Source organism: Mycolicibacterium sp. XJ1819 (genome assembly GCF_053483675.1).
Genome location: NZ_JBEFST010000022.1, coordinates 1 through 114755, shown reverse-complemented (window position 1 = coordinate 114755; position 114755 = coordinate 1). Strand labels below are relative to the sequence as shown.

The window sequence follows — 114755 nt, the reverse complement described above, 5'->3', positions numbered from 1 at the left end:
ACTGGAACTCCCGGCTGGACCGCGGCCACCCCGTCGAGGTAGTGACAAAGCTCAAAGCGGAGACCGACGGCAACCTGGAGGTAGCCGGCGCCACGCTGGCCGCACCGATCGTGCAGGCCGGACTGGTGGACGAATACCGGCTCGTGATCGCGCCTACCGCCGTGGGTGGTGGCACTCCGTTCTTTCCGACACTGCCGTCATGGATCTCGCTGCGGCTGTTGGAGAACCGCACCTTCCCATGCGGCGCCGTCCTGCTGCGCTACGAGGCGAAACTTGACTGAACTACTCCGCTGAACGGCCGCAGTCTCAATCGAACAATGTCGCAACCGGCGAAACCCTGCTCCTCTCCATGTCGAGCAGCGCCCTCTTCCGATCCAGGCCACCGCCGTACCCGGTGAGGCTGCCATTCGAACCGATCACCCGGTGACACGGAACGATGATGCCAATCGGATTGTGGCCGTTGGCCAACCCGACGGCACGGAATGCGCCGGGTGATCCGATCTGCCTGGCGATCTCGCCGTAGGAGCGGGTCTCACCGTAGGGAATCGTCAGCAGTGCCTCCCAGACCCGCCGCTGAAACGCCGTACCGACCAGATCCAGGCGCAGGTCGAATTCACGGAGGTCACCGGCGAAGTAGGCGTTCAGTTGCTCGACGGCGTCGGGGAACGCGTTGTCGTCGGGCTCCCAGCCGTCACGGCTGGGCTCGTAGGTCTGATCGACCATCCGCAAATGCCTCAACCGCCCGTCGGTGCCTGCCAAGGTCAGTTGACCCACGGGGCTGTCCATCGCGCGAAATTGCAGCGCTGTCATCGGTTCTCCTTCGGCGGCCACTCATTGACCGCGTGATCGAGGGCTGTCCAGAGGTGCTGGGTTGCGTAGGACCGCCACGGGCGCCACCGCGAACTGTGCTGTTCGAGTGCCCGCTGATCGCCCGGCAATCCGATCTGCTTGGCGGCCAGTCGTACGCCGAGGTCACCAGCGGGGAACGCGTCCGGATCGCCGAGCCCGCGCATGGCGATCACCTCCGCGGTCCAGGGCCCGATGCCGGACAGGCTCAGCAACTGTGCGCGCGTTCGGTTCCAATCGCAACCCGCGTCGAGGCTCACTTCGCGGTCTGCGAGGGCGCGGACGAGCGTCAGCAGCGACCGCCGGCGAGACTTCGGCACCGCCAAATGCGTCGGATCGATCTCGGCCAGGTCCTCCACGGCCGGAAACACATGTGTCAGACCGCCGTTGGGGTCGTTGACGGGGCGGCCGTAGGCCGCCACCAGGCGTCCGGCATGGGTTCGGGCAGCCTTGAGGGACACCTGTTGGCTGAGCACCACGCGCACGGCAAGTTCCTGTTCGTCGACCGTACGCGGTATGCGTTGCCCCGGGGCCTTGGCGACCAACACGCTGAGCTCAGGATCTGCGCCGAGCATGTCGATAACCGCCTCCGGGTCTGCGTCGAGATCGAGCAGGCGGCGACACCGGGCGATCGCGGTGGTGAGATCGCGGAAGTCGTCAAGCACGATCTGACATTCCACGTGGTCGGGTTGCGGTGTGAGACTGACAATCCCGTTCCCGTTTGGCAGGCGCAGGGTGCGTCGGTACGCGCCGCCGCGAACCTCCTCGATGCCTGGGACGATGCTGGCCGCGAGGTGGCCGAACAGCCCTTCGTAGGCGAACGGCGTGCGGACCGGCAGGCGTAATGCGAGCGCTCCGGCGCCGGCGGGCTCGCGGCCGACGGGTGTGCGTGCCCGCTGACGCAGGGCCGTGGGTGTCAGGTCGTAGACCTCGCGCACGCTGTCGTTGAACTGCCGGATGCTGGAGAATCCGGCCGCGAAAGCGACGTCGCTGAACGCTAAGTCAGTGGTTTCGATGAGAATCCGTGCGGTGTGGGTGCGCTGTGCTCTGGCCAGCGCCAGCGGGTTCGCGCCCACCTCGGCCTGCAGCAGCCGCTCGAGTTGCCGGGTGGTGTAGCCCAGCCGAGTAGCCAAGCCGGATACGCCTTCCCGGTCGACCGTGCCGTCGGCGATCAGACGCATCGCGCGCGCGACCACGTCGCCGCGCACATTCCACTCAGGTGAACCCGGTGACGCGTCGGGCCGGCACCGCTTGCAGGCGCGGAAGCCGGCCTTCTGCGCGGCTGCCGCGGTGGGGTAGAACCGCATGTTGTGCGCGTGCGGCGGCCGCACCGGGCAACTGGGCCGACAGTAGATTCCCGTCGTCAGCACGGCGGTGACAAACCAGCCGTCGAACCGGGCGTCCTTGGACTGCACGGCCCGGTAGCAGCGGTCGAAGTCGTCGTGCACGCCTCAACAATTACACGTGCCCACCGACATGACTAGCGGAAAAACGACATCGTCGTCGCGTTTCCCCGGGGGACGCTGGATGGCGATCAGGCTCGCACGGAGCGGTCGATTCCCCTGGCCATCCTTGAGCGCGCAGCCTAGGCCCTGCGATATGGCGGTCGACCGTCGACGTCGGCCCGGTTGCGCATGAGCATGATTGCGGGAACCGCGGCGAGGCCGAAGAGCCCTCCGGCCAGGAGGATGTAGAGGTGAATGCCGCTGGCCGTGCTGGCCGGGGCGCCGTCGGAGACGGTGCTCGGTACCTGGGTGGCCTTGAGCACCTCGCCGCCGGCGACGGTTACGGCAACCGATCCGACGGCGAGCACGACCGACACCAGCCCGGCGATCGTGCCCTGATGCTCGGGTGCAGCGAGATCGGTGGCCAGGTTGTACCCCGACGCACCGATCGCGCCGGCGGCCGCACCGAGCATCGCGCAGCAGATGATCGCCAGCGGGAGCACTGATACGCCTGCCAGCATCGTGAACGTCGCGACGACGCCGACGAGGATGCCTCCGATCAGGGGGCTTCGAGGACCCAACAGACCCGCGAGCCATCCGGCGCACACACCACCGATGACGATGCCGAGATTGGGCGTGGCCAACAGCACTGCGATGGCCTCGCCATTGCCCAGTCCGTAACCCAGCCGCAGGTCGGCAGGTACCTGCGCGACGATGCTTGTCAGTTGCAGCATGCTCCGAAACGAGCCGGCGGCCAGTGCGAGGGCCAACAGCGTCAGCAGGATCGGGCGGGTGAGTGCTCGGATGTCGATGATGGGTTCGTCCACCCGAAACGTGCGAAACGCCCAGCCGGCCAACGCGACGACCCCGGTGGCCAACAGCGCAAGCATGCCCGCGGACAGCCATCCGAGGTCGCTCCCGAGGCTGGGATAGGCGAGCACCGCACCAAGAGCAGCGCCGAGAAGCAGCGCCCCGACGACGTCGATCCGGCCGGCGATTCGGATCGGCGACTCCGGGATGAACAGGCGCACGCACAGCGCGGCCGCCGCGGCGAGCAGTGCCGCCGCGATGAACACGCTCCGGAAGCCGAACACATCGATCACCGGCTTCATCAGAAACGGCTCGACGATTCCGACCGCCGCCGAGCCGGATGTCACGAGTCCGACCACGGCCATCGCCACTCGCGGGCTACAGATTTGACGCGCGAGGGCGACGGTGATGAAGACCGCTGCGAAGGCGGCACCTTGGATGAAGCGCCCCACCAGAAAAACCCAGAGACTGGTGGCCACGAAGCAGACCAGCGCTCCTGTGCACGCGAGGACTAGTGTGGCGACGAGGACGCGGCGCTTCCCGAAGATGTCGGAACTCTTCGCCAGCAGCGGCGACCAGATGGCGCCGGCCAGCATCACGCTCACATTCAGCCATGCGACCTGATCGGTGTCGAAATGCTGCAGCAGCTGGGGCAGAACCATCATGGGCGAGCCGACGGCCACATCGGCCAGGACGTTGGCCAGGACGAGAATGATCACCCATACCAGAAGTCGCAAACTCCACCGGTGCTCCTGGCCGACGTGACCGGATAGCGCGCGCGCCGCGTCTTCCATTGTGGTGTCAGCGGTCGACGAGTAGCACGTCGAGAGTGCGCGGACCGTGTACGCCTTCCACGCGGTTCAGTTCGATGTCGCTGGTCGCGCTTGGACCGGAGATGAAGGTCAGTGGTGCAACGGGATTCAGCGACGCAAATGCCTGCGGCACGGTGTCGACGATCTGGTCGGCGAACACCACGCAGATGTGGTGGTCGGGGACCAGGGTCAGCGCCCGCCTGCCTTGGGCTGCTCCGGCGTCGAGTACCACAGTTCCGGTGGCGGCGATGCCGAGCGCGCATCCCGTGACCACTGCGCCGACCTGATCGAGCTGTTCGACGGTCAGCGGTGTTTCGGTCCTGTCGGAGATGGTCTCGATCCCCTCAACCCATCCGCTCGGTAGATCGGCGGGGACGGCGACCGGTCCCTGCGTTGTCGCCAAGGCGGCGATCGTGGCGGGTATGGCCCTCGCATGAATGCGGTGGACGCGGGCGCGGTACTCGCTCACGGCGTCGGCGAAACGATCCGCATCACCGGTGCCGGCCAGTGGTGAGTGCTCGTAATCACGCGGTACGTCGACGTGGTCTGGCTGGGCGCGTAACGCCGCGCGAATGCGGGTGAGTATCGCTGTGCGAGCGTCGGAGTCACTCATCGGGTGCTGTGCCGTGCGTTCGGTCCCACCACTGACGGAAGGTTTCTGCCGGCGGTCGTGGCAGATCCCGGCTCGTCGTCCACCGTGATCCCGGCCACGGCAATGCACTGATCTGACCATCGGAACGCATCAGTCGTCGTGTCGCCCCCGCTGCCCGCTCGGCCAGGGCAAAGCGGCGCGGCGACCGCATCGTCCACGCCGCGGCCTTCATCGCCAGGTCTTGTCCACCGGGTAGGCCACCGCGTTCGGAGTCGACTTGCTGTGCACGAAGGTGGACCAGGATGCTGGGGATGTCGATGAGCACCGGGCACGCATCGAAACATGCGCCGCATAGCGAAGACGCATATGGCAGCGAAGCATTGGGGTCGCCGTGGCCCTGGGTACCGGTGAGCTGAGGGCTGAGAATCGCGCCGATGGGACCCGGATACACCGAGCCGTAGGCATGTCCACCGGTGCGTTCGTAGACCGGGCAGACGTTGAGGCAGGCGCTGCAGCGAATGCAGTACAGTGCGGCACGGCCTTCGGGATCGCCCAGTACCCTGGTGCGTCCATTGTCCAGCAGTACCAGATGGAATCGTTGTGGCCCGTCGCCGGCATGTACGCCGGTCCACATGGACGTGTAGGGATTCATGCGTTCGGCAGTCGATGACCGCGGCAGGAGTTGCATGAATACCTCGAGATCGGAAAACCGTGGGATGAGCTTTTCGATGCCCATCACCGTGATGAGCGTTTCCGGCAACGTCAGACACATCCGTCCGTTGCCCTCAGACTCGACTACCACCACGGTCCCGGTGTCGGCGGCCGCGAAGTTGGCGCCGCTGACGGCCACCCGCGCGGACAGGAACTTCCGGCGCAGATGAGTGCGCGCGGCCATCGCGAGTGCTCGCGGATCGTCGGTCAGCTGCCCGACATCTGACATCTCACGCATGAAGGTCTCGCGAATCTCGGCTCGACTTCGGTGGATGGCGGGGACCAGGATGTGGCTGGGTTTGTCTCGGCCCAACTGCACGATGAGCTCGGCGAGGTCGGTTTCGATGGCGGCGATGCCGTGGGCTTCCAGGTGCTCGTTGAGTCCGATTTCCTGGGTCGCCATGGATTTGACCTTGACGACTTCGTTGCTTCCGCAGTCGCGCACTATGCCGGTGATGATCTGGTTGGCCTCGGTCGCGTCTCGGGCCCAGTGCACCACACCGCCGTTGGCGATGACGTTGTGCTCCAATTTTTCAAGCAGTTCGGGTAGACGGGCCATCACGTCACGCTTGAGTGCGCTGCCAGCGGCGCGCAGCTGCTCCCAGTCGCTGCACTCTGCCACCGCCACAGCCCGTTTGGATCGAATGGTGTGGGTGGCATGGCCGACATTTCGGCGCATCTGGGTGTTGCGAAGTTCACGACGCGCCGCCTCGGGGAACGGTTCGGTTCCGCGCAGATTGCCGAAGCCTGGTATGCCCAGGAAGGTTGTCATCGAGAGCTTGCCTGCGGTCCGGGGCCGGCTTCGGTCGATGCCAGGATCTCGGCAAGATGCACGGTGCGCACCGATGCGCGCATTCGGTTCAACCCGCCACCGATCTGCATCAGACAGGATGAGTCACCCGCGGTGCAGATCTCGGCTCCAGATTCGAGTACGCATGCCATCTTGTCGGCCAGCATTGCCGTAGACGTGTCGGCGTTCTTGATCGCGAAGGTTCCGCCGAACCCGCAGCACGTGTCGGCGTTCGGCAACTCCACCAGGGTCAGCCCTCTGACGTTGCGCAGCAACTCGAGCGGCTTGTCGCCGACGCGCAACATGCGCAACGAATGGCAGGTGGGGTGGTAGGTGACCCGGTGGGGGTAGTACGCGCCCACGTCGCGTAGTCCGAGCACGTCGAAGATCAGCTCAGACAGCTCATAGGTGCGCGCAGCCAACACTTCGGCGCGCCGTGCCAATGCCTCGTCTCCTGCTCGACGGGCCACCCAGGCGTGCTGATGGCGCACCGAACCCACACACGAGCCCGACGGCGCGACGACCACGTCGCATTGACAGCGCTCGAACACTTCGACGTGATGTCGAACCAGGGGAGCGGCCTCCGCGAGATACCCGGTGTTGATGTGCATTTGGCCGCAACACGTCTGCCCGGCGGGAAACACGACTTCGTGGCCCAGTCGCTCGAGCAACGTCACCACGGCGATCGCGGCTTGGGGAAACAATGCGTCGGCAAGGCAGGTCGCCATCAGGCCGATACGCAATGTGGCTCCAAAGTTTCGTTGATGGCCTCGGAGTTGGTGAGCGTATCTGAGCGGCCGATGGCCAGGATCCGTAGCTGTACGGATTGCCCGCCACTATCACGTTGGCATTCTCGGTTCCAAGTCCTACACCGCGTCGGGAGGCGACAATGACGACCACCACCGAAGGAGCGCAACGCAACAAGGCGACGGCAGAGGAGTTCATCGACGCTTACAACAGTCTGGGCTGGTCGGGCCAGGACGATGCGATGCGGCGTTTTCTTGCGGTGCTCACCAAAGACGCCGAGATAGATTTTCCCGCGGCGGGCATCAAGCAGACCCCGCACATGGAGGTTTCCGCGTCAACAGGAGTCGCACTCTTCTCTCGACGCCACATGGATGTCCGTAGGCTGATCGCCTCCGACGACACGGTGGTTTACGAGATGGAGTGGACTGCAATCAGTGGTGGGGGGCCGGGATTGGCGCCGGCTGGTGAGCAGATCAAGATGGAAAACTGCGTCGTACTGAGCTTCCGGGATGGCTTGATATGCCGCTACGTCGAATACGTCGGTGTTCATGAAGGCATCGATCTCGACGTCGTTGCCGGCCGGTTGAAGGGGGACTGACCGGCCGGTTCAACTGTGTCCTGGCTCCGCGACCCCACGACGAGGGCCACTCGAGGTATCGCGACCCGCGGTGCGCGTTGGGAGCCGAGGTCGAACTCCAGCGACCGCGATGGGTGCATGGACGGATGCTCCCTGCGCACCTCTCGCCAGAATCAAGGAGATTGCCGGAATGTCAAGTACAGGTGCCTTCGATGTCATCGTCGTCGGCGGTGGCGCTGCGGGTGTGTGCTGTGCTGGTGAGCTTGTGTTGCAGGGGCTTCGCCCTCTGCTCATCGCCGAAGGTCCAGAGGTCGGGTATCACTTCCGATCCGTGCGCTTCGGACAGAACCGCGGAACGGTGCAGGCATTGGCGTGGCAGTCGAGTTGGGGAGGTGGCTGGTGGGTCCCGCTCGCTCGCAGGCTCGACATCCCCCTGAAACTGCGGGATTACCAGCCGATGGAATCGACCGTCGTGGGCACCGGCAAGCGCGCTGATCTGCCTTACATGGCGACTCCATCCGCGGTCGCCGAGGTGTTGTCATCTCTGGGCGGCGATCCGCTTCCCGACGATGCACGTTCAGAGATCGTGGCAGCGGCGCGCGCGGCGTTCGCTCTGTCCCCCGAAGAGGTGCTCGCACTGGATCGGGTGCGCTGTTACGACTGGCTTCAAAGCCACGGAGCTGGCCCAGAAGTCGCGGCCCGCTTGTCTGTCATGTTCGGCCGCCCCAACGGGCTGAACCAGTCCGACGCGGTGCAGTACCTGTCCGCTGCATGCGGGCTCTGGACGCTGCGGATCTGGTACTGCCACGAAGGGATGGGTTGCGAGATCGTTCCCGATCCGTGTGACGGAGTGTGGATCCCGATGGCCCGCGAGGTCGAGTTGCGCGGCGGCGAAGTCTGGCGGGGTCGCAAGGTCAGCGAGGTCGTCATCGAGGACGACCGCGCCGTGGGGGTCGTGTTGAAGGACGGCACCGAGGTGCGCGCGCCCGCGGTGGCGCTGTCTACCGGCAACGCGCGTATCGCGAAGCTTCTCGACCCCACCCCCACCGAGGTTCAGGTCACCCGAGATTTCGATGGCCCTCAACCGCAGCGTCAGCTGGTGATGTTCGCCTTGTTCGACCGAGAGGTGATGGCCCCTGTTTCGCTGAGCATCAGCTGGCCCGATGGTCGACGGTTGGGGGCGGCCGTGCCCACTCACCACAGCAACGTCGAGCCCGGAAAGCAGCTGATTCACCTGGTTGCGACAAACATCGGTGACCGCCCCGTGGACGAGGCGGTTCGCGAGGTCGAGGCTGGTCTGGCTCAGGTCATCCCGGGCTACCACGATGCGGTCTTGGAAGTGAAGACGCTAGTGCACACATCGGAGGCCTGGCTGGACTATGTGACTGTGGCGCCGAAGCTTCCGCGTCGCAGCGGCTCGCTCGATGGACTGTGGTACGTCGGTCAGGGGGCAGCACCTCTGGCGGGATGTTGGACGGAAGCGGCCGCCGGCTCTGGCGTTTTGGGGGCGCGAGCGATTGCGGCTGCACACTGAGTCGTGTCATATGACGTATTGAGGCAACGATGAATTCCGTAGAGCTACTGATGCTGTTGAACTCAACGGTTGCCATCCTGTGATCGCGGCCTGGCGGACCGGTGGCCGACGGGGCTCGTTACCGACCGAATTCGATGCATATGAGGACTACTTTGCGCGGCGCCACTGGAGAAGAATCGCGTGACCTGAAGAATACTTCGGTAAGGGATCTGCGTTCACAGATCCGTCGCTGGCTCGAGCACGAGCTCCCCGCCGACGGCCGGACGTGCCTCGGCATGTCGGGCGGCCACGATGCGCGATTTTCGCGTCGGCTCGGTGAGGCCGGGTGGCTCGGCTTGTCTGTGCCATCTCAATACGGTGGGCGCAACGGGACCGCTGTGCAACGCTTCATCGTGACCGAGGAATTGTTGGCCGCCCAGGCACCGGTTGGAGCGCACTGGCTGGCCGACCGGCAAGTAGCCCCGTCGATCGTGCGAATCGGTACCGACGAGCAGCGCCGCACCTTCCTTCCAGACATCGTGCGTGGCGCTTGTTACTTTTCCATCGGTCTGAGCGAACCCGAAGCGGGCAGCGACCTTTCGGCAGTTCGCACGCAGGCCCGTCGGGTGGCGGACGGATGGCGGGTATCCGGGACGAAAATCTGGACGACCTTCGCGCAATACAACGACTACCTTCTCACGCTGTGCAGGACCCAACCACGCGGCGAAGACCGTCACAGTGGTCTGTCCCAACTGATCATCTCCCTGAAGGCCGAAGGCGTGCACGTCCGCCCGATCCGCACCATGGATGGCAACGAGGAGTTCTGCGAGGTTGTCCTCGACGACGTTTTCGTTCCCGACAATCGGCTTCTCGGGCGTGAAGGACAGGGGTGGACTCAGGCGGCAGCAGAGCTGGCCTTGGAGCGTTACGGGCCTGAGCGCTGGCTTTCGGTGTGGGGTTGCCTGACCGGTATCACTGGCCGAATTGCCCGCGACGGGCTCGACCGCGGTCCTGCATTCGCCGAGATCGGGCGGCTGATGGCGAAATATCGCACTGTGCGACGGGTGTCGTTGAATGTCGCTCGACGTATCGATCGCGGAATGACCCCGATTGTGCAGGCGGCGGTCGCCAAAGATCTTGCCACCGCCCTCGAACAAGAGACGGTCGAAGTTGTACGTCGCTTGTGGGGCGAGGAGTTGACACCCTCTTCTGCCGACAGCTTCGAATCGTTACTCGCCCGAGCCGTACTGACATCGCCAACCTTCACCATTCGGGGTGGCGCCACCGAGGTGTTGCGCGGCCTGATAGCGCGCGATGAACGTCCCGCAACGACGCCGGCCGCATCCGCGGCGGTGTCAGGTGTGCGATGACCGCCGAGATCGGCGCGACCGGCGCCGCGGTCTCCGACCTGTTTGCGCGCTCGGCGAAGCCGGCTGGGCCGACGCCCGATGTGGATGGGCAGTGGCAAGCGTTCGTCACCGCCGGGTTTCCATGGGCCGCCGTCCCGGAGGAACGGGGCGGCCCGGGCGGAACCGCGCACGACGCCGTGGAGATTCTTCGTGAGATCGGCCGAGCCGCCGCCTCCGTCCCCACCGGTGACACAGACCTGTTGGGTGATTGGCTTCTTCGGCAGGCCGACCTACCGGCGGTGCCCGATCTGCTCTGCGTCGCGCAGGGTGACGCCTCCGATGATCTGCGACTGCTCCGTGACGGCAGTAACGTGATGCTGACTGGTACCGCACACCGCGTCGCGTGGGCGTCGCGAAGCGGTCACTTCGTGGCCCTCCTGAGCGATGCATCCGCCAACTATGTTGTGCGCGTGCCGATCGAACGACTGGCCGTCGTCTCCGGTGAATCCCTCGCCGGGGAACCTCGTGACCTCGTCACCGCTGACGCCGTGCCCGTGGCCACCGATGAGATCGCAGTCGCCCCCGCTCTCGACATTGTCGAATTGCGGGCACGGGGAGCAGCGATCCGCACCGTGTTGATCCAGGGCGCGGTGGATGCCGTCGTCGAATTGGTCTCGACCTACTGTGGAATGCGCGAACAGTTCGGACGACGCCTGCGGGACTTTCAGGTGGTCGCCCATCAATTGGCTCTGATGCGCGAGCGTGCCGCACTGGTGAGTGCCGCGGCCGAACTGGCCAGCGCCACCCTGAACGGCTCCGACTCCTGGGAGGCCGCCGCGACCGCGAAAGTCGTTGCGGGCGAGGTCGCCGGTCAGGTCGCCACGACAGCACATCAACTTCACGGCGCCATCGGCGTGTCGGAGGAATACGCCTTGCACCGCTATACACGACGGTTGTGGGCGTGGCGAGACGAGTACGGCAACGAGTACGAGTGGGCCCATCGCTTGGGCACCGCGCTTGCCGACCGCGGTCCAAATGAGTTGTGGCCGTGGATAGTGTCATCCGACGACCCGGCCGGGTGAAAACCACATCGGCCCCGAAACGCTTCGGTAGCGGTACGGATCCACCGCAGGCGAGCGCGGGCGGATGATCTCACAATGGTGCAAGCTCGAACCACATCTGGCCGGGTCCGCGGCGTCGCACGCAACGGGGTTGCGGTTTTCCGAGGTGTGCCCTACGCCGCCCCGCCGATCGCAGACCTACGTTTCTGTCCACCGCAGCCCGTGGCCCCCTGGACGGAGGTCCGCGATGCGACCCAGCAAGCAGCCGCCTGTCCGCAGCCTGGGCTGCCGCGGTTGTTCGACAAGCTCGACCCCACCGAGTCGACCGACAAGTTTGTCGAGCGCTATGACGAAGACTGCCTGACCGTCAATGTCTATACCCCTGCGGTGGACTCGGCCGCACGCCCGGTCATGGTCTGGCTGCACGGCGGGTGGTTCTCGGTCGGTTCCGGTAACGAACCCGGCTACGACGGGAGCAATCTGTGCCGGACGGGGGACGTGGTCGTCGTCACCGTCAACCACCGCCTCGGCGCGTTGGGTTTCCTCTCCTTGGCCGGCCACGAAAATGGCGAGTTCGGGGCGTCGGCCAATCATGGCCTTCTCGACATCGTTGAAGCGCTGAAGTGGGTACGAGACAACATCGCCGAATTCGGGGGCGATCCGTCCCGAATCACGGTGTTCGGTGAGTCCGGCGGCGCGGCCAAGATCAGCATGCTGCTGGGCGTCCGGCAAGCTCGCGGCCTGTTTCATCGGGCCATATTGCAAAGTGGGCCGATGTTACGGGCGGTCGAGCCCGAACGAGCCGAAGCCACGACGACAGCGCTTTTCGCCGAGCTGGGAGTCACCTCGATTCAGAGCCTGCGTGAGCTGCCGGTGACGAAGCTCATCGATGCGCAAAGCGCGGTTCTTGGCGGCCCGTTGGGTGGCCTGTACGGCGATGGATACCGGCTCGCGCCGACGGTTGATGGCCGCGTCATCGATCAGCATCCCTTCGCCCCGGTCGCCTCACCGTCCAGCCACGGTGTCCCGCTCTTGATCGGGTCATGCCGCAACGAAGCCAGCATGCTGGTGGCCGCTGTGCCCGGAATCGACTCGATGGACCCCGAACAGCAGGTGGAGATGCTGGCCGACAACGTGTTCGGCCATGGTCTTGACGACCTCTTGGAGCACTACGTCTCGACCAGACCGGCGTCGTCAGTCGCGGATCGTTTCCTTGCTGCGGTCACCGACCAGATCAGGATCGGTGGCATCACCATGGCCGAACGCGCTATCGCAGCCGGCAGCGGGGTGCACATGTACCGGGTCGATCACGTCCCTTCGGTGTACGGCGGCAAACTCGGCGCCCCACACACGATCGATGTCGGCTTCGCGTTCGCGAACACCGACGCCGGTGCGGGGATCACGTCACCGAACCGAGGTCTGTATCGGGATCGCGACGTCCCGCGGCTGACCCTGGAGATCAGCGGCGCCTGGATTGCGTTCGCGCGTAACGGCGATCCCACTCACGACAGCCTGCAGACATGGCCGAACTACGATGTCGACCGCCGCTCAACCATGATCTTCGGTCCGCGGTCGGGCATCGTCGAGGACCCTGACGCCGCTGAGCGCGAACTCTGGGGTGGCCGCGAAGGCGGTATGTAGTGCTGCTCGTCTGCGTACCGGTACGGATGCCGCCTATAGTCGGGGAAAATATCGTCGAGGCCGTGAACGTAGGCGGACCATGCCGCAGATGACTGCCAATATCGTTGTCAGACGATCCGGCAGCGTGGTCCACGTGGCGTTGAACAGGCCGGCTCGCAAGAACGCGATGCTGCCCGAGATGTGGGCGCAGCTGGCCGACATCGTCGAGGATGTCGAGGCGAACGACGTAGACCGCGTACTCGTCTTGACCGGCGAGGGCGGGTCGTTCTGCAGCGGCGCCGACATCTCCGCGCGCTCGAATACACCAACCGACGCGGCTCCGAGGATGAGCGCCGAGCAGCTCCTCGCCGATATCAAACGATGTGTGCTGAGCCTCACCAAGATGTCGAAACCCAGTGTGGCGGCCGTCGACGGCGTTGCCGCCGGCGGGGGTTGTAACCTTGCGCTCGCCTGTGATCTCGTTGTCGCCAGCGACCGGGCACAGTTCAGCGAGATCTTCATCCGCCGCGGACTCACCGTAGACACGGGTGGTTCCTGGATCTTGCCCCGCCTTGTCGGGATTTCGATGGCGCGCCGTTTGGTCTTGCTGGGCGAGATCGTCGAGGCCGAACTCGCCTTCCGGATGGGCCTGGTCACACACCTGGTGCGTACCGATGACTTTCACCGGCAAGTCGCGGCCATCGCCGGCCGCCTGGCCGAGGCACCCGCAGCCACACTTGCCGCCGACAAGCGCCTCCTCGCCGAGTCGGCGAAGCTGACTTTGGCCGAAGCCCTGGACCGAGAAACGGCCAGTCAGCTCGACATGCTGGGACGACCCCACGTCCAAGCCGCTCGAAGCGCATTCTTGGCCCGCCACCAACCCACCACCAGCGCCAAGGTCGGCGCGTTTGGCGAACACGGATAGGAGAAGAACGAGTCTTGTGAATCATATTGCGAAGCAGGCCAATATGATGGCTGAAGTTTGTAAAGCGGTGCGCGGGCGCGAACCGATGCCCCGCCCGTGGATAGGTTCGCACACCAACCGAGTTGGCCGATGAGCGCCCTCGTCGGCTATGGCGCCTACATTCCGTATTGGCGACTCGCGGCCACCGACATCCGTGCTGTGCTTGGCAGCGGTGGTGGTAAGGGAGTGCGCGCCGTCGCTGCATACGACGAAGACTCGACCACGATGGGCGTCGAAGCCGCTCGCGACGCGCTGGCGAGCGCACCGGAAACCTTTGCTCCCGAGGCGCTTTACTTTGTGACGACCAGCCCGGCCTACATCGACAAGACCAATGCGGCCGCGATACATGCCGCGCTGGGACTGCCGCAACACGTCGCCGCATTCGATTTCGGCGGCGCAAGCCGATCCATTGCCGGGGTGGTCGAGCTGGTGCAGTCGAGCAACCGGCCGGCAATCGTCATCGCCTCCGACTTGCGCACCGGCTTACCGGGAAGCGCGGACGAGGTGAACGGAGGAGACGGCGCGGCCTGCCTGTTGTTCGGCGACTCCGATGAGGCACTGGTCGACGTGCTGGCATCGGCCTCGGTCACCGAAGAAATCCTCGACCGCTGGCGCATCCCCGGCCAGGACTCGTCCCGAGTGTCCGAAGACCGTTTCGGCGAGTCGGCTTATCAACCTCTGGGCCGAGCAGCCTTCAACGACGCGCTGGAAAGGGCCGGAATCACCGCCGATGACATCGACCACCTTGTCGTCACGGGACTGAATGCCCGTGCAGTGAAGACATTCACCAGGTGGAGCGGAGTGCGTGCTGAGGCACAGGTAAAAGACCTGGAGCCGCGGATCGGCAACGCAGGCACTGCTGCTGCGGGAATCAGCCTGGCGCACATCCTCGATCAGGCCGAACCCAAGTCCGTGATAGTGACCGTCTCGTTGGCCGAGGGCGCCGACGTGGTGGTCATGCGCGCCACCGAACGCGTGGTGTCGGCTCGAGCGAAGCGCAATCGCACCGTGGCGGGGCTGATCGAGGGTGCGCACGGTCAACTCACCTACGGTTCGTTCCTGACCTGGCGTGGCCGCCTGGACCGAGAGCCACCACGACGGCCGAACCCCCCGTCGCCGGCTGCCGGTCCGTCACTGCGGCGTAAAGACTGGAAGTACGGCTTGATGGCCAGCCGTTGCGAGAAGTGCAGCACCCGTCATCTTCCCGCCGCCCGCGTGTGCGTGAAATGCCATGCCACCGATCACATGGTCGCCGAACGGGTCGCCGACGAGCGAGCAACTGTAGCGACGTACACCGTCGATCGGCTGGCGTACTCACCGTCACCTCCGATGATCGCGGCCATGATCGATTACGACGGCGGTGGGCGCGCCGGTGTCGAAATCACCGATGGCGGGCCCGACGACATCGCGATCGGCACGCGGGTAGAGATGACCTTCCGTCGGCTCTATACCTCCGAAAACTGCGTCCACAATTACTTCTGGAAGGCACGTCCGATCCGAGAGGCAGGCGTATAGATGGGATCCACAGGCATTCGCGACCGTGTGGCGATTGTCGGAATGGGCTGCACTCCGTTCGGCGAACACTGGGACAAGAGCGCCGACGATCTGCTCATCGACGCCGTCAACGAGACGTGCTCAACCAGCGGAATCGATCTCGAGGACATCGACGCGTACTGGCTGGGCACGATGCTGTCCGGGTTCGGTGGCACGACGTTGTCGGTGCCGCTCAAGTTGTCCTACAAACCTGTGACCCGGGTGGAGAATTACTGCGCAACCGGCTCGGAGTCGTTTCGCAACGCGTGCTATGCGGTGGCGTCAGGCGCCTATGACTTGGTGATGGCGACCGGGGTCGAAAAGCTCAAGGACTCAGGGTATTCCGGTCTGGCGTACGCAAACCGGCCGGATGACGGTACCGAAGAGGCGATCTCCGCGCCGGCGGTGTTCTCCTATCTCGAGCCGGCTTACGCCGAAAAGTACTCTGTTCCCCGCGATGTGATGAAAGACGTCATGACCCACATCGCGTGGAAGAACCACCAAAACGGCGCGCTGAACTCACGTGCACAATTCCAGACCGGCGTGAGCAAGGAGACTATCAACGCAGCACCGCTCATCGCTGGTTCGTTGGGTATCTTCGACTGCTCCGGCGTCTCGGACGGCGCAGCCGCGGCGATCTTGTGCCGGGCCGAAGACGCTCACAAGTACACCGACCGTCCGCTGTACGTCAAAGGGCTTGCGCTCGCATCCGGCTCGGGCGAAGGGGTGCTGTCCCCGTCCTATGACTACACAACGTTCGACGAAGTCACACGTGCGGCTGCGGATGCCTACCAACAGGCCGGCATTCGAGACCCCCGTGCTGAACTCGCGATGGCCGAGGTGCACGACTGCTTCACGCCCACCGAATTGGTTCTGATGGAAGACCTCGGGTTCGCGCCGCGCGGGCAGGCCTGGAAGGAGGTGTTGGCGGGCGCGTTCGACCTCGACGGACAGCTTCCGGTCAACCCGGACGGTGGACTGAAGTCGTTCGGTCATCCGATCGGGGCGTCGGGCCTTCGGATGCTGTTCGAATGCTGGCTGCAATTGCGGGGGGAAGCCGGCGACCGGCAAGTCGACACCGACAGAACTCGCGCGCTGACACACAACCTCGGCGGAAGGCCTGGGCGCTGTGTGAGTTTTGTCAGTGTGGTTGGTAGCCAACCGGATGCATGACCACGACGTCGACTGCGGCGGAGCCAGCTTCGCACTATAGGAGGTCAACATGACCCATGGAACTCTGAGGATAGGTGCACGATGAAGGCCGCGTTCTTCGCCGAGCAGGGCGGCCCGATGTTGGTCGAGGAAGTAGTCGCGCGTCCTCCGGGACCGCGCGACGTCGTGGTGCAGCTGCGCGCGGCGGGAGTGTGCCACACCGATGTATTCGTGGCCTCCGGGGGCGTGCCGTGCCCGCCCGCAATTCTCGGACACGAAGGTTGCGGAGTCGTCGACTGGGTGGGCCCGGACGTGACCGACTTTCGGGTGGGCGACCGAGTCGTGGGTTTGACGATTCCACGTTGCGGCGTCTGTGCACACTGTCGCAAGGGCGACTCGTATATGTGCGACGCCGCAGCGTTGTACGGTGCGCAGCGAGCCGACCGAGCCGACGGCACTGGTCTGGTGGCCACCAACGGGCTGGGTACTTTCGCCGAAGCGATGACCGTTGACTCCAAGAGCGTCATCCGGGTGGACAGCGACCTGCCCGACGACCAGCTCGCCCTGGTCGGATGCGCGTTCATGACCGGATGTGGGGCGGTTTTCAACACAGCACAGGTCAGTCCCGGCTCGTCGGTGCTGGTGGTGGGATGCGGCGGCGTGGGCCAGGCGGTGATCCAGGCCAGCCGCGTCGCCGAGGCGGCACGGATCATCGCCGTCGATCCCATCGCCTACAAGCGCGGCATTGCCGTCCAGTCGGGTGCCACAGATGTCTACAATCCCGAAGACGCCTCGCTGCAAGACGTCGTCCAAACGGCTGGACTGGATGGCGTCGACCATGTTTTCGACACCGTCGGTGCCCCACAGACGCTGCACGACTCCTACGGAGCAGTGCGCCGCGGGGGGACCGTCGTGGTCATCGGGGTCGCAGCCGTTCGATCCGAAATCCGCATACCAGGAACGCTTGTCGTCGATGCCAAGCGGATCGTCGGATGCGTGTTCGGAAGCGCCAACGTCGACCGCGACTTTCCCCGCATCATCGACCTGGCACAGCAGGGAAGACTCGACATATCGTCGGCCGTGACGGACACTGTCGCGCTCGAGGGGGTCGAATCCGCGATGCGCGCGATGGACTCCGGCAACACCCTGCGGACCGTGGTCGCGTTCGGGTGATCACCGGCCGGCGTCGGCGCGATGCGTCCGGTGACCAGCTACAAACCCAGTTCTGGAGCGCGTCTGACAAGTTCGATGCGCGAGCGGATTCCAAGTTTGCGATAGCCATTGCTGACGTGGGATTCCACCGTGCGTTCGCTGATGAACAACTTTGCGCCGATCGCGCGCGCGGAGATTCCCTGACTGGCAAGGGACAGTACTTGTCGCTCGCGTTCGGTGAGGGGTTCGATGTAGACCGGCCTCTCCGATCCATCGAACGCGGCGTGATGAGCGCTCTGACGGCGCACGATCAAGGTCTTCGACGAGCTCCAGAGCCTTTCGCTGACCTGCCGACACTTGTCCATGAGCAAAACCGCGTCGGAACCTTGGGCCGTCGACGGCGTAGCGTTGAGCACCGCAGCGGGAAAATCGGCGATGACAATGGTCGACACCGCCGGGTTGTCGATGTGGTCGGCCACTGCCCTGAGGGCATCGAGTTGGATTTCGTGCAGGTCAGCCCGGCACGAATGATCGGGCGTCACCCATCCGGTGCCGCCTTCGACCCGGGTCTGGATGATGGTGCGGCGTTCAACCGTCGTCATCGGTCACCTCGTTACACAATCTGGGCTGTATGTGTATTGAAGCTGAAGTTACACTATTGCGCGGATTTGTGTAAAGAAAGCCGCAACACTGGAAGAAATAAGATTTGGGGGAAGTGAAAGGCCTGGTGAACAACCTAAATGGTGCCGATGAGCGCGAAGTCCGAGTCCGCAGGCGGATCCTGACCGTGGCCGCGGCGATCTTCGAGCAGCGTGGCCTACACCGCACCACGATGGAAGACATCGCGGAGGCTGCGGGGGTCGCGCGCAAGACGGTCTACAACTACTTCGAGAACAAGCCGAAACTGCTGGGCGAGGTCATCGAGGAGGCGAGTGCACGCACTGCGGCCATCGCGTTCGAATCACTGGACCTGACCGCGCCTCCGGAGGACCTCATCGTGGATGCGGCGATGGCCCTTCTTCAGCAAGCCCGTACCAGCCGCTACACCGACATGCTGCTGCGACCCGACGCGCTGGCAACCACCTCCAGGACCGTCGAACAGTCTGACCGGATCGCGCGCGTGGAGCGGAGCTACTGGGCGCCGATCTTGGAGCCGCTTCGTGATGCCGGGCGACTGCGCGTAAGCGATATCGACGAGGTCGTCGAGTGGCTGACGTTCATTCACTTGGTCTTCCTCACCCGGCCGGCCACGTTCGAAGGGGATCCCGAGGTAACGCGGCGGATGTTGCGTACGTATCTGGTGCCCGCTCTACTTCGCTCGACCGACACGGCTGCCGACACCGCTGGACCCTGACGAACGCTCGAACATGAGCCGCGAGTGGGAACGTTTGTCCGAGTAATGGCGCGATCCCAGCGCAACAGCGAGCAGACAATTTGACGTAGCCGTTATCGGAAGCGCCAGTACAACACTCGGACACTCTGGTACGGCCTACCCCGCCCAAGGGAATCCGTACTGGTACGGACGTCTGCGTCGGCGATCAAGTCGTAGCGTGTGCACGGTCACAGCAAGTGCACGTCCGACCTATCCGGTGCCGTGTGAATTGGCCACGGACTCTTGGGCGGTCGGGAAGGGTAAGCCCGGCATGGCCGACATTGACAGGCAGTTCTTTTGGGTCGACAAGAGCACTCCGAGCGCTAGATGTTGATGCTTCAGACGGCGGTCAAGCCCGCGAACGAGCTTGGTCGGTTCTTCGGGATGTGCCTGGACACCTTCGCCGCGATGTTTCGGCCGCCCTGGGCATGGCGCGAATTTCTACTCCAGACATGGTTCGTCGCACGGGTGTCGTTGGTTCCCACGATCCTGCTCTGCATCCCGTTCACTGTCCTGACGACCTTCACGCTCAACATTCTCTTGGTGGAAATCGGCGCGTCAGACTTCTCGGGCTCAGGGACCGCACTGGCAACGGTCACTCAGAGTGGGCCCGTGGTGACCGTTTTGGTGGTCACCGGGGCGGGTGCTACAGCGATGTGTGCCGATCTCGGTGCGCGCACGATTCGCGAAGAGATCGATGCCATGCGAGTGCTGGGCATCGACCCGATTCAAGCCCTGGTCGTACCCCGTGTGCTTGCTGCGACCGTAGTTTCGCTGCTTCTGTCATCGGTGGTGACGATCACCGGTCTTGTGGGCGGCTTCGTCTTCGGTGTCTATCTGCAAGACGTGACGCCGGGAGCGTATGCCGCCGGACTTACTCTTCTGGTCGGCACTCCCGAGGTGGTCGTGTGTCTGGCCAAGGCGGTGGTCTTCGGCTTGGCTGCCGGACTTATCGCCTGTTACAAGGGTATCCACGCCGGCGGAGGGCCACAGGGGGTCGGTAACGCCGTCAACGAAACCGTTGTCTTCACGTTCCTGGCGCTGTTTGTCATCAATGTGATCGCCACCGCGGTCGGTGTGAAGGCGACGACATGAACGCATCGCAACCCAGCCGGCTTCATCCACGACTGCGAGCCGTCGTCACCCGGACGACCACGGGGTGGAAACGGATGGGGTTCCAGACGGAGTTCTACTGGCAGACGCTGCGCGGCATCGTCGACGCCCTCAAGCACTACCGAATCGAAGTGGTGCGGTTGATGGCTCAGATGAGTTTGGGCACAGGTGCGTTGGCGATCATCGGCGGTACCGTGGTGGTTGTAGGCTTCTTGACATTGTCGGCCGGTTCGCTTATCGCAGTCCAGGCCTACAGCCAATTGCAGCAGATCGGCGTGGAGGCGCTGGCAGGCTTCACGTCGGCCTACCTCAATGTGCGGATCATCTCACCGCTGGTCGCCGGCATTGGTCTGGCGGCCACGATTGGCGCCGGCGCCACTGCTCAGTTAGGCGCAATGCGCATCAGTGAAGAGATCGACGCTTTAGACGTGATGGGCATCCGCTCGATGGTGTACCTGGCATCCACACGTGTGGTCGCGGGGATCATCGTCGTCATCCCGCTGTACTGCATCGCCGTGTTGATGGCGTTCATGGCCACCCGATTCGGTACGACCTTTGTCAACGGCCAGTCGACCGGCGTCTACGACCACTACTTCAACACCTTCCTCAACCCCATGGACCTCATTTGGTCTTTCGTTCAGGCCATTTCGATGTCGATAGTGATCATGTTGATTCACACCTACTACGGGTTTACCGCATCCGGTGGACCTGCGGGGGTGGGAGAGGCGGTAGGCCGTGCGGTGAGAGCATCGCTGATCACCGCGGTGTTTGTCGTTCTCTTCCTGTCACTGGCCATCTACGGCCGCTCCGGAAACTTTCATCTGGCCGGCTGACATGGAACCAAGGCCAGGAGAGCGACGCATCCACCCGGGGCTGTGGACGGTGATCTTCATCGCGGTGCTCAGCCTGTTCGTGTCCGGCACATTCGCGTTGTTCGACGGCACCTTCGAGTCATACGTGCCCGTCAAGGTCGCCGCGCAGCGCTCGGGCTTGGTGATGGAACCCGGCGCCAAGGTCAAGATGCGCGGGGTCCAAGTAGGCACCGTCGCAGAGATTGGCGGCGGCAGGGAACCTGTGAGCCTGACGTTGCAACTCTACCCGGACCAAGTCCAGAACATCCCCGCCAACGTGGCCGCCCGCATCCGCGCCACCACTGTGTTCGGTGCGAAGTACGTCGACCTCATCTATCCGGAAAATACTGCCAACAGGCATATCTCGGCAGGCGCCGTGATCACGACCGAGAACGTCAGCACCGAAGTCAACACCGTCTTCGAGAACCTGCGCGATCTGCTCAACGAAGTTGATCCGGCGAAGCTGAACAGCGTCTTGGCCGCTATGGCAGAAGGACTGCGCGGCAGAGGCCCGATGATCGGCGAGGCGATCACCGACGCCAATGACGTTCTGCTGGCGCTGAACCCCCGCGCGGAAACGTTGCGTCGAGACTGGCAGTCGATCAAGGGGGTCAGCGACACTTACGGCGCTGCCGCTCGAGAGGTTCTGAGCATGCTCGACTCGTTCAGCGTCACCAGCTCTACGATCGCCGACCACTCACACTCGTTGGATACGCTTCTGGTCAATGTCGCCGGGTTCGCCCGAAGTGGTGTGAACCTGCTCGCGCCGAACAAGAAGAACCTGATCACGACGGTTGAAACGCTAGAACCGACAACGAACCTGCTGCTGAAATACAACCCTTCCTTGACGTGCACCATCGTGGGCGGCAAGCACTTTCTCGACAACGGCGGTTACGCACTTGGGGGTGGAAACGGCTACTCGCTCATCGTGGACGCCACGCTCCTACTCGGAGTGGATCCCTATCGGTACCCTGACAATCTGCCCATCGTGGGTGCCAGAGGCGGGCCAGGTGGCAAGCCGGGCTGTGGTTCGCTTCCTGACGTCACCAAGAACTACCCCGTTCGCTACCTGGTCGCCAACACGGGATGGGGCACCGGGTTGGATGTACGTCCGAATCCGGGCATCGGGTTTCCTGGCTGGGCCAACTATTTCCCAGTAACCCGCGCCGTACCGGAGCCGCCAAGCATCCGCTATCCGGGTGGCCCTGCGCCGGGACCCATCCCGTACCCGGGCGCACCTCCATACGGCGCCAAGTTATATGCGCCCGACGGCACTGCGCTATATCCCGGCCTGCCGCCCGCGCCGCCCCCTGGTGCGCCCCGGGAGCCGGGCCCGACTCCCGGATCCGAGCCGTTCACCCCGGCCCATCCTGCAGTGGTGCAGCCCACGCCACTTCCCGCCCTGCCCACGCCCGCCATTCCGATGCCGTGACCACGTAAACGCCTGAGCCGGACACCAGAAAGAGAGAGGCGAAAGCAGCCGTGAGAAATAGCCTCCCGGGCACCATCTGGCGTCTCACCGTGTTCGTCAGCGTCTGTGTGATCTTCATGGTGGCGATGTTCGCAGTGTTCGGTGGCCTGCGTTTCAGGTCAGAAAAGACTTACAACGCGATCTTCACCGACGTATCCGGGCTGCAGGAAGGACAGTTCGTTCGAATTGGTGGCGTGGAAGTCGGCCAGGTCAGACATATCGAGCTGCGGCCCGACACCACGGTGCGAGTCGCCTTCGGCGCCGATGACTCCGTCGTTCTCACCCAGGGCACCAGGGCGGTAATCCGGTACGACGACCTCATCGGTGGACGCTATATGGCGCTTCAAGAAGGCGCGGGTAACACGGCGACACTCGGTCCGGGGCAGACGATCCCGATAGTGAATACCACACCCGCCCTAGATCTTGATGCACTGATCGGCGGGTTCCGTCCGCTGTTTCGGGCTCTTGACCCCGATCAGGTCAATGCGCTTACCGGTCAGTTGATCAGCGCCTTCGAGGGCCAGGGCGACACCATCGTTTCGTTCTTCACCAACATCGCCGCGCTCAGTGCCACACTGGCCGACCGCGATCAGCTCGTCGGCGAGGTCATTACCAACCTCAGCTCGGTGCTCAGTTCCCTGGCGGATCAGCGCACGAAGTTCGCCGAAGCCGTCCAGTCCCTGTCTCAACTCGTCGAAACGCTGGCCGATCGTCGCACAGACATCAGCAGTTCCGTCGCGCACACCGATGCCGCTGCCGCGTCGATCGCTGATCTGCTGGCAGACGGACGGGGGCCACTGCAAAAGGTAGTCGGCGAAACCGACCGAGTCGCAGGCACTGTCGTCGCCGATAAGGACTACCTGACCAATCTATTGGACGGTCTGCCGGAAAAGTACAAGGTTCTTGCCCGACAGGGCATGTACGGCGATTTCATCAGCTTTTACCTGTGTGATTTGGTCTTGAAGCTCAACGGAAAAGGTGGGCAACCGGTGTACATCAAGATTGCAGGGCAATCCAGCGGGCGGTGTACGCCAAAATGAAGTCGTTCGCCGAACGCAATCCCTTGATCCTTTGTGCCATCGGCATAGTTCTGACCATCTCGATGACAGCGGTCGCACTCAACTACGACAAGATTCCGCTCGTCAATCAAGACAAGCAGTACACCGCCTACTTCGAGGACGCGGGTGGATTGACCGCCGGTGCTCCCGTCGAGATCTCCGGCTTTCGTGTGGGCAAAGTCGAAAGCCTTGGATTGGACGACGGACGCGTGATCGTCGGTTTCAATGTAGACAACGACATTCGACTGGGCGACAAGACCGAAGCCGCCATCAATACCAAAACCCTGCTCGGGGCAAAGCTGTTGAAGGTCACCCCTCGCGGGGACGGCCATCAGGCCGGCCCCATCCCGATCGAGCGGACCCGGTCCCCATATCAGCTTCCCGACGCGCTCGGCGATCTGGCTTCGACGATCAGCGGGCTGGACACACAACAGCTGTCCCACTCTCTGGCCGTGTTGTCGAACACTTTCAAAGACACACCGTCCAGCCTGAAACGCGCCGTCGACGGAGTGGGCAGACTTGCCGACACTCTTGACCGGCGCGACGCACAGTTGCGTAACCTGTTGGCCAACGCCGACAAGGTCAGCGCAGTGCTCGCCGAAGACAGTGACAACATCGTCACGCTCGTCACCGCCACCAATGCGTTGTTGGAGTCGCTGCAGCGTGAAGGTCGCGCCTTGGACGCCATATCGAACCACATCGCCGGCGCCACCAACCAATTGCAAGGCCTGATCGCAGACAATCGCGACACGCTCAAACCGGCGCTGGACAAACTCAACGGCGTGCTCGTCATCCTCGACACTCACAAGCAGCAGATTCAGGAGTCGATCAAGCTGCTCAACGCCTACGCCATGTCGCTGGGCGAGGCCACCTCGTCAGGGCCGTTCTTCAAGTCCTACTTAGCCAACCTCTTACCAGGTCAATTCGTCCAGCCATTTGTCGACGCAGCGTTTTCTGACCTGGGTCTCGATCCGAACACCCTGTTGCCGTCGCAACTCACCGATCCCCAAGTCGGCCAGCCTGCCACACCACCTCTGCCAATTCCCTATCCGCGCACCGGCCAGGGTGGCGAACCGATCCTGTCATTGCCCGATGCCATCACCGGCAAGCCCGGTGACCCGCGCTACCCGTCTCGTCCGCCGCTGCCCGCCCCACCGCCAGGTGGTCCGCCACCGGGCCCCCCGGCGCTGCCGCCGCCCCACCCGGCTTCCGCATCTGAGACCGCTCCGGCATCGAGTGCCGTTCCGACTCCCGAGGGGGACTCGTGACCCGACGTACGGCGCGGATCGGGCTGATGTCGCTTCTGGTGGCAGTCCTCGTAGGCGGGTCGCTCATCGCGCTACGAAACGCTGCACTCGCCGACCGCGTCCACGCGACAGCGTATTTCGCCAACAGCAACGGTATCTACGCAGGTGACGAAATCCGGATACTGGGTATCCCGGTCGGCAAGATCGACAGCATCGAACCACAGCAACAGCGGGTAAAGATCGACTTCTGGTATGACCGGAAGTATCAGGTCCCCGCGGATGTCAATGCGGTCATCATTTCCCCATCGCTTGTCTCAGTGCGAGCGATCCAACTGACGCCGGCCTACACCGGCGGTCCGACGCTGCGTCGCAACGCGGTGATCCCGTTGGAGCGCACCGCAGTTCCGGTCGAATGGGACGACCTGCGAAATCAGCTACAAAAACTGACTGAGACGCTCCAGCCCACGCGGCCCGGAGGCGTGAGCACCCTGGGGGCATTCATCAACACCGCAGCCGACAACCTGCGCGGTGAGGGACCAGACATCCGCGAGACGCTGATCAAGCTGTCCCAGGCATTTTCAACACTCGGCGACCACAGCGACGACCTCTTCTCGACGGTGAAGAACATCTCGGTGCTCGTATCAGCTCTACAAGACAGTAAAGACGTGTTACGACGACTCAATGTCAACCTCGCGAACACAACGGCGTTGCTGGTCAACCAGTCCGACGAAATCGGAAACGCCCTCAAGGGCATCAACGGCGCCGTCGACGACCTGACCGCCTTCATCGCCACCAACCGCGAGAGCCTCGGCACGACGTCAGACAAACTCGCTGCGGTCACCGGCACACTGAACCAAAGCCTCGATGACATCAAGCAGGCACTGCACATGTTCCCGACGGGCATCGCGAACTTTCAGAACGTCTATCAACCGGCCCAGGGTGCGCTCACCGGTGTGCCGGTGCTCAATCAGTTCGCGAACCCCCTGGCTGCGATCTGCTCGGCTGTCCAGGCCGCCTCACGGTTGGGCGCAGAGCAGTCCGCGAAACTATGTGTCCAGTACCTTGCCCCGATATTCAAGAATCGCCAGTACAACTTTCCGCCGGTGGGCTGGCACCCCTTCGCCGGAGCGATGGCCCGGCCTAACGAGATCACGTACAGCGAAGACTGGATGCGCCCGGATTACGTTCCACCCCAGTCAGAATCACCTGTACCACTGGACAATGCCACAGCACCGCCGTTACCTGCCGAGGCGGCACCACCAGCGGCGACGCCGGCGCCCACATTCGGGGGGCCGGCCAATACCCCAAGCAATCTGCAGGAACTGATCATGCCCACGGAGGTGGGGCGATGAAGTTCACCAGGGCCGCGTCGATCACAGGGCTGGGCGCCACCGCCAAGGTCCTTGCTCTAGGTGCACTCGTGTTGGTCGCCGCCACGATGTCAGGTTGCGGATGGCAGGGCGCCAACTCATTGCCTCTTCCCGGTACTCAAGGCCGCGGCCAGGGCGCCTACATGATCCAGGCTCAGCTGCCCGACGTCACCAACATCCAACGGAATTCACGCGTCCGGGTAGGCGATGTCACGGTCGGCACCGTCACCAAGATCGAACGCCAAGGGTGGCATGCGCTGCTCACCATGACCCTCGACGGCGATGTTGATCTACCCGCCAACGCGACAGCCAAGATCGGCCAAACCAGCTTGCTTGGATCGAAGCACGTCGAGTTGGCGCCCCCGGTGAATGCGCCACCCGAAGGTGAGCTACGCGCTGGATCCTTGATCCCCTTGAGCTCGAGCGGTGCCTATCCCACCACCGAACAGACCTTGGCCAGCTTGTCGCTGGTGCTCAATAACGGGGGCATCGGACAGATACAGGACATCACCAAGTCCCTCAGCACCGCGTTCGCCGGCCGAGACGATGACCTGCGCAGTCTGATCGCCCAGATCGAGACGTTCATCGGTCATCTCAACGATCAATCCGGTAACATCGTCGACGCGACGAGTAGCTTGAATGGCCTGGCGACACAGATAGCCGAACAACGGCCGGTGATCGACAGAGCCATCGCTACCATTCCCGACGCGCTGGCGGTGCTCAGAGACGACCGCGATCAGCTGGCCGACGCCCTGGATGCGGTGGGCGAGTTCGGCGCTGTCGCTGCGGACGCGGTCAACCAGACCAAAGACGGGATTGTCCAAGAACTCAACGGCATCGGACCGGTCTTGGAATCGCTTGCCAACGCAGGTCCGGCTCTGACTCGCTCCCTGAGTTTGTTCGCCATGTTTCCGTGGCCCTACGAAACCTTGGAGAACTGGGTGAGGGGTGACTATGCGAACCTCACAGCGATATTCGACCTCACTCTCAGCCGTCTCGATGCCGCACTGTTCACCGGCACACGCTGGGAAGGAGACCTGACGGAACTGGAGTTGCAATGGGGCCGAACGATCGGTCAGATGCCCAGCCCGTACACGGCCGCCAACCCGCTGATCGTCCCGTACCACCTGAATCAGGGGCCCTAGCATGCGCATAGACCGACGGATCCGGTCCCAGCTGGCGGTGCTGATCGCCATCTCCACAACAGCTTTCATCGTCATGGCGCTCGGCTACGTGCGGCTGCCGGAGTTGTTGTTCGACGTGGGTCACTATCGGATCACGGTCGAACTGCCCGAGGCCGCAGGGCTCTACGAGCGGGCCAACGTGACCTATCTGGGCACCGAGATCGGGCGAGTGAAAACGATCGCGCTCACCCCCAACGGAGTGAGCGCGGTGCTGTCACTGCGCTCCGACGTTGCTGTTCCGTCCGATCTAGATGTCGAGGTGCACAGCGTCTCCGCCGTGGGCGAACAGTACGTTGCATTGCTACCACGCGAAGGGCACTCGGCGCCGCTCAAGAACGGTGACGTGGTTGCGGCCAGCCGCACCAGTGTGCCTCCCGACATCAACGCCCTTCTCGACGCGACCAACGCTGGGTTGCGAGCTATTCCGGGTGACAACCTGAGGACGGTGATCGACGAGTCCTATCTCGCGTTCGGTGGGCTCGGTCCCGATATCGCACGAATCGTCGACGGCTCCAGCCGCCTGGCGATCGACGCCCGCGCGAACCTGGCCGATCTGACCAACGTGGTCGACAACGCCCGTCCGGTGCTCGATACCCAGACCGATACTGGCGATTCTGTGCGGGCGTGGGCTTCTCATCTGGCCACCATCACACGGCAACTGAAGGAAAACGACGAAGCCCTCGAGGGCGTGCTGCAGAACGGGCCAGCCGCCGCCGAGGAAGTCCGTCGGCTCTTCGACAGACTGAATCCGACGTTGTCAGTCGTGCTGGCCAACCTCGCCAGCATCGCGCCGGTGCTAGCGACTTACAACCCGAGCCTCGAGCAGATCCTGGTGCTGCTCCCGAGGGGAGTGCAAGTCCTGCAGGGGTCAACGGTCGCCAACCAGAACGTCAAGCAGCCTTACCACCTCGGCTCGTATCTGAGCTTCAACTTCAACGTCAACTTGCCGCCACCATGTCTCACCGGGTATCTGCCCGTCGCGCAGATGCGCTCGCCCAGCCTCACAGACGCCCCCGACCGGCCTCCTGGCGACATGTATTGCCGGATACCGCAAGACGCCATGTTCAATGTGCGAGGTGCACGCAATCTGCCATGTGCAACCCGACCCGGCAAGCGCGCACCCACCGTGAAGATGTGCGAAAGCGATGAGAACTACGTACCCCTCAACGATGGCTACAACTGGAAAGGGGATCCCAACGCGACACTGTCCGACCAAGACGTTCCGCAACGTGATCCCGGTGTCCCACCCGCGTCACCGCCGGCTGACGCCAGTGTCGCCGCTGGACATCTGCCACCGATCGCTGTCGCCGAGTACGACCCTGCGACCGGCACGTACGTCGGTCCCGACGGGCACCGGTACACACAGTCCAACCTTGCGCAACCGCGAAACGAGAAGACATGGCAATCGATGTTCTTGCCACCGACGAGTCCGTGAGACGGACACGACCGGCCGCCGAAGCACTGAGACTCACATCGAACACCCACCGCGCACTGCCGCAGGAACCTCACCGACTCAGGTAATCGAGGCCCGTACAACTACCGAGGCATGTTGACCCGCCTGACATTAACGTCGGCGCCATGGTGGCTGTTCAGTCTCTAGTCAGTTCCGCGCGTGGCGCGACGCCCCACGGCCTCGAAATGCACAGTCGGTATTCGGAGGCGATGCAAGGAGCCGCTCATCTAAAGGAGGATGCATGGCGAGTCCGGTGACCTCTGACCTCGAGGTCTGGATTGCACGGCTGCCGGGCCTCGAACTTCGTCTCCCTGGCGGTAATGGGCGAGAGGACGATTGTGCCTTTGCTTCGGAAGTGGCCGTGTTTGACCATCTGCGCCCCCACAGCTTCGTCTGTGTCGACGAGTTCCCCTCGATCTTGTGCCGTGAAATGACGGCTGTCACCGCGGCCGCTCACGGCCAGGTGATGGCCCGCGTGCTCAAGGCCAACCCTGCGCGGCCGTGGCCACAGCCACCATGGCGGCGACGCACCGCGGGTGCCCGAATCAGCTTGCTCATCGCGGGCACCGTGTGGTTCGACCTCGCCGGCACCGGGGAGGAATCGTTCAGCGCCAACGATTCGTGGTGTCTGCCTGCGGGTCTCGACCATTCGCTCCTCGAGGCCTCCAGCGATTTGGAGCTACTCGAAATCGAATTGCCCGGCCCGCGCGGTTCTTCGGATCCGACCTCGACGATTCCTGAGATGCTGATGTTGTTCGCGAGCTACAGCTATCGGCCGATTCCACGCTTCGCCGGCCCAGTCCACACCGAGCACCCGCCGACCGACACTGCTGATCCCAGCGCGGCGCTGTCACTGCGACTGGATGACTCGGCACCCCATGGCTGGGCCGGATGTCCATGGCATCTACACGATCAAGGAATTCAGTGCGGCTACCTCACCAGCGGTTCCGCTCACATCGATGTCGAAGGCCTCGGTGTTGTCGATGCGCGACCCGGGACATTCTGGCTACAGCAAGCCAAAACCGCACCCACCCGGTACGCGGCAGACACATCACGATAGATCCCAGATGCAGACCGGCACTGCGTGGGACAACCGAGCACGCGACTCTACCGTGGCCGCGCCCGATCGGTGTTACAGCGCCCTCGCAAGAGAACGCGAAAACCACAGCGGGGGTGGCACTTTCCGCGTGGAGCCAATCCGACGCAACTTCATGCTGACCAGACTCGGGAGACGGCGAATCAGTACTGGTACGGACGTTGCGACCGATCCGGACCCGTAGCGTATTCAAGGTCACTGGCGGGTTTGATCAACGGCATCGACGCCGCTGTGTTCCATCGTGTGGTGGACGAAGCCAGCCCGGAAGGAGTTGCGTTCCATGACGGCCGCGAATGTAGCCGAGGGCCTGATCGCTGATGCGATGCGGTTCTTGACAGATCCGGTGTTCAGAGAATCCCCGGAGGAGTTCTACGAGCGGTTGCTGGATGGTCACCGTGTCTTGGCACTGGGCAACGGAACGTGGTTGGTGGCCGGGCACGCCGAGGTGCGTGCGGTGTTGCGCGACACCCGTTTCAGTCGCGCGGCTCGTGCGCCCCAGGAAGTGGAGTATCTGAGCGCCGATCCCCGTCCGGACGTTCAGAAGATGGCCGGCTGCCAGGCGGCGATGTTGTTGTTCACCGATCCCCCCGAGCACACGCACCTCCGCAAATTTCACCGGCCCCCATTCATGCCTCGCGAGGTGGTTCGCTGGGCCGACTATGTCGACGACCTGGCTGACGAGTTGGCCCGTGGGCTGCCTCATGACCGCGACTTCGACATCAAACACGACTATGCGCTGCCGATCCCGGAACGGGCCATCTGTCGCATCCTGGGCGTGCCCGCCGAAGACCACAAGAGTTGGGAACGCTGGTCTGAAGCGGTGCTGAACGTGGACCGCACCGGACACGGCGGAGGTACCAGCACCACCGAGGCCGGCGAAGCCATGCGCGATTTCGGCGCCTACTTCGCAGAACTCATCGAGGAGCGGCGCAACAATCCTTCGGATGATTTGATCAGTGAATTGGTCAACGCCGACGACGACGGCGAACACCTCAGCGACACCGAACTGATCGGCAACCTGATATTGCTGATCATGGCCGGTCATGAGACCACCGCCAACACCATTGCCACGACGGTAACGCTGATGATGGCGCATCGGGACCAATGGGACCGCGTGGTCGCCGACCCGACGCTTGTCGACGGTGCGATCGAAGAAGTCCTGCGCGTCGACGGTGCTCAGCGGTTCGTGGTGCCGCGCATCACCCTCGAGGATGTGCAAGTAGGGGAGCATCACATACCCGCCGGCGATCAGGTGATCTGCCTTTTACACACCGCGAACCGCGACCCCGACGTGTTTGACGCACCGCGGCGTTTCGACATCACTCGCGACAGTTCCGCACATCTCGCCTTCGGCCCGGGCACCCACCTGTGCTTGGGCATGCACCTGGCCCGGATGGAGCTGAGAGCCGCCCTCACAGCGCTCGCCCGCCACCATCCCGCACTGCAGTTGGCGGTGCCTGCCGAACAACTCCAAGCGGCTCCGTCGCCCACCGTCAGCGGCTGGCTGACAGTGCCCTGCATCTCCCCGAGCTCCTAAACCCACTCGAGAACGAAAGCACACACCATGCCGATCGACCTCAACGAACGCCTCGACGAGCAACACAACGCGGGGAGGGTTGTGCGCCGTGAACGCACCCTCGTCCCGGATCCCGAACCTCGAAATGTCTATCTGCCACTGATTTCCGTCGACGATCACTTCATGGAACCGCGCGATACCTTCGTTGACCGGATGCCGGCGAAGTTCGCCGATCAGACGCCGCGTGTCGTCGAGGACTCCGACGGTATGGAGTGGTGGCAGTTCGAGGACGAGCGGGTCATGAACTCGGGTGCCAATGCGATGTCCAGCTGGCCTGCAGCTGAGCGGACCGGCGGGCCGGTGCGCTTCGACGAAGTGCGCCTCGGCACCTATGACGTGCACGGCCGCGTGAAAGACATGGACGTCAATGGAGTCGCCGCATCGCTGTGCTTTCCCTCGATGGTCTTCGGATTCTGTGGACAGCGCTTCACGAAATTCTCCGACCCCGAACTGGGAATGGCGGCCATGCGGGCCTACAACGACTGGATCATCGAAGCCTGGGTGGGGGCGTATCCCGACCGGTTCATCGCACAGCAGGTGACGTGGTTGCCCGACCCCAAGATCGCGGCCGACGAGATCAGGCGCAACGCCGAGCGTGGTTTCAAGGCCGTCAGCTTTAGTGAGAATCCAGAAGCGCTCGGCTTCGACTCGTTGTACTCGGGCAAGTGGGATCCGTTCTTCGAGGCATGCGCCGAGACCAGCACGGTTGTCAACCTTCATGTCGGTTCGTCTTCACAGACGATGGTGCCGTCAAAGGATTCACCGCCGCCTGTCATCGCGGCCCTGTTCGAGATCAACGCCTTCGCCGCGGCAACCGATTGGCTTTTCGCGGGAATACCCTCGCGCTTCCCTGAACTCAAGATCGTGATGTCAGAAAGCGGCATCGCCTGGGTGCCCATGCTCATCGACCGGCTCAGCTTCCTGGAGAGCCGGTTCAACAAGGACAACGATGGCGGCATGAACTCGACGTGGTCAGATACGTTGACCCCCAACGAAGTTCTGGCGCGCAACTTCTGGTACACGTCGTTCTTTGATCCGACCGCCTACCGGCTTCTCGACGTCATCGGCGAAAGCCGCGTGATGATGGAGGTCGACTATCCGCATTCGGATTCCACGTGGCCCGACACCCAAGAGGTCATCAAGTACCAGATCGACGCCCTTGACCGCGACGTGCAGGCGCGTCTCACGTCAGGAAACGCGGCAGAAGTCTACCGTCACCCGCTCGTCGCTTTGCCGGGTCAGTAGTCGAAGTTCAGTCATCCATACAGCATCAGAATGAAACGGGATAGGTGGTTGTGACATCACTTGAGGGGCGTACGGCGATCGTCACCGGTGCCGCGCGCGGGTTGGGAAGAGCGCACGCACTTCTGTTGTCGCGCCTCGGCGCGCGCGTCGTCGTCAATGACACAGGTGGCGGCCTCAACGGCGACGGAGACAACAACGATGCGGTCGCCGGCGTCGTTGCCGAAATCAAAGCAGCAGGCGGTGAAGCGGTCGCCCACTTCGGAAGCGTCAGCGATTGGAACGCCGCACGCGAGATGATCGAGTGCGCCGTGCAGACATTCGGCAGTCTGGACATCCTGGTGAACAATGCCGGCATTCTCCGGGATCGCATGCTGGTGAACATGTCCGAGTCCGAGTGGGATTCCGTGATCGACGTTCATCTGAAGGGGCACTTCTGTCCACTGCGTCACGCCGCGGTCTACTGGCGATCAGAGAGCAAGGCAGGTCGAACGGTGGAGGCGTCGGTACTCAACACCTCGTCGGGGTCGGGCCTGCGGGGCAATCCCGGCCAGATCAACTACGCGTCGGCAAAGTCTGGCATAGCGATGATGACTCTTGTGGCTGCGCGCGAACTGTCGCGATATGGGGTCCGAGTCAACGCGATCGCACCGGTGGCACGCACCCGGTTGACCGAGAACACGCCCGGCCTCGGCGACCGCATCGGTCAGCAGGAGGGCTTCGACAAATGGGCACCCGAGAACGTGTCTCCCCTCGTTGCCTGGCTGGTGTCGCCTGAATGCAGACTGTCCGGCGAAGTATTCGGCATCGTCGGCGGTCGTATCGCGCGCCAGAAGTGTTGGACGGAACAAGAAGTCTTCGATATCGATCGCCGCTGGTCGGTGGATGAGCTGAAATCGGCACTCGAGCATATTCCCGCGGGTCCTTCTGAGTTCGTCTTCTCCTCATGAGCACGATCTGCACCAAGCACCACAACAGCGGCGGCCTCGTGCCGGTCGCGATGGTCAAGACAGGGGAGACGACATGAGCCCGACCCGCCCGTCGTGGGCCACCGATGAACTCGCCGATCTCTACGACATGGCATGGGATTTCTTCTCCTCTGAGACCGACCGACAGAGCGAAGAGTGGTCTCGCAACAAATGTGTCGACCGTGATTTCTGGCTGCGTGCGGGAAAGCTCGGCCTGCTGTGTGCATCGGTGCCCGAGAAGTTCGGCGGTGGGGGAGGGGGATTCCTGCACCATGCTGCGATCGCCTCCGCATACGCCCGCACCGGTGACAAGTCATGGGGCAACGCGATCCACAGCGGTGTCGTCGCCGACTACCTGGTGGCGTACGGGACTGAAGAGCAGAAGCGGCAATGGTTGCCCCGCATGGCGACGGGCGAAGTCGTGGCGGCTCTCGGGATGTCTGAGCCGGAGGCCGGCTCGGACCTCAAGAACATCCGAACCACTGCCATTCGCGACGGCGATCACTATCTGATCAACGGCGCAAAGACCTTCATCACCAACGGATCAGCGGCTGACATGGTTGTCGTGGCGGCGAAGACGGACCCATCGGCCGGCGGACGAGGGATCTCGCTGTTGATCGTTGACACGCAACTTCCGGGCTTCTCGGTAGGGCGCGTGCTGGACAAGATCGGTCAGCACGGCTCGGACACGGCTGAACTGTCGTTCGACAATGTTCGGGTTCCGGCTGATCAACTCCTCGGCGTCGAAGGCCGGGGCTTTCCGCAGATGATGGCCCAGCTGCCCCAAGAGCGCCTGATCATCGGTATCAACGCCGTCGGAGCCACCGAACTCGCCGTCGAGCTCACCGTCCGTTATGTCAAAGAACGGCAGGTCTTCGGCGCGCCGTTGATGGACATGCAGAACACCAGGTTCGAGCTCGCCGAGTGTGCGACGCTGGCACGGGTAGCGCGCGAATTCCTCGACAACTGCATCGTGGGTCACTCCATCAAGGGTGTCGACACCGCCACCGCGGCGATGTGCAAATGGTGGTTGACACACGTGCAGTGCGAGGTCATCGATCGCTGCCTGCAGCTGTTCGGCGGCTACGGCTACATGCGGGAATATCCGATCGCCCGACTGTATTGCGACGCACGCGCCCAGAAGATCTATGGCGGTGCCAATGAGATCCAGAAGGAGCTCATCGCCCGCTCACTATGACCGGCCGCCTTCTTTGATCCACCTGAAAGGATCCGATGTCGAACTACACGCAACTGGCGCCGCACGTGCTCGTCGAGAAGCGCGATTCGGTGCGGGTGATCACCCTCAACGCGCCGGACCGTTTCAACTCCGTTGACGACGACATGCATCAAGCCATCGTCAACGTGTGGCGACTGCTCGAGAACGACGAGGAGGCCTGCGCGGCGGTGCTCACCGGGGCGGGCTCGGCGTTCAGCGCCGGCGGTGACATGGGGCACCTGAGGAATCTCCATGATGATCCGGTGCTTCGACGGCGAACGATCCGGACGGCGGAGCGATTGGTGCGTGCAGCGGTATCGTGCGAATTGCCGGTTGTCGCGGCCGTCAACGGTCCGGCTGTGGGTGTGGGCGCGACACTGGCATTGTTGTCCGACCTCGTTGTCATTGCCGAGGATGCGTACATCGCCGATCCGCACGTGTCAGTCGGTGTGGTCGCCGGTGATGGTGGGGCCTCGCTGTGGCCTTCGTACATGAGCATGCTGCGTGCCAAGGAACACCTGTTGCTGGGAACTCGTGTCACGGCCGAGGAGTGCCTACGACTGGGTATCGCCAATCGTGTCGTGCCCCAGTCGCAGGTGTTGACGGTCGCGCTCGACCTCGGATCCCAACTGGCTAGCCAGCCTCGCCAAGCCCTCCGTGACACCAAACGCGCACTCAACCTGCATCTGCGTCAAGCACTGGACCGCACCATCGATTTTGCGCTGGCTGCGGAGGGAGAGTCCATGGCCGGCGAAGACGTCATGGCCACGGTTGACCGTTTCGCCGCTCGTACATGATGCGCTTTGGCCCGAGGTGCCGGGCCTGACCGCAGTGTCAGCCCGATTGAGGAAGGGTTGGAGACCTGGCTACGGCTGGTCCGGCTTTTGAGCAGGTTTCAGGACTGCCTTCTGCTCCAATTGACAAGCGAATTGAGCTATTTCGTCCCCGTTACGGAAGCCGAAGATCGGCGCGAGCATGTCCAGCTCACTCGTACTCAGTTTTGGCGCCGCGGGAGCAAGCGACGTTCTCGACGACGACTTGGTACGCACAGTCCGGCGATACTGCCCAGTGCGATCAGATCGCATCATCTTTCTCCCTATGAGAAGCGCTGGTTACACCTGTGGCCCACGACGACAGGACGTGGTCTTCGTCGGCGTTGAGTACCGGTGCCGGCGAGCCGTCGGATGCTGGGCGCCAACCCTCGGCGGCGAATCGCACCGGGTCGGCAATGAAAGGCAGCGACGTCTGAGCCGACTCGCCTACGAGGCCGCGCGCCAGGAGGTGGGGATGTTCGACAACCTGTTTCTCGGTGAGTAGCGCGCAGCCAGCCACTCCCCATTCCGTGAATCGTCGAGTCCACTCCGCGCCAGGAGCGCTTGCGATGATGCGCGCGATCTCCTCGCGCATTTGACGGTCGCCCGGCCGTTCCGTCTCGTCGATGTAATCTCGCTGCTGCCAGCTGTCGGCCAAGTCTTGACGGCCCAGCGCATTCCAGAAGTTTTGCCACAGCCGTTTCTCAGTGGCCATGATCTGCACAAACGAGCCGTCTTGGGCACGATAGATGCTCTGCATCGGTGAATGTGAACCGGTAAGACCGGGGATCGGCGCTCCGGCGAGCATCGGATAGAGGTTGAGGCGGTGCGCCTCAACGCTTGCGTCCCAACACGATACGTCCAGCCACGTACCGTATCCACTCATCTGGGCGCGAAACAGCGCCGCCAGCACTGCAACCGCACCGTTGATCGCCCCGAGTTCGACGCCGTACGAAACGTCGGTGGTCAACCGATAGTCGCCCTCGGTCCCGGTGACCGTCGAGCTGGCCGACAGGAAGTCCACATTCAAGCCGTGAGCCGGCAGGTGGGCAAGCGGCCCGTCTTGGCCGAAGCCGGATATCGAGCACACCACCAGCGCTGGCCGCCGTTTCCTGGCCTTCTGAAGATCAACGCCCAATTCCGCCAGCGCACCGACCCGGTAGCCCTCCACCACGACGTCGGCGGCGTCGAGGAGGGTGTCCAACCGTGCGCGACCTTGATCTTTGCGGAGATCGCACACGATACTGCGCTTACCCCTGTTGACTGCTTCGAACATCACGGAGCGGCCCTTGACGATCGGCGGGAACGCTCGCATGGGATCACCGTGCGGTGGCTCGACCTTGACGACATCTGCGCCCAGATCGCCGAGTTTTCGCGTCAGCAGCGGTCCGGGTAGTAGCTGCGCGATTTCGAGCACCCTGATTCCCTCGAGAGGAGGGTTGGTTGCGGTGTTACGCATGATCACTTCTTCGAGCCAGTCGAATCGGGAAGTCCCAGAAGGCGCGTCGCGTTGCCTCCCAACACCGCCTTTTTGTCGGTATCGCTGAGTGATGAGGAAAGGATTTCCGTCGACAGCTCGGTCACCGCAGGGATTCCGCTCGCAGCGGAATGAAGGTCGCTGCCGTACATGACCCGGTCGGCGCCGCACCGCGAAATCAGATTCTGGACAACGCTGAACCCGTGTGCCAAAGCGGTATCGAACACCAGACGCGGTCGTCGATCGGCGACATGGGGTGCGAACAGCGATTGTTCGAAGGTGGAGAACGCATCCAAGACGACCATTGGCAGATCCGGGAAGTCGCCCGCCAGCACGTCGATTTTCCAGAGCGACTCTGAAGACGACTCGCCGATGGAATGCAGGAAGGGGACAAGTCCCAATTCGCCCATGCGATGCAGATAGTTCCGCACCCATCGGCTGTCGAGGGACACGCCTTGTAGCCGGGTGTGGAAGCTGATGCCGTGCAGTCCGAGCTCGTTCTTGCATCGATCGAGCTCATCTAAGCCGACAGGTCCGTTGAGCGGCTCGACGATGCCGATGGCGGCGGGGAACAAGTCCGGTCGGCGATCTCGATAGGCGGCGATGTCATCGTTTACCCTGCGGTTGTCGGCGATGCCGTCCGGGCGTAGGTAGTCGTGGCTCGCGATGACCACCGCCTGGGTCACCCCACGTGCGGCCAGGATGGCGCCGCGCGCCGTCGCATCATCATCCATATCGACCGATTCTCCGCGGCTCGACATCGTCGACGTCCCAATGTGATTGTGGACGTCGATGATGTAGGGCTGCTCGTGCATGACCGGGTACTTTGCCATGGGGCGCACGCGATGACCTCCGTACAAATTCGGATTGCACGAAAAGACGATCGTGGTACTTCTGGACCGATCAGCCAGCGCGTTGCACATGAAATGAGGATGAAATGGGGACCTTCTCGCTCGGCGTCACCTATGAGATCGATCCGCTACCGCTCGTCGAGGAGGACACCACCTTTTTCCCGGCCGGGGTGGTCACCATCGGAGTCGAATTTCGTCAAGTCGATGTCGAGACCCTAAAGGCAGGCTTCGGGGAGGAGTTGGTGACCTCGGAGAACCCCACCATCGATGACGCGGGTGTCTCGCTGCATGTGCTGGGTGCACAAGACCACAAGGAGTATCTGCGCTTCGATTGCTTCACCAACGATGCGCACTATCACTACATCGACTGGGGTGTACGTCAGACCATCGTGCCGTTTGACCAGGCCGCCGGTGGCGACATGCTCACCTGGGCACTGGACGCGATCACCCACCGGCTCGATGCCATGCTCCGATTCGCCGGTGCTGATGACCTCGCAGAGGTCGTCGACATGACCGTTGTCCGCGAGACGATGACCGAGGTGGCTCGGGCCGCACGCGAAGCCCAACGGTCGCTCGGCGACGCCATCGCATAAAACGCGTCCATGCCCTCCGTACTGGTACGGAGTGGATTATTGACGTTGACGCCTAACTTGACTGGGCAACAAGGTGGCAACGTCAGAAGGGTCGTGCGCGGTGAGGACAAATTGGCAGTCGTTGGTTGATGAGCACGGTGCTGAAGCGCCAGATCCAATGCGCTATAACCGAACTGGGGATGCTTGGGGGCAATGGCTTCGCGTGGGAGCCGTCGCATTCGGGTTGGGCGTCGCCGTCACGACAGGCCAAGGTGTCGCTTCGGCTGAGTCTTCGGACGCCAGATCCGACTCGTCCGACGGCTCGACGTCGGGAGTTACCTCGTCCGCGTCGTCATCGTCGACGCAACGACCACCTTCCACCTTGTCGGGGCAACAGGGCGTCGATTCCGAAGGTGGTGTCGGGTCCGAATCGTCAGCGCCGGATACTGATTCCGACGTCGACGTCGATCCCGGATCTTTGGCGCAGGAATCTGCTTCGACGTTGCCAGACGGGCATGAGCTCGGTTTGGATTCCGAGGTAAAAGTCGACGGCGCTATCGGATTCAACAGTGACGCGTCCAACGAAGGAAAGAATCGGGCCGTAGTGGACGCCGATGCTTCGCAAGTGTCCGATCTCTCGACAGCAGATTTTTCGAGCGCGGCGTCGGAGCCCGTGCCGCCGTCGGAGCGGCTTGTGCCGGCGCAGGATGTTGCGGCCGAGAAGGACATTCCCGCGACCGGCGAAGCCGTCGACACCGCCCGACCGCTGTCGGTCGCATCGTCAGCGTCGGCGCCGCAAAGCTCACTGCCCGCGGAAACACCGAAGGTCGCGTCGGTCGACGTCATCAGCAGCGTGCTGGCATCGTTCGGGTTGGGGTCGCAGACCGCGGACAGCCCGGCTCCTGCGGCGCCGGCAGGCGGTGCGCTCGTCAACGCGCTGTGGTTTGCGGTGCGTGATGTCGAATCCGGGCCGGCCGCCAATCCCGCCTCCTCGATCTTCGGTACCGGACTGTTTGTGCCGATCAACTCGCTGTTCGCCGTCGGCGGGCGTTGCGGTTTGATATGTGACGGTGCTGACGGCACGCAAGCTAATCCGGACGGTGTCAGCGGAGGCTGGTTGATCGGAAATGGTGGTGCCGGCTGGTCGAGCACCGTGGCCGGTGTGGCCGGTGGCAACGGTGGTCACGGCGGCTTGCTCTGGGGCAACGGCGGCAATGGCGGTGTCGGCGGCGCCGGGATGAATGGCCTCGCGGGTACGACCGGAGTCAACGGCGGTCTCGGCGATGACGGCACCTCTGGCGGCCGCGGTGGGAACGGCGGTAACGCCGCCCTGCTGTGGGGTTACGGCGGCAAAGGTGGTGCCGGCGGCGCCGGCGGCGCTGGCGGCATCGGCGCACACGGTGTGGATGCGACTGCGGCCGAGGAGGACGGTGGCGTCGGCGGCAGCGGCGGAACCGGCGGTGACGGAGGTGTGGGCGGTTCAGGTGGCAAAGGTTCACTGCTGATAGGTCGTGGTGGTGACGGTGGTCTTGGCGGCGCGGCCGGTATCGGTGGTGACGGCGGCTATGGCGGTACCGGAGGTGCAACTGTCATCACGTTGGCCGACGGCAAGATCGTCGACAGCGACGCCGTCGGCGGCGTTCCGGGTCTGGGTGGTGCGGCGGGTCAGGCCGGCACGGGCGGTATCGGCGGTGCCGGCGGTCTGTTCGGCCAGGTGGGCAGCAACGGCGCCAGCGGTGCCATCGGCGCAGCGGGCCGCACCGGGGGCGAGGGCGGCGCAGGCGGGCTTGGTGGCCGACTGCCGATCATTGATCTGAATACGGCAACCCCCGCGCAGGCAGAACTGGCCGCACGGATGAAAGCTGTGGTGATTCCGCTCGGGGAGGCGACGGGCATCCAGATGGTGGATGCCGACGGCCGCCTCGTCGGACCCTTGAATGCCTATCTGTACAACACTGTCATCGGCGAGGCGCTCATGGAGGTCGCCAACGCGTCCGCGACGGTGTCGCTTCCAGCGAGGGTCAAAGAGGTGGTGGTCCTTTCGGTTGGCGGTCTGTGGGGCTCGGATTTCGAACTGTATGCGCATGAGTTGGTCGCGCGCCTCGTCGGGCTGCCCGAGGAATCGATCCAGTCGTTGGCCAGCGGTCAACCCCCGGTGGGACTTACGGGGAATGAACAGCTTGCCGCCCAATTCGCGCAAGAACTCATCTCGAACCGTCGGGTCAGCGACGAGCTCTATCAGGCTGCCGAGGCAGCGTTCGGCACGGCAGGTGTCGTCGATATCGTCTACTTGACCGGCACCTACCTCAGCGCCTCGTCGTTGTTCAATGCGTTTGAGTTGCTCGGACCATCGACGTACGGTCCCGGGGTGGCTCCCGCACCGACGCCTCCGCAGTTTGACGGTGACTACGGTTTGGGCGGCCGGCTTGCGTTGGTGGATCTGGAGACAGCGACCCCCGCACAGTTGGCCTTGGCCGCTCAGATCAAGGAGATCGCCGTTCCGGCACAGGAAGCCACGGGGGTTCAGATGTTGGACCCGGAGGGCCGTCTCATCGGTCCGCTCAATACCTACCTCTACAACCCGGTCATCGGGGCGGCGCTTTTCGAAGCGGAGAATGTCTTCGCAACGTCATCGCTTCCTGACAGAGTCAAAGAGGTTGCCGTGCTGGCGGTAAGCGGCATCTGGAACACCGAGTACACGCGTTACGCGCATGAGAGGCTCGCTCTGGCCGCCGGGCTTCCCCAGGAAGCGATCGAATCGCTGGCCAATGGGCAGGCACCGGTCGGGCTCACCGGAAATGAGCTGATCGCCGCCCAACTCGTGCAGGAACTCGCGTCGACCTACCAAATCAGCGACGAGCTCTACCACTCCGCGCAGGCGGCTTTCGGTCGCGTCGGCGTAATCGACCTGATCAATCTGGCGGGCACATACCTGGGCACATCGGCCATGCTGAACGCATTCGAGGTGCCGGCGCCACACCACCCGGCGCCGTAACTGCACCGCCAGAGACGGAATTGTCGACGACGCCGACGATTCCTTGAGTAGGGCCCGAGCGCGGTGCGCTCGGGCCCTACTGCCATCCTCGCGCAGGTGTCCTCGGGTCTATACTGGTTGTCGGCCGCGTCGCCGAGCATCGCTCGAGAAGTTGCCTCTTTACCTGCCGCGACGCCTTGCAGGCGGCCCGTTCTAGCAGAGCAGATCGAGCCGTACTTCGGTGGTAGTACTGATTCGTACTCCCTTTGCCGCGCGTAACCTGCCTTCTGCAACAACGAGTGCAAGGGCAGGTTGATGACCACGGTCGAACACGCTGACATCCAGGACCATTTTGACCACACCGCCGAGGGGTTTGCGCAGCGAGCGCTGAGCACATATCGCGAGATGCGCGAGAAGTGCCCCATCACCCGGTCGGACCAACTCGGAGGATTCTGGGTGGTCAGCAAGTACGACACGATCATCAAGATCCTGCGTCAGCCCGACGTTTTCGCCTCCGGCGAAGGCATCGTGTTGCCGGCTCTACCGTTTCCCCAACGGGGGATACCGAGCGAATCGGACCCACCGCTGCACACCGACTACCGCGGTGTGTTCATGCCGTTCCTGACGCCGAAGGCGGTCGCCGGATACGAGCCCCTTGTCCGCGAACGGGTCAGCGCGCTGATCGACACGTTCATCGCAGACGGTCGGGCCGATTTCGTAGCCCAGTTCGCCACCCGGCTTCCTGGCCAGGTGGTCGCGGAGTTCTTCGGGTTCGACTTCCAGGACGGTGAGCGTTGTTATGAATGGCTCAACACCATGATGGCGCCACCCGACGGCGATCCTACGACAGCCGCAGCAGCGGGTCAGAACTTGTTCGAGTTCATCGTGGGCGTCCTGGCCCAGGCACGTGCGGAGCCGAAGGACAATCTGATTTCCGCGATCGCGAACTACGAGACGAAGGCCGGCACTCGTTTCTCGGATGACGAATGCATCGGATTGGTCTTCACCGCGATCGGCGGTGCACTGGAGACCACGGTAGCGGCCCTTACCGCCATTGTCGTGTTCCTCGACGAGTTTCCCGCCGCGCGTGCTCAACTCATCGCCGACCCGACGCTCGTCAATCAGGCTGTGCAAGAGGTCTTGCGTATGTCGTCGCCTGCCCACTGCCCAGCCCGCACCGTGCGCAGCGACGTCGAAGTCGACGGAATGACCTTCAAAGCGGGCGACCGTGTGCTGTTGCTGTTCGGATCCGCGAACCACGACGAGGAACGATTCGCAGAACCTGAAGAGTTCCGATTGGACCGCGGAAGAAACCCTCATATCACTTTCGGCCACGGAATTCACCGATGCGTCGGGGCGCCGCTGGCTGAACTCGAAATACGGGTGACGATCGAGGAAATCCTCAAACGGATGCCGGATGTCAAGGTGCTCAACCAATCCGGGCCTACCATCCGTAATGGCGGAACGTGGGGCTTCGAATCGCTAGACGTCGAGTTCACACCCGGACCGGTCGAGACACCCTCGGATGTATCGCCAAGTCGCGCAGAGGAGGCAAGCGTGAAGGTATGGCGCATGAGTGACGACAACTACTGGAAGGCCGCGCCGGCGGGCACGTCGTGGGCGGCGACCGTCGCGGCGGCCGGCGAGGCCCAGGGCTTCAAGACGGCCATGCACGCACTCGGAGATCCGACCGACGAGAAGACCACCGTCGTCGTCATCGTCCAGTTCCCTCCGAACTATGTTCTGCCGCGGCATTCGCATCAAAGCGACCGACTGGAACTCGTCGTCGCCGGGTCAGTTGAGGTCGATGGGTACTGGTTGGGCCCCGGCGACATCTGGACGTCCCGCGCGGGGGAGTTCTACGGACCACACACCATGGGTCCCGACGGTTGCACCACAATGGAACTGGCCACCGTCGCCGGAGCGCACAAGCTGTCCTTCGACGTCGAGGGCACCGCTATCGATGTCGACTTCAGCGACCCTGCCGCACTGGCCGGCCTGGCGAGCTTTCTGAAATAGCCTCACCTGCGAAGGGTAGGCGTAGAAGCCGGCGGCGATCCCGCCGGCTTTCTGCGGTCACCGTCGGCAGACGTGTCTCATCGCCGCATAGTCGGCCTGTGCCGACTATGTGGGGCGCAGAAGTCGCGCATCATGTCGTCACTCATGCCGCCGATCGCGGCGGGCGTCGCCTAGCCGCTGCGCGCGCAAGTAGCGCATCAAAACTCAATGGGGGACCGACTTCCCGCTGATCACCACCACCGGAGTCGAGTGGCCGTCACATCTGTGCGACGACGGTAGGCCGCAAAACCTCGGCCAGACCTTTCCGTAGGGGTACGGAGGCGCACGGCGAACACCGGCGCATACCTTGACGGACAACAGACGAATTGCCAGAAAGGTGCGTGTCGGGTGAGGACAGATTGGCTGGTGTCGGTCGATGACCACATCGTTGAAGCGCCAGACGTGTGGACCAAGCGGCTGCCTGCGAAGTACCAGGACACCGCGCCCAGAGTCATTCGCATGCCAGATGGGCAGGATGTCTGGGCCTACGAGGACGCCCGGTGGGGCGTGGCCGGGGTGTCGGCGGTCATCGGCCGCGAGAAGGAGGATTGGAGCCTGGCGCCGGTCAATTACGATTCGGTACATCCTTCGTGCTACGACCCGGCGGCCCGGATCGAGGCGATGAACATCGCAGGCATCCTGACGATGACGAACTTCCCGACATTCCCGCGCTTCTGCGGGCAGGCGTTTGCCGAAGCCAAGGACAAGGACCTCGGTCTCCTGTGCGTGCAGGCGTGGAACGACCACATTCTCGAGGATTGGTGTGGGCAGTACCCGGGTCGTTTCTTGCCGCTGGCGTTGGTCCCGATGTGGGACGCGAAGCTGGCGGCCGCGGAAGCGCGTAGGGCGATCGAAAAGGGGGCGCGCGGCATCATCTTCTCTGAGAATGCGGCCACCCTCGGCCTGCCCTCGATTCACAACAAAGACGGGTACTGGGAGCCGCTGTTCGAGGTGGCGAATGAGAGCGGATTACCGATCTGCATGCACATCGGGTCCTCGTCGAAGATCCCCACAACCGCCGACGACGCGCCGTCCATCATCCAGGTGGGAGGTGGCCCGGTCATCAATGCGATTCAGTGCCTCTGGGATTGGATGTTCAGCGGGCTCTTCTTCGCGTACCCCAATTTGAAAATTGTGCTGTCCGAGGGTCAGGTCGGGTGGATACCGTACATGCTGGAGTGGATGGACCATGCGCTGGATCGACAGCGGTGGGCACGTGACGGGGACTTCGACGCCGATTACGCTTCCGGTAAGTACACCAAGCGAGAATTCAAGCGCAAGATCGTCGACCCCGACGTGGCACCGTCGACGTTGTTCCGCGAACACGTCTTCGGATGCATCATGGATGACCCCGTCGGTATCGCCAACATCGATCGGATCGGTATCGACAACGTGATGATGGAAACCGATTTTCCGCATTCCGATGGCTCCTGGCCGGACTCGCTCAAACTTGCACACAGCCAACTCGCCCCACTGGGTGAAGAAGGTATGTACAAGGTGATGGTGGGCAACGCCGCGCGGGTGTTTCAGTTCACGCCCGCTGAGCCACCCGTGCTTTCGACCAACAGGTGACACCCGGTGGTCAAGGACCCACCCGCACGGCCACCGCTGGACGGCTTCAACGTCATTGAGCTTTCCAGCGGTGTCGCCGGAGCCTACTGCACGAAGTTGCTCGTCGATGCCGGCGCGCAGGTCACCAAACTCGAAGATCCGACGGGTGACCCGCTGCGCCGCTGGTCGGCGTCACACACACCGCTCGCTGGGGGCGCCGATGGTCCACTGTTCCAGTATCTCTCGGCGTCGAAGGCCAGCGTCGTGCTCGATCCTGCCGAAGACGCCGATATCGCTCGGGCTCGTGACATCGTCACCAACGCCCACGCCGTCGTCTGGTCGCCGGGGTCAAGCCTGGCTGCGCACCCGCTGTTGGCGCCGGCCCGTCTGCATGACGACGCACCCAATCTGATCGTCACCGCGATCAGCCCGTTCGGTCTGGAGGGGCCGTGGGCCGGCCGGGCGGCGTCAGACCTCACCCTGCAGGCGTGGTCCGGGGGCATCTGGGCAAGGGGCTTTCCAGAACGGCCGCCGGTCTATGTCGGCGGGAAACAGGACCAATGGGCGGCCGGCATCGTCAGCGGTGTGGCCACAATGTTCGCGAGGATCACTCAGATACGAGAAGGCTGCGGCCAGTTGGTCGACGTCTCCATCCTCGAGTCGCTGTGCCAGTGGTTATTCGGCTATTCACCCGTGACCTGCTTCGATGTCGCCGGATCGCCGCTGAAGTCCACACGCTCGGTGCATGTGCCAGGCGTCGAGAAGACAAGCGACGGCTACGTGGGAACCATGGTGGGCACGGGCCAGCAATGGCTTGACTTCTGCGCCATGGTCGAACACCCCGAGTGGGCGGAAGACCCGTCTCTGTTGCGCGTTGACACGCGATCCGACAACGGATCCGCGATCTCAGCGGCAATCACCGAATGGACTTCGACCCGCTCGACCGATGAAGTACGAGATCTGGCCAGCGCGTTTCTCATTCCCAACTCGCCGGTCGGAAACGGCGAGACCATTCCACTGTTCGATCACTTCGTGGCACGGCAAGCCTTCGTGAAGAATCCCAGTGGTGGATTTCTTCAGCCGGCGCTGCCTTACACGCTGCACGGTGTTCCGATGCGCGACTTCGGACCCTCGCCGGCGTTGGGCGAGAACGCAATCGAGATCGAGGCCACCGCCGGCGCCGGTGACGATCGGACATGTGGCGCCAAAGCCGTCACCGAGCTACCCCTGTCGGGTGTTCGAGTGTTGGACCTCACCTCGCTGTTCGCCGGGCCGTTCTTCACCCGCCTGCTGGCGATGTTCGGCGCCGAAGTCATACATCTGGAGTCGGTGGGCAGACCGGACCTGTACCGCATGTATTCATTGCGTCAGGTGGGTCGTGAACCGCAATGGCAGGAGTGGGTACCAAATTTTGCGGGTGCGAACACGAACAAGCGCGGTCTCACCCTGGACCTACGGGCCGACCGTGGCCGCAAGCTGTTCCTCGACCTGGTGGCGACGTGCGACGTAGTGGTCGAGAACTTCAGTGCCAGAGTGATGGACAACCTCAAGCTGGGCTACGAGGAACTTCGCTCGATGCGGCCCGATCTGATCATGGTTCGGATGCCTGGGTTCGGCCTGGACGGCCCATGGCGTGACGTGCCTGCGTTTGCGCCGATCATCGAAGATGCATCGGGAATCACCTGGCTGACTGGATACCCAGACGAAAAACCGCAGGAGGCACAGTCGGTAGGTGATCCGAACGCGGCACTGCATGCGCTGTCGGCCACGTTGATAGCCTTGTGTCACCGCCACCGCACCGGCGAGGGAGCGTTGGTGGAGGCGCCGATGATCGGTGCGGCGCTCAACATTGCCGCCGAACAAGTCATCGAGCACAGCGCATTTGGGCAGTTGCTGATGCGTGACGGAAATCGCGGCGCGGCCGCCGCGCCACAAGGTCTCTACCTCAGTGCAAGCATCGACGAATTCGAGCGCAGGGACTGCTGGGTGGCGATCGCCATCGAAACCGAGGAGCAGTGGCGCGCGCTTCGTCGCGTGATACCGCGGGTCGATCGCGACGGAATACTCAACGATATCCACGCCCGACGGCGGAGCCACGACGAGATCGACGCGGCGATCGCCGAATGGTGTGCGACGCGCGAGTCCGACGACATCGTCGAGCGACTGTGGTCGGTCGGTGTGCCCGTCGGTAAGGTGATCCCCCCGCACCGGCAGGGAGAACTTGCCCAGATTCAAGCACGTCGATTTCTCGAGACCGTCGACCATCCCGTTTTCGGCCCCGCACGCTATGACACCTTCCCGGCTCGGTTCTCCGCAGGGCCGACGCGGTACAACCGAGAGCCGGCGCCGATGCTCGGTGAGCACAACGCGGTGATACTTGCCCGGGTCGGCTGCGCGGAGGACGAGCTGCGCGACCTCGAGGAGGAGGGGGTGATCGGCACAGAGCCACGGATGGGTTGAATCTGCTCGCAACAGCGCAGCTGATGTGCCGCGCAGGCGGGCAGTGGTCGTCGGACTAAAGCCGAAAATGATGAGTCGCATATCCAGCTGGTGTTCTCGAAAGTATCCGCCGAGCCGAGGATGGTTGTCCAGTGAACGCTGTTGACCGGCGCCGCACCGTGCAAACTCGTGTCGACGCGGCCGGCATTGGATGGCTCACCGCCCATCCGGACCACCGTGGTGATCCGCGCACCACTCAGGGGGACCTCCTTGACGCACTCTTTGCACTGCTTGATGACGCTGATATCCGTACGATCATCGTCGTCGGTCTGCCTCTTACAACGCTCAACGGTTCGCCGGCCGAGGATGCCTCGCCTGCCGACACCGTCTTCGCCGAGCGGTTCCGCCAGTTCAGCGAGAAGCTGTGGGCTTCGGGAAAGACGCTGGTCATCCGTCGCAACGTCGAGGGCGCCCCGGGTACGACGCCCGATTCGCCGGCCTATACCGAGCCACTCACGGAACGGGAACTACAGGTCCTGTCGTTGACTTGCCGAGGCACATCCGCTCGGGAGATCGGTGATCGTCTGTTCATCAGTGAGCGCACAGTCGAATCCCACGTGAGCAACGCGTATCGCAAGCTCGGCATCCGCTCTCGCGTCGATCTTGTGAGACGCGCTGTGCAATTCGGCTTTTGAGGGCTCAGACCGCCGCATACCATGCAGAGCCACGAAAAGGGATCGGAGAGTCGAGAGTCACGGCTGCGGCAACGGATTCTCGATGTGGCCAACGAGGCTTTCGACCGTCGGGGCCTGAGGCGTACCACGATGGATGAGATCGCCGAAGCCTCCGGGGTGGCGCGGCGAACGTTATACAACTATTTCGAGAACAAGCCCACGCTCATCGGCGCGGTGATTCGGCATGAGAGCGTTCGTGTTGCCGCCACGGCGCTCGAGGCTCTCGACTTCTCGTCGCCACCAGAGGATTTGATTGTCGACGCCTGGCTGGCATTGCTCGAAAGCAGTCGCGGCAGCCGGTACGAGGAGTGGCTGATGCAGCCGGGGGCGCTGACCATCACCGCCAGGGTTCTTGAACAATCGGAGTTGGTTTCCTCTGTTGCTTCGCCCTTTTGGGAACCGATCCTGCAACCGCTTCGCGCGGCGAACCGCCTACGGGTGACGGATATGCGAGAGGTCATCCAGTGGCTCACCTTCTTGCGGATCGTCCTTCTTTCACGTCCAGCGACGTTCGGCGCGGACAACGCGGTCATCCGGCGGATGCTGAAGACCTACCTCGTCCCAACGCTCCTGCGCCCCTAGCGGCACCGGAGCACTCTTCGAGGTGGCAAACGTCTGCGGCAAGCCTCAACCGGCGTATAAAATGTTCACGTGGGCTCGAAAGGCCATCACCGTACCCGCAGCGAAGCGGCGGAGCATCGCGCTGAGCTCGGCAGGTACTTAAGGGCGCGTCGGGGGCAAATTCGTCCCGAGGACTTCGGCATCGCGCGGGCCCGACGCCGCCGCGTGCAAGGTCTCCGTCGCGCGGAAGTCGCTGAGCTCGCAGCGGTCAGCCCCACCTGGTATACCTGGCTCGAGCAGGGACGTGACATCCAGGTCAGCGCTGAGGTTCTCGACGCGGTGTGTCGGGTGCTCCGGCTCGACGAACATGCTTCTCGGTACGTCCGGCAGTTAGCAGGCAAGCCGGTGCACGAGCCCTCGGCCACCGAGCGGGTGGTCGATCCGGCCGTCGATACCTTGCTGGCCGATCTTCTGCCCGCCCCCGCCTGCGCGGTCACCGAGTGCTACGACATCCTGAGCTGGAATGCGGCGCTGGTCAAGGTGATCGGGGAGCCGACAACCACTCCACCGGAGCAGCGCAACCTCGTTCGGATGTGCTTCGACAACCCGTCATTTCGGCGAAGTGTTTCGGGTTGGTCTTCCATCGCCAAGGCGGCGGTCGCTGAACTACGAGTCGTGTCAGCGCTACACCCGCACAGTCGGCGACTTCGTCAGCTCATCGATCAACTGAAGGCGTCGAACTCAGACTTCCAGCTGGGCTGGGAGGACTTGAAGGTCCGACCCTTCTTCGGTGAGATCGTGACCATCGACGTCACTGGTGTCGGCGCCATAACCATCAAGGTGATGGAACTCGTGCTACGCGATGAGTGCCCGATCACGATCGTCGTGTTCCAGCCTGTCGATACCGAGAGCCGAAAACTGCTGGCACATCTCGTCGAAACCGAGGTTGTAGGTCAGGATAACGCGACGGGGCGGCGCTAACCCAAGCTGCTCGAGCACGCGGGCTCGGGACTGCGGCGACCGGGCCGGCGACTGAAGGTGGTATGAAACGCCACCTCCATAATCGCCTCCGTTCCATTGCCGATCACCGCGTACCTCAGTACCGTCATGTCGTCGATGTCAGAACGATTCCTCGCACGACCTTGATAGGCCGCGAATTCATCTTCATCTGCCTTGTTCGCGCGCGCATTCGAGCGTCTTGCAGCACCAGGAGGACCCACAGGTGTCAGCTAAACCCGTAATCGAGTTTGACCACCATTCCGCCCAATTCGCGACGGGGTCAGACGACATTCTGACCGACCTTCGTGAACGTTGCCCGGTCGCTTGGACAGAGGCCCACGGGGGATACTGGGTGATCACGAACTACGACGATATTGCCGCCATTACCCGTGACGATTTCATGTACTCGTCGCAGCATGACCCGGAGGGTCCCAAGCAGGGCGTGATGATCCCGCCGATTCCTACACAGTCGGGAATCCTGGAAATGGATCCGCCAGATTTCCGCACGATCCGGCGGGCCCTGGCACCTTACTTTGCGCCGTCGGCCGTTGAAGCGATGCGCGGCGAGATTCTCGAGTTGACGACTCAATGCATCGACGAGTTCATCGAGAAGGGTGAGGCTGAAATCATCGAACAGCTGGCCAGCCCGGTGCCCGCAATGCTGACAGTTCGTTTGCTGGGCCTGCCCCTGTCGCAGTGGCAACCCCTTGCTGACGTCTACCACAAGGGCGCCTATCTGCCGTCAACCGACGAGAACATGGCCGAGATCCACGAGATGTTGCTCGGGGTCTACGGCCAGTTGCTCGAAGCGGTCGAAGCGCGGCGTGCCGAACCGCAGGACGACCTCATCTCGGCCGTTGCGAGCCTGCGCATCGACGGCGAGTTACTTTCTCTGGAAACCGCTGCTGGAGTCCTGCAGAACCTCGCCGCCGGCGGTATCGATACAACGACGAGCCTGATCGCACACACGGTTGTCCACCTCGACCGTTTTCCGAAGGACCGTCAGTACCTGCTCGACGACCCCGCTCGGCTGCAAATCGCATGCGAAGAATTCCTGCGCGTGTACCCGCCGGTGCCAGGCTTTGCTCGGACTATCACCGCGGATCACGAATTCGGAGCCCAAAAGTTCTGTAAAGATGACCGACTCTGGTTCTCGATGGCGTCGGGAAACCGCGATCAGAGCGTGTTCAAGGATCCCGACGATGTTCGGATCGACCGATGGCCGAACCGGCACATGTCTTTCGGCTTGGGCGCACACCGGTGCCTCGGGTCGAACATGGCTCGAACTGTCTGGGAGATAATTGTCAGTGAAATACTCAGACGTATCCCCGACTACCGCGTGGATCACAAGACCGCGCAACGCTACACCGACTGCGGCGACATCAATGGCTGGATTTCGGTACCGGTTTCATTTGCTCCCGGCACCCGTACCGATCAAGAAGACGGGGAACTCGACAAATGAAACTCACTGTCGATCTGAATCGGTGCCAGGGACATACGCTGTGCTACATGACCGCCCCGCAACTGTTCGTGCTCAGTGAAGTTGACGGACACGCGTCGCCTGCGGTGGACGATGTGCCGGAGGAATTCCGGCATCTCGCACATTTGGCGGCGGACGGCTGTCCCGAGCGGGCCATCACAATTCATGACAACGATTGACTTATCCGCCACCCGGATCTGACCGGCAGGAGATGAGAGGCCTTCGTACCGGGGCGACACGGCACTGCTGAGGCGATCGAGCAAAGGATGGAAACAACATGGGATCGACGTTGACGACCCAAGCAGCTGTCTTGTGGCAGCCCAACACCTCGTGGAGCATCGAAGAGATCGAGTTGGATCCGCCCGGCCGCGGGGAGGTACTCGTCAAGCTGTCCGCCAGCGGGTTATGCCACAGCGACGAACACCTCGTGACGGGCGACATTCCGTTCGAACTGCCGATCGTCGGCGGCCATGAGGGCGCGGGCGTAGTCGAACAAGTCGGTGAAGGGGTGAGCTGGCTCGAGGTTGGCGATCATGTGGTCTTCAGCTTCATACCTGCTTGCGGAGCGTGTCCAAGCTGCTCGACCGGCCACCAGAATTTGTGTGACCTCGGCGCACTGCTCGCGGCAGGAATGCAGGTCAGCGATGGAACAAGCCGCCACCATGCCCGCGGTGAGGATCTCAAGATCATGTGTCTGGTCGGCAGTTTCGCACACCACACCGTGGTAAACGAGGCGAGCTGCGTCAAGATCGATGACGACGTACCACTCGAACTCGCCTGCCTACTGGGATGCGGTGTGGTCACCGGATGGGGTTCGGCAGTCTACGCTGCTGAGGTTTCCCCTGGGGACACCGTGATCGTGGTCGGCATAGGAGGCATCGGCGCAAACGCATTGCAGGGCGCCAAACTCGCCGGTGCAAAACACGTCATTGCCATCGACCCGGTGGAATTCAAACGCGATATGGCGTTCAAATTCGGTGCAGCACACGCCTTTAGCTCTATGGAAGAAGCGCTTCCCGCGGTCCAGGAACTCACCGTGGGTCGTATGGCCGATCGGGTGATCATGACGATGGGGGTCGGCTCGGGGCAGGTACTCGGCTCCGCTCTGGCGCTGGCGTCCAAGCGTGGCCGGGTGGTGGTGACCAACATCCACCCGGCAACGGAGTATTCGGCGTCGATGAGCCTGCTCGACCTGACGTTGATGGAAAAGCAGGTAGTGGGTGCGGTGTTCGGCTCAGGCAACCCGCGGGCCGACATCCCCAAATTGATCGGTCTATACCGCGAGGGGCAGATCGAACTCGATGCGCTCGTCACGAACGTCTATCCGTTGGAAGCGGTCAACGATGGATACGAGGCGATGAGAGCAGGCAGCAACATTCGAGGCGTTCTCCGTTACGAGTAGCGAAACCGTCCGCTCGAATCTCAGGCGAAAGAAGAGGTAATGGCAGCAACTGTCCCAACGTTTGACGGCTTGTACATCGGGGGACGCTGGAGACCACCGGTGGCCGGTGATTCAATCGAGCAGCTTTCCCCGATGACGGGGCGGGCTCTGGGCAGCGCGCCGGCAGCGTCGAACATCGACATGGATCATGCAGTCACAGCAGCTCGGGCGGCGTTCGACGAAGGCCCGTGGCCGCGGATGTCTGTTCACGAGCGGATCGCAATTCTGGAGCGTGCCCGCAAGATCTACTCGGCCCGAGCCGATGACATCGCCTCCCTGATAACCGCCGAAATGGGTTGTCCTGCGTCCATTGCAGAGCTGTTACAGGTTGGTTACCCGCAACTCCTTCTGGACTATTACTTGGATCTGGGACGCACGTGGGATTTCGAACAGCGGCGAGGCAACTCGATTGTCCGTCAGGCGCCGGTGGGCGTCGTGGCGGCCATCGTGCCCTGGAATACGCCGCATAGCGCATTCATGGTGAAGCTGGCACCGGCGCTGCTGAGCGGGTGCACCGTCGTCGCCAAGCCCTCACCGGAGACTGCGCTGGACGGCCTTGTGCTCGCCGAGGTCTTCGCAGAGGCCGATATGCCCGAGGGTGTACTCAATGTCGTTCCCGCTGGGCCGGAATCGGGAGAGCATCTTGTCAGCCATCCCGGCGTTGACATGGTGACATTCACAGGTTCCACAGCTGCCGGGATGCGGATTGGCTCCATCTGCGGTGGCGACATCCGCCGGTTCTCCCTGGAGCTGGGCGGAAAGTCGGCGGCGATCATTCTCGACGACGCCGAGATGCCCTCGGTGGTGCAGGGCCTTCGCTTCGCGTCATTCCTCAACAGCGGTCAGGTATGCACCAATCAAACGCGGATCTTGGCGCCGAGGTCCCGTTACGGCGAGGTGGTCGACGCGTTGTGCGAGATGGTCTCGACGATGACGGTGGGGGATCCGACCGATCCGGGCACCGAGATCGGACCCCTTGTGTCGGAGCGGCAGCGCGACCGAGTCGAGCGCTTGATCGGCATCGGACAACAAGAGGGAGCGACGATCGCTGCCGGCGGAGGTCGGCCGAGTTCACAGGCGGCAGGTTGGTTCATCGAGCCGACCGTCTTCTGCGACGTCGACAACGGGATGACGATCGCCCAAGAGGAGATCTTCGGTCCTGTGGTCGCGGTCCTGGCCTACGACAACGACGACCACGCCGTAGCCATCGCCAACGATTCTCGGTACGGGCTCGGTGGCGGTGTATGGACATCCAACGTCGAGCGCGGGACCGGCCTCGCGCGTCGGGTCCGGACAGGCCAGATGAGCATCAACGGTGCCAGCAGTGAGATGACCTCGCCGTTCGGCGGCTTCAAACAGAGCGGAGTCGGCCGCGAATCCGGTCCCGAGGGATTGATGAACTACACCGAGTTGCAGACGATTTCGCTTCCGGTGTGACACCTGCTACGCCTCCGGCGAGCTCGCCCGGGCGCGTGCGTCACAGCGGATATGTCAGCGCCTGATACTCCAGATAGTCGTCGAGTGCCCACTTGCCGATCTCGCGCCCTATCCCGCTTTGTTTGAATCCTCCTCGAGGAGCGCGAATGCCGTCCATCGCGCCGTTGATCGCCACGGCTCCGCAACGCAGCAGAGGAGCTAGACGTAGACCTGATTGTGTTGTACGGCAGGTGATGTTGGCTTGGAGTCCAAAGATGCTGTCATTGGCGATCTTCACCGCCTGTTCGATCGACTCGTACGGGATGACCGTGAGGACCGGTCCGAAGATCTCCTCCTGCGCGATGGTCATACTGTTGTCGACATCTGCGAATATGGTGGGCTCGTAGAAGTATCCGCGTTCTAGGTGCGGGGGGCGTCGCCCACCGGTGACCAGGCGTGCGCCCTGTTCGAGCCCACTGGCCACGTATCCTTCGACAGCCGACCGGCGCTCTGCTCGGATCAGCGGACCGACGACGGTCTTGGGATCGAGGGGATCGCCGACCGGTTGGCCCGAGACGATCGCCGCCATCCGCTGGACAAGTCCGTCTGCGAGAGCTTGAGGTACCAGCACGCGCGACAACATCGAACACGTCTGGCCGGCTCCGAAACACGCGGGCATCGCCGCGATCTGAGCCGCCACGTCGAGATCAACGTCATCGAGAATGATGTTGGCAGACTTTCCGCCGAGCTCGAGCACGACCCGTTTGACGGTCTCTGCGGCCTTGGCCTGAATGGTACGACCGGCCTCCAAGCCGCCGGTGAAACTGATCATGTCCACATCGGGGCTGGTGACCAGTTCTTGGGCGGCTTCGATTCCCTCACCGGTGACGACGTTGAAAACCCCTGGGGGCAAATCGGAGTCGGCGACGATCTCGGCGAGTTTCAACAGTGACAGTGGGGTTTGTGGTGGCGCCTTCAACACCATCGTGCATCCGGCTGCCAGCGCCGGTGCGATCTTGCGGATCGCGATCATGATGGGAGCGTTCCAGGTGGGCAGCAGACCGCATACCCCGATCGGTTGGCGCAATACCTGCGTCTGCAGGAGTCGGCCACCGAACTCCAGCGGCTGTAGGGATTCCGCAAACGCCTCGGACAACACGAGATCGGCCGCGTCACGCAGAATCTGGATCGGGCCCGACTGGCTCGCGAGGAAGGCCGTCGCCCCGGTCTCTTGGACGAGTACCTCGGAAAGCTCATGCTGACGCTTTTCCATCAGGGTCGCGATCTGGTGGATTATGCGGTACCGCTCTGCCAGCGAAAGCCGCGGCCAGGGACCGTCATCGAATGCGGTGCGAGCGGCCGCAATCGCTTGACGCATATCGGCGGCATCGGCATGCGGTGCGGGCCCCAGGGATTCCTCAGTCGCCGGGTTGACGGTGAAGTATGTAATGCCTGACGCCGCCTCGGTCCAGTCTCCACCGACATACATTCTCCAGGCCACACGGTCGTTCTTACTCACTTCAGCTCTCCTCGGACTTGATGTCGAGTCGCACGGCGTCGCGGGTACTGAGGCTCTGGATCGTTTCCGCAGACATTCCCAGCCAATTCAGGATCTCGGCGGTGTGTTCGCCCAACCGCGGGGCCAGCCGGTGTGGCGGCAGGGTGCATCCGGACATCCGGAAGTACTGATCAGGTTCCCTGATACACCCTTCTTCGGGATGGGCGAGCACTGCCACCCGGCGGGTGCGGACATTCTCCGGGTCGCGCATGAACGCCCGGTTGTTGAATGGCTTCGGCTCCGCAACGGGGATTCCACCCTGGTCGAGTCGATCCAACCAGTACGAGTTCGGCTCGCGGGCGAAGATGTCGGCGAGCGCCATCCCAAGTTCATAGTCGACGGTGTGGCACGACTGCACGGTCGTGTGCTGAGCGAGCAGTTCACATCCGGTGACCGACTGCAGCGCGCTGATCTCGGCTGGCGTCTCCACCGAGATACATATCCAACCGTCGGCGGTCTCATAGAGCCGGTCCAGTGCGCTGACGCCGTACTGGAGGGGATCAAGCTTGCCCGCTCCCAGCACAGTCCCATCGGCCTGGCGTACGACGTGAGCCAAATGGGTCATGGTCGCGTTCAACTGCGGATTCTCGAAATACAGACCCTCGCCGGTCCGCTGGCGGTGAAGCAGCGACATCACCATCGTGATGGCACCGACGAGCCCGTTGCCCGGGTCGGCATTACCTAACGGGTAGAGGGGCCCGTTGAACTGGCCGGCTACCTCGAACTCGGCTCCGACATAGCCGGACAACATCGGTTCGAAACTCTGCCGACGTGCATAGGGTCCATCCGACCCCCACCCCGCGGCGTAGCCGTAGATGACGTCGGGGTTCAGTTCGCGGATCTGTTCGTATCCGACGCCCATCCGCTCCGCGGCGCCCGGACGCATGTTGTGGTGGACGATATCGGCCCAAGCCGCCAGCTTGCCCCTGGTTGTCTGCAGAGCGGGATCTTTGAGGTTCGCCGCTATCGCGCGCTTTCCCGCCTGACAGTTGCGGAAAAGACTTGGCAGGCCCCGGAATGGATCGCCGTGCACCGGTTCGAGCTTGATGACGTCCGCCCCGAGGTCGGCCATATGACGAGATGCGCACGGACCGGCATACATCGCGCCCAGGTCCAGGATCCTGACCCCATGCAGGGGTGCGCGGTCGTCGACAGCGCCAGAGCCCAGCCAGGGTCGGGTATCGCGCCGCTGGCTCCACTCGGCGAGCACCTCACCCGTGTGCTCACCGGGCTGCGGAGCAGGCGGCAGCGAGATATCGTGCTCGCCGAAGAACCGCGCAGGTGGCGCTACTTGTTCAATCGCGCCGAACACGGGATCGTCGATCGTGACCACCATGCCGTTGTGACGCGTCTGCGGCTCGTCGAAGACCTCCGTGGGACGCAGCACCGGAATGCCACATACGTCAGCTTGGGCCATCGCGTCCACCCAGTACGCGCGGGGCTTGCTCGCGAAAATGTCGTGGATGCTGCCGTGCAGGATTTCCTGCTCCTCGGCCGTAAGGGGAATACCCATGTCCAGACCGCGTACGTCGGAGGGTATTTGGCTCTCCAGCCCGAGCAGTTTCATGAGCCGGCCGAATGCTCCCACCGCGCCGGTGTGCACGCCGATGTACTCGTCGTCGGCGCACCGGAAGCTGCCGGTGATCAGACGTCCACTTCCGGCCGGCATGAATGAATCTTCGGTGTGGCTGGTGTTCTGCTGACCGGTATCAGTATCGCCCCACATCATCGCCAGATAGACGAGAGCCCCGTCGTACAGCGAACTTTCGATGTGACGTCCCAGCCCGTCACGGGCGCGGGCGAACAGCGCGGCGAGCACACCGAGCGCCCCAAGGTAGCCCGCGCCGATCGAGGCGAACGGCAGTCCTTCGTAGATGGGCCCGTCCCGGTGGCCGACTTGCTCGCCCATCGTTCCGATCAGAGCGTGCACCAGCGACTCGCGGGCGGCAACGTCGCGGTAGGGGCCATCTGGCCCGAAGCCGGTGATCGAGCACTGTACGAGTGGTGGATACAGCGCGTGCAACGTCTGGTAATCCAGTCCGTACGCGTCCGCCTCGCCGGGGGCCCAGGTCTCGATGAGAACATCTGCGGCTGAAAGCAGTTGTTCCCGTTCCGTACTGGCCGAATGCACATCCAGTTCGATGGCGCGTTTGCCCCGGTTGAACACCGCATAATCGACTGCCAGTTGCTCGCGGCGGGGAGCGCCGCCTATCGGTTCGACCCACACGACGTCGGCGCCGTAGTCGGCGAGCACCCCCGATGCCCGCGTCCCGGCAAGACCTGTCGACAGGTCGAGAACTCGTAACCCTTCAAGCGGTCGGAACACGATCTCAACCCGCAAGCAGGGGCGTACGGATGCCGTAGAGCTCTGCGGCGTTCGCCCACAATATCTTGTGCTTGGCTTGCTCCGAGACGCCCGACATACCTTCGGTCAGCGCCCACTGGATATCGGTGGTGTCCAGTGAGGTGGAGTGCGGGTAGTCGGTTTCGAACATGATCTTGTCTTCGCCCACCTTCTCGACATGGAAGGGGTCGATCTTTTCGAACCAGTAGGTGGTGTAGATCTGGCGCTTGAAATAGAAGCTGGGGGGCTCGGTGTACTCCGGGCAGTCCTCGCGCACCCCGTAACGTTCGAAGTGGTAGTCAGCCGACTCCAGGCAGAAGTTCACCCAACCGAGCCCGGTCTCGACCATGACGAATTTCAGCTTGGGGTACTTCGGCAATATCCCGGACAACAGAAGGTCATTCATCGAGGATGCGTTGTCGAGGAACGCCTCGGTGACTGTACGCGCCCCCATCCGGCGGGGTCCCTCGGCGGCCAACCGGTCCGCATTGACGTACTTCTCCAGTATCCCCTCGTTGGCGCCCACATGGAACCCCACCGACATACCGGTGTCCTCAGCGGCTCTCCACAGTGGCGCCCAATAGGTGTCAGCCAGTGGCGGTTTGCCGTGCAGCTGCGGCATACCGGTCATGACCAGGCCCCGGTGTCCGAGCTCTTTGCAGCGGTGAACCTCCTCGGCGGCGACCTCGGCGTCGAAGTAGGCCACCAGGGCAACCGGAATCAGACGTTCGCGGTCCGCAGCCGCCCACTCCTCGACGAGCCAGTCGTTGTAGGCCCGGATGATCTGAATCTTGTACTCGGGGTCGTCAACTTGTTCGTGAAGGTCGCTGACGACCAGGTTGAGGTTGGGGTACAGCACCGATGCCTGGACGCCGAGTTCGTCCATGACCTCCAACCTGGCGTGTGGGTCGTAGGACGACGGATGCAGGTCGCGGTATGCGGCGTTGGTCAGGAACTGGTTGCTGGGTGGCTGACGCTTGCGTTCGCCGGTCTCGGCATCGAGATGCATGTAGCTCGACGCGGTGACCGATCCCATCTTCTTGTCGCCGACCACCCAGTACTCGACCCCGTCGATGTCTTGGACGTGAGGAACAAGGTTTCCCCATTTCGACGGCATCCGCTGGGTCCAGATGTTCGCTGTTTCGGTGACGTGGCTGTCGACGTCGAATATGAGTTGTGAGTTCATTGTGTTCCTCTCCAGATTGGCGCTAAGCCGGTGGACTAGTGGCTTGAGATGGTTGGTTGTCGGGCGAGTGTGCGGCCGTGCGCAATGCCGGACGCAGACTCCGTAGCGCGTCGGCGATGTTTTCCGGCACCGGGACCGCCTTTTGTGACGTCGCGTCGACGACGACGAAGGTCGCACCGCCGTGAGCGACGAGTGCGCCGTCGTGCCTCGTCCAAACACCCGTTCTGAGTTCGAAAGAGCGTCGTGACAGCGATTCCGATGTGGCGCCCACGATGACTGGTGTACCTGGAGCCAGCGGCGCGTCGAAGACAGCACTTATTCCCAGGAGCACAGGTCGGATCGGTAGCGAAGCCAACGATTTGAGATCGGCCGCCCCAAATAGTTCGGTGACGAGATCATTGGCGGCATCGTGCAGCATGGCCACCAGATCGATCCCCGGTACGACACCGCCTTCATCTGTCGGTGGGGCGCCCGTCGTGCGCTTCCACGTGAATTCTGTTGCGTTGTAGTCGGCGTCGTGAACCTGTGAGGTCACCTCATCACACCTTTGCGATCACATCGTCGCGGAAGCGCATCGCCCAGTCCCGAAACGAGTCGGGGTCGCGAGGCCGGCCGGCGCCGATTGCCGGGAGGGCAACCACGCGTGACACACCGAGGTCTGCAAGGCGCCGGTAATCATCGACCGTGTCGTACTGAACAGCCGTCGTGGTGATCGCGAAGGGCTGGTCCGCTCGTCCTGCGTCGGCGCGTGCCTGGTTCACCACCGACAGCATCTCGCTGAATTCCTCGAGGCTGCGGGAGCCGATTTCGATCCAGCCGTCGCCAAACCGGCCTGCACGTCTCAGCGCAGCGCGCGATGACCCACCGACATGGATCGGGATGGCGGCACGATTGAACGGCTTGGGATTAAACCGGATCGGGCCGAAACGATAGTATTGGTCCTGGTATTCGATGATTTCCTGGGTCCACAACTGACGAAGAATCTGGATGATGCTGTCGGTTCGCCGACCGCGATTGTGAAACTCCGCGCCGACGGCATCGAACTCCGCACCGAGCCAGCCCACACCCAGACCGAGTTCAATGCGGCCGCTGGACATGCGGTCGACGGTCGCCAGGGAACGGGCCAGGGCCAGCGGATGATAGAGGGGGGCGATGCAGACCGCGGTGATCAGCCGCACAGATTGCGTGCAGGCGGCAAGGAAGCCGAGCTGAACGAACGGGTCGTAGCAGGCCAGGTCGCTCGAGAGAAGTTCGACACCGTCCAGCCGCAGAACTCCGTCGTCGGAGTAGGGGTAGTCCGCAGGGATTCGGTCCGGATACACGAGGTGATCGGGAACGTGCAGGCTGGTGAAGCCGGCTTCCTCGGCGATCGCTCCGACTTGTGCATAGTGCCGAGTGCCCACCACCATCTGCAGCCCGAATTGAAGGCCGGTCGACTTGTCGAGTGTGGACCTTGCTTCCATCGGATTGCGCAGGCTCATCGTCAGACTCCCAGTACTCGTCGGCCGATGATTTCCTTCATGATCTCTGTGGTGCCGCCGGCGATCCGGAACAGCCGTGAGTCCCGCCAGTGCTGTGCAATCGGGTACTCCTCCATGTAGCCCCAGCCGCCATGCAGTTGTAGGCAGGTGTCGATCAACCTGAAATTCAGCTCCGTGGTCCACCACTTGGCCGCTGCCGCATCCTCGCCGCTTAGCTCGCCGGCGACATGCGAAGCGAGTTGCCGGTCAACGTAAACGCGCGCGATGTCGACCTCGGTGCGCAGTGTGGCGAGCAGAAACCGGCTGTTTTGAAACGATGCGATCGGCTGGCCGAAAGCATGTCGCGCTTTGACGTATTCAAGCGTTTCTTCCAGTGCTACTTCAGCCTGGGCGACGGCCCCCAAAGCGATCGACAACCGCTCCTGGGCGAGGCCGTCCATGAGATAGGAAAATCCCTTGTTCTCGTCGCCGAGCAGGTTCGCCGCGGGGACACGAACGTCTTCGAAGAACAGCTCGGCGGTGTCTTGGGAGTGCAAACCGATCTTCTTGAGATTGCGTCCTCGCACGAAACCGGGGGTGTCGCGCTCGACGGCGATGAGGCTGAGGCCGTTACTGCCGGGTCCCCCGGTGCGGCACACCACGACCACGACGTCGCACAGGATTCCGTTGGAGATGAAAGTCTTGGTGCCGTTGAGGACGTAGTCGTCACCGTCTCGCACGGCGCGAGTCGTCAGACCCGCCAGATCTGAACCGGCGCCAGGTTCCGTCATCGCAACAGCGGCGATGAGCTCGCCATTGCACAAACCCGGCAACCATCGCCTCTTCTGTTCGTCGTTTGCGAACTTCATGAAATAGGGCAAGGCAACGTCGGTGTGCATGCCGATGCCCTGGCCGGGTGTCAAACCACCAGTGCGGGCGAACTCTTCGATGCGTACCGCGTTGTAGCGGAAGTCGGGTTCGCCACCGCCGCCGAACTCGATCGGTGCCGCCGTGCCGAGCAGCCCGACTTTCCCCGCCTTCTCGAACAGTGACCGGTCGACGATCCCGGCGTCCTCCCAGCGCTCCCGGTGCGGGACCAGCTCACGCTCAGCGAAGCTACGTGCGAGCTTTCGGAAGAGCTCATGCGACTCTTCAAAGCAGGTCCGGCTCAGCGTCATAGAATGCGTCCCAATTGTCGTCGGCGCGGCCGGAGGCTGAATGCTTGGAATGGAGCCCACCGGCCCGGATGATGATGACGACGCTATTGCGAGCCACGAGATGAGTCGTCCGTACCGGTACGGATTCCGCTACGGCACATTCCAAGCACACTCAACGTGAGCACACTTTGATCGCGTGCTCTGGGTGCGCCCGGCATGACAAGTCGTGACGATCTTGACAATCGGTCGTCTTGTCAGCCGTCAGCGCCCGTCGTTCGCTGCCACACAATTGAGGAGATACCACAAGGTGGAACTCAGGCCTGGCACTCGCCTTCACAGCGCAGTGTGTGACGCCGGAATTATCATTGTCAAGCCGCCGAAGAGTTCAGGCGAGATCCGCTGCGGCGGAGTGCCGATGCTTGGTGTCAATGAGACTGCGCCTGCGGGTGCCGTGCTCAGTGCGGATGCACAGGGCGGAACGTTGCTGGGGAAGCGCTACGTTTGCGAGGAATCCGGCCTAGAGGTGCTGTGCACCAAGACAGGCGCGGGATCGTTGGCCTTCGGCGACACACCCTTGGTCGAGCAGGGCGCCAAGCCGCTGCCCCCGTCGGACTGATCCCGCATGAACATCGCAACACTGCTCGAGATGAGTGCCGAGGGATTCGGCGATCGCACGGCGTATGGGCGACCCACCGACGGGGTGTCGTTTCGACGCCTGTTGGAATTGTCCGAAGCCGCCGCACATCGATTCAGATCCGGATCTGTCGACCATGTGGCGTTGGTCGACGAGAACAGCGCCGCGGTGCCTGTCACGCTGTTCGGCGCCGCGCTGGCCGGAGTCGCGTATGCGCCGATCAACTACCGGCTCGCCGAGGACGCCATCGCCGCGCTGCTCGAACGGCTCGGCCGTACGGCGCTGGTTGCCGGGGCCGGCCACGACCATCTGCCTACGAACGGCGGCGAGGTGATTTCTCCCGCCGAGTTACTATGCGCACCACCACGCTTCAATGAAGCTGTCTTTGCACCCGGGGGGCCCGACGACGTTGCCATCCGGTTGTTCACCAGCGGCACGACCGGTGCGCCTAAGGCCGCGGTGCTCAGACACCGCAACCTGAGTTCGTATGTGCTCGGCACCGTGGAGTTCGGCGGCGCGGGGGAGACCGAGGCGGCGCTTGTCAGCGTTCCGCCCTATCACGTCGCGGGTGTCGCATCTGTGCTGTCTGCCGTGTACGCGGGACGTCGGGTGGTTCAATTACCCAGATTTACCGCGGAAAGCTGGATTTCGGCGGTGATAGACGAACAGATCACCCACGCGATGGTCGTGCCGACGATGCTCACCCGGATTGTGGACCTGCTCGCCCACCGTGCAGTGGCGCTGCCTAGCCTGCGGCACCTGTCCTACGGCGGCGGCCGGATGCCCGTGCCAGTGATCGAGCAGGCCATGCGGCTGCTGCCCGACGTCTCCTTCGTCAATGCCTACGGGCTGACTGAAACCAGTTCAACCGTCGCCTTGCTCGGGCCCGACGACCACCGCGAGGCCTTCGCGTCCGACGATCCCGGTATTCGCCGTCGGCTCGGCTCGGTGGGGCGTCCAATCGCCGGAATCGAAATCGAAATCCGAGACACCGACGGCAAGTGTGTCGGGCCGGAGGTGAGCGGCGAGGTCTGGTTGCGCGGCGCGCAGGTCGCTGGGGAGTACACGGGAATCGACCGGCGCACTTCCACCGATGGCTGGTTTCCCACCAACGATGGGGGATACCTGGATCCGGACGGCTACCTCTTTCTGGAGGGTCGGCTCGACGACGTGATCGTGCGCGGCGGTGAGAACATGTCGCCGGGTGAAATCGAGGATGTGCTCTTGCAGCACGACGCCATCTCCGATGCCGCGGTGATCGGTGCCCCGGACTCCGAGTGGGGCGAGAAGGTCGTCGCCTTCGTGATCTCGAACAGCTCGACTCTGTTTGCCGACGACGTTCGTGAATGGGTGAGGGGCCGTCTGCGTTCGTCTAGAGCCCCACACGATGTGCACTTCGTCGATGAACTGCCCTACACCGATACAGGGAAACTCTTGCGCCGCGAATTGCGGCGACGGCTCAGCGAACCGTCGTCACCAACCCCAACCGGTCAGATCACGTCGGCGCCATGAGTCTGATGTCAGTAACGGGGTTCTGCAGCGCGCGTAGCAGGGCCATCCGACGCGGCGACTCACCCATTGTTGCCGCACGCCAACTCACGAGGCGGTGTTGAAGGTGATCGATCGAATGTTGTTGCCGAAACTGGCGACAGTGCTGCTAGGGGGATTGGTGTGTCTGACTGCCGCGCCGGTGGCGCACGCCGGCCCCCTGGTCCCTCCGACGCCCGCCGAACTTGCCTACCTCGACCACCTGCGCCGCGTACTTCCGGGTAGTGGTGATCCGGTGGCGTTCACCAACGACGGCGAACTACTCGACAAGGGCTGGTATGTCTGCCATATGCGCGAAGCCAACGAGCTTGTCGGATATGAGGCGACATTGGTGTCAGCCATCGTCACGCAGGTGGCGTTCATACACCTATGTCCGAGCTGAACCACCGCCGCTGCCGGCGGCGCCACCTGGTCGGCTGTGGCCAGTCGGCGTAGTTGCATCTGAGGAATAAAGCCATCGCGTCGGGAGGAGCCGTATATGCGCAAGCTTGCCGTGCGAACTGGGTGCGCCACGATGGGAGCGGTGCTCACCCTACTGACAGCACCGGTGGTGCACGCAGACAACGCCAGCTTCGTCGCGCAGACTCGTGCTCTCGGGTTCGTGCAATGGGATGATGTGCTGATTCGGATGGGTCTGTCCGCCTGCAAATTCCTTCAACCTCACTATCGCAGGGGTCCTGTCGAGGTGGCCGAGCACATCAAGCGGTATGCGAACGTCGACTTCGATCAGGCGCGCCACTTCCTGATCCTTGCTGTGACCGAGTACTGCCCGCAGTACGCCGACAGGGTCGGCTCGCTGTAATTCGCACACGTGACCGACGAGATGATCACGGCGGGCATCACGGTGGACTGAGCCAAGTCCGGGTTGGGGTGACGAAGAACCGAAACGGGCCGCGCGCACAGTAGGTGCTCGTATCGGCCATCGTTGCGCACATCGTTCCGTTGTAGGTCACGTAGCTGCGGGGTGGGAGCGACTGTTCTGCTCGTCCCGGCGGAAACTGGAAGCGCAGCAGCGGGTCGTGCGTGCTGTACCGGGTCACGATGTTCCCGTTCACCCATCCGATGTGGGTGGTGCCGCTTGGTGCACCCCGGATGTCGCCTTCGCAGCCGAAGCTTCCCCTGTCCCAAATCCCGCAATTGAGTCCGAGCGGGGACCGGAACCACACGCCGGCCGCGCTCGCGGTAAAGAATTTGTCGGGGTCGAGCTGATGGTAGGACGTCAGAATGAGCGAGTGGTCCGGGTACGGACCTGACGGCCCGTCAGCCGACGAGTCTGCGTTGCCCGCAGGGGTGCCGATTACCAGCCCAATCACCAAAAGCGCTGTCAGCCATCGCCAAACCCTGATGCACAGGTACATTTTTTCGTTACTCCTACGTTTCGCTGAGTGCGTGGCGCGTCATGGCAAGAACCCAGGTTGCTCAGGGAAGAGCGGAGTCCGGTCATACGATGAGTTGGTGTCCGCTTTGTGCGGCACACTGCCGTAGCATGTTGCGTTCCCGACATCGAGCCGGCTTTCACAGATGATGTCGCCCCCCATGGAGATGCGCACAGTGACGAACTGTCCTTGTAAGACGCGACCCACCGTTGCGGCCGTCCTGAACGGCGGTCGCCAGTCAACGCGCAATTCGGCGCCGCGGTCTGTCGGACTGAAAGCGTCCGCCACGGGAACGGTGATTCGAAAGGGCAGCGGTACGGAGTGAAGCGACTTCTTGCCTGATCCGTCGCGATACTCGATTTGTCCCACCATGGGGACGACATCCGAGAAGACCTCGTAGGTCACGATGTCCTCGGCGTGAGCGGTCGGCGCCGACGCCACGATCGCGGCGACTCCGACAACTATCGACGCCACCAGCGCGTGGACAGTTCTGGTGTGGCCGCCGTGCTGGACAGCTCGCATGCGTCTAGGCACCGGCTAGCACCACCGCGGTCAAATAGTGTCCAGTCGCTTGATTCTGTAGCACGCTCAGGCCGTAGTCGGTGTAGGAGCAATCGGGCAGGATGTCATATCCGACCAGCAACAAACCCGCAATGGCCTCGGCGTCGGTGACGCCTGCGCCCTCGATCTGCACGGCCTTACCGCCGGCATAGCCCAGATCCTTCAGTATTGGTAAGGGGTCGGGCACCGGCACGGAGCGACTTGTGTGATCGAGCCATGCATCGGTCGATCGATTGACGATCTCGGCGGTCTCCTCGACGACGGGGTTCGAGACTAAGGACCCGCAGGACGCCTGGCGCGCTGACATCACCGCGGCTCTGAGACTGTCAGTCGGCGCCGCCGCCGCCGAAGGTGCCGTCGAAATGCCTGCGCTGAGAACGGCTGTCACCATCAGCGCCGATATGGCGTGGCGTCCGAGGCGCTGCACATACCTCGTCGGGCTGCTGTCGGCGAGTGGAATTTCGGCACGCGTCATCGTTGTCCTCCTACCCGCAGACATGTGAACGGTGAATGTCGCTGCCCCAACGCTTCGCCTTTTGAACCGACGGCCCAGTGAACCAGGCAGGTTGGTGAGCCTTTATCCCGTTGCTCACGTTGGAGAGCTGTTCCCAGAGCTTGTAGAAGGCTTCTCCTTCATAGATGGGGAAGAAAGTGTCACCAAAGGAATTTCGGGACTGCGTAAGTGCCTGCACACGTGGCCCGAGAAAAGCCAGTGACCTGTCCAGGTTGCCGGTGACGATATCGACCTGTTGTTGAATGTTGTCTCGGCTGTAGTCGAAATCTTTACCGTCGGGCCCGATTCGGTTGAACTGAAGCCTGTCGATCTGGTCTCTCAGCGTGGCGTATTGGGCGCTGTACCACTGGCACATCTCGCGCATGGCGGTGATGTCGGCGTCGGTTACCCGGTTGCGTGTCTGATCGTATGGGAATGGGTATTTCGGCGCCCAGTGCGACGGTGTCGGCGTGACGACGGGAAGAGGGCGTAGCAGGCTACTGTCTGAGGGCGGCAGAGGTGGCGAAGGCGGGTCGGGTGGCCGTGCATCGGACATCGGCCCGAGCACTACGGCCGCCGCGGACAGCATGATCACCACGCTCGCCGCGACGGCGCCCACCAGGACAAATCTGTTTCGGAACCGATCATTTCTTGACCGGTCGCCGTTAGCTCTACGCGTCACGTTGTCTCTTTCCCGAAGGTCAACACGCTCATCTCGGCCCTACGACCGAGCCGACCCCGCCGACATCGGTGATCTGCCAATTGTTTCCGCTGTCAATCGTGATGCTGTATGTCGCAGTGGACTGCAGAGCGTCGGGCGCCTGCACTGTCTTGGTTTGAACGCTGACGAAACAGTCGACCACAAAAGTCCCATCCGTATTTGATCGAACCTTGGCCACCAGCGGTTCGGCTGTCGAAGTCCATTGCAGAGGAACCACGATCTGCTCCATGGACTCCGCCGCGTCGCTCAATTTGCCATTGAGCTCCGGGCTGGTTCCCTCGACGAGCGCAACCTTCCACGAGTCGAGGTCGTTGAAATCCATCGTCGCGGCCTTGACGGCGTAATCGAGGGCCGTCTTCTCGGCGCGCGCGCTGTCGGCTGCCTCGAGGGCCTGCGCGTCGAGTTGGCGCTGCGCACCGATGTAGAGCCAGGCCATGACTGCCACCGCACCCGCCATCAGGACGATCACCGCCCCGAACACCAGGCCGCGAATGCCGATATGGATGGACCGGCGCCCGCGGGGTGATGGCGTGTCGTCAATCGCATCCTCGATCGGCGGGTGGGCCGACTCCGCAAGTTCGGGCTCGACCCGATCCGCGGCCCGTGGCTCGGACGGCTCCATCTCGGCCGCAGCTGATTTTGCCGTGCTGATGGTCTTATTCGTCATAGCCGTTCCTTTCCGATTGCGCTTCACCGGCGGCAGCTCCGCCGGCCAGCCTCTAGGGAGGGGTTACACGCAGCGTGATTGCCCCGTCGGGTGGTACCGCAGCTAGTAGGTTGTCCAGAATCTGGCCGGTGTCGAAGTTCATCAGTGCCGCGGAGATGGCGTTCAGTTTCGGCAGCATCGCCTCGCCCAACAGTTTGAGGTCGCCCCCGGAGGTGTCCAGGAACGCCTGGATTCGAGCGACAAGGTTGTTGAGGTTGTTGATGTTCTCCGGTTCACCGCGGTGCAGAAACGCCGGGATACCTTTGAACATGTCCTGAGACCACTTGAACGTCTCCACCAGTGAAGGCGTAAGCCCCTCGAGTACGGGGCCGACCCACTCGGCGCGCACGAGCACCGCTTGGAAGTTGTCGAGCAGCACGCGCCCCCGACCGCGCATGTCCGCTGCAGCATTCCTCACCAGCGTGCTGGTGCGCGACAGGTTGGGCAGAACCGCGACCGGGTCAGGCAGTGCCGAATCAAGCTCGCCGATAATGCGTTCCAATGCCCCGACGTCGAGCTGACCGAGCACCCTCACGACGCTTGTCGCCAGCTCCGACACCGACGGGGGCTGTGTGATCGTTTCCGTGGCGATGCGCTGCCCGTCTTGCAGCATCGGTCCACTCTCGCTACGGGGTATCAGCGCGATGTAGGACTCACCGAGCGCGGACAAGTTCTCGATTCGAACGTCACTGTCGACGGGAATTCGGTAGCGGCCGTCAACCCAGAAGTCGATAGTCGCGGCCTGGGCGGTCGTGCTGGTGTCACTGACCTTGCCGACCGGCGCCCCCCGCAGCAATACGTTTGACCCGACCACCACACTGTTGATGTCGGGTACGTCCATGGACAAATTGGTGCGTTCGGCGGGTGGACTGATTCGGAGTCCGAGAGTTCCGAAGTAACCGAGCACGGACACGATGATCAGAGCGAAGGCGCCGAACGACACGACATCACGCAACCTCACGGCATTGCTCCCAACATCCGGAGGACGTCTTGCACGTTGCCCGACAGCTCCCGCCCGTCGGGGCCCACGATTGAGGTGATGTTGATCGCGGGGTACTTGTCTTGCGGAATGAAGAAGTCCGTGAACAGCCGCCGGTACCGCGGAATCTCCTCTTCGAAATTGATTTTCGACTGCTGAACCGCTCCGACGGTGTCCGCCATCGAATTCAGGAAGGGGACCAGCCAGAACCCACCGGCTGCGACACTGCCCACTCCGGGAAGCAGTCTGCTGATCGTGTTCGCGGGGATGATGATGCGCTCGAGACTCAACTGTCCTCGTGGGGAGAACAAGAGGTCCACCTGCGGAATGCGGCTCTGCAAGACATCGCCCATGTGGGATACGCCATCGAGCAGCCGGTCGACCTGTTCGATGTTCTCTGACAGGTCTGAGAGGTCGTCGACGACGCGGGACGTGAGTCGGCGCACCTCGTCGCTTGGCGGTGTCTGCCGATTGATACGGATCACGGTGTTCTGTGCGCGCTGAATGGATCCACTGGCGACGAAGTTCGCGAGGCTCGCAATGGTGTCTTCCAGCTGAGGTGGAGACGTTGTCTGGGCTAACGGGATTCGCCCGTTCGGGTCCAACGGCGGTGCGGGTGGGCCGGCATGCATCGGGCTCTCGATGGCCACGTAGATGTCACCCAGCACGGTGGCCTGCTCCAAGACCACCTGGGCGTCGGAGGGCACCGCGACATCCGATCCGATGCGCGCGGTGACATCGACATGGCCACTCGTGGTGTTCACCCCCGAGACGACTCCAACCGTCACACCGTTCAACTCGACCTTTGCGCGGTCGGGAAGATTGAGGGCATTTTCGAACTCGAGGACGATGTCGTATCCGTCGCGATAGGAATTGCCGGGCTGCGGAAGCGAGTTGACGTCCAGCGATGCACACGACGGGAGGGCGACAACGCCGGTGATCATCATGGCGGAAAGGCCGATTCGGAGTCTCATCGGTTCGCTGCCTCCGTCAGTACGTACTGCAGCAAGGCGACATCGACTGCGTACGGCGTTCCGGCCACGTTCGCGCAACTGCCAGGCGTCGCCGCGTTCATGACCCCGCACTGCCACCAACCATCGGGGGTGCGGATGCGGTACAGAGGCGGGCGGTAACGGATGGTAAATGCCGCGGCACCCGAGTTCCCCCGGCTCTCAACAAAGTTGGCTGCGCCGTTGATCAATCGGGGCGCCACGTTCAGAAGGCTCGCATAGAACGGCGCGCGCGGGGTTATCTTGCGCACGACAACAGTCACCGCGTCGAGCGTCTGCTGAAACTCGCCACCGAGTTCCGTTTCGAGATCCGCGGCCATGGTGATCAGCGGAATTATCCCGTGGAACAGCTTGTCAGCGCCCAAAACGGTCGCCGTGATGTCTGGCCCGACTTGCTCCAAATCCTCCAGCGTGCGTTTGAGTGTCGGCTCGATCGCCCTGACTGTTGACGTCAATTGAGCGAGGTTCTTCGCGATGGAGCCGAGGTCGCCGACAGCTTGATCGGGAGAATCGAGCAGCGCCGACGTCTTGGTGAGCAACGCGTCGATGTCAGCGCCCTGGGCACTGAGTGCTTGGTCGACCCCGCTGACGACATCACCGATGTTGGTCGACCCTTCGGGGTTGATCGCATTGATGAAGTTCGTCGACGCCCCGATGACCTGAGACAAGCTCTTCGGGGTAAAGGATCTTTCGAGAGGGATGCAGCCGTCAGCCGGTAGTTGGGCTCCGCCGTCGTAGTTCCCGACGAGTTCCAGCGAACGGTCGGCGAGAAGTGAGTCCGACCTGATGACCGCCTTGACATCACCCGGAAGCAGTCGGGGCTCGTCCATGGTGAAACCCACACGGACATTGAGGCTTTCAGGCGTGATGCTGGTGACTTTGCCGATCTGCAGGCCCATCTGAGTGACCGGGTTGTCGACATACAGGCCCACCGTGTCGGGCATGACCGCGCAGTACTCGGCCTGCCGTGATTGGCTGCTGATGCTCGGGGTACACGCGGCGCATGGGCTGACCAAGGCCGCTGTGGCCAGTAGAACCGCCGCTGACCGAGGGGCCCGGTCCAACCGTGGCGCGCCCATCAGCACGGGCTCCCGGGCACCGGGATACACAGGTCGGTGGCCAGCAGTGCTGGCCGCGCGTTCTGCGCGTCGAGGATCCGGTCAAACAAGTTCTGCATCCGCTGCAAAACACGCACAGTGGCCCCGTTGCGCTCCACGAACAGCCGGACTTTGTGTTGATACTGCCGGACCTTCTCGACGAATTCGACCCGATGGGCTTCGTAGGCAGTAGCAACCGGTAAGAGCGACAGCAGTGCCTCGCCCAGCCCGTCGATTTGGGCCACCAGTCCCTTGCTGTAGAGCACCAGGGTCTGCGAAACGATCGAGATCTTGCGCACCAACTCCGCAATTTCCTCGCGATGATCGCTGAGCGCCCTGATGTACTCATCGGACACGTCTAGGACCGCGCTGATCTGACCGCGTTGCTTCTCGATTGTCGAGATGATCGAGTTGCCGGCATCGATGGTCGCGGAAAGCGTTTCGACGTTTGCGCCGGTGAGCCCCCGCTGTATGTCGTCGAGCGATTCATTGATCGGCTTGGGGTTGACGTTCTCGGTCACTTTCGTCGTATTGGTCAGGGCTTCCATGAGGTTGTAGGGCATCGTCACGCGCTCCAGCGGGATGGGCTCGGCTCCCAGCGGGACATCGCCGATAGACGTGACGTTCACGTAGTAGCCGCCGACCACAGTGAGCATGCGGACGTCGACTTGTGACTGGTCGCCCACGAACGCGTCGTCGCGAAGGCGGAGTTGTACCCGCACCCGGTCCGGCTCCAATGCAAGGTCTTGAACCGTGCCCACCTTGATACCCGCCATTCGCACTTCGTCTCCGACGTGGATCGATGCGGCATCGGTGGAGTAGAAGGTCACCATATTGCTGTGCCCCAAGGGGTTGTAATAGATGTAGGTCAGCACGAGCGCGGTGACGGCCGCGAACACGATCGCACCGACGCCGAATGTGAGCGGGTGCCGGAAGATCTTCATCGGTTGCACAGCACCACCCGTCGGCCATTGAGCAATACATCCATTTGCTCCGGCAGCTGAGCTGGGCCACGGGTGCACGGCTGGGGTGCGCCTTCGGCACTCGGCGGCGGAACGTTTTCATACATGACCGGCACCAGCTCGAATGCCTCGAAGAGATTGTCCAGATTGCTGAACGCGCGATCTAGAGCGCCGTCGATGCTGATCCCCGGCTTGAGGCCCGCGTTATGCAGCAGGCGTACCGTCGGATCGAAGAACCCCTCGCCGTAGAGCCATGCCTTGCGAAGCTCGTCGCGGACTTTGAGAATCGAGTCGACCGGTTGTTCCACCAGATCTATCAAGTGGATCAGCTGCCTGGATTTACCATCGATGGTGTCGGCCACGTCTTTGAGGTTGTGCATCAACGCCGCCAACACTTCCTGGCGGTTCGAAACGAACTCGGTGAGCTTTCGGAGGCTTTCCAGCAGCGGCGCCAGTCCGTTCCCATCGCCGGACAGGAATGACGCGGCGTTTGCGGTGAAGGTGTCTATCTCCTCGGGGCTCAGCGTCGCGAGCACGGGCTGCAGCCCATTGAAGAGTGCGGTGATGTCAAACGACGGTTGCGTCATGCTGGTTGGCACATCGGTCACCACATCGTGCACCGAATAGCCCTCGGCCGGGTTCAACACATCCAGGTACCGAACCCCGGTCAGGGCCTGGTATTTGATGGCGATCCTGGTACGTGGCACGACACCGTATCGCTTGTCGAGGGTCAGTTTGACCTCGGCGACGTTTTGTCCGTCGCGGCGCGAAAGCTCAATGGACTCCACCTTGCCCACACGAATTCCGCGAACACGCACGTCACCGTCGACATGTAGCCCGGACGCGTCGGTGAACTTCGCGGTGTAGGTGTGCGTGCGCGTCGCCACGGGATTGATGAGGATGTTCGCCAACATGATGAGGAGCACGAGCGCCACGCCGGTGCTGATCGCGAGTCGCCAGAGCGCGGACAGCGGTTTCATCATCATGATCCGGCGCCCTCCGGGACGCTAGGAGGTGCCGGCGCGGCGGGAATCCCCAAGGGTGCCGCCACGCCGGGGAGACTGTCCAAAAGAATCCGGACCTGAAGCGCACGCTGTTCGGAGTTCCCGGCGTACAGCGTCTCGAACCGAGACCGCATCTCCGCCAGAGTTTGTGCGAGATCGTCAGGCCGCAGCAGAGCGGGGACGGTGTCGGTCACCGATTTGAGTCCGTCGATCGTGGGTAACAAGTCGTCGACGTGGCTTGATTCGAGCTTGCCCACGGCGGCAAACAGCCCCTCCGACGCAAGATCGAGGTACTCCTTCATCACACCGTTGATGTAGTCCTCGGATTCGTCCGCATAATCCTTGATCGACGTCTCATCCATGAATGGTGGCGCGACCTTGGGGCCGGACGTTGCGGGGTTCGGCGTCGACGAGCGTTCGGGATAGTAATCAAAGTCGGCATGGCGCGCGGCGCCGTCGATGAGCGCCTGGGTGAGCGGCGGTAACGACGCGATTGACGATGCGGTGTTCGCAAGGAGGTGCGCCGTCGATGCTGTCTGCACATCGGCCAGCGCCGTCGTGGTGATCACCATGGTCTCGATCAAGGGGTTGAGGCCGTCTGTGTATTGCGTCGCCCGATCGACGACCTTGATCAGCTGTGGGGTCAACGCGGCCTCGGACACAGAGCCAAGTTGGGACAGCAACTCCGAAAGGGTGAAGTTCCCCTTCGGCACCACATGGATCTGGCTTCCGTCGCGCAACGGTTGACCATCCGGACTCGGGATGATGTTCACACCCGAGACACCGAAATAATTGATCGGCCGGAAATCGATCTGCATGGTATCGGTCAGGCCGGCGACCGGTTCTTTGTGCAGGGCGGCGACGAGTCGAACCTGGTCGTCAGACAAGGAGGTCACGTCCGTGATCTGACCTACTTCGACCCCGTGCAAGACCACTGCGGTGCCCTGCTCGACGCCCTGGCCCACATATGGAGTCTGGATCGACACGGCCATCCGGTCGGGTGCTCGACCCGCGAGGGGATTGAGCACCGCAAGGATTACGGCGAAGATGGCAAAGAGCACGACGGCGGCGCCGATCAGCTCCAAGGTCCGGCTTTGAGATTCTTCTGACCCTCTCAACATGGTGGCCCCATCACCCCTTGAACACGTACTCGGGTTGCAGCCCCCACAGCATCACGGTGGTGCTGAGGTCGAGGACCATGATCGTGACGAGGCTGGCGCGCACCGCGCGCCCGGATGCTTGCCCAACGCCAACCGGTCCACCAGAGGCGAAATAACCGTAGTAACAATGGATAAGCGTCGCTGCCATGCAATAGATCGCAGCCTTGAGGACGGAGTAGGTCAGATCAGTCGGTGTCAAGAACTGAACGAAGTAGTGGTCGTAGGTACCGCCAGGTTCGTTGTGGAACACGGTGACCACGGTGTCCAAGACGAAGAAAGTGGTCACCAGCGTCAGGAGATATCCTGGTATGACACAGAGCATCCCGCCGATCAGCCGGGTACCGACGACGAACGGAATCGGTCGCAGGCCCATCGCGTCGAGCGCATCGATCTCATCGGAGATGCGCATCGCGCCGATTTCGGCAGTCATTCTGGTGCCGGCCTGCGCTGTGAACGCGATCCCGGCCACCAACGGACCGATCACGCGCACGGCGGTGATGCCGCCCAGGAGCCCGGCCAATCCTTCGAAGCCGATGATGTTGAGGACGGCGAGCGCCTCGATGGCCACCGAAGCGCCGACAGCCATGCCGAGAATCAGGAGTACACTGACGGTGCCACCGTCGACGATGAGCGAGCCTCGGCCCCAGGCGAGATTGAACGTCGCCCGCAGTGTTTCCCGGCGGTATCGCCGGACCGTCAATGGCAGGTACCAGAACGTCTGGCAGATGAACAACACCCACTGCCCGATGCCGCGCAGTGGCGTGCGGACCACCCGCATCGACACCACGCGAGTGTGCAGGAGCGCGGAGGGAGCCATTACGCGATCGCCATCGGAAAGAACATCGACTGAATCTGGGTAACCGCGAGATTCGCGAAAACGATGCAGACGACATTGATTACGACAGCTGCGCTCACACCGTCGGCGACACCGCGCGGGCCGCCCTTCGCCTCCATGCCTCGTAGCGACGAAACGATCGCCACGATGGTGGCAAAGACGACGGTCTTTGATATGGCGAACCATACGTCCGTCATTTTTGCGAAGGTCCCGAATGACATCCAAAAGCTGCCGGGGGCCACATCATTGACCGCGATCGAGAGAATGAATGCGGCCGCGGTACCCGCAGCGATGATCAGGATGCACAAGATCGGGGCTATCAACACCAGTGCCACAAACCGCGGTACCACCAGGCGGCGGACCGGGTCTATGCCGAGCACACGCATCGCGTCGAGCTCCTCGCGTATTGCACGCGCGCCGAAGTCAGAAGCGATGGCAGACGCTGCCGCCCCACCCATCAGGAACCCGGCGGTGATGGGTGCGCCCTGCCGAATAACGCCGACTCCACTGGCCGCACCGAGAAGCGCCGTTGCCCCGACTTGAGCGACCAATCCGGAGGTCACGACGGTTATCATGGCGCCGAACGGAATAGCCATCAGCAGCGCCGGCGTTGCGGTCACCTTCAGTAGTACCCATGACTGCCAAAGGACCTCAGACATCGGCAGGCGCAACGACAGGGTGTCGGTGACCGTGTAGCGCAGCACATCGATGGCTAATCGGATGCCGCGACCGGTCGTGCCGACAGCTCGTACGGGGATCTCACTGGTTCGCAATCCCGCCCGACCTGCCGTGGCCAGGGCCGGGGTCAACACTCTGCGCGGGCCGACGTTATCGACGCGAGCGGACACCCGATGCCCCTGACTCGCTGTCGCGCGGGTGTACATCGCTCCATCGCAAGGAAATGGGCCGGCGCACCACGGCCTTGAGGTGGTTGGCTACATGCACGGTCGGAGAGTAGGACGCGGCGACTGCCGCGTGCCTCCGTACAAGTACTGAGCGCGATCCAACGCGGCTTCAGAAGAACCGCTGCATGGGCTTTCGGTGTCCGCCGAATCCGCTCAGAGTCGAAGCAGGCATCTCGACGAGCGGTGTGCCGTGGCGATGACGCACTCGGCCTGCCGCGGCGTCACACACTGATCTCGCAGTCACCGGCGGAGCGCGACCCCGGCCTGTCGAGCGCGACCCGAGAGGCCGTGCTGTCGGCGATCACATCCGCCCAATCTCGGTGATCTAACGATCTCGTCAATATTCGAGGTCGGCTCTGGCCCGCCGCTGCCGGTCGTGGTGTCGTGGACACGATGTCGACTCTGCGACGACATGTCGTGTGCTGGATGGCCGGGGCGGCGGCGATGTCCGTGCCGGCCGCGCTGCCGTCGGCCCACGCTGCGCCAGCGGTGGACGCTCACGGCTACGTCGACTCCACTGCGCGGTGCACCCCGCCAAGCCACGTGGTGGTCTTCGGCAGCACCGCGACCTCGCGCGTGGCGATCTGCGAGTCCTCGGACGGGCGATACGAGTACCGCGGCGTGCGGGTGCGCGACGGCGCCACGCTCATCGCGGCCGCCGCCGAGGACGACGACGGCGGCTTCGTCGTCGACAACAACGGAATCACCTACACCTTGACGCCGGCCGAACTGGTGATCAGCACGGGGACCCGGATCATCCGCGAGGAGCCGATGGTGGATTTCCATCGTTCACAGACTCCCGACCCCGACCCCGCCCCGTCGACGCCGCTGCCGCCACCGTTGCCCGCCGAGGTGGGGCACACCGACAACTAACCGGCCAGATACTCCTCGCGGCAAGCGCGGCGCGCGAGCTTGCCGCTTGTCGTGCGCGGGATCGAACCGGCTGGTACGAAACGGATGTCGGCCACCTCGAGGCCGTGGCGGTTGGACACCGCGGTGCGGATCGCGTCGACGGCGGACGCCGGATCGTCGCGCCGGGTGCCCGAGGCGCGCTCGGCGACAATCACCAGACGCTCACCCGTGTCGGCGGGCACCGAGAACGCCGCGGCATAACCACTGCGCACCATCGTTGATGCCTCCGCGGCCGTGGCCTCGATGTCGTGCGGATAATGCTGGCGGCCGTCGATCACGATGAGGTCCGCACGCCGCCCGGTGATGTACAGCTCACCGTCGAGGTACACACCGAGGTCTCCGGTCCGCAGCCAGGTCGCCTCGGCGGGTGCGCCCGCGGCGTGGCTGCCGGCCTCGAGGCGGGTTCGTAGGCCGGCGTCGAAGGTCTGGCGGGATTCGTCCGGTCGCCGCCAGTACTGACGGGCAATGTTGTTGCCGTGCAACCAGATCTCGCCGACTCGACCGTCGGGCAGTTCGGTGTGGCGGTCAGGGTCGACGATCACCGCCCACTGGCTGCGCGCCACCTGTCCGCACGAGACATGGGTGACTGCGTCGTCTGCGTGGGCGGCCACCCGCACGGCGTCCCCCGCGGCGAGCCGACGACGATCGAGATGGATCGCGGTGGGTTTCGCGTCGGGCGCGATCGTCGACACGAACAACGTCGCCTCGGCGATACCGTACGACGGTTTGATCGCCGTCGGCGGCAAACCGTAGGGCGCGAACGCCTCGTGGAAGCGGGTGATGGCCGCCATGCTGACCGGTTCCGAGCCGATGATCATCACGACGTTGCGCAGGTCGACATCCTCACCGGCGGCGGGTAATCCGCGCTGCGCGGTGTATTCGTAGGCGAAGTTGGGCGCCGCGGTGACCACGCGCCCGACCCGTGACCCCGCGGCCAGGGCGGCAATCCAGCGCTGGGGCCTGCGAATGAACGCCGTCGGGGCCATGAGCGTCGAATGGCCGCCGTACACCGCCGGGAAGCCGATCATCGACAAGCCCATGTCGTGATACAGCGGCAGCCAACTGACCCCGTGGGTGTTTCGGTCCAACAGGTCGATCGACAGGATCATCTGCAGCAGGTTGGTACCCACCGCCCGGTGGGTGATCTCCACGCCGACCGGCGGGCGGGTCGAACCCGAGGTGTACTGCAGATGGGAGACGTCGTCGACGTCGATGTCGACCGGCGCGAAAGCGTCTCCGGCAGCGTCGGGTATCTCGTCGATGGTGACGATGCGCGGGTCCGGTTTCAGCGTGCGGCCAGCCAGGAACGCGCGCACGGTGTCGGCCGCCGCAGATGTCGTGAGGATCACCGTCGGACGGGCGTCGCGCAGGGCGGTCTCGAGACGTTCGGCGTGGCCCTGAAGTTCGGGGACGAACAACGGCACCGCGATCATCCCGGCCTTGACCGCTCCGAAGTGCCCGGTGACGTAGTCGAGGCCCTGTGGCGCCAAAATCGCCGCCCGGTCGCCCGGCGACCCGATTCGCTGCACACTCGCGGCGACAGCCCTCATCTGGCGGCCGAGTTCGGTCCACGTGATCTCGTCGGCACGGCCGTCCGCCGAACCGGCGTAGTCCAGATAGCGGTATGCGACGTTGTCGCCGACATGGGCGATATTGCGGTCGATCAGTGACAACAGCGTCGTGCCCGGTGGCAGCACGATGCCGCCGTCCGCGTCGAGGCAGTCCTCGATCCGCAGCAGTCCCTCGGGGGCCGTCGTCTCACGCACATCCCCGAGTGTAGTTAGCGTGACGGTCAGTATCACTTACTTTGAGGAGGCTGTGACGCAACCGACAGCCGCCGGCGAACGGTGTTATACCCGGCTTCCACGGCAACTGGATCCCGACGGTCGAGACCGTCCGGCCTTAAGCCGGCAGCGCCAGTCGGGTCGGCACGTTGTGGCCGCGCAGCGTGACCTCATCCCCGAATCTCCAATGCGCACGCTCGGATTCGGTCGCGTTGTTGACGGTATCCGAGGACGCCAGCAGTCGCCCAGGTGTGGTCTTGGCCAGTTCGCACAGCCGGGCGGCTTCGTTGACCGGTTCGCCGATCACGGTGTACTCGAATCGCTCCCTGGCACCGACATTGCCCGCCACGACGTCACCGGAGGCCACGCCGATGCCGGCCTTGCATTCGGGTACCTCGACACCCAGATGTTCGGCGATGGCCCGGGCGGCCCGCAGAGCTTCGTCCTCCGGGTGATCCAGGCGGTTCGGGGCGCCGAACACCGCCAACGCTCCGTCGCCCTCGAACTTGTTCACATAGCCGTGGTGGCGGTCGACCTCCTCGACGACCACCGCGAAGAAGCGGTTCAGGAGGTTGACCACCTCGGTGGCCGGGCAGCTGGTGACCAATTTCGTCGACCCGATGATGTCGATGAAAAGCACGGCGGCGCGGCGTTCTTCGCCACCCAGCTCGACCCGTTGCGCCTCGGCCGCGGCCGCCACCTCGCGGCCGACGTGGCGGCCGAACAGATCGCGCAGCCGTTCGCGTTCCCGCAGCCCCTTGACCATCGAGTTGAAGCCCCGCTGCAACTCACCGAGTTCGGTCCCGTCGAACACCACCAGCTTGCAGTTGAAGTCGCCGGTCTCGACGCGCTGCAGTGCGGTGCGCACCATCCGCACCGGGGTGGCGGTCAACCACGACAAGATCCACATCAGCAGGAAGCCGAACACCAGGGCGATGATCGCGAGAATCGCCACGGCAAAGGCGAACTGCGTCAGGGTGAGGTTGCGTAGCGCCAGTTCCAGCACGGCGGCCAGCAGGATGCCGAACACCGGCACCCCCGAACCGAGCAGCCACACGGTCATCGTGCGGCCGACCACGCCGCCGGCCAGTCGCCGTGGCGGCCTGCCCGCCTCGAGCGCCTGCGCGGCGACCGGACGCAGCGCAAACTCGGTGACCAGATAGCAACACGTCGACACCACGATCCCGCTGAAGCTGATGCCCAGTGCGACCTTGGGGATGAACGCCGTGTCGACCACCCCGAAACAGGTGGTGATGAGCACGGTGCCCACGCCCCACAGCGCGAGCAGCACCCGGGTCATCCGCCACGGCGCGAAGAACGTGTTGCGCTGGTCCTGCTGGGTCGGGGCGCGCTCCTCGATCGCCCAGCGCACATTGCGGATCACCCGGCGGGTGGCCCACACGACGCCGACGACCAGCGCGGTGGCGATATACGCCGGCACCACGATCAGCGAGACCCAACGCACGTGGGGTGCGAAGACGCTCGGCACCGGGAACGCGACCGTGAGAATAAGCGCCGCCACCGCGATCCCGATGAGATTCACCCCCAGCACGAAGGTGGTCAGGATGACCTGAATGCGGACGCGTCGGCGCCTCTGGCTCTCGGACACGCGGCCCAGTAGCCATGACCCGTACTCAGGGGTATCGGGCAGTCGGCTGCTTTGTCGGGTCACCGTTTCCAGCACCCGGCCCAACCGTTGCGCGACGCTCTTGTCGGCGTTCATCGTGGCCTCAGCCTAGAACGCGGGCCACGGCCCTAAGGTTGGTCGGGTGCGTCTAGTGATCGCCCAATGCACCGTGGACTACATCGGGCGGCTGACCGCCCATCTGCCCTCGGCGCGGCGGCTGCTGCTGATCAAGGCCGACGGATCGGTCAGCGTGCATGCCGACGACCGCGCCTACAAACCACTGAACTGGATGAGCCCACCGTGCCATCTGACCGAAAATCTCGACGGCCCGACGCCGGTGTGGGTGGTGGAGAACAAGGCCGGTGAGCAACTGCGGATCACCGTCGAGCACATCGAGCACGACTCCAGCCACGACCTTGGTGTCGACCCGGGGCTGGTCAAGGACGGCGTGGAGGCCCACCTGCAGGCGCTTCTGGCCGAACACGTGGAACTGCTCGGCGAGGGTTACACCCTGGTGCGGCGCGAGTACATGACCGCCATCGGCCCGGTGGATCTGCTGTGCCGCGACGAGAACGGCCGCTCGGTGGCCGTGGAGATCAAGCGCCGCGGGGAGATCGACGGGGTGGAGCAGTTGACCCGCTACCTCGAACTGCTCAACCGTGACACGCTGCTCGCACCTGTCGCCGGGATCTTCGCCGCCCAGCAGATCAAACCCCAGGCGCGCACCCTGGCCACCGACCGCGGGATCCGTTGTGTGACGTTGGACTACGACCGGATGCGCGGGATGGACAGCGACGAGTACCGGCTTTTCTGATGGCTCGGTCGCCGCGGCGCGGGAAGGGGACGCGGCGTCGACCGCCGGCGCTGCCCGCACCGCGCAGGATCGAACCGGGGCCGGACGGCTACGAGTACGAAGTCCGAGCGATCGCCGCGGCGCGCGCCGTCAAGATCTACCGCTGTCCGGGGTGCGACCATGAGATCCGTTTGGGCACAGCCCACTTGGTGGTATGGCGGGCCGATGGTGGCGAACATGCCGTCGACGACCGGCGTCACTGGCACACACCGTGCTGGGCGCATCGCCAGACCAGGGGCCCGACGCGGAAGTGGTCGTGAAGATTCAGTGAGCGGTGTCGTCGGCCGGCTCGACGAGCTCGACCAGCACACCGCCGGCGTCCTTGGGATGGATGAAGTTGATGCGAGAGTTCGCGGTGCCGCGGCGCGGCGCGTCGTACAACAACCGCGCGCCCTGCTCGCGCAGCCGCTCGGAGAGCGTGTCGAGGTCGCTGGTGCGGTAGGCGAGCTGCTGCAGACCGGGGCCGCGCTTGTCGATGAACTTGGCGATTGTCGAGGTCTCGTCGAGTGGAGCCATCAGCTGGATCTGCGCGCTGCCGACCGGTGCGCCGCGCACCGACAGCATGGCCTCACGCACGCCCTGGTCCTCGTTGACCTCTTCGTGCAGCACGATCATGCCGAGGTGGTCGTGATACCACTTGATGGCCGCGTCGAGATCGGGGACCGCGATGCCGACATGGTCGATTGCTGTCACCAACGCGCTTGCAAGGACAGGACGGGCGTCAACCTGATCGGCGGTCATAACGTAACGGTAACCTGACGACAAACATCGCGCTTCGCCGATCCCCAAGATCGGCGATCACCCAGCCCCCCGGAGGTAGGAATGACGACATCGGTGATCGTTGCTGGAGCCCGGACGCCGATCGGCAAACTGATGGGCTCGCTGAAGGACTTCTCCGGCAGTGACCTGGGCGCGATCGCCATCGCCGGCGCCCTGGAGAAGGCCAAGGTGCCGGCCTCGGCCGTCGAGTACGTGATCATGGGCCAGGTCCTCACCGCCGGTGCCGGGCAGATGCCCGCGCGGCAGGCCGCGGTCGCCGCGGGCATCGGCTGGGATGTGCCGTCGCTGACCATCAACAAAATGTGTCTGTCCGGCATCGACGCGATCGCCCTGGCCGATCAGCTGATCCGCGCGGGCGAGTTCGACGTCGTCGTCGCGGGGGGCCAGGAGTCGATGACCAAGGCGCCGCACCTGCTGATGGACAGCCGCGGGGGCTACAAGTACGGCGACGTCACGGTGCTCGACCACCTCGCCTACGACGGCCTGCACGACGTGTTCACCGACCAGCCGATGGGTGCGCTCACCGAGCAGCGCAACGAGGCCGACAAGTTCACCCGCACCGAGCAGGACGAGTTTGCTGCGCGGTCACATCAAAAGGCCGCCGCAGCATGGAAAGACGGCGTCTTCGCCGACGAGGTCGTGCCGGTGAAGATCCCGCAACGCAAGGGTGACCCGGTGGAGTTCAACGAGGACGAGGGCATCCGCGCCAACACCACCGTCGAGTCGCTGGCCGGCCTCAAACCGGCGTTCCGCAAGGACGGCACCATCACCGCGGGGTCCGCGTCGCAGATCTCCGACGGCGCCGCCGCGGTGGTGGTGATGAACAAGGAAAAGGCCCAGCAGCTGGGGCTGAGTTGGCTGTGCGAGATCGGTGCGCACGGCGTGGTGGCAGGCCCGGACTCCACCCTGCAGTCACAGCCCGCCAACGCCATCAAGAAAGCCATTGCCCGGGAAGGTATTTCGGTCGAGCAACTCGACGTCGTCGAGATCAACGAGGCGTTCTCCGCGGTGGCACTGGCCTCGACGAGGGAATTGGGCGTCGACCCGGAGAAGGTCAACGTCAACGGCGGAGCGATCGCCGTCGGACATCCGATCGGGATGTCGGGCGCGCGCATCACCCTGCACGCCGCGCTTGAACTGGCACGACGCGGTTCGGGCTACGCGGTGGCCGCACTGTGCGGCGCCGGCGGGCAGGGCGACGCCCTGGTGTTGCGCGCCGGATAACGCGTCTACGACGCCGTGTAGTAATCGGCGCGGCGTTCGGGCACAATGGCCGCCATGACAAGCGCTGTGGATCTGCGGTCGGTCACTGGGTGGTTCCGCCTGGTCGCCCTCTTGGAGGCGGTGAGCTGGGTTGGTCTGCTTGCCGGGATGTATTTCAAGTACCTGGCCGGCTCGAAAACCGAGGTCGGCGTCAAGATCTTCGGCATGGCTCACGGGCTGGTCTTCGTGGCGTTCGTGGGGCTCGGACTGCTGGCGGGGATGGCGCTCAGATGGGGCACCGGCACATGGTTGCTGGCGTTGCTGGGCAGCATCGTGCCGCTGGGTAGTGTGATTTTCCTCATATGGGCCGACCGAACCGGTCGGATGGGGGTTTCCGGTGCCGCTGCCGTGGTGGCGCGACCGGGGCGGCGGGCAGCCGACACGACGTGCCAAACTTGAAAGCGTGACTCGTCCACGTCCTGTCGCAGCGTCCATGGCTGGCGCGGTTGATCTGTCGGCGCTCAAGCAACGGCCCTCCACCGGCGACGGCGGCGGGCAGGGCCCGTCCGGCGGTGTGGAGATCACCGAGGCCAATCTCGAGGCCGAGGTTCTCGTCCGGTCCAGCCAGGTTCCCGTCGTCGTGCTGTTGTGGTCGCCGCGCAGCGACGCCAGCGTCCAGTTGGGCGACGCGCTGGGTGCCCTCGCGGCCCAGGACGGCGGTAAATGGGCGCTGGGCACGGTGAACGTCGACGTCACACCGCGGGTCGCGCAGATGTTCGGCGTGCAGGCGATCCCTACCGTGGTGGCGCTCGCCGGCGGTCAGCCCATTTCGAGTTTCCAGGGCATGCAGCCGCCCGAGCAGCTACGCCAGTGGATCGACTCGTTGCTCAACGCGACCGCGGGCAAGCTCAGCGGCGGCGGCGAGGAGGGTGAGGACGCCCAGCAGGTGGATCCCGAGGTGGCGCAGGCACGCGCGCACCTCGACGCGGGTGACTTCGCGGCCGCCCGGTCGGCGTATCAGGCGATCCTGGACGCGCGGCCCAACCATCCCGAGGCCACCGGCGCCATCCGCCAGATCGACTTCCTGCAGCGCGCCACGGCCCACCGGCCCGATGCGGTGGCGGTCGCCGACGCCGCACCCGGCGATATCGACGCCGCATTCGCCGCGGCCGACGTGGAGATCCTGCAGCAGAACATCGCGGCGGCCTTCGATCGGCTCATCGCGTTGGTCAAGACCACCTCCGGCGATGACCGCACCACGGTCCGCACCCGGCTGATCGAGTTGTTCGACCTGTTCGATCCCGCCGACCCCGAGGTGATCGCCGGCCGGCGCAAGCTGGCCAACGCCCTGTACTGAGTTCCGCGAGCAGACGCAAAAGGCGCCGACACGCCGGGGAGATGGCGGACCTTACGTCTGCTCGCGCTGGAATTCGAACCACAGCGCCGCCAGCGGCGGCAGCACCATCACCGCCGATGCCGGACGTCCGTGCCAGGGCTCGTCGGTCGCCTCGACGGCCCCGAAGTTGCCGATGCCCGAGCCGTTGTAGATGTCGGCGTCGGTGTTGAGCACCTCGCGCCAGGTACCCGCATGCGGCAGTCCCAGGCGATAGCGAGTGTGCTCGGCGCCGGAGAAGTTGAACACGCACGCCAGCACCGAACCGTCGTCGCCGAACCGCAGGAAACTCAACACGTTGTTGGCCGAGTCGTTGGCGTCGATCCAGGAATACCCCTCGGGGCGGGTGTCCTGTGACCACAGCGCGCGCCGGCTGAGATAGATGTCGTTGATGTCGCGCATCATCCGCTGGATGCCCGTCGAGTAGCTGTTCTCGTCGAGTTGGTACCAGTCGACGCCGCGCTCCTCGGACCACTCGGCGCGCTGACCGAACTCCTGGCCCATGAACAGCAGTTGTTTACCCGGGTGGGCCCACTGATAGGCCAGCAGGCCGCGTAACCCCGCGGCCTTGACGTGGTCATTGCCGGGCATCCTGCTCCACAGCGTGCCCTTACCGTGCACCACCTCGTCGTGGCTGATCGGCAGCACGTAGTTCTCGCTGAACGCGTAGAGCATCGAGAACGTGATCTCGTGATGGTGGTAGCTGCGGTGGATGGGGTCGCGTTTGACGAACTCCAGCGTGTCGTTCATCCAGCCCATGTTCCACTTCATCGAGAAGCCCAGGCCGCCAAGGTTTGTCGGGCGGGTCACGCCCGGCCACGAGGTGGACTCCTCGGCGATGGTCACGATGCCCGGTGCCAGTTTGTGCACCGTGGCGTTCATCTCCTGCAGGAACTGCACGGCTTCCAGGTTCTCCCGGCCCCCGTAGATGTTCGGTGTCCAGCCGCCCTCCGGGCGCGAGTAGTCCAGGTAGAGCATCGAGGCCACCGCGTCCACGCGCAACCCGTCGATGTGGAATTCCTGGAGCCAGTACAGCGCGTTGGCGACCAGGAAGTTACGCACCTCGGCCCGGCCGAAGTCGAATACGTAGGTGCCCCAGTCGAGTTGCTCGCCGCGGCGGGGGTCGGAGTGCTCGTAGAGAGCGGTCCCGTCGAACCGGCCCAACGCCCAGGCGTCCTTCGGGAAGTGGGCGGGCACCCAGTCCATGATCACGCCGATGCCGGCTTGATGAAGGGTGTCCACCAGATACCGGAACTCGTCGGGGGTGCCCAACCGTGACGTCGGCGCGTAGTACGACGTCACCTGGTAGCCCCAGGATCCGCCGAAGGGGTGTTCGGCCACCGGCATCAGCTCGACGTGGGTGAAGCCCTGAGCCACCACATACTCGGTGAGCTGTTCGGCCAGTTCGCGGTAGCTCAGCCCGGGCCGCCACGACATCAGGTGCACCTCGTAGGTGCTCATCGGTTCGAACACCGGGTTCTGCTCGGCGCGTCGGGCCATCCAGTCCTGGTCGCGCCAGCGGTAGTCGCTCTTGGTGACCTTGGACGCCGTCTGCGGGGGCACCTCGGTGGCGAACGCCATCGGGTCGGCACGGTCGCTGACCGAACCGTCGGCACCGTGCACCCGGAACTTGTACAGACCGCCGATCTCGAAACCCGGCCAGAACAGCTCCCACACGCCGGTCGACCCGAGCGCGCGCAGTTGGGCCTCGGTGCCGTCCCAGTGGTTGAAGTCACCGATCAGGCTGACGCCCTTGGCGTTGGGCGCCCACACCGCGAACGACACCCCGTCGACGACGCCGTCGGGTGTGGTGAAGCGGCGCGGGTGCGCACCGAGGATCTCCCACAGCCGCTCGTGGCGACCCTCGGCGAACAGATGCAGGTCGATCTCGCCGAGCGTCGGCAAAAACCGGTAGGCGTCGGCGACGGTGTGCACGACCGGCGCGTCCGCGCCGGGGTAGTGGATCTCGAGCCGGTAGTCCAGCAGATCGGTGAACGGCAGCGCGACCGCGAACAGGCCGGCCTCGACGTGCTCGAAGGCATACCGTTCGCCGCCGACCAGCGCCACCACCTCCAATGCGTGCGGCCGATAGGCCCGCAACACAGTGTGGTCGTCGTACTCGTGAGCACCGAGGATCGCGTGCGGATCGTGGTGCTCGCCGGCCAGCAGCCGGTTGAGGTCGGCGGTATGCGGCCGCAGATGCGGACTGGTGCGGTGGTTGATCTGCGTCATCTCGTCACTCCCTGCGTAGCAGGATCGGTCGTTGGTCGGCAGGCACCTGAGGCATGTTCAGCACATGAGCCACCGCGTTGGCGGGATCAAGCCGAACGTAATTTGCTGCACCCCATTGGTATTCGTCTCCGGTGATCTCGTCGCGCACCCAGAAGCGGTCGTAGGGTTCCATGCCCAGTGCGGCCATGTCGAGCCACAGCGTGGCCTCCTCGGGGCCGAACGGGTTGAGCGTGACCACCACCAGCACCTGGTCACCGGTGGCCGGGTCGAACTTGCTGTAGGCCAGCAGCGCGTCGTTGTCGGGGTGGTGGAACTTGATGGTGCGCAGTTGGTGCAGGGCGGGATGCACGCGGCGGATCTCGTTGAGCCGGGTCAGCAGCGGCTCGAGGGATTCCCCGTCGGTCAACGCGGCCTCGAAATCGCGCGGCCGCAACTCATACTTCTCGGAATTGAGGTATTCCTCGCTGCCCTCTCGCACCGCGCGGTGCTCGAAGAGTTCATAGCCCGAGTACACGCCCCACGCCGAACTCATCGTGGCCGCCAGCACGGCGCGGATCGCGAACATGCCCGGGCCGCCGTGTTGCAGGCTCTCGTGCAGGATGTCGGGGGTGTTGACGAACAGATTCGGGCGCGCGTAGTCGGCGTGCTCGGCGATCTCTTTGCCGAACTCGGTGAGCTCCCACTTCGACGTGCGCCACGTGAAATACGTGTAGGACTGGGTGAATCCGAGTTTGGCCAGGCCGTACAGGCGAGCAGGCCGGGTGAACGCCTCCGAGAGGAACAGCACATCGGGGTCTTCGTTCTTGACCTCGCCGATCAACCACGCCCAGAAATCCGGTGGTTTGGTGTGCGGGTTGTCGACCCGGAAAATCTTGACGCCGTGGGAGATCCAGTACCGCACCACCCGAAGCACCTCTTGGTACAGACCCGCGGGGTCATTGTCGAAATTGAGCGGATAGATGTCCTGGTATTTCTTGGGCGGGTTCTCGGCGTAGGCGATCGTGCCGTCGGGCAGCACGGTGAACCACTCCGGATGTTCGCGTGCCCACGGGTGGTCGGGTGCGCACTGCAGAGCGAGATCGAGCGCCACCTCCATGCCGTGGTCGCTGGTGGCGGCGACGAAGTCGTCGAAGTCGTCGATGGTGCCCAGTTGCGGATGCACCGCGTCGTGGCCGCCCTCGTCGCTGCCGATGGCCCACGGCGAGCCCACGTCGCCGGGTGCGGCGGTCACCGAGTTGTTGCGGCCCTTGCGGTGCACCTTGCCGATCGGGTGGATGGGCGGCAGGTACACCACGTCGAAACCCATCTCGGCGATGCGCGCGAGCGCCTTGGTGGCGGTGGCGAACGTGCCGTGCACCGGATTGCCTGACTTGTCCCAGCCGCCGGTCGACCTCGGGAACATCTCGTACCACGCGCCGAACCGGGCCAGCGGCCGATCCACCCACACGCCGTACTGCTCGCCGCGGGTGACCAGCTCACGCAGCGGATACTCGGCGAGCAGGTCGGACACCTCCGGTGAGAGCGCCAGGCCCGCGCGGCCGAACGGATCGCCGGGCTCGCGCAACCGCGCCGCCGCCTCGATCAGCGGGGCGCGCCGCTGCCGGGGCACGCCGGTGGCCGCCCGCTCCAGCAGCCCGGCGCCGACCAACAGGTCGTTGGACAATTCGACCTCACCCTGTCCGGCGTCGAGTTTGGTGGTCACCGCATGGCGCCAGGTGGCGATGGGGTCGCCCCAGCCGTCCACGCGAAACGTCCACAGCCCCACGCTGTCGGGACTGAACTGGCCGTGGAACACATCGGGAGCCGTGCCCGGGGCCATCGGCAGCAGCTGGGGTTTGATGCGCCCGGACGTGGCGACCACCTGCTGGATGGGGACCGGTCGCGGCGCGGCGGTCGACAGCTCGGGCGGCCCCTCTGCCAGCCGCGGATAGGTCGACCCGTGATACCGCACCACCAGGGTGGCGGCGACGCCGTCGTGACCCTCGCGCCACACCGTGGCCCGCACCGGGACGATCTCGCCGACCACGGCCTTGGCCGGGAACCGCCCTCCGGACACCGCGGGTGCGACGTCATCGATGACGATCCGACCGACCACCCCACTGCTCCTCACACCTCGGCGCGGCCGCTCGGGCCGCTGTGCCTGAATTTCTGCCTCGTCGCGCCCTATACCCACCGTAGTGCGCGGCCAAATCAGGCGGAGGTCAAGCGGTGCGCTCAGGGTGCGGGGGTACCAGCGAAGTCAGTAAGGTTGACTCGCGTGAAGGCCCTATGAAAGCTCTGAGACGGTTCACCGTCCGTACCCACCTGCCGGAGCGGATGGCCGCGCTGGAACGACTGTCGGTCAACCTGCGCTGGTCGTGGGACAAGCCCACCCAGGAGCTGTTCGAGGCGGTCGAGCCCGAGCTGTGGAAGAAGGTCGGCTGCGACCCGGTGGCGCTGCTGGGGCAGGTCTCGCCGGCGCGGTTGAACGAGCTGGCCAGCGACGAAGGTTTCCTCGCCCGCCTCGACGAACGCGCCGCCGACCTGGACCACTACCTGACCCAGCCGCTGTGGTACCAACAGCAGGCCGACGAGGGCGCCGAACTGCCCAATGGCATCGCGTACTTCTCCATGGAGTTCGGGGTCGCCGAGGTGCTGCCGAACTATTCCGGCGGGCTCGGCATCCTGGCCGGTGACCACCTCAAATCGGCGTCGGATCTCGGTCTGCCGCTGATCGCGGTCGGGCTGCTGTACCGCTCCGGGTACTTCCGGCAGTCGCTGACCGCCGACGGCTGGCAGCACGAGACCTATCCGGCTCTCGACCCGCAGGGCCTTCCGCTTCGGCTGCTCACCGACGAGCAGCACACCCCGGTGCGAGTCGAGCTGGCGATGCCCGAGGGCGCCACGCTGCGGGCCCGGGTCTGGATCGCCCAGGTGGGCCGAATCCCGTTGCTGCTGTTGGATTCCGACATCCGCGACAACGACCACGATCTGCGCAGTGTGACCGACCGGCTCTACGGCGGGGATCAGGAGCACCGGATCAAGCAGGAGATCCTGGCCGGCATCGGTGGTGTGCGCGCGATCCGGGCGTTCTGCGACCGGGAGGGGTTGGCCGCCCCCGAGGTGTTCCACATGAACGAGGGGCACGCCGGTTTCCTCGGCGTCGAGCGAATCCGCGAGTTGATCGACGCGGGACTGGATTTCGACACCGCGTTGACCGTGGTGCGGTCGTCGACCGTGTTCACCACCCACACCCCGGTTCCGGCGGGCATCGACCGGTTTCCGGTGGAGATGGTCAGGCGATACTTCGGCGACGGTTCGCCGGACGGTTCGCCGGACACCGATTCCCGGCTGCTGCCGGGTGTTCCCGTCGACCGCATCATCGCCTTCGGGGCCGAGGAGGACCCGTCGAAGTTCAACATGGCCCACATGGGGCTGCGTCTCGCGCAGCGGTCGAACGGTGTCTCGCTGCTGCACGGCAAGGTCAGCAGGCACATGTTCAACGATCTGTGGCCGGGTTTCGACCCCGACGAGGTGCCGATCGGTTCGATCACCAACGGTGTGCACGGACCGAGTTGGGCAGCGCCGCAATGGATTCAGTTGGGCCGCGATCTGCTCGGCAACGACGACCTCGGCGCGTTGCGGGAACCCGACACCTGGCAGCGGCTGCAGAAGGCCGATCCGGGCCAGATGTGGGCGATCCGCTCTCAGTTGCGCGAACAACTGGTCGACGACGTGCGCGCGCGGTTGCGGCGCTCCTGGCTGGAGCGAGGTGCGTCGGAGGCCGAACTGGGTTGGATCGCAACCGCATTCGACCCCGCTGTGCTGACGATCGGGTTCGCCCGTCGGGTACCGACGTACAAACGGCTGACGTTGATGCTGCGCGACCCCGAGCGTCTGGAGCGGCTCCTGCTCGACGAGCAACGGCCGATCCAGTTGATCGTCGCGGGCAAGTCGCACCCGGCCGACGACGGGGGCAAGGCGCTGATCCAGCAGGTGGTGAGGTTCGCCGACCGCCCAGAGGTGCGCCACCGCATCGCGTTCCTGCCCGACTACGACATGTCGATGGCGCGCCAACTTTATTGGGGTTGCGACGTCTGGCTGAACAACCCGCTGCGCCCGCTGGAGGCCTGCGGCACGTCGGGAATGAAGAGCGCGCTCAACGGCGGGCTGAACCTGTCCATCCGCGACGGATGGTGGGACGAATGGTTCGACGGTGAAAACGGTTGGGAGATACCGACCGCCGACGGCCTGGCCGACGAGGCTCGACGCGACGATCTGGAAGCGGCCGCGCTCTACGACATCGTCGAGCAGTCGGTGGCGCCGAAGTTCTACGACCGCGACCAGTACGGGATCCCGGTGCGGTGGATGGAGATGGTGCGCCACACGCTGATGGCGCTGGGGCCCAAGGTGCTGGCGTCGCGGATGGTGTGCGACTACACCGAGAAGTACTACGCGCCCGCGGCCAAGTCGCTGCGCAAGACCGTCGAACCCGGCGCCGACGGGCAACCCTTCGGGGCGGCCCGCGACCTGGCGGACTACCGGCGCCGGGCCGCCGAGGCCTGGCCGAAGATCCAGATCACCGATGTCGACGGCTACGGGCTGCCCGACACCCCGCTGCTGGGCTCGGAACTGACGCTGACCGCGAAGGTGCACCTGGCCGGCCTGGGCCCGGACGAGGTGACGGTGCAGGCGGTGCTGGGGCGCGTCGACGAGAGCGACGGTCTGGTGGACCCGGTGACCGTGCCGATGCGGCACACCGGCGTCGGCGACGGCGGTAACGAGATCTTCTCGACGACGACACCGCTGCCGGTCGCGGGCTCGGTGGGCTACACCGTTCGCGTGCTCCCGCATCACCCGCTGCTGGCCGGCGATGACGAGCTGGGGCTCGTCACGCTGGCGTGACCCCGGCCCTCAAGGTCGCCGTCGCCGGCGGCCCGTACGCGCTGACCGCAGGCGCCGACGGCGCAATGTGGGTGACGTTGGTGCACCAGGGCGCGGTCGCGCGCGTCACCGGCACCGGAGATGTCACCGTGTATCCGGTCGCCCCGCACTGCCGGCCCTCGATCATCACCGCGGGCCCCGACGGCGCACTGTGGTTCACCCGCAACGGCGACGACCGCATCGGCCGGATCACCACCGCCGGCGAGCTCACCGCGTTCGAGCTGCCACCCGACAGCGGGCCGTACGGCATCACCACCGGTCCCGACGGCGCGCTGTGGTACACCGCGATGACCTCGGGGGAGGTCGCGGCGATCACGGTCGACGGCGAGATCGCCTCCGGACATCGGGTCGGCGGGGCGCCGTCGATGCTCGTCACCGGGCCGGACAATGCGCTGTGGTTCACCCTCAACCAGGCCAACGCGATCGGTCGGCTGTCGCCGGCCGACGGACTTTCGGTGCGGGAGTTGTCGACGCCCGCATCGGGTCCGGTCGGCATCGCGGCCACTCACGACGACGCAGTCTGGTTCACCGCGATCCGCGCCGAGCGGCTGGGCCGCATCCCGATGGACGAGGCGATCCAGGAGATCGAGTTGCCCGGTAAGCCGCACGCGGTGGTCGCCGACCCCGACGACGGGGTGTGGGTGAGCCTGTGGGGCTCGAGCCAGTTGGCCCGGGTCAGTGGCGACGGTGAGATCGTCACCATCGACCTGCCACCGGGAAGTGAGCCGCACGGCCTGGCCATCGACCCGCACGGCGCGCTGTGGGTGGCGCTGGAGACCGGATTCATCCTGCGCATGCCCTCATAGTCGGGCGTGACAGCGGGCGGGGTAGGTTCCGTCAGAGTCGAAAATCCGCATCGCGTTGGGGAGGCACGGCAGTGAGGGTTGGGATTGTGCTGCGGCGTGGCACCACGGCGCTCGCCGTCGGTGCGCTGTTGTTGTGTCTGCCCGCCGGACACGTCTCGGCTCAGCCCGAGCCCGAGCCCGCCCCCGCTGCTGAGCCCGCGCCCCCGCCGGAAGGACCCGAGGGAGTCGCGCCGGCGCCGCCACCCGACGAAGGCCGTGTCGAGTCGACACCCCCGGCGGTCACCGAGACCCCCGACGGCTGGACGTTGACCCTGTCCGCCGAGGACGAGACCCAGGCGCCGGTACCGCCGCTGACCACGGCGCTGTCCTCGCGGGAGTATGTCGTCGGCGGTACCTACATCGGCTCGCTGACCGGGCCCGACGACGGCACGCCGCCCGGCGGCACGCTCGAGGTGGGCTACGAGATCGGCTGCGGCATCGACATGAGCACGTCCAACGGTGTCTCGTTGACCGGCACCGCCGGGATCAACCCGTCGATCGGCTTGATCGGCACCGACTTCATCTCGCCGTTCCCCGACGGTCTGGTGCCCGGGATCGGCGGCAACATCGGCGGCGGTATCACGATCGGTCTCAAGCCCGGTCTGGTCAACGTGGTGCCGGTGGCCAAGAAGGAGTTCACCGGCGCGGACCCGTGGGTGATGGTCAGCAACTTCCGGGTCAAGATCGACGGCTGTGTCGGGGAGTCGTTCATCCGTTCGTATGCGTTCCTGACCCGGTCGACGGCGATGTCCGATGCCGTACTGGCCTGGTACGGCGTCACCAAGAACGTGTAGCCCGGGACCGCCGAGCGCACTCGACGTCATTCGAAGCGTTTGAAGCAGCGCTGCTGATCGCCGAGCACACCGACGCGGAACGCGTCGATGCGGGAGAACCCCGACGGCACCGACTCGCCGTTGACATCGCTGGCGACCAGACCGTTGGTGAGGATGCCCGAAACCGCCTCGTCGATGTCGCCCGCGGTCAGCATGATCGAGTTCCCGTCGGGGGTGCGCACTTCCTTCGACAGTTTGGTGGTGGCCACGCCGGTCAGGCATGCGGTGCGCAGTGCGGCCTCGGCGTTGTTGAGGGCGACGCCGCCGTGCGCCTGCTGGACCGCCTGCATGTACCGCGACATCAGCACCGAGTAGGCGCTGTTGTCGCCCATCGCCAGGCCGCCGACCTCCCCGTCGTCCGAGCGCGTGCCCATCGCTTTGAGCCCGGGCAGGTCCACGGAGATCGTGTTGGTGGCCGGGCAGTAGGACACCGGCGGGCTGGGCCGAGCGTCCGGACAGCGATCGGCCGCGAAGCTCAGCCGCGGCGGGGCAGCGGGGGCGAAGACGGTGTCGAGTGCCGCGACGATGTCGCGCACCGACTGCTCGGTGACGGGTAACTCGCCGGTCTGGTCCTCGGGCAGCAGCACGGGCAGATCCCCGCGACGCTGGCCGATCTCACGCATGTCGATCGACGCGCAGGCCGAGACGCCGTCGGTGAACCCGAACTGGAACGCCGAGACCCGTTCGAACGCCGAGCCGTGTTCGTCCACGCCGACGTCGGGATGGTCCTCGGTCATCAGCGGGTCGCGGAATGCGACCACGGCGGCCAGCACGCTGTTGAGTCCGTCGCCGGTGGACAGCGTGAAGCGCGGTGAGTTGTCCTCGGCCACCCACCGCATGTAGGCCCCGGCCAGGCAGTCGGCCCGCTGCTCGGAGACCAGCGTCGGGACGTTGTCGGAGGCCAACCCGGCCTGCCGCTGGATCGCGTGGCCGTACTCGTGGGCCAGCACCATCGTCACACCCATCTCGCCGTAGGACTGTTGCAGGTCGGGCAGCAACTCGCCGCGGTCCCAGCCGATGGTGCGGTCATCGTGACAGAAGCCGGCGTTGACCAGGCCGTAGGTAGACCCGCCGCAGAACTCGATTTCGTCGAATCCGTTTGCGTCCCAGGAGATCAGCGCCTTCACAGGTTTGAAGCGGCCGTCGAACGCGTCGCGGTAGGCACCGTTCCAGAACAGTTCGACGTCGCTGATCGCCTGGCGGGCCAACTCGTCGGCGTCGCTGCCGTCGGTGCCCTCCACGTCACGGGTGGGTGCCGCGGGATCCGAACGCAGGCCGGTCGGCCCGTCGGTGGCGGGCATTCCGGCCACGCGGAACGGGTCGTCGAACACCGAGACGGCGCGGCCCTGCAGCGTCGTCGTGCACGACGTGGCCAGCAGCGCCGCGCCGACGACGGTCGCGGCCCACAGATGGCGTCGGCTCATGTGGATACACCTAATACGCCCAAACCGACATTTGGGCGGAAAAGTGCGAGTGAATTTCACCTTTACGTCGATTTCGGCAGAGAAGCCGGACGAAATCAGCCGCGCAAACGTGCCAGCGCTGCGCGCACCCGGGTGGTGTCGGTGGTCGCCCAGAACGGCGGCAGCGATGCGCGCAGGTAGCCGCCGTAGCGGGCGGTGGCCATCCGAGAGTCGAGCACTGCGACGACGCCGCGGTCGTCGATGCTGCGCAACAGTCGCCCCGCCCCCTGCGCGAGCAACAGCGCGGCGTGGCTGGCGGCCACGGCCATGAAACCGTTGCCGCCGCGGGCCGCGACCGCGCGCTGTCGGGCGGTGAGCAACGGGTCGTCGGGCCGGGGGAACGGAATCCGGTCGATGAGCACCAGCGACAGCGACGCACCGGGCACGTCGACCCCCTGCCACAGCGACAGCGTGCCGAACAGCGAGGTCTCGAAGTCCTCGGCGAACCGTCGGACCAGCGCCGAGGTGGTGTCCTCGCCCTGGCACAACACCGGGGTGTCCAGCCGTTCGCGCATGATCTCGGCGGCCGCCTGCGCGGCGCGCATCGACGAGAACAGGCCGAGCGTGCGGCCGCCGGCGGCGGTGATCAGCCCCTCGATCTCGTCGAGTTGTTCGGCCGAACCCGTGCCGTCGCGTCCCGGTGGCGGAAGGTGCGCGGCGACGTAGAGGATGCCGGACTTGGCGTGTTCGAACGGCGAGCCGACGTCGAGGCCCCGCCACCGGATGTCGTCCTCGCCGGCCAGTCCCCACGCGGACGCCATCGCGTCGAAGGTGCCGCCCACGGTCAGCGTCGCCGAGGTGAGCACGGCGGTGGCACGCTCGAACAACCTGCCGCGCAACAGCCCTGACACCGACAGCGGCGCCACCCGCAGCACCGCGCGCGTGCTGCCGCCCCGAGTTTCCTGACCGAGCCACACCACGTCGCTGCGGTCGGGGATGGGCGGGACGAACGAGTCCAGGATGCGTGACGCGGTGTCGCTGACGTCGGTCAACGCGGTGACGGCCTCGGCGCGCGCCGACGCCGCCTTCGGGTCGCTGGGACTGGTGTCGATCGCCGAGCGGACCCGGTTGGCGGCGTCGCGCAGAGCGGTCAGATACGTCGTCATCTCCTCGTCGAGGGTGTCGATGCGGCCCGGCGCGGCGTCGTGGATGGCCGACGACAGCGTCGCGACGGCCCCGTCCAGACGTTGGGCGAGTTCGGGATCGACGAGGCGGGCGGCGCGCCGGTGGGCCACGCCCATCGACGTCGCCGACAGTTCGCCGGTGGCCACCGCGGTCACCCGGTCGACCAGTTCGTGGGCCTCGTCGACGACGAGGCGTTCGTGCTCGGGCAGCACCGCGGCATCCGAGATCGCGTCGATGGCCAGCAGCGCGTGGTTGGTGACGACGACATCGGCGTGCCCGGCCTTGTCGCGGGCCCGTTCGGCGAAGCAGTCGGTGCCGAACGGGCAGCGCGCCACGCCGATGCATTCCCGCGCAGACACGCTGACCTGTGACCACGACCGGTCCGGCACCCCGGGGGTGACGTCGTCACGGTCGCCGGTCTCGGTGGTCGACGACCATTCGACGAGACGCTGCACGTCGCGGCCGATGGCGCTGGTGGCCAGCGGTTGGAAAAGCTCATCCTGGGGCGCATCGGTCGGTTCACCAGGACCGGAATCGCTGCCGTTGTGAATCTTGTTGAGGCACAGGTAGTTCCCGCGGCCCTTCAGTAGCGCGAACCGTGGGCTGCGCGGCAGTGCGTCGGCAAGCGACTCGGCCAGACGCGGCAGGTCGCGGTCGACGAGTTGGCGCTGCAGCGCGATCGTCGCGGTGGAGACCACCACGGGTTCGCCGCTGTCGACTGCCCGCACGATCGCGGGCACCAGATAGGCCAGCGATTTGCCGGTCCCCGTGCCAGCCTGCACGGCCAGGTGATCCCCGGTTTCGAACGCGTGCGCAACCGCCTCGGCCATCTCGATCTGGCCGCGGCGTTCGGTACCGCCCAATGCGGCGACCGCCTTGGCCAGTAGATCGGTGACTTTCTCCACCTCGCCCGTGACGCCTCCTAAGCGCCGTCGCGCGGGGGGATCAACCGGGTCGGCACCGCCGGTTCGCCGCGGGACAGCTTGAGACCGTCCCACGGCAAACTGCGCAGGCCGGCCCGCACGCGTTCGCGCGCGGCGTCCAGGTGCAGTTCGGCGACCGGGTCTCCACCGCGCACCAGATCGATGGTCAACGGCCGGGCGGTGAGCCCCGGAGGCGGCTCGGGCGCCTGCCCGTGCGGGTGGATGACCTCCTCGACGATGGTGCCGGTGCTCTTGGTCATCCGCAGCGCCTGCTTGCGCCCGCCGTGGGACTGTTTGTGGCTGCTGCGCTTTTCCACCGGCATGCCGTCCACCTCCACCAGCTTGTACACCATGCCCGCCGTCGGCGCGCCCGACCCGGTGACCACCGAGGTGCCGACCCCGTAGACGTCGACGGGTTCGGCGCGCAGCGCGGCGATCGCGAACTCGTCGAGGTCGCCGGACACCACGATGCGGGTCCGGTGCGCGCCCAGCCTGTCGAGTTGTTCGCGGACCTGGCGGGCCATCACCCCGAGATCGCCGGAGTCGATGCGCACGGCCCCGAGTTCGGGCCCGGCCGCCTCGACGGCGTTGGCGACCCCGGCGGCGATGTCGTAGGTGTCGACCAACAGCGTCGTGCCCACCCCGAGCGCGTCGACCTGTGCCCGGAACGCGGCGACCTCGTCGGGACCGTTGCCGGTGGTGTGCAACAGCGTGAACGCGTGCGCGCTGGTGCCCAGTGCGGGCACCCCGTACGTGCGTTCGGCCTCCAGGTTCGACGAGCCGCTGAACCCGGCGATGTAGGCCGCCCGTGCGGCGGCGACGGCGGCCCGTTCGTGTGTGCGCCGAGAGCCCATCTCGATCAGCGGCCGGTCCTCGGCGGCGCCGACCATGCGCGCCGCGGCCGAGGCGATCGCGCTGTCGTGGTTGAGGATCGACAGCGCCAGCGTCTCGAGCACCACGCATTCGCCGAAGTCGCCGTGCACGGACAATACCGGAGAGCCGGGAAAGTACAGCTCGCCCTCGGCGTAGCCGTCGACGTCGCCGCGAAACCGGTAGTCGCCCAGATAGCTCAGGGTTGCCGGGTCCAGGAAACCTTCCAGCGTCGCCAAGGCCGCGTCGTCGAATTCGAACTGCGCCAACGATTCCACGAACCGGCCGGTGCCGGCGACGATGCCGTAACGACGACCCTCCGGGAGCCGACGCGCGAACACCTCGAACGTCGTCCGGCGGTGTGCGGTCCCGTCGCGTAGCGCGGCCGCAAGCATCGTGAGCTCGTATTTGTCGGTGAGCAAAGCCGGAGACGACGCCGGTGACATCGGGGTCACACCGCAACCGTAGTGGTTCGAAGCCGCGGTGATGGCCGGGCTATCCTGAAGCACATGGTTACGCCGGCGAAGACCCGACCGGGGACTCGCGAGGAACGGGACGTCGCCACGGTCGACGCGACGGACACCCCCTGGGTGACCCTGGTCTGGGACGACCCGGTCAATCTGATGACCTATGTGACCTACGTGTTCCAGAAGCTGTTCGGATACAGCGAGCCGCACGCGACCAAACTGATGCTGCAGGTGCACAACGAGGGTAAGGCCGTGGTGTCCGCGGGTAGCCGCGAAGCCATGGAGGTCGACGTGTCCAAACTCCATGCCGCAGGCCTGTGGGCGACGATGCAGCAGGACCGCTGACCGAGCAGTGCGCAAATGGAAACGGGTCGAAACGGCTGACGGCCCGCGCTTTCGTTCGGCGCTCGAGCCCCATGAGGCGGCGCTGCTGCAGAACCTCGCGACGTCCATGGTGGGCATGCTCGAGGAGCGCGAAAGCTCAGCTCCCGCTGATGAACTCGAACAGATCACCGGTATGCGCACTGGCCATTCCTCGCCGCCGGAGGACGAGACGTTGAAGCGGTTGCTGCCGGACTTCTTCCGGCCGCAAACCGATCATCCCGCGGGCTCGGGCACCGCGGCGAGTCTCAACAGCGGGCTGCGCAGCCTGCACGAACCCGAGATCATCGAGGCCAAACGTCAAGCGGCGCAACGGGTGCTGGCGACGGTGCCGGAGACCGGTGGCAAGTTCGAGCTCACCGAGGACGACGCGCATGCCTGGGCGGCGGCGGTCAACGACATGCGGCTGGCGTTGGGCACGATGCTGGGCGTGACCGCAGAGGGGCCACAGGAATTGCCGCCCGACCACCCGATGGCGGGACACTGGGATGTGTACCAATGGCTGACCGTGCTGCAGGAGTATCTGGTGCTGGGGATGATGGGGAAATCGGGGTGGTGAACGCGATCACCGACGTGAGCGGTATTCACGTCGGCCAGCACCAGCGGATCGACGCGAACGCCGCGCTGGGTTCGGGGTGGGCCAGCGGCACGACCGTGGTGCTCACCCCGCCGGGCACCGTCGGCGCGGTCGACGGCCGCGGCGGGGCGCCCGGCACCCGGGAGACCGACCTGCTCGACCCGGCCAATTCGGTGCGCCACGTCGACGCGGTGGTACTCAGCGGTGGCAGCGCGTTCGGACTGGCCGCCGCCGACGGCGTGATGACCTGGCTGGAGGAGCAGGGCAGGGGAGTGGCGCTGGACGACGGTGTGGTGCCGATCGTGCCCGCGGCGGTCGTCTACGACCTTCCGGTCGGCGGCTGGAAATGCCGCCCGACCGCCGAGTTCGGCTACACCGCCGCCGCCGGCGCGGGCCCGGTGGTGGCATCGGGCACCGTCGGCGCGGGTACCGGCGCGCGCGTCGGGGTGCTCAAGGGCGGGGTCGGCACCGCGTCGACGGTCCTGGACTCCGGGGTGACGGTCGGGGCGCTGGTGATCGTCAACGCCGCGGGCGACGTCGTCGACCCCGGCACCGGGCTGCCGTGGTCGGCCGACCAGATCGAGGAGTTCGCCTTGACGCCGCCGCCACCCGAGCAGGTCGCGGCCTACGCCGCCCGGCACACCGAACTGAGCCCGCTGAGCAGCGGAGACCGCCCGCTGAACACCACGATCGCGGTGGTGGCCACCGACGCGGTGCTGAGCAAGGCCGCATGCAAGCGCGTCGCGGTCGCCGCCCACGACGGCCTGGCCCGCACCATCCGGCCGTGCCATACGCCGCTGGATGGCGATACGGTGTTCGCGTTGGCCACCGGCGCCGTTGAGGTGCCGCTGGACCCCGACACCCCGGCCTCGATGTCGCCGGAGGTTCCGCTGGTCACCGCCGTCGGGGCGGCGGCTGCGGACTGTCTGGCCCGCGCGGTGCTGGCCGGTGTGCTGGCCGCCGACTCGGTGGCAGGAATACCGGCATACCGGGACATGTTGCCCGGAGTGTTCGTGTGACGATCGTCGAAACTGCATTCCAGCAGGCCCGCACCCGGCATTTCGCTGCTGGAATACAGTTTCGCGGCAGAAAGGGAACGACGTGCTGGTGATCCGAGCCGACCTGGTCGACGCCATGGTGGCCCACGCCCGCACCGACCACCCGGATGAGGCGTGCGGCATCATCGCCGGCCCGGAGGGCACTGATCGGCCCGAGCGGTTCATCGCGATGGTCAACGCCGAACGGTCGCCGACGTTCTACCGCTTCGACTCGATGGAACAGCTCAAGGTGTGGCGGGCGATGGAAGAGGCCGACGAGGTGCCCGTCGTCATCTACCACTCGCACACCGCGACCGAGGCCTACCCCAGCCGCACCGACATCTCCTTGGCGTTCGAGCCCGAAGCGCACTATGTGCTGGTGTCCACCCGCGACCCCGACGAGCACGAGTTGCGCAGTTACCGCATCGTCGACGGCGTCGTCACCGAGGAACCCGTCAAAATCGTTGAGCAGTACTGAGTTTGCAGGAGAACAATCAATGGCAGTCACCGTCTCGATCCCGACCATCATGCGCAGCCACACCGGCGGTGAGAAGCGCGTCACCGCGACCGGCAAGACCCTCGCGGAGGTCATCAGCGACCTGGACGCGAACTACTCGGGCTTCTCCGAGCGCCTGATGGACAAGGCCAACCCCGGCAAGCTGAACCGCTTCGTCAACATCTACGTCAACGACGAAGACGTCCGGTTCTCCGGCGGGTTGGACACCGCGATCTCCGACGGCGACTCGGTGACCATCCTGCCCGCCGTGGCAGGCGGCTGACCTTGGCCCGCTACGGCTCGCTGCTCGAAGCGCTGGGCAACACCCCGTTGGTGGGCTTGCCCCGGCTTTCGCCGCGCTGGGAGGACCGCGACGGCGAGCCGCATGTGCGGCTGTGGGCCAAGCTTGAGGACCGTAACCCGACCGGATCCATCAAGGACCGGCCCGCGTTGCGGATGATCGAGGACGCCGAACGTCGCGGTCTGCTGCACCCCGGCGCGACGATCCTGGAGCCGACGAGCGGCAATACCGGGATCTCGCTGGCGATGGCGGCGCTGCTCAAGGGCTACCAGATGATCTGCGTGATGCCCGAGAACACCTCGACCGAACGCCGCCAGCTGCTCGAACTCTACGGCGCGAAGATCATCGGCTCACCCGCGGAGGGCGGTTCGAACACCGCGGTGGCGCACGCCAAAGAGCTTGCGGCGCAGAACCCGTCATGGGTGATGCTCTACCAGTATGGCAACGAGTCCAACAGCCTGGCGCACTACGAGGGCACCGGCCCCGAACTGTTCGCGGACCTGCCCGAGATCACCCATTTCGTCGCGGGCCTGGGCACCACCGGCACGTTGATGGGCACCGGACGCTATCTGCGCGAGCAGAAGCCCGACGTGCAGATCGTCGCCGCCGAACCCCGCTACGGCGAGGGGGTTTACGCACTGCGCAACATCGACGAGGGCTTCATCCCCGAGTTGTACGACCCCGACGTGCTGACCACCCGCTACTCGGTGGGCTCCTACGACGCGGTCAAACGCACCCGCGAACTGGTGCAGACCGAGGGCATCTTCGCGGGCATCTCCACCGGTGCGGTGTTGCACGCCGCGCTGGCGATGGCCGCCAAGGCCGTCAAGGCCGGTGAGCAGGCCGACATCGCGTTCGTGGTCGCCGACGCCGGCTGGAAGTATCTGTCCACCGGTGCCTACGCCGGTAGCCTCGATGACGCCGAGGACGCGCTGGAAGGGCAGCTATGGGCTTGATCGGGCCGACGGGTTCGCCCGCCGCACCACCGCCACAGCCGAAGAAGCGGCCGGCGTGGATGGTCGGCGGCGCCACGATCGTCAGCTTCGTCGTGCTGCTGTGGTTCATCGAGTTGTGGGACTCGTTGACCGGCCACCGGTTGGACAACAACGGCATCCGTCCGCTGGAGACCGACGGGCTGTGGGGGATCGTCTTCGCCCCGTTGCTGCACTCGAACTGGGAACACCTGATCGCCAACACGGTGCCGGCCCTGGTGCTCGGTTTCCTGATGACGCTGGCCGGGCTGTCGCGGTTCATCTTCGCCACGGCGATCGTCTGGATCCTCGGCGGCTTCGGCACCTGGCTGATCGGCAACGCCGGCGCGCCGCCGGGGGTGGAGACCAACCACATCGGCGCGTCCGGGCTGATCTTCGGTTGGCTGACGTTTCTGATCGCGTTCGGCTTCTTCACCCGCAAGGCGTGGGAGATCGTCGTCGGCGTCGTCGTGCTGTTCGTCTACGGCGGCATCCTGCTCGGCGTGCTGCCCGGCACCTTCGGGGTGTCGTGGCAGGGGCATCTGTGCGGCGCGATCGCCGGCGTGGTCGCCGCCTACGTGTTGTCGGGGCCCGAACGCAAGGCGCGGGCGTTGCGGCGGCCGGTCCAGCCACCGCGACTCGATCGATGACCGCCGACGCCCACGCGCCCGTCGGCATCTTCGATTCCGGTGTCGGTGGACTGACTGTGGCCCGCGCGATCATCGACCAACTGCCCGACGAGGACATCGTCTATGTCGGCGACACCGCCAACGGTCCGTACGGCCCACTGACCATCCCGCAGATCCGCGCGCATGCGCTGGCCATCGGCGACGACTTGGTGTCGCGCGGCGTCAAGGCGCTCGTCATCGCCTGCAACACCGCGTCGTCGGCCTGCCTGCGTGACGCGCGTGAGCGCTACGCCCCCGTCCCGGTGATCGAGGTGATCCTGCCCGCGGTGCGCCGGGCGGTGGCCGCCACCCGCAACGGGCGCATCGGCGTGATCGGCACCCAGGCGACCATCGACTCCCGCGCGTATCAGGACGCGTTTGCCGCCGCGCGCGACACCGAGGTGATCGGGGTGGCCTGCCCGCGGTTCGTCGACTTCGTCGAGCGGGGTATCACCAGCGGACGACAGGTGCTCGGGTTGGCCGAGGGATATCTGGAGCCGCTGCAGCGCGCCGAGGTGGACACGCTGGTGCTGGGCTGCACGCACTATCCGATGCTGTCGGGACTGATCCAGCTGGCGATGGGCGACCACGTGACGTTGGTGTCCAGCGCCGAGGAGACCGCCAAGGACCTGCTGCGCGTGCTCACCGAGGCGGATTTGCTGCGGCCGCACCCGACCGATCCGGGCGCCGTGGCGCGCCGGCAGTTCGAGGCGACCGGCGATCCCGAGGCGTTCACGACGCTCGCGGCGCGATTTCTCGGACCGACCCTCGACGGTGTGCGCCGCGTGCGAAGTCACGTCGGCAGCGAGAAATGATCTGCGTCGCGCAAACCGGGGATGTTTTCGTCAGACGCTCGGCGGCATGGCAAGCTAGGGAGTGTGCGAATCACCGTCCTCGGTTGCTCCGGCAGTGTTGTCGGGGCGGATTCGCCAGCGTCCGGGTATCTGGTCACCGCGCCCGATACGCCGCCGCTAGTCCTTGATTTCGGCGGCGGAGTGCTCGGTGCGCTGCAGCGTCACGCCGACCCGAACTCCGTCTCTGTGCTGTTGTCGCATCTGCACGCCGACCACTGTCTGGATCTGCCCGGGCTGTTCGTGTGGCGGCGCTATCACCCGTCGCCCGCCCAGGAACGCGGGCTGCTCTACGGACCGGCCAACACCTGGGCGCGGCTGGGCGCGGCGTCCTCTCCCGAGGGCGGCGAGATCGACGACTTCACCGATGTGTTCGAGGTCCGCCACTGGGTCGACCGGAAGGCCGAACAGATCGGGGCGCTCAGCGTGGAACCGCGCATTGTTTGCCACCCGACCGAGTCGTACGGCATGCGGCTGACCGACCCGTCGGGCGCCACGCTGGTCTACAGCGGCGACACCGGGTACTGCGACGCGCTGATCGACCTCGCGCGGGACGCCGATGTGTTTCTGTGCGAGGCGTCCTGGACGCATTCGCCCGACCGGCCGCCGAACCTGCACCTGTCGGGCACCGAGGCCGGGCGGGCGGCCAAGGAGGCGGGCGTCGCCGAATTGCTGCTCACCCACATTCCGCCGTGGACATCGCGCGAGGACGTCATCAGCGAGGCCAAGGCCGAGTTCGACGGTCCCGTGCACGCGGTGGTGGCCGGCGAGACGTTCGACGTCCCCCGCAACTGAGCGCGGCGCGGCTCCTCCTCTGACGCCCAAACGGACATTCGGGTGCCAAAGTGCGAGAAGAACGCGACAAAACGCCGATCTCGGCGGTGACGGACCCACCGGTTAGGGTTGGGCGCGTGTCCACACGAGAAGACGGCCGGCTCGACAACGAGTTGCGACCGGTCCGCATCACCCGCGGTTTCACCAGCCACCCGGCCGGCTCGGTCCTGGTCGAGTTCGGCCAGACCCGGGTGATGTGCACGGCCAGCGTGACCGAGGGAGTGCCGCGCTGGCGCAAGGGCTCCGGCCAGGGCTGGTTGACCGCCGAGTACGCGATGCTGCCCGCCGCCACTCACGAGCGCTCGGACCGCGAGTCGGTCAGGGGCCGCGTCGGCGGCCGCACCCAGGAGATCAGCCGGTTGGTCGGCCGGTCACTGCGGGCCTGCATCGATCTGGGCGCGCTGGGCGAGAACACCATCGCCATCGACTGCGATGTGCTGCAGGCCGACGGCGGCACCCGCACCGCGGCGATCACCGGCGCGTACGTGGCGCTGGCCGACGCGGTGACGTGGCTGGCCGCGGCAGGCCGACTGTCCGATCCGCGGCCGTTGTCGTGTGCGATCGCGGCGGTCAGCGTCGGCGTGGTCGACGGCCGCATCCGCGTCGATCTGCCCTACACCGAGGACTCCCGCGCCGAGGTGGACATGAACGTCGTCGCCACCGACACCGGCACCCTGGTGGAAATCCAGGGCACCGGGGAAGGTGCGACGTTCCCGCGCTCGACGCTGGACAAGATGCTCGACGCCGCGATGGAGGCCTGCGAGCAGATCTTCACGATTCAGCGCGACGCGTTGGAGTTGCCGTATCCGGGGACGCTGCCCGAATCGCCGGAGCCGCAGAAGAAGGCGTTCGGAAGCTGACCGAACTGCTGGTGGTCAGCCGCAATCGCAAGAAGCTGGCCGAACTTCACCGGGTGCTCGACGCCGCGGGCGTGTCGGGTCTGACGCTGTTGACGCTCGACGACGTCCCGCCGTTCGACGAAACTCCGGAAACGGGCGCCACTTTCGAGGAGAACGCGATCGTCAAGGCACGCGACGCGTTTCGTGCCACCGGATTGGCTTGTGTGGCAGACGATTCCGGTCTGGAGGTCGAGGCGCTGAACGGTATGCCGGGCGTGTTGTCGGCGCGGTGGTCGGGGCGTCACGGTGACGACGCCGCCAATACGGCGCTGCTGCTGGCGCAGCTGTCGGATGTGCCCGATGACCGGCGCGCGGCGGCGTTCGTGTCGGCGTGTGCGCTGGTGTCCGCCGCGGGTGAGGTGGTGGTGCGGGGGGTCTGGCCGGGCAGCATCACGCGCGAACCACGGGGTGGCGGCGGATTCGGGTACGACCCGGTGTTCCTGCCGTCGGGGTCGACCCGTACCGCGGCCGAACTCAGCCCCGCCGAGAAGGACACGGTGTCGCATCGCGGGCGGGCGTTGACGGCATTGGTGCCCGCGCTGCGCGACGTCGCGCGCTGACCGCGACGACTCAGATCTCGTACTTCTGCTTGATCTCTCTGGTCTGGATCTGCTCGACGACGATGCCGACCAGCGGGATGGTGCCTGCCAGGAGCACGCCGACGGTCTTGGCGATCGGCCAGCGCACCTTGACCGCGAGGTTGGCGGTGAAGAGCAGATAGACGAAGTACACCCAGCCGTGCACGACGGCGATCCAGTTCAGCCCCTCCACCCCGAAGCCGTACTTCATCACCATCTCGTAGCACAGCGCGATCAGCCAGATACCGGTTGCCCAGGCCATCACGCGGTAGCCGAGAAGTGCTTTGCGGATGGGTTCGACGGGGGTGCTGGTGGCCTCGGTCATGATGTCGGTTGTTCCTTGTCTTTCTTGGCGAGGTCGTCTCTTCGAGCCAGGTCGGCGAGGTATGCGTTGTATTCGCGAAGTGTGGGGTCGTCGTCCGCCCCGGCCGTCGCCTTCGGCCGTTCGGGCAGCAGACCGGCGGGGATCTCGGTGACGGCGTCGGGATCCTTCGGTTCGGGCGGGGCCTCTTCGTAGCGCACGAACTTGTAGTAGGCGTAGACGAGGAATCCGGCGAAGAACGGCCACTGCAGGGCGTAGCCGAGGTTCTGGAAGTCACCCGAGGTGGATTCGAAGCGGGTCCACTGCCACCAGGCCAAAGCCAGGCAGCCCGCAGCGCCGACGATCACCAACGCGATGAGCGCCGGTCTCCTACGCCGCGTAGTGGACACGTTCCAACGGTACCGTGACTGCCTTGCGCTCGACGAACTCCTCGGTGGGCGCGGTACGATCGGCGACGCCGCGGGCGTGGCGAAATTGGCGATACGCGCGGGCTTTAGGTGCCCGTGTTCGAAAGAACGTGTGGGTTCGAGTCCCACCGCCCGCACTACGGAAACATCGACGGCAGAGAACCGTCAGTTGACGCCGAGTTGCGTGTGCTCACGTTCGGTGGCCTGGGCGCGAAAGCAGATGATGCTGGCCGAGAAGCTGAACACCGCGATCACCCCCGCCACGGTGCCCAGGTATGCATCCGACAGTCCCCACCCGGCCGCGCAGATGGCGCTGGCGATGATCGCGGTGAACGTCAGAAAAAGCCCCACCGTGGCGATGGCGTCGCCCACCCCGTCGTTGTTCATGGGCCAATGTTTGCCCGAATTCGCCGGCTCGAAACCTCATCCGGTGCCTCGGTGTCGAAACTCACTGCCCGGTGCGAGGCCAGCGGTCAGGACGCGGTCGACCGCCGGGCCGGATAGCCGTTGAGTTCGGCCAGCGACCGCAGTTGCTTGAGCGCGAACCGGCGAGCCCGACCGGCCTCGGGGATCAGGATGCCCGCCCACACCCCTTCGGCCCCGGGCGTCATGCACGCTTCCTGCGCGCACCGCCAGCGCAGGGGGCAGGAGCGACAAAGCTCGATCGCCCCGTGATCGGCCGTCGTCGTCCACCGGTCCGGATCGCGGGTGCAGGCGGGCCGCCATGCCTCGTTGATCACGATCGGGCTGACGGACCCCCGGGAGTCACACGGCCCAGCGGCCGCCGTCGGTTGTCTGTGGTCGCGCACTGGGGTGCCTTCCGTATTCATCAGGGACGTCAACAATACGCTTGTATCGTAGACACGATACGGCCGTATTGTATAACCTAGGCGGGTGACCACCGAAAAAGCTGAACGATGACACTGCTGTCGGAGCCGGAGCGCGTCCGTGGCGACGAACTGTCGACCATCGAGCGCATCCGCCGCGCGGCGCTGCGAAGCATCGCCACGCGAGGTGCCGCCGCGACGACGCTGCGTGCCGTCGCGGCCGACGCGGGTGTCTCCCTCGGCTTGGTCCAGCACCACTTCGCCACCAAGGCCGGGCTCGTCAAGGCCGTCGACGAGCATGTGATGAGTGTGGTGATCGAGTTCTTCGCACGGCCGGTGCCCGCCCCGCCCGAGGACTCGCTGGCCGAGATGGGCAACAGGATCAACCGGCTCATCGTCGAGCACCCCGACATCGTCGACTACTTCGGCAGAGCGCTGATCGACGGAAGTCCGCTCGGCGAGACGATCTTCGACACGCTGACGGCCTTCGGCACCACCCGGTGGAATCAACGCAAAGAAAACGGTGAGCTGCGCTCCGACGTCGACCTGACCTGGGCGACGCTGAACGCGCTGATCCTCGCGGTCGGCACCTTGATGATGCGCAGTCACGTCGACCGGCAGCTGCCCGACACCCTGACCTCGCCCGAGCAGCTCGCCCGCTGGCAGGACAGTGTCAACAAACTGTTGCGCCACGGGCTGTTTCGCCATCCCGGCGACGAGTGGTAGCTCAAACCCCCTGGGACCCAATGCGTTTGCGGTAGGTGCTGGGAGTCTCGCCACAGAACTGGGCGAACGCGCGACTGAACGAACTCAAACTGTCGAAGCCGACGGCGGTCGCGGTCTCCTGCACCGTCTGGCCCGGCGCCGCCAGAAGCGCCATTGCGCGCAGCATGCGGGCGTGCAGCAGGTAGGTCCGCCAGGACAAGCCCAGCTCGTCGGCGAACAGGCGGCGCAGGGTGCGCTCGGAGACCGACACCGCGCGGCTGACCTCTTCGGCCGTCGCCGAGTCCAGATGCCGCTTGGTGTAGTCCATCGCGGCGGCCACGATCGGGTGCTCACACGCCGGCAGGCTCAGCGGCGCCTCATGATCGAGCGCCTCGGACACCAAATCGGCCAGGGTGCGGAAGAACGCGTCGGAGACCCTCTCCTCGTCGGCGGAGCCGGACGCGCGGTCGATGGGCCAGCGCAGCGCGTAGATCATCATCTCCCGGATAAGCGGCGACACCGCGAGGATGCGGGCACGGTCGCCGGGAGCGTCGACCAGCGCCGGGTCGAACATCACCGCGACGGTCCGCACGTCCGGGTTCATCGCCGCCTGATGCTCGAGACCGGCGGGAAGCCAGGCGGCCTGCTGCGGTGGAAGCAGATAGTGCGCGGTGGCCGTGTGCACCTCGACCACGCCGCCGATCGCGTACTCGATCTGGTGCACGTCGTGCGAATGCCAGCCCGTGATCAGGGCGTCGCCGTGGTAGAGGTAGCTGCCGCCCTGGGCCTGTCCGCCCCGGCGCAGGTCGATGACCCGGCCGGCCCCGGTGGCCGATTGGGCTAAACCTCTGTCCGATACCGCAGAGACGGTCATGCCGTCACACGGTACTACTGGGGTTATGAATGTCGACGACCTGATACTGGTGAGCATCGATGACCATGTCGTGGAACCCCCCGACATGTTCCTCAACCACGTCCCCGCCAAGTACCGCGACGAGGCGCCGGTGGTGGTCACCGACGACAACGGCGTCGACCAGTGGATGTACCAGGGCAGGCCGCAGGGCGTCAGCGGACTCAACGCGGTGGTGTCCTGGCCCGCCGAGGAGTGGGGCCGCGATCCCGCGGGTTTCGCCGAGATGCGCCCGGGGGTGTACGACGTTCACGAACGCGTACGCGACATGAACCGCAACGGCATCCTCGCCTCGATGTGCTTCCCGACGTTCACCGGGTTCTCCGCCCGCCACCTCAACATGCACCGCGAAGAGGTCACGCTGGTGATGGTGTCGGCCTACAACGACTGGCACATCGACGAGTGGGCCGGTTCCTATCCGGACCGCTTCATCCCGATCGCGGTGCTGCCGACCTGGAATCCCGAGGCGATGTGCGCTGAGATCCGCCGGGTGGCCGCCAAGGGATGCCGCGCGGTCACCATGCCCGAGTTGCCTCATCTGGAAGGCCTTCCGAGCTACCACGACGACGAGTACTGGGGGCCGGTGTTCCAGACGTTGTCCGAGGAGAACGTGGTGATGTGCCTGCACATCGGCACCGGCTTCGGCGCGATCAGCATGGCGCCCAACGCGCCGATCGACAACATGATCATCCTGGCCACCCAGGTGTCGGCGATGTGCGCCCAGGACCTGCTGTGGGGCCCGGCGATGCGCAAGTATCCGGACCTGAAGTTCGCGTTCTCCGAGGGCGGGATCGGTTGGATACCGTTCTATCTGGACCGCAGCGACCGCCACTACACCAACCAGAAATGGCTGCGCCGCGACTTCGGCGACAAACTGCCCAGCGATGTCTTCCGTGAGCACTCGCTGGCCTGCTACGTCACCGACAAGACGTCGCTGAAACTGCGTCACGAGATCGGCATCGACATCATCGCGTGGGAATGCGACTACCCGCACTCGGACTGCTTCTGGCCCGATGCGCCCGAGCAGGTGCTGGCCGAACTGAACGCCGCGGGTGCCGACGACACCGACATCAACAAGATCACCTGGCAGAACGCGTGCAACTTTTTCAGCTGGGACCCGTTCGCCAGGACGCCGAAGGAGCAGGCGACGGTGAAGGCGTTGCGCGCCAAGGCCACCGACGTCGACGTGTCGATTCGTCCCCGCAAGGAGTGGGCGCGCCTCTACGCCGAGAAGCGGCTCGCCTGACGCCGCCGCTCAAGCGGGCACCCCTTCACGGTGTCTGCTCGCGTCTCGATGGTAGGAAGCAGGCCGCCACCGCCGAAACCGCCGACACCGCAACCAGATAGACCACGATCGAATCACTGCTCTGGGTCGCGGCGTAGAGTGCGGCCGCGATCGTCGGCGCGAACGCGGAACCCAGCACCTGCGACAGCGTGTAGCCGATCGACACACCGCTGTAGCGGACGTCGGCGTCGAATGCCATGGCGAACAACGACCCCGTCACCCCGGCCGCCGGCGCCATCGCGAAACCGAACACGAGCAGAAGCGCCGCCAAGAAGAGCGCGGGGTTGCCGGTGTTGATCATCGCGAACGCAGGTGTGATCGACAGACCCATCAGCACCACACCCGAGACGAACACCCGCCTGCGTCCGTAGCGGTCGGACAACGCGCCGAACAACGGATATGTCATGACTGCGACCACGGCGGCGACGAACACGCCTAAAAGGGCCTGTGTGCGGTCGATCCCGGCGACCGTAGTGCCGTATGACACCAGATACGCGACGCAGATGTAGGCGAACACCCCCTGCGACAGGTACGCGCCGGCCACCAGCACGATCTGCTTCCAGTGCTTGCGGAACGCATCCGCGATCGGCAGTCGCGCGACCCGCGCCCGTTGCCGCAGCGCATCGAAGTCCGGGCTTTCGGTGAGCGACAGGCGAATCACCACGCCGATGACGATCAGCACGGCGCTTGCCAAAAAGGGTATGCGCCAACCCCAAGCCAGGAACTGCTCGTCGGGCAGCAGGGACACCAGGTAGAACGCCAGGGTCGCCGTCGCGGTGCCTGCGGGTGCGCCCATCTGCGGGAAGGCCCCGTACAGTCCCTTGCGTTCGGCCGAGGCGTGCTCGACGGCCATCAGCGTGGCGCCACCCCATTCCCCGCCGACAGCGAAGCCCTGCACAAGCCGCAGCACGGTCAACAGGATCGGGGCGGCCAGTCCGATCTGGGTGTAGGTGGGCAGCAGGCCCATGAGCACCGTTGCACCGCCCATCAGCAGCAGCGAGTAGACGAGCATCCGCTTGCGCCCGACGCGGTCGCCGAAGTGGCCGAACACCACTCCGCCCAGCGGTCGGGCGACGAATCCGACGCCGAATGTGGCGAACGACAGCAGCAGCCCGGACGCGGGGGAGACGTTGGGGAAGAACAGCTTCGGGAACACCAGGGCGGCCGCGGTGCCGTAGATCAGGAAGTCGTAGAACTCGACCGTCGTGCCGATGAAGCTGCCCATCGCCACCCGCAGCGGCGAGGTGCGCGGTCTGGAAGCTGTTATCGACACGGTCTGCTTTACTGTCGCGGCCGGTTCAGGGTGTTGTCGGCGGTATAGATGTACTCGATCCACCACGCACATAATCCGAACTTCATCGTGGGCAGCATATTGAGAACCGGATTCTCATGTGAGACGTATGCAATTATCGTCCGATCGGCGCGGAGATCTCGGTCGGCTGGAGACGGCCGCGTAACGTCTCGGACCCCTGAACCGTCCAGTGCGGTCGCTCGGCGACGCCCGCACGCTCGACCGCCGCCTTCGAACACAACACCCGGCCCTCGAACTCCTTGGCGCGGTCGGCGAGCCTGGCCGCCTCGTTGACCGCGTCGCCGACCACGGTGTACTCGTAGCGGTTCTCGGCGCCGATATTGCCCGCAAACACTGGGCCAGCGGATACCCCGATTCCGAAATCGACTTGTAGACGACGCAGTTCGGTGGCCAACGTGCGCGCGGTGGCCAGGGCCGCGGTGGCCGGATCGGGCGTGCGTAGCGGCGCGCCGAACACCGCCAGCGCCGCGTCGCCCTGGAACTTGTTGATCAGCCCGTCGCGGCGGTCCACCTGGTCGACCACGATCCGGAAGAACTCGTTGAGCACCTCGGCGATCTCGTGCGGTTCGCGGGTCGCCGCCAACTGTGTGGAGGCCGCCAAATCCACGAACAGCACCGCGACGTCACGCTCGTCGCCGGACAGCGACTCTTCGTCGGCGACCGCGCGCCGCACGACTTCCTCACCCACGTGCCGCCCGAACAGGTCACGTAACCGCTCGCGCTCCCGCAGCCCGGCGACCATCCGATTGAAACCGGCTTGTAGTCGCCCGAGTTCAGACCATTCGTACACCTCGAGTGTGGTGTCGATGCGGCCCCGGGCGACGTTGGCCATTGCGCCGATGACCTCACCGACCGGGTCGGAGATCGAGATCGACACCAGGATCATGGCCCGCAAACCGAGCACGACAGCGACCAGTGCGAGCACGAGCAGCGCGAGTTCGATCCGCGCGCTCTGCTCGATGACCCACCCGCGCGACCGCATGACCAGCAGCGACGCGATCGCCAACCCGGGCAGCGCGGTACAGACCATCCACATCAGCAGCAGCCGCGCCCGCACCCCCGGTGCGGTGATCGGTGTGATTCGGCTGAAGTCCCTCGTCAAACCCGCCAGCACGGGACGCAGGGTGCGCAGGGTGAACAGAAACCCGGTGCACACCGTGGCGATGGTGCCGAACAGGATCGCCGCGGCCATCACCACCTGCACCTCGGTTCTGGCGGCGAGGTTCAGCGGAATCAGGACGGCCGCGGCAAGTACCCACGGCGCGACGGTGATCGCGGACTGCCGGCGCAGGATCTTCAGCCCGCTGAGCCGTTCGACTTCGGTGGGTTCGCGGGTGCCGAGCCAGCGCAGGGCGGGTGCCACGATGCGCACCGCGCCGACCGCGACGATCACGGTGCCGACGACGACCAACGCCACTGTGGCGGCGATCATCGCCGGGGTGAGCACACTGCGGCCGGTCAGTGACACCGCGATCGCGACGACTTCGGCGGCGGTCAACAGATAGGCGAAGACCAGCCCGGCTGCATACCGGACGAGCAGCCGGCGGGGCTTCACATGCCGAAACTATCAGCCGCCGGCGGGCGGGACCGCTAATCCCATTCCAGCAACAACGATTCGATGCCGTGCATCCCCCCGGTTTCGGTGATCTCGAAACCGTCTGGGATGCGGTAGTCGGGAATCCGCTGATGCCATTGCTCCAAGGCGATATTCAGTTCCCGGCGAGCCAGCGCCGCACCGACACATCGGTGCGGTCCCAGCCCGAACGCCGCGTGCGGGTTGGGTTGACGATCGATGACCGCGCGCATCGGGTCGGGGAACAGGCGGTCGTCGTGGCAGGGCCCGTGCATCGGTACGTGCACCATGTCGCCGGCCTTCATCTGAACGCCGTGGAAGTCGATGTCTTTCATGACTTTCCGGGCGGGCGGCACGAACGTGTAGACCCTCAGTAGTTCTTCGACCGCGGTACGCAGCACGCCAGGATCCTCGACGATGCGGCGGCGGTCCTCGGGATGGGTGGCCAGGTGGTACATCGAGTAGGTCAGCTGGATCGTCACGGTGTCCAACCCGGCCATGAACATCAGCAGGCAGAACGACAGCAGCTGTTCGGTCGGAATCGGCTTGTTGTCGATACGCCACGTCAGGCTGTGCGAGACGATGTCTTCGCGGGGTTGCTTGCGACGCTGTTCGATGAGGTCGCTGAAGTAACCCATCACCGCCATCATCGCGCCGATCTGGCGGGTGTGGTCGGGATCGTCCTCGGGGTTCAGGTGCAGGATGTCGTTCTCCCACACCAGGAACTGCGGCAGATCTTCGATTGGGGCGCCGAACATGTCCAGGAAGATCGAGGTCGGGTAGCGGTCGGCGAATGCCTGGCGGTACTCGCAACTGTTGTCTTGGACCACCTCGTCGAGCAGCGCGCTGCACCGCGTGCGCACCGAGTCCTCGAGCCGCTTGAGATTGCCGGGGGAGAAGTAGGGGGCCAGCAGGTGGCGCCATTCGGTGTGCTCGGGCGGATCGAGCATCTGCGGGATCCACAGATACGGCGGGTCGGGCATGTTCGCGACCGTCGAGGAACTGGAGAAGGTCTGCGGGTCCGAATACACCTCGCGCACCAGCTCACCATCGGTGAGCACCCAGAACCCCTGTTCGGCGGTGTTCCACAGAATCGGACCGATCTCCCTCAGCTCGGCCATCAGTTTCGCGTTGCCCATCACCGGCTGCGGCGCGCCGGGCAAAAACTCCACGACGGGCACGCCCGGGTCGGTGCGGCTGTCATTTGAGGTTTCTAGGTTGGTCATGTCTCGAGGGTCTCCTCGCGCCGAAGAGGTAAGCGGTGACGGCGGATTCGTGCGACCTCCCGAAACGTCACCCGGACATCGTGATGTCCCCCGCAGAGGGTCGAACGATCCCGACGCCTTTGAAGCTACCTGCCGGGACGGCGGAAATCCCCGGATTCAGTCGAGCCGACCGATCGGCCTATTCGACGACGGCGATCGCGCGCTCGGGGCACGCCCCCGCGCCGAGTTTGGCCTGCGCCTCGAGACCGTCGGGAACGGGGCCGTCCATCGGCACCGCGTAACCGAGATCGTCGAGTTCGTACACCTCCGGCGCATTGGCGGCGCACTGTCCGTGGCCGGTGCACTTGGCCGGGTCGATGCGGACCCTCACGCGTCCTCCCGTCATCGCGTCGACAACGTCGACGCCAGAC

The 114755-nt window shown here is 64.7% G+C and carries 107 protein-coding genes and 1 tRNA gene; 64 read left to right on the top strand and 44 right to left on the bottom strand.

The window, feature by feature from the left end:
* Positions 1-281, top strand: a 281-nt coding sequence (locus ABQE89_RS22435; protein ID WP_448420721.1) for a dihydrofolate reductase family protein, incomplete at its 5' end; no start/stop codon positions are given.
* Between the two features lie 25 nt (positions 282-306).
* On the opposite strand, the gene ABQE89_RS22430 is transcribed toward ABQE89_RS22435, so the two are convergent.
* The 6 genes from ABQE89_RS22430 to ABQE89_RS22405 form a co-directional block, all read right to left on the bottom strand.
* Positions 307-810 carry a methylated-DNA--[protein]-cysteine S-methyltransferase gene (locus ABQE89_RS22430; protein ID WP_448420719.1) on the bottom strand — a complete coding sequence of 168 codons (504 nt, stop codon included), beginning with the start codon at positions 808-810 and terminating at the stop codon, positions 307-309.
* Positions 807-2294 carry an AlkA N-terminal domain-containing protein gene (locus ABQE89_RS22425; RefSeq protein WP_448420717.1) on the bottom strand — a complete coding sequence of 496 codons (1488 nt, stop codon included), beginning with the start codon at positions 2292-2294 and terminating at the stop codon, positions 807-809. The genes ABQE89_RS22430 and ABQE89_RS22425 overlap by 4 nt, the downstream gene beginning before the upstream one ends.
* A 137-nt stretch (positions 2295-2431) precedes the next feature.
* Positions 2432-3820, bottom strand: coding sequence for an MFS transporter (locus ABQE89_RS22420; RefSeq protein ID WP_448420715.1), 1389 nt, complete (start codon positions 3818-3820; stop codon positions 2432-2434).
* A gap of 82 nt (positions 3821-3902) precedes the next feature.
* Positions 3903-4526, bottom strand: a complete 624-nt coding sequence (locus ABQE89_RS22415) for a LutC/YkgG family protein (protein ID WP_448420713.1) — start codon at positions 4524-4526, stop codon at positions 3903-3905.
* The gene (locus ABQE89_RS22410; protein WP_448420711.1) at positions 4519-5988 is read right to left on the bottom strand and encodes a lactate utilization protein B; all 1470 of its coding nucleotides are present in this window, start codon (positions 5986-5988) and stop codon (positions 4519-4521) included. Before ABQE89_RS22410 ends, ABQE89_RS22415 begins: the two co-directional genes overlap by 8 nt.
* Positions 5985-6749 carry a (Fe-S)-binding protein gene (locus ABQE89_RS22405; protein ID WP_448420709.1) on the bottom strand — a complete coding sequence of 255 codons (765 nt, stop codon included), beginning with the start codon at positions 6747-6749 and terminating at the stop codon, positions 5985-5987. Before ABQE89_RS22405 ends, ABQE89_RS22410 begins: the two co-directional genes overlap by 4 nt.
* Before the next feature lie 146 nt (positions 6750-6895).
* Here ABQE89_RS22405 and ABQE89_RS22400 point away from each other — a divergent pair, with 146 nt between their 5' ends.
* The 9 genes from ABQE89_RS22400 (at position 6896) to ABQE89_RS22360 (ending at position 17695) form a co-directional block, all read left to right on the top strand.
* A complete protein-coding gene (locus ABQE89_RS22400) occupies positions 6896-7351 on the top strand; it encodes a nuclear transport factor 2 family protein (protein ID WP_448420707.1) in 456 nt (151 codons plus the stop codon).
* 109 nt (positions 7352-7460) lie between these two features.
* Positions 7461-8864 (top strand): FAD-binding protein, encoded by a 1404-nt coding sequence (locus ABQE89_RS22395; protein ID WP_448420705.1) that lies wholly within the window; start codon positions 7461-7463, stop codon positions 8862-8864.
* A 134-nt stretch (positions 8865-8998) separates the two neighbouring features.
* Positions 8999-10213: an acyl-CoA dehydrogenase family protein gene (locus ABQE89_RS22390; RefSeq protein WP_448420749.1), complete on the top strand. Its 1215-nt coding sequence runs from the start codon at positions 8999-9001 to the stop codon at positions 10211-10213.
* A complete protein-coding gene (locus ABQE89_RS22385; RefSeq protein WP_448420703.1) occupies positions 10210-11274 on the top strand; it encodes an acyl-CoA dehydrogenase family protein in 1065 nt (354 codons plus the stop codon). Before ABQE89_RS22390 ends, ABQE89_RS22385 begins: the two co-directional genes overlap by 4 nt.
* Positions 11275-11349: 75 nt before the next feature.
* Positions 11350-12894, top strand: a complete 1545-nt coding sequence (locus tag ABQE89_RS22380) for a carboxylesterase/lipase family protein (RefSeq protein ID WP_448420701.1) — start codon at positions 11350-11352, stop codon at positions 12892-12894.
* Positions 12872-13798: an enoyl-CoA hydratase/isomerase family protein gene (locus ABQE89_RS22375; protein WP_448420698.1), complete on the top strand. Its 927-nt coding sequence runs from the start codon at positions 12872-12874 to the stop codon at positions 13796-13798. Before ABQE89_RS22380 ends, ABQE89_RS22375 begins: the two co-directional genes overlap by 23 nt.
* A gap of 129 nt (positions 13799-13927) precedes the next feature.
* Complete coding sequence (locus ABQE89_RS22370) at positions 13928-15352, top strand: OB-fold domain-containing protein (protein WP_448420696.1); 1425 nt, start codon at positions 13928-13930, stop codon at positions 15350-15352.
* Positions 15353-16543, top strand: a complete 1191-nt coding sequence (locus ABQE89_RS22365; protein WP_448420695.1) for an acetyl-CoA acetyltransferase — start codon at positions 15353-15355, stop codon at positions 16541-16543.
* Between the two features lie 81 nt (positions 16544-16624).
* Positions 16625-17695: an alcohol dehydrogenase catalytic domain-containing protein gene (locus ABQE89_RS22360; RefSeq protein WP_448420693.1), complete on the top strand. Its 1071-nt coding sequence runs from the start codon at positions 16625-16627 to the stop codon at positions 17693-17695.
* 38 nt (positions 17696-17733) lie between these two features.
* Here ABQE89_RS22360 and ABQE89_RS22355 read toward each other — a convergent pair whose 3' ends face one another.
* Positions 17734-18276 carry a helix-turn-helix transcriptional regulator gene (locus tag ABQE89_RS22355; RefSeq protein ID WP_448420691.1) on the bottom strand — a complete coding sequence of 181 codons (543 nt, stop codon included), beginning with the start codon at positions 18274-18276 and terminating at the stop codon, positions 17734-17736.
* Between the two features lie 125 nt (positions 18277-18401).
* On the opposite strand from ABQE89_RS22355, the gene ABQE89_RS22350 reads away from it, so the two are divergent.
* The 15 genes from ABQE89_RS22350 to ABQE89_RS22280 all read left to right on the top strand — a co-directional run bounded on the left by ABQE89_RS22350 (position 18402) and on the right by ABQE89_RS22280 (position 35688).
* The gene (locus ABQE89_RS22350) at positions 18402-19028 is read left to right on the top strand and encodes a TetR/AcrR family transcriptional regulator (RefSeq protein ID WP_448420689.1); all 627 of its coding nucleotides are present in this window, start codon (positions 18402-18404) and stop codon (positions 19026-19028) included.
* 345 nt (positions 19029-19373) lie between these two features.
* The gene (locus tag ABQE89_RS22345; RefSeq protein ID WP_448420687.1) at positions 19374-20141 is read left to right on the top strand and encodes an MlaE family ABC transporter permease; all 768 of its coding nucleotides are present in this window, start codon (positions 19374-19376) and stop codon (positions 20139-20141) included.
* Positions 20138-20992 (top strand): ABC transporter permease, encoded by an 855-nt coding sequence (locus ABQE89_RS22340; protein ID WP_448420685.1) that lies wholly within the window; start codon positions 20138-20140, stop codon positions 20990-20992. Before ABQE89_RS22345 ends, ABQE89_RS22340 begins: the two co-directional genes overlap by 4 nt.
* Before the next feature lies 1 nt (position 20993).
* Positions 20994-22442 (top strand): MCE family protein, encoded by a 1449-nt coding sequence (locus ABQE89_RS22335; RefSeq protein ID WP_448420747.1) that lies wholly within the window; start codon positions 20994-20996, stop codon positions 22440-22442.
* A gap of 50 nt (positions 22443-22492) precedes the next feature.
* Positions 22493-23521 carry an MCE family protein gene (locus ABQE89_RS22330; protein WP_448420683.1) on the top strand — a complete coding sequence of 343 codons (1029 nt, stop codon included), beginning with the start codon at positions 22493-22495 and terminating at the stop codon, positions 23519-23521.
* Positions 23518-24807: an MCE family protein gene (locus ABQE89_RS22325; protein ID WP_448420681.1), complete on the top strand. Its 1290-nt coding sequence runs from the start codon at positions 23518-23520 to the stop codon at positions 24805-24807. Before ABQE89_RS22330 ends, ABQE89_RS22325 begins: the two co-directional genes overlap by 4 nt.
* Positions 24804-26138 (top strand): virulence factor Mce family protein, encoded by a 1335-nt coding sequence (locus tag ABQE89_RS22320; protein ID WP_448420679.1) that lies wholly within the window; start codon positions 24804-24806, stop codon positions 26136-26138. Before ABQE89_RS22325 ends, ABQE89_RS22320 begins: the two co-directional genes overlap by 4 nt.
* Positions 26135-27301, top strand: coding sequence for an MCE family protein (locus tag ABQE89_RS22315; protein WP_448420677.1), 1167 nt, complete (start codon positions 26135-26137; stop codon positions 27299-27301). Before ABQE89_RS22320 ends, ABQE89_RS22315 begins: the two co-directional genes overlap by 4 nt.
* A gap of 1 nt (position 27302) precedes the next feature.
* Positions 27303-28775, top strand: coding sequence for an MCE family protein (locus ABQE89_RS22310; RefSeq protein WP_448420675.1), 1473 nt, complete (start codon positions 27303-27305; stop codon positions 28773-28775).
* Between the two features lie 373 nt (positions 28776-29148).
* Complete coding sequence (locus tag ABQE89_RS22305; RefSeq protein WP_448420673.1) at positions 29149-29853, top strand: cupin domain-containing protein; 705 nt, start codon at positions 29149-29151, stop codon at positions 29851-29853.
* Between the two features lie 316 nt (positions 29854-30169).
* Positions 30170-31426: a cytochrome P450 gene (locus tag ABQE89_RS22300; protein ID WP_448420671.1), complete on the top strand. Its 1257-nt coding sequence runs from the start codon at positions 30170-30172 to the stop codon at positions 31424-31426.
* A gap of 27 nt (positions 31427-31453) precedes the next feature.
* On the top strand, positions 31454-32710 hold the full coding sequence (locus tag ABQE89_RS22295; RefSeq protein ID WP_448420669.1) for an amidohydrolase family protein: 1257 nt from the start codon (positions 31454-31456) through the stop codon (positions 32708-32710).
* Between the two features lie 50 nt (positions 32711-32760).
* Positions 32761-33657, top strand: coding sequence for an SDR family oxidoreductase (locus ABQE89_RS22290; RefSeq protein ID WP_448420667.1), 897 nt, complete (start codon positions 32761-32763; stop codon positions 33655-33657).
* A 73-nt stretch (positions 33658-33730) separates the two neighbouring features.
* Positions 33731-34873 carry an acyl-CoA dehydrogenase family protein gene (locus ABQE89_RS22285; protein ID WP_448420665.1) on the top strand — a complete coding sequence of 381 codons (1143 nt, stop codon included), beginning with the start codon at positions 33731-33733 and terminating at the stop codon, positions 34871-34873.
* Positions 34874-34908: 35 nt separating this feature from the next.
* Positions 34909-35688 (top strand): enoyl-CoA hydratase/isomerase family protein, encoded by a 780-nt coding sequence (locus ABQE89_RS22280; RefSeq protein WP_448420663.1) that lies wholly within the window; start codon positions 34909-34911, stop codon positions 35686-35688.
* A 277-nt stretch (positions 35689-35965) separates the two neighbouring features.
* On the opposite strand, the gene ABQE89_RS22275 is transcribed toward ABQE89_RS22280, so the two are convergent.
* Positions 35966-37162, bottom strand: coding sequence for a CaiB/BaiF CoA transferase family protein (locus ABQE89_RS22275; RefSeq protein WP_448420661.1), 1197 nt, complete (start codon positions 37160-37162; stop codon positions 35966-35968).
* 2 nt (positions 37163-37164) lie between these two features.
* Positions 37165-38013 carry an amidohydrolase family protein gene (locus ABQE89_RS22270; protein WP_448420659.1) on the bottom strand — a complete coding sequence of 283 codons (849 nt, stop codon included), beginning with the start codon at positions 38011-38013 and terminating at the stop codon, positions 37165-37167.
* A 104-nt stretch (positions 38014-38117) separates the two neighbouring features.
* On the opposite strand from ABQE89_RS22270, the gene ABQE89_RS22265 reads away from it, so the two are divergent.
* The 12 genes from ABQE89_RS22265 to ABQE89_RS22210 all read left to right on the top strand — a co-directional run bounded on the left by ABQE89_RS22265 (position 38118) and on the right by ABQE89_RS22210 (position 54277).
* Complete coding sequence (locus ABQE89_RS22265) at positions 38118-38624, top strand: DUF7700 domain-containing protein (RefSeq protein ID WP_448420657.1); 507 nt, start codon at positions 38118-38120, stop codon at positions 38622-38624.
* A 361-nt stretch (positions 38625-38985) separates the two neighbouring features.
* Entirely contained in the window at positions 38986-41598 is a 2613-nt protein-coding gene (locus ABQE89_RS22260; RefSeq protein WP_448420655.1) for a carboxymuconolactone decarboxylase family protein, read from the top strand.
* Between the two features lie 294 nt (positions 41599-41892).
* Positions 41893-43596 carry a cytochrome P450 gene (locus ABQE89_RS22255; RefSeq protein WP_448420653.1) on the top strand — a complete coding sequence of 568 codons (1704 nt, stop codon included), beginning with the start codon at positions 41893-41895 and terminating at the stop codon, positions 43594-43596.
* 498 nt (positions 43597-44094) lie between these two features.
* Complete coding sequence (locus ABQE89_RS22250) at positions 44095-45207, top strand: amidohydrolase family protein (RefSeq protein ID WP_448420651.1); 1113 nt, start codon at positions 44095-44097, stop codon at positions 45205-45207.
* A 6-nt stretch (positions 45208-45213) separates the two neighbouring features.
* Positions 45214-47646 (top strand): CaiB/BaiF CoA transferase family protein, encoded by a 2433-nt coding sequence (locus tag ABQE89_RS22245; RefSeq protein ID WP_448420649.1) that lies wholly within the window; start codon positions 45214-45216, stop codon positions 47644-47646.
* A gap of 131 nt (positions 47647-47777) precedes the next feature.
* Complete coding sequence (locus ABQE89_RS22240; RefSeq protein ID WP_448420647.1) at positions 47778-48320, top strand: response regulator transcription factor; 543 nt, start codon at positions 47778-47780, stop codon at positions 48318-48320.
* Between the two features lie 21 nt (positions 48321-48341).
* On the top strand, positions 48342-48941 hold the full coding sequence (locus ABQE89_RS22235; protein WP_448420645.1) for a TetR/AcrR family transcriptional regulator: 600 nt from the start codon (positions 48342-48344) through the stop codon (positions 48939-48941).
* 69 nt (positions 48942-49010) lie between these two features.
* Positions 49011-49901 carry a helix-turn-helix transcriptional regulator gene (locus tag ABQE89_RS22230; RefSeq protein ID WP_448420643.1) on the top strand — a complete coding sequence of 297 codons (891 nt, stop codon included), beginning with the start codon at positions 49011-49013 and terminating at the stop codon, positions 49899-49901.
* Between the two features lie 370 nt (positions 49902-50271).
* Positions 50272-51381, top strand: coding sequence for a cytochrome P450 (locus tag ABQE89_RS22225; RefSeq protein ID WP_448420641.1), 1110 nt, complete (start codon positions 50272-50274; stop codon positions 51379-51381).
* Positions 51378-51578 carry a ferredoxin gene (locus ABQE89_RS22220; protein ID WP_448420639.1) on the top strand — a complete coding sequence of 67 codons (201 nt, stop codon included), beginning with the start codon at positions 51378-51380 and terminating at the stop codon, positions 51576-51578. The genes ABQE89_RS22225 and ABQE89_RS22220 overlap by 4 nt, the downstream gene beginning before the upstream one ends.
* Positions 51579-51688: 110 nt before the next feature.
* Positions 51689-52801, top strand: a complete 1113-nt coding sequence (locus tag ABQE89_RS22215; RefSeq protein WP_448420745.1) for an NDMA-dependent alcohol dehydrogenase — start codon at positions 51689-51691, stop codon at positions 52799-52801.
* A 39-nt stretch (positions 52802-52840) separates the two neighbouring features.
* Positions 52841-54277, top strand: a complete 1437-nt coding sequence (locus ABQE89_RS22210; RefSeq protein ID WP_448420637.1) for an aldehyde dehydrogenase — start codon at positions 52841-52843, stop codon at positions 54275-54277.
* A 40-nt stretch (positions 54278-54317) separates the two neighbouring features.
* Here the strand turns inward: ABQE89_RS22210 and ABQE89_RS22205 are convergent, their stop codons facing one another.
* The 6 genes from ABQE89_RS22205 to ABQE89_RS22180 are packed head-to-tail and all read right to left on the bottom strand — an operon-like array spanning position 54318 to position 61976.
* Positions 54318-55775, bottom strand: coding sequence for an aldehyde dehydrogenase family protein (locus ABQE89_RS22205; protein WP_448420635.1), 1458 nt, complete (start codon positions 55773-55775; stop codon positions 54318-54320).
* A gap of 1 nt (position 55776) precedes the next feature.
* Positions 55777-58140 carry a CaiB/BaiF CoA transferase family protein gene (locus ABQE89_RS22200; protein ID WP_448420633.1) on the bottom strand — a complete coding sequence of 788 codons (2364 nt, stop codon included), beginning with the start codon at positions 58138-58140 and terminating at the stop codon, positions 55777-55779.
* Positions 58141-58144: 4 nt separating this feature from the next.
* On the bottom strand, positions 58145-59344 hold the full coding sequence (locus ABQE89_RS22195) for an amidohydrolase family protein (RefSeq protein WP_448420631.1): 1200 nt from the start codon (positions 59342-59344) through the stop codon (positions 58145-58147).
* A 22-nt stretch (positions 59345-59366) separates the two neighbouring features.
* On the bottom strand, positions 59367-59879 hold the full coding sequence (locus tag ABQE89_RS22190) for an acyl-CoA thioesterase (protein ID WP_448420629.1): 513 nt from the start codon (positions 59877-59879) through the stop codon (positions 59367-59369).
* Positions 59880-59883: 4 nt separating this feature from the next.
* Positions 59884-60825 carry an LLM class F420-dependent oxidoreductase gene (locus tag ABQE89_RS22185; RefSeq protein WP_448420627.1) on the bottom strand — a complete coding sequence of 314 codons (942 nt, stop codon included), beginning with the start codon at positions 60823-60825 and terminating at the stop codon, positions 59884-59886.
* A 2-nt stretch (positions 60826-60827) separates the two neighbouring features.
* Positions 60828-61976: an acyl-CoA dehydrogenase family protein gene (locus tag ABQE89_RS22180; protein WP_448420743.1), complete on the bottom strand. Its 1149-nt coding sequence runs from the start codon at positions 61974-61976 to the stop codon at positions 60828-60830.
* 400 nt (positions 61977-62376) lie between these two features.
* Here ABQE89_RS22180 and ABQE89_RS22175 point away from each other — a divergent pair, with 400 nt between their 5' ends.
* The 4 genes from ABQE89_RS22175 to ABQE89_RS22160 all read left to right on the top strand — a co-directional run bounded on the left by ABQE89_RS22175 (position 62377) and on the right by ABQE89_RS22160 (position 64945).
* Positions 62377-62577, top strand: a complete 201-nt coding sequence (locus ABQE89_RS22175) for a hypothetical protein (RefSeq protein WP_448420625.1) — start codon at positions 62377-62379, stop codon at positions 62575-62577.
* A 6-nt stretch (positions 62578-62583) separates the two neighbouring features.
* On the top strand, positions 62584-64107 hold the full coding sequence (locus ABQE89_RS22170; RefSeq protein WP_448420623.1) for a class I adenylate-forming enzyme family protein: 1524 nt from the start codon (positions 62584-62586) through the stop codon (positions 64105-64107).
* A gap of 115 nt (positions 64108-64222) precedes the next feature.
* A complete protein-coding gene (locus ABQE89_RS22165) occupies positions 64223-64525 on the top strand; it encodes a hypothetical protein (protein WP_448420621.1) in 303 nt (100 codons plus the stop codon).
* A gap of 96 nt (positions 64526-64621) precedes the next feature.
* Positions 64622-64945: a DUF732 domain-containing protein gene (locus ABQE89_RS22160; RefSeq protein WP_448420619.1), complete on the top strand. Its 324-nt coding sequence runs from the start codon at positions 64622-64624 to the stop codon at positions 64943-64945.
* A gap of 595 nt (positions 64946-65540) precedes the next feature.
* On the opposite strand, the gene ABQE89_RS22155 is transcribed toward ABQE89_RS22160, so the two are convergent.
* From ABQE89_RS22155 to ABQE89_RS22100, 12 genes are all read right to left on the bottom strand, one after another.
* Positions 65541-66041 (bottom strand): hypothetical protein, encoded by a 501-nt coding sequence (locus ABQE89_RS22155; RefSeq protein WP_448420617.1) that lies wholly within the window; start codon positions 66039-66041, stop codon positions 65541-65543.
* A gap of 4 nt (positions 66042-66045) precedes the next feature.
* Positions 66046-66555, bottom strand: coding sequence for a hypothetical protein (locus ABQE89_RS22150; RefSeq protein ID WP_448420615.1), 510 nt, complete (start codon positions 66553-66555; stop codon positions 66046-66048).
* 10 nt (positions 66556-66565) lie between these two features.
* The gene (locus tag ABQE89_RS22145; RefSeq protein ID WP_448420741.1) at positions 66566-67195 is read right to left on the bottom strand and encodes a hypothetical protein; all 630 of its coding nucleotides are present in this window, start codon (positions 67193-67195) and stop codon (positions 66566-66568) included.
* A gap of 88 nt (positions 67196-67283) precedes the next feature.
* Positions 67284-67961: a hypothetical protein gene (locus ABQE89_RS22140; RefSeq protein WP_448420613.1), complete on the bottom strand. Its 678-nt coding sequence runs from the start codon at positions 67959-67961 to the stop codon at positions 67284-67286.
* Positions 67962-68013: 52 nt separating this feature from the next.
* Positions 68014-68961: an MlaD family protein gene (locus ABQE89_RS22135; protein WP_448420611.1), complete on the bottom strand. Its 948-nt coding sequence runs from the start codon at positions 68959-68961 to the stop codon at positions 68014-68016.
* On the bottom strand, positions 68958-69953 hold the full coding sequence (locus ABQE89_RS22130; protein ID WP_448420609.1) for an MlaD family protein: 996 nt from the start codon (positions 69951-69953) through the stop codon (positions 68958-68960). The genes ABQE89_RS22135 and ABQE89_RS22130 overlap by 4 nt, the downstream gene beginning before the upstream one ends.
* Positions 69950-71068 carry an MlaD family protein gene (locus tag ABQE89_RS22125; RefSeq protein WP_448420739.1) on the bottom strand — a complete coding sequence of 373 codons (1119 nt, stop codon included), beginning with the start codon at positions 71066-71068 and terminating at the stop codon, positions 69950-69952. Before ABQE89_RS22125 ends, ABQE89_RS22130 begins: the two co-directional genes overlap by 4 nt.
* Complete coding sequence (locus ABQE89_RS22120) at positions 71068-72030, bottom strand: MlaD family protein (protein WP_448420607.1); 963 nt, start codon at positions 72028-72030, stop codon at positions 71068-71070. Before ABQE89_RS22120 ends, ABQE89_RS22125 begins: the two co-directional genes overlap by 1 nt.
* A complete protein-coding gene (locus tag ABQE89_RS22115; RefSeq protein ID WP_448420737.1) occupies positions 72027-73031 on the bottom strand; it encodes an MlaD family protein in 1005 nt (334 codons plus the stop codon). Before ABQE89_RS22115 ends, ABQE89_RS22120 begins: the two co-directional genes overlap by 4 nt.
* Complete coding sequence (locus ABQE89_RS22110; protein WP_448420605.1) at positions 73031-74137, bottom strand: MlaD family protein; 1107 nt, start codon at positions 74135-74137, stop codon at positions 73031-73033. The genes ABQE89_RS22115 and ABQE89_RS22110 overlap by 1 nt, the downstream gene beginning before the upstream one ends.
* A gap of 46 nt (positions 74138-74183) precedes the next feature.
* Entirely contained in the window at positions 74184-74990 is an 807-nt protein-coding gene (locus ABQE89_RS22105) for an MlaE family ABC transporter permease (RefSeq protein ID WP_448420735.1), read from the bottom strand.
* Positions 74991-75028: 38 nt separating this feature from the next.
* A complete protein-coding gene (locus ABQE89_RS22100) occupies positions 75029-75931 on the bottom strand; it encodes an ABC transporter permease (protein ID WP_448420603.1) in 903 nt (300 codons plus the stop codon).
* 414 nt (positions 75932-76345) lie between these two features.
* On the opposite strand from ABQE89_RS22100, the gene ABQE89_RS22095 reads away from it, so the two are divergent.
* Positions 76346-76825 carry a hypothetical protein gene (locus ABQE89_RS22095; protein ID WP_448420601.1) on the top strand — a complete coding sequence of 160 codons (480 nt, stop codon included), beginning with the start codon at positions 76346-76348 and terminating at the stop codon, positions 76823-76825.
* Here ABQE89_RS22095 and ABQE89_RS22090 read toward each other — a convergent pair.
* The gene (locus ABQE89_RS22090; protein ID WP_448420599.1) at positions 76822-78630 is read right to left on the bottom strand and encodes a fatty acyl-AMP ligase; all 1809 of its coding nucleotides are present in this window, start codon (positions 78628-78630) and stop codon (positions 76822-76824) included. The genes ABQE89_RS22095 and ABQE89_RS22090 overlap by 4 nt on opposite strands.
* A gap of 136 nt (positions 78631-78766) precedes the next feature.
* On the bottom strand, positions 78767-80371 hold the full coding sequence (locus ABQE89_RS22085; protein WP_448420597.1) for an adenylate/guanylate cyclase domain-containing protein: 1605 nt from the start codon (positions 80369-80371) through the stop codon (positions 78767-78769).
* Between the two features lie 46 nt (positions 80372-80417).
* Here ABQE89_RS22085 and nucS point away from each other — a divergent pair, with 46 nt between their 5' ends.
* Together nucS and ABQE89_RS22075 are read left to right on the top strand one after the other, a co-directional pair.
* Positions 80418-81089 carry an endonuclease NucS gene (gene nucS, locus ABQE89_RS22080; RefSeq protein ID WP_448420595.1) on the top strand — a complete coding sequence of 224 codons (672 nt, stop codon included), beginning with the start codon at positions 80418-80420 and terminating at the stop codon, positions 81087-81089.
* Positions 81089-81388 carry an Rv1322 family protein gene (locus ABQE89_RS22075; RefSeq protein ID WP_448420593.1) on the top strand — a complete coding sequence of 100 codons (300 nt, stop codon included), beginning with the start codon at positions 81089-81091 and terminating at the stop codon, positions 81386-81388. Before nucS ends, ABQE89_RS22075 begins: the two co-directional genes overlap by 1 nt.
* Positions 81389-81392: 4 nt before the next feature.
* Here the strand turns inward: ABQE89_RS22075 and mce are convergent, their stop codons facing one another.
* Entirely contained in the window at positions 81393-81869 is a 477-nt protein-coding gene (gene mce, locus ABQE89_RS22070) for a methylmalonyl-CoA epimerase (protein ID WP_448420591.1), read from the bottom strand.
* Positions 81870-81950: 81 nt separating this feature from the next.
* On the opposite strand from mce, the gene ABQE89_RS22065 reads away from it, so the two are divergent.
* From ABQE89_RS22065 to ABQE89_RS22055, 3 genes are read left to right on the top strand one after another with little or no spacing between them, the layout of a single operon-like run.
* Entirely contained in the window at positions 81951-83132 is a 1182-nt protein-coding gene (locus ABQE89_RS22065) for an acetyl-CoA C-acetyltransferase (protein WP_448420589.1), read from the top strand.
* Between the two features lie 45 nt (positions 83133-83177).
* A complete protein-coding gene (locus ABQE89_RS22060; RefSeq protein ID WP_448420587.1) occupies positions 83178-83570 on the top strand; it encodes a DUF3817 domain-containing protein in 393 nt (130 codons plus the stop codon).
* A gap of 4 nt (positions 83571-83574) precedes the next feature.
* Positions 83575-84468: a tetratricopeptide repeat protein gene (locus ABQE89_RS22055; RefSeq protein WP_448420585.1), complete on the top strand. Its 894-nt coding sequence runs from the start codon at positions 83575-83577 to the stop codon at positions 84466-84468.
* A 51-nt stretch (positions 84469-84519) separates the two neighbouring features.
* On the opposite strand, the gene glgB is transcribed toward ABQE89_RS22055, so the two are convergent.
* Together glgB and ABQE89_RS22045 are read right to left on the bottom strand one after the other, a co-directional pair.
* A complete protein-coding gene (gene glgB / locus ABQE89_RS22050; RefSeq protein ID WP_448420583.1) occupies positions 84520-86736 on the bottom strand; it encodes a 1,4-alpha-glucan branching protein GlgB in 2217 nt (738 codons plus the stop codon).
* A 4-nt stretch (positions 86737-86740) separates the two neighbouring features.
* Positions 86741-88831, bottom strand: a complete 2091-nt coding sequence (locus tag ABQE89_RS22045) for an alpha-1,4-glucan--maltose-1-phosphate maltosyltransferase (RefSeq protein ID WP_448420581.1) — start codon at positions 88829-88831, stop codon at positions 86741-86743.
* A 173-nt stretch (positions 88832-89004) separates the two neighbouring features.
* Here ABQE89_RS22045 and glgP point away from each other — a divergent pair, with 173 nt between their 5' ends.
* The 3 genes from glgP to ABQE89_RS22030 all read left to right on the top strand — a co-directional run bounded on the left by glgP (position 89005) and on the right by ABQE89_RS22030 (position 93298).
* The gene (gene glgP / locus ABQE89_RS22040) at positions 89005-91620 is read left to right on the top strand and encodes an alpha-glucan family phosphorylase (RefSeq protein WP_448420579.1); all 2616 of its coding nucleotides are present in this window, start codon (positions 89005-89007) and stop codon (positions 91618-91620) included.
* Positions 91617-92465: a virginiamycin B lyase family protein gene (locus ABQE89_RS22035; protein WP_448420577.1), complete on the top strand. Its 849-nt coding sequence runs from the start codon at positions 91617-91619 to the stop codon at positions 92463-92465. The genes glgP and ABQE89_RS22035 overlap by 4 nt, the downstream gene beginning before the upstream one ends.
* Before the next feature lie 83 nt (positions 92466-92548).
* Positions 92549-93298, top strand: coding sequence for an MspA family porin (locus tag ABQE89_RS22030; RefSeq protein ID WP_448420733.1), 750 nt, complete (start codon positions 92549-92551; stop codon positions 93296-93298).
* Positions 93299-93324: 26 nt separating this feature from the next.
* Here ABQE89_RS22030 and ABQE89_RS22025 read toward each other — a convergent pair whose 3' ends face one another.
* The 3 genes from ABQE89_RS22025 to ABQE89_RS22015 all read right to left on the bottom strand — a co-directional run bounded on the left by ABQE89_RS22025 (position 93325) and on the right by ABQE89_RS22015 (position 98164).
* Positions 93325-94761: a neutral zinc metallopeptidase gene (locus tag ABQE89_RS22025; RefSeq protein WP_448420575.1), complete on the bottom strand. Its 1437-nt coding sequence runs from the start codon at positions 94759-94761 to the stop codon at positions 93325-93327.
* Positions 94762-94856: 95 nt separating this feature from the next.
* Complete coding sequence (locus ABQE89_RS22020) at positions 94857-96830, bottom strand: ATP-dependent DNA helicase (protein WP_448420573.1); 1974 nt, start codon at positions 96828-96830, stop codon at positions 94857-94859.
* Between the two features lie 17 nt (positions 96831-96847).
* Positions 96848-98164: a nicotinate phosphoribosyltransferase gene (locus tag ABQE89_RS22015; protein WP_448420731.1), complete on the bottom strand. Its 1317-nt coding sequence runs from the start codon at positions 98162-98164 to the stop codon at positions 96848-96850.
* Between the two features lie 63 nt (positions 98165-98227).
* Between ABQE89_RS22015 and clpS the strand changes: the two genes are divergently transcribed.
* The 11 genes from clpS to rdgB all read left to right on the top strand — a co-directional run bounded on the left by clpS (position 98228) and on the right by rdgB (position 105760).
* Complete coding sequence (clpS, locus tag ABQE89_RS22010; RefSeq protein ID WP_448420571.1) at positions 98228-98530, top strand: ATP-dependent Clp protease adapter ClpS; 303 nt, start codon at positions 98228-98230, stop codon at positions 98528-98530.
* A 7-nt stretch (positions 98531-98537) separates the two neighbouring features.
* A complete protein-coding gene (gene aosR, locus ABQE89_RS22005; protein WP_448420569.1) occupies positions 98538-99125 on the top strand; it encodes an oxidative stress transcriptional regulator AosR in 588 nt (195 codons plus the stop codon).
* The gene (locus ABQE89_RS22000; protein ID WP_448420729.1) at positions 99122-100162 is read left to right on the top strand and encodes a P1 family peptidase; all 1041 of its coding nucleotides are present in this window, start codon (positions 99122-99124) and stop codon (positions 100160-100162) included. The genes aosR and ABQE89_RS22000 overlap by 4 nt, the downstream gene beginning before the upstream one ends.
* An 82-nt stretch (positions 100163-100244) precedes the next feature.
* Positions 100245-100658: a M67 family metallopeptidase gene (locus ABQE89_RS21995; RefSeq protein ID WP_448420567.1), complete on the top strand. Its 414-nt coding sequence runs from the start codon at positions 100245-100247 to the stop codon at positions 100656-100658.
* A gap of 19 nt (positions 100659-100677) precedes the next feature.
* Positions 100678-100959 (top strand): MoaD/ThiS family protein, encoded by a 282-nt coding sequence (locus tag ABQE89_RS21990; protein WP_448420565.1) that lies wholly within the window; start codon positions 100678-100680, stop codon positions 100957-100959.
* 2 nt (positions 100960-100961) lie between these two features.
* Positions 100962-101933 carry a cysteine synthase gene (locus ABQE89_RS21985; RefSeq protein WP_448420563.1) on the top strand — a complete coding sequence of 324 codons (972 nt, stop codon included), beginning with the start codon at positions 100962-100964 and terminating at the stop codon, positions 101931-101933.
* Positions 101924-102598: a rhomboid family intramembrane serine protease gene (locus ABQE89_RS21980; RefSeq protein WP_448420561.1), complete on the top strand. Its 675-nt coding sequence runs from the start codon at positions 101924-101926 to the stop codon at positions 102596-102598. The genes ABQE89_RS21985 and ABQE89_RS21980 overlap by 10 nt, the downstream gene beginning before the upstream one ends.
* Positions 102595-103431, top strand: coding sequence for a glutamate racemase (gene murI / locus ABQE89_RS21975; RefSeq protein ID WP_448420559.1), 837 nt, complete (start codon positions 102595-102597; stop codon positions 103429-103431). The genes ABQE89_RS21980 and murI overlap by 4 nt, the downstream gene beginning before the upstream one ends.
* A 21-nt stretch (positions 103432-103452) precedes the next feature.
* Entirely contained in the window at positions 103453-104262 is an 810-nt protein-coding gene (locus tag ABQE89_RS21970) for a cyclic nucleotide-degrading phosphodiesterase (RefSeq protein ID WP_448420557.1), read from the top strand.
* Positions 104263-104378: 116 nt separating this feature from the next.
* Entirely contained in the window at positions 104379-105161 is a 783-nt protein-coding gene (rph, locus tag ABQE89_RS21965) for a ribonuclease PH (RefSeq protein ID WP_448420555.1), read from the top strand.
* Positions 105158-105760: an RdgB/HAM1 family non-canonical purine NTP pyrophosphatase gene (rdgB, locus tag ABQE89_RS21960; protein WP_448420727.1), complete on the top strand. Its 603-nt coding sequence runs from the start codon at positions 105158-105160 to the stop codon at positions 105758-105760. The genes rph and rdgB overlap by 4 nt, the downstream gene beginning before the upstream one ends.
* A gap of 10 nt (positions 105761-105770) precedes the next feature.
* On the opposite strand, the gene ABQE89_RS21955 is transcribed toward rdgB, so the two are convergent.
* Together ABQE89_RS21955 and ABQE89_RS21950 are read right to left on the bottom strand one after the other, a co-directional pair.
* A complete protein-coding gene (locus tag ABQE89_RS21955) occupies positions 105771-106103 on the bottom strand; it encodes a DUF3817 domain-containing protein (RefSeq protein ID WP_448420553.1) in 333 nt (110 codons plus the stop codon).
* A complete protein-coding gene (locus ABQE89_RS21950; RefSeq protein ID WP_448420551.1) occupies positions 106100-106489 on the bottom strand; it encodes a hypothetical protein in 390 nt (129 codons plus the stop codon). The genes ABQE89_RS21955 and ABQE89_RS21950 overlap by 4 nt, the downstream gene beginning before the upstream one ends.
* Positions 106490-106559: 70 nt before the next feature.
* Between ABQE89_RS21950 and ABQE89_RS21945 the strand changes: the two genes are divergently transcribed.
* Positions 106560-106644 (top strand) — tRNA-Leu (locus tag ABQE89_RS21945).
* Between the two features lie 28 nt (positions 106645-106672).
* Here the strand turns inward: ABQE89_RS21945 and ABQE89_RS21940 are convergent.
* On the bottom strand, positions 106673-106894 hold the full coding sequence (locus tag ABQE89_RS21940) for a hypothetical protein (RefSeq protein WP_448420549.1): 222 nt from the start codon (positions 106892-106894) through the stop codon (positions 106673-106675).
* Positions 106895-106980: 86 nt separating this feature from the next.
* Positions 106981-107250 (bottom strand): WhiB family transcriptional regulator, encoded by a 270-nt coding sequence (locus tag ABQE89_RS21935; RefSeq protein ID WP_448420725.1) that lies wholly within the window; start codon positions 107248-107250, stop codon positions 106981-106983.
* Positions 107251-107424: 174 nt separating this feature from the next.
* Here ABQE89_RS21935 and ABQE89_RS21930 point away from each other — a divergent pair, with 174 nt between their 5' ends.
* Positions 107425-108060: a TetR/AcrR family transcriptional regulator gene (locus ABQE89_RS21930; RefSeq protein WP_448420547.1), complete on the top strand. Its 636-nt coding sequence runs from the start codon at positions 107425-107427 to the stop codon at positions 108058-108060.
* A gap of 1 nt (position 108061) precedes the next feature.
* On the opposite strand, the gene ABQE89_RS21925 is transcribed toward ABQE89_RS21930, so the two are convergent.
* Positions 108062-108913, bottom strand: coding sequence for an AraC family transcriptional regulator (locus tag ABQE89_RS21925; RefSeq protein WP_448420545.1), 852 nt, complete (start codon positions 108911-108913; stop codon positions 108062-108064).
* A 25-nt stretch (positions 108914-108938) separates the two neighbouring features.
* On the opposite strand from ABQE89_RS21925, the gene ABQE89_RS21920 reads away from it, so the two are divergent.
* On the top strand, positions 108939-110195 hold the full coding sequence (locus tag ABQE89_RS21920; RefSeq protein ID WP_448420543.1) for an amidohydrolase family protein: 1257 nt from the start codon (positions 108939-108941) through the stop codon (positions 110193-110195).
* Positions 110196-110220: 25 nt separating this feature from the next.
* On the opposite strand, the gene ABQE89_RS21915 is transcribed toward ABQE89_RS21920, so the two are convergent.
* The 4 genes from ABQE89_RS21915 to ABQE89_RS21900 form a co-directional block, all read right to left on the bottom strand.
* On the bottom strand, positions 110221-111459 hold the full coding sequence (locus tag ABQE89_RS21915) for an MFS transporter (protein WP_448420723.1): 1239 nt from the start codon (positions 111457-111459) through the stop codon (positions 110221-110223).
* 181 nt (positions 111460-111640) lie between these two features.
* Positions 111641-113101: an adenylate/guanylate cyclase domain-containing protein gene (locus ABQE89_RS21910; protein WP_448420541.1), complete on the bottom strand. Its 1461-nt coding sequence runs from the start codon at positions 113099-113101 to the stop codon at positions 111641-111643.
* Positions 113102-113136: 35 nt separating this feature from the next.
* Positions 113137-114345 carry a cytochrome P450 gene (locus ABQE89_RS21905; RefSeq protein ID WP_448420539.1) on the bottom strand — a complete coding sequence of 403 codons (1209 nt, stop codon included), beginning with the start codon at positions 114343-114345 and terminating at the stop codon, positions 113137-113139.
* A 178-nt stretch (positions 114346-114523) separates the two neighbouring features.
* Positions 114524-114755: ferredoxin (locus tag ABQE89_RS21900; RefSeq protein ID WP_448420537.1), on the bottom strand; the 232-nt coding region annotated here is incomplete at its 5' end.

Bases quoted from the DNA above. Each gene is read 5' to 3' on its own strand.
- ABQE89_RS22155 (WP_448420617.1), bottom strand. From the start codon at position 66,041: ATGCGAGCTGTCCAGCACGGCGGCCACACCAGAACTGTCCACGCGCTG.
- ABQE89_RS22100 (WP_448420603.1), bottom strand. From the start codon at position 75,931: ATGTACACCCGCGCGACAGCGAGTCAGGGGCATCGGGTGTCCGCTCGC.
- ABQE89_RS22220 (WP_448420639.1), top strand. From the start codon at position 51,378: ATGAAACTCACTGTCGATCTGAATCGGTGCCAGGGACATACGCTGTGC.
- ABQE89_RS21905 (WP_448420539.1), bottom strand. From the start codon at position 114,345: ATGACCAACCTAGAAACCTCAAATGACAGCCGCACCGACCCGGGCGTG.
- ABQE89_RS22025 (WP_448420575.1), bottom strand. From the start codon at position 94,761: ATGAGCCGACGCCATCTGTGGGCCGCGACCGTCGTCGGCGCGGCGCTG.
- ABQE89_RS21980 (WP_448420561.1), top strand. From the start codon at position 101,924: ATGGGCTTGATCGGGCCGACGGGTTCGCCCGCCGCACCACCGCCACAG.
- ABQE89_RS22085 (WP_448420597.1), bottom strand. From the start codon at position 80,371: ATGAACGCCGACAAGAGCGTCGCGCAACGGTTGGGCCGGGTGCTGGAA.
- ABQE89_RS22060 (WP_448420587.1), top strand. From the start codon at position 83,178: ATGGCCGCCATGACAAGCGCTGTGGATCTGCGGTCGGTCACTGGGTGG.
- ABQE89_RS21915 (WP_448420723.1), bottom strand. From the start codon at position 111,459: ATGGGCAGCTTCATCGGCACGACGGTCGAGTTCTACGACTTCCTGATC.
- ABQE89_RS22380 (WP_448420701.1), top strand. From the start codon at position 11,350: ATGGTGCAAGCTCGAACCACATCTGGCCGGGTCCGCGGCGTCGCACGC.
- ABQE89_RS21970 (WP_448420557.1), top strand. From the start codon at position 103,453: ATGTTTTCGTCAGACGCTCGGCGGCATGGCAAGCTAGGGAGTGTGCGA.
- ABQE89_RS22265 (WP_448420657.1), top strand. From the start codon at position 38,118: ATGGGGACCTTCTCGCTCGGCGTCACCTATGAGATCGATCCGCTACCG.
- ABQE89_RS22130 (WP_448420609.1), bottom strand. From the start codon at position 69,953: ATGAGACTCCGAATCGGCCTTTCCGCCATGATGATCACCGGCGTTGTC.
- ABQE89_RS22390 (WP_448420749.1), top strand. From the start codon at position 8,999: ATGCATATGAGGACTACTTTGCGCGGCGCCACTGGAGAAGAATCGCGT.
- ABQE89_RS22400 (WP_448420707.1), top strand. From the start codon at position 6,896: ATGACGACCACCACCGAAGGAGCGCAACGCAACAAGGCGACGGCAGAG.
- ABQE89_RS22235 (WP_448420645.1), top strand. From the start codon at position 48,342: ATGCAGAGCCACGAAAAGGGATCGGAGAGTCGAGAGTCACGGCTGCGG.
- ABQE89_RS22310 (WP_448420675.1), top strand. From the start codon at position 27,303: ATGCGCATAGACCGACGGATCCGGTCCCAGCTGGCGGTGCTGATCGCC.
- ABQE89_RS22170 (WP_448420623.1), top strand. From the start codon at position 62,584: ATGAACATCGCAACACTGCTCGAGATGAGTGCCGAGGGATTCGGCGAT.
- ABQE89_RS22075 (WP_448420593.1), top strand. From the start codon at position 81,089: ATGGCTCGGTCGCCGCGGCGCGGGAAGGGGACGCGGCGTCGACCGCCG.
- ABQE89_RS22370 (WP_448420696.1), top strand. From the start codon at position 13,928: ATGAGCGCCCTCGTCGGCTATGGCGCCTACATTCCGTATTGGCGACTC.
- ABQE89_RS22185 (WP_448420627.1), bottom strand. From the start codon at position 60,825: ATGAGCCTGCGCAATCCGATGGAAGCAAGGTCCACACTCGACAAGTCG.
- ABQE89_RS21990 (WP_448420565.1), top strand. From the start codon at position 100,678: ATGGCAGTCACCGTCTCGATCCCGACCATCATGCGCAGCCACACCGGC.
- ABQE89_RS21955 (WP_448420553.1), bottom strand. From the start codon at position 106,103: ATGACCGAGGCCACCAGCACCCCCGTCGAACCCATCCGCAAAGCACTT.
- ABQE89_RS22395 (WP_448420705.1), top strand. From the start codon at position 7,461: ATGGGTGCATGGACGGATGCTCCCTGCGCACCTCTCGCCAGAATCAAG.
- ABQE89_RS22105 (WP_448420735.1), bottom strand. From the start codon at position 74,990: ATGCGGGTGGTCCGCACGCCACTGCGCGGCATCGGGCAGTGGGTGTTG.
- ABQE89_RS22355 (WP_448420691.1), bottom strand. From the start codon at position 18,276: ATGACGACGGTTGAACGCCGCACCATCATCCAGACCCGGGTCGAAGGC.
- ABQE89_RS22285 (WP_448420665.1), top strand. From the start codon at position 33,731: ATGAGCCCGACCCGCCCGTCGTGGGCCACCGATGAACTCGCCGATCTC.
- ABQE89_RS22255 (WP_448420653.1), top strand. From the start codon at position 41,893: ATGACCACGGTCGAACACGCTGACATCCAGGACCATTTTGACCACACC.
- ABQE89_RS22410 (WP_448420711.1), bottom strand. From the start codon at position 5,988: ATGACAACCTTCCTGGGCATACCAGGCTTCGGCAATCTGCGCGGAACC.
- ABQE89_RS22250 (WP_448420651.1), top strand. From the start codon at position 44,095: ATGCCAGATGGGCAGGATGTCTGGGCCTACGAGGACGCCCGGTGGGGC.
- ABQE89_RS22325 (WP_448420681.1), top strand. From the start codon at position 23,518: ATGAAGTCGTTCGCCGAACGCAATCCCTTGATCCTTTGTGCCATCGGC.
- glgP (WP_448420579.1), top strand. From the start codon at position 89,005: ATGAAAGCTCTGAGACGGTTCACCGTCCGTACCCACCTGCCGGAGCGG.
- mce (WP_448420591.1), bottom strand. From the start codon at position 81,869: ATGACCGCCGATCAGGTTGACGCCCGTCCTGTCCTTGCAAGCGCGTTG.
- clpS (WP_448420571.1), top strand. From the start codon at position 98,228: ATGGTTACGCCGGCGAAGACCCGACCGGGGACTCGCGAGGAACGGGAC.
- ABQE89_RS22160 (WP_448420619.1), top strand. From the start codon at position 64,622: ATGCGCAAGCTTGCCGTGCGAACTGGGTGCGCCACGATGGGAGCGGTG.
- ABQE89_RS22300 (WP_448420671.1), top strand. From the start codon at position 30,170: ATGACGGCCGCGAATGTAGCCGAGGGCCTGATCGCTGATGCGATGCGG.
- ABQE89_RS22175 (WP_448420625.1), top strand. From the start codon at position 62,377: ATGCTTGGTGTCAATGAGACTGCGCCTGCGGGTGCCGTGCTCAGTGCG.
- ABQE89_RS22365 (WP_448420695.1), top strand. From the start codon at position 15,353: ATGGGATCCACAGGCATTCGCGACCGTGTGGCGATTGTCGGAATGGGC.
- ABQE89_RS22095 (WP_448420601.1), top strand. From the start codon at position 76,346: ATGTCGACTCTGCGACGACATGTCGTGTGCTGGATGGCCGGGGCGGCG.
- ABQE89_RS22280 (WP_448420663.1), top strand. From the start codon at position 34,909: ATGTCGAACTACACGCAACTGGCGCCGCACGTGCTCGTCGAGAAGCGC.
- ABQE89_RS22115 (WP_448420737.1), bottom strand. From the start codon at position 73,031: ATGATGAAACCGCTGTCCGCGCTCTGGCGACTCGCGATCAGCACCGGC.
- ABQE89_RS22120 (WP_448420607.1), bottom strand. From the start codon at position 72,030: ATGAAGATCTTCCGGCACCCGCTCACATTCGGCGTCGGTGCGATCGTG.
- ABQE89_RS22415 (WP_448420713.1), bottom strand. From the start codon at position 4,526: ATGAGTGACTCCGACGCTCGCACAGCGATACTCACCCGCATTCGCGCG.
- ABQE89_RS22015 (WP_448420731.1), bottom strand. From the start codon at position 98,164: ATGTCACCGGCGTCGTCTCCGGCTTTGCTCACCGACAAATACGAGCTC.
- ABQE89_RS22140 (WP_448420613.1), bottom strand. From the start codon at position 67,961: ATGACGAATAAGACCATCAGCACGGCAAAATCAGCTGCGGCCGAGATG.
- ABQE89_RS22335 (WP_448420747.1), top strand. From the start codon at position 20,994: ATGGAACCAAGGCCAGGAGAGCGACGCATCCACCCGGGGCTGTGGACG.
- murI (WP_448420559.1), top strand. From the start codon at position 102,595: ATGACCGCCGACGCCCACGCGCCCGTCGGCATCTTCGATTCCGGTGTC.
- ABQE89_RS22125 (WP_448420739.1), bottom strand. From the start codon at position 71,068: ATGGGCGCGCCACGGTTGGACCGGGCCCCTCGGTCAGCGGCGGTTCTA.
- ABQE89_RS22165 (WP_448420621.1), top strand. From the start codon at position 64,223: ATGTTGTTGCCGAAACTGGCGACAGTGCTGCTAGGGGGATTGGTGTGT.
- ABQE89_RS22295 (WP_448420669.1), top strand. From the start codon at position 31,454: ATGCCGATCGACCTCAACGAACGCCTCGACGAGCAACACAACGCGGGG.
- ABQE89_RS22340 (WP_448420685.1), top strand. From the start codon at position 20,138: ATGAACGCATCGCAACCCAGCCGGCTTCATCCACGACTGCGAGCCGTC.
- glgB (WP_448420583.1), bottom strand. From the start codon at position 86,736: ATGACGCAGATCAACCACCGCACCAGTCCGCATCTGCGGCCGCATACC.
- ABQE89_RS22210 (WP_448420637.1), top strand. From the start codon at position 52,841: ATGGCAGCAACTGTCCCAACGTTTGACGGCTTGTACATCGGGGGACGC.
- ABQE89_RS21920 (WP_448420543.1), top strand. From the start codon at position 108,939: ATGAATGTCGACGACCTGATACTGGTGAGCATCGATGACCATGTCGTG.
- ABQE89_RS22270 (WP_448420659.1), bottom strand. From the start codon at position 38,013: ATGGCAAAGTACCCGGTCATGCACGAGCAGCCCTACATCATCGACGTC.
- ABQE89_RS22275 (WP_448420661.1), bottom strand. From the start codon at position 37,162: ATGCGTAACACCGCAACCAACCCTCCTCTCGAGGGAATCAGGGTGCTC.
- ABQE89_RS21925 (WP_448420545.1), bottom strand. From the start codon at position 108,913: ATGACCGTCTCTGCGGTATCGGACAGAGGTTTAGCCCAATCGGCCACC.
- ABQE89_RS21930 (WP_448420547.1), top strand. From the start codon at position 107,425: ATGACACTGCTGTCGGAGCCGGAGCGCGTCCGTGGCGACGAACTGTCG.
- ABQE89_RS22345 (WP_448420687.1), top strand. From the start codon at position 19,374: ATGTTGATGCTTCAGACGGCGGTCAAGCCCGCGAACGAGCTTGGTCGG.
- ABQE89_RS21940 (WP_448420549.1), bottom strand. From the start codon at position 106,894: ATGAACAACGACGGGGTGGGCGACGCCATCGCCACGGTGGGGCTTTTT.
- ABQE89_RS22150 (WP_448420615.1), bottom strand. From the start codon at position 66,555: ATGACGCGTGCCGAAATTCCACTCGCCGACAGCAGCCCGACGAGGTAT.
- ABQE89_RS22195 (WP_448420631.1), bottom strand. From the start codon at position 59,344: ATGAACTCACAACTCATATTCGACGTCGACAGCCACGTCACCGAAACA.
- ABQE89_RS22315 (WP_448420677.1), top strand. From the start codon at position 26,135: ATGAAGTTCACCAGGGCCGCGTCGATCACAGGGCTGGGCGCCACCGCC.
- ABQE89_RS22360 (WP_448420693.1), top strand. From the start codon at position 16,625: ATGAAGGCCGCGTTCTTCGCCGAGCAGGGCGGCCCGATGTTGGTCGAG.
- ABQE89_RS22065 (WP_448420589.1), top strand. From the start codon at position 81,951: ATGACGACATCGGTGATCGTTGCTGGAGCCCGGACGCCGATCGGCAAA.
- ABQE89_RS22430 (WP_448420719.1), bottom strand. From the start codon at position 810: ATGACAGCGCTGCAATTTCGCGCGATGGACAGCCCCGTGGGTCAACTG.
- ABQE89_RS22385 (WP_448420703.1), top strand. From the start codon at position 10,210: ATGACCGCCGAGATCGGCGCGACCGGCGCCGCGGTCTCCGACCTGTTT.